The sequence below is a fragment of the Citrobacter sp. RHB35-C21 genome (assembly GCF_013816515.1).
Taxonomy (GTDB): Bacteria; Pseudomonadota; Gammaproteobacteria; order Enterobacterales; family Enterobacteriaceae; genus Citrobacter; species Citrobacter braakii.
The window spans coordinates 57,521-172,863 of the sequence record NZ_CP057147.1 but is presented as its reverse complement, the minus strand read 5'-3'; the positions used below and the strand labels follow the sequence as shown (position 1 = coordinate 172,863).

Sequence of the window (115,343 nt, the reverse complement as noted above, 5' to 3'; positions counted from 1 at the left end):
CTGAGGCCCGACTGCGCTTTCCAGATATTCTCGCCAAACTGCTGGTTATAGCTGATTTGCGCCCACGGTCGCACATCACCGAACTGAGAATTGACTCGCCAGCCTAACGTGCTGACGCTGGCATGCCACAGCGGATCGTTCTGCGTTACCGACGTCACGCTATCGCCAAATTCGTTGTAAGTAGACGTGGTCGAACCGTCATAATGCAGCGCGGCCACCGGACCGGTCATCACCTGCCTTGAAAGCGGAAAGTTCCAGCCCATACTCATGCCGCTGGTCGCATCCATAGGCGTTTCATCCGCCAGATTCACCACGGGACCCGCCACGTTTTGAGTGGAGCGAATACGTTCTTCCAGAATGTCGTTATAACGTGGTTGGTGATCGCTGTCCCATGTATAACGTTCAGCCGTATGCCCTGACATCGCATCAACGATATATTCTTGTTGCCAGCCATATGCTGTATTGATGAACAGCGCACAAACTACGACGCTCGCCAGAGTTAACCTTTGGCGACCACTACTGTTTCTTATAATCATCAACGCGACTCCAGAAAAGAGCCGAATTCGGCGATATTATTGTCATTGTGTGAAGGATATCGGGCCCATCAGGCCCTGTATTAAATATTGTCTTTTTAGCTGGCGCGTCAAGGCGGGCCGAATGAAATTTTTACGCCAGTAAAAACAGCGAGGAAGAATATGCAGCGTTGCGGATGGGTCAGCCAGGACCCACTTTACATTGCCTACCACGACAAGGAATGGGGCGTCCCCGAAACAGATGGCAACAAGCTGTTCGAAATGATCTGTCTGGAAGGCCAACAGGCCGGTTTATCGTGGATCACCGTGCTAAAGAAACGGGAAAATTATCGCCACGCCTTCCACCATTTTGACCCGGAAAAAGTGGCGGCCATGACTGAAGAGGATGTGGAAAGACTGGTACTGGATGCAGGTATTATTCGCCATCGAGGAAAAATTCAGGCCATTATCGGCAACGCTCGCGCCTTTCTGACCATGGCGCAAAACGGAGAATCATTTAGCGAGTTCGTCTGGTCGTTTGTTGATAACCAACCGCAACTGACCCGCGCCGCCAACCTGAGCGATATCCCCACCTCTACATCGGCGTCAGATGCGCTGTCTAAAGCGTTAAAAAAACGCGGATTTAAGTTTGTCGGCACCACCATTTGTTACTCCTTTATGCAGGCATGCGGCCTGGTCAACGACCATGTCACCAGCTGTATCTGTTACCCGAGAGAACAACATGATTCGTGAATCAAAGGCTGACGATCTACCGTCGATTCTGGCGCTGTGGATGGAAAGCACGATCCATGCCCATCCGTTTATCGAAGAACGCTACTGGCGCGAAAGTGAATCCATCGTGCGGGATGTTTATCTGCCAGCCGCACAAACCTGGGTATGGGAAGAAGAAGGGGTGCTCAAAGGCTTTGCCAGCGTCATTGACGACCGCTTTCTCGGCGCGCTGTTCGTGGCACCTGCCGCCATCAGAAGCGGGATCGGCAAAGCGCTGGTGCAGCATGTGCAGCAGCGCTTTTCGTTACTCAGCCTCGAGGTCTACCAGAAGAATCAATCAGCGGTGAACTTCTACCATGCGCTGGGTTTTCGCATTGAAGATGGCGCATGGCAGGAAGAGACTCACCATCCCACGTGGATTATGGGTTGGCAGGCGGATCAAACGCCGTAAGCGTCAACGTTGGTCCGCTGTATTTTTCGAGCCACGCCAGCGCAGTGTTGCCCGCACAGCCATTCCCCAGCTTCGAGCTGGGGAGATCTTTGGTCAGCACGTTGACGGCGCCATTTTTACAAATACCGTTGGCGGCGAGGTCCAAATCAGGCCAGGCGCCCTCATGAATACAGATGACACCGGGTTTAATTCCCGTCGTCACGACCGCTCCCGCCAGAACGTGCCCACGCTGGTTCCACACCCTGACCGTGTCGCCATCCGCAATACCGCGCGCTTTGGCATCCTGCGGATGAATCGTGACGGGCTCACGATCCGCTACCGCATACTGTTCGCGCAACGCGCTGTAATTTAGCTGACTGTGCAAACGGTGCGCCGGATGGGCGGAAAGCAGCTGTAACTGGCCCGGCTCGGCGTTACCGAACCACTCATCCGGCTCCAGCCACATCGGATGCCCCGCACAGTCCGCGTAACCGTAACTGGCAATCCTCGCGGAGTAGATTTCAATTTTACCGCTGTCCGTTTTCAGCGGATGCGCCTGTGGGTTGCGGCGAAAATCCGCGAAACGGATAAACTGCGCGCTGGCGGCGTTTTCTGGCATTTCGATCAGCGCATTCCGCTGCCAAAACTCGGTGAATGGCGGCAACGTCACCTGCTGGCTAGCCCCACGCTGCCCGGCAATGTTGTAAAAAGTCTCCAGCCATTCCAGCTCGCTTTTGCCTTCGGTAAATCGCTCATATCCGCCCTTCTCCCAGCGTTCACTCAGCTCGGCAAAGACATCAAAATCATTTCGCGCTTCATCCTGCGGCGATACAACCTGCTTCATCGGCACCAGATGCTGGTTGCTGTAATCGCCAGTCATGGTCAAATCATTACGCTCAAAAGACGTCGTCGCTGGCAGCACGATATCCGCATGCTTCGCTGCGGCTGTCCAGAAACACTCTGAGATAACCACCAGCTCCGGTTTTTGCCAGGCGCGAATCAGACGGTTGGTGTCCTGATGATGGGTGAAGTTAGCGCCGCCCGCCCACCACAGCATACGGATGTCCGGGAAATGGCGGTCCATCCCGTTGTGCTGATAAAAACCACCCGGGTTCTCCAGCGCTTCAACAATTCGCGCCACCGGGATTTTATCCACCGCGTCGGTGCCGTTTTTAACGCTGCCCTGCATTGAAGCCAGCACCGCAGCACGGCGCGTGGGGTTGCCGCCGTTGGCAAAATGATACGACAGCCCAAAGCCGCCGCCAGGCGTCCCGATTTGCCCGAGCATGGCGGCCAGCGTGACAATCATCCAGTGTTTCTGCTCGCCATACTGCTGGCGTTGCATACCCCATCCCGCCATCAGCATGGTGGTGTTTTTGTGAAATATCGCCGCAAGTTCACGTATTTTCGTCGCCGGAACGCCACAAATTTCAGCGGCCCATTCTGCCGTTTTTGCAACATCGTCAGATTTGCCCAGCAGATAGTCAGCAAAACGGTCATATCCGGTCGTACACCGGGCAAGAAAGTCCGCGTCGTGCCAGCCGTTTTCCACCAGCGTATGCGCGATACCCAGCATCAGCGCCACGTCGGTTCCCATATGTGGAGCGATCCATTCCATCTTCTCGCCAAAGAAATCGACGCTTTCCGATCGCATCGGATCGATACAGATCAACCGCTTCCCGCTGCCACGCAGTGCCTCAAAGTAAGCGAGGCCCTGCTCGTCGGAGGCGTTCCAGGCAATTTTCAGGGTATTCAGCGGATTGGCGCTCCATAACACCACCACTTCGCTGTTCTCCAGCACCACCGGCCAACTGGTCTGCTGCTGGTAAACTTCGTTACCGCCCACCACGTACGGCATGATGGCCTGCGCAGCACCCGTCGAGTAATCCCCCAGATGCCCGGTATAACCACCCGCCAGCGCCATATAACGCTGTAGCAGGGTCGCTGCTTTGTGTAACACGCCGTTGGAACGCCAGCCGTAGGAACCGGCAAAAATCGAGGCCGGGCCGTAGCTGTCACGGATGCGTTTATGCTGCGTATGGATAAGATTCAGCGCGTCGTCCCAACTGACACGAACAAATTCATCCTGCCCGCGCACCCCCTGCGGATTCTCCGGCGAGGCGAGAAAGCCTTTACGCACCATGGGAAAACGTACCCGCGTTTTACTGTGTACCTGGTCGCGCACCACGGTTTGCAAAGAGTTGGGATGGGCGGTGGGCAGCGCGCCGCGAGAGGAGAAAACCGTCTCGCCATCGGTTTCGACGAGAATAGGTCCCCAGTGGGCGGCGGTTAACACCGAGTAATGTGCGGGTGAATTAGCCAAGATGGCGCTCCTGAATGCGATGTGACGGCTTATTTATTATGCCGTTCAATGTTACTTACAAATTTCAGAGTGTTCCCTGGAATTTTCTTCATGTTCACACGTCATAATCAACCGCCACGGTCGCTGTGGCAAAGAAGAAAAAGTCATTAAGGAATTAAGATGAAGAAACGTGTTTTTGTTATTGCTGCCATCGTGAGCGGCGCCCTGGCGGTTTCTGGCTGCACAACAAACCCTTACACCGGAGAACGCGAAGCGGGTAAATCCGGCATTGGCGCGGGTATTGGCTCTCTGGTCGGCGCGGGTATTGGCGCACTCTCTTCTTCGAAGAAAGATCGCGGCAAAGGCGCGCTGATTGGTGCGGCGGCTGGCGCGGCCGTTGGCGGCGGTGTCGGCTATTACATGGACGTGCAGGAAGCAAAACTGCGCGACAAAATGCAGGGAACGGGCGTCAGCGTGACGCGCAGTGGCGATAACATCATTCTGAATATGCCAAATAACGTCACCTTCGACAGCAACAGCAGCAACCTGAAACCTGCGGGTGCCAACACCCTGACTGGCGTGGCAATGGTACTGAAAGAGTACAATAAAACCGCCGTCAACGTGCTCGGCTTCACCGACAGCACCGGCAGTCAGGATCTGAATATGCGCCTGTCGCAGCAGCGCGCGGACTCCGTGGCCAGCGCCTTAATCACTCAAGGCGTCGCCGCTAACCGTATCCGCACTCAGGGTATGGGCCCGGCAAACCCGATCGCCAGTAACAGCACGGCGGAAGGTAAAGCACAAAACCGCCGCGTAGAGATCACCTTAAGCCCGCTCCAGTAACTTTTTGTGCCGGATAATGGCAGCGTCTTATCCGGCATGAAGCACTTGCCATCGTTGATTTTCGCGTTAAGGTGTTGTCACCAAATTTAGGGAAATCAGCGATGAGCAAATCAACACGGGCAACCATCAGCGATGTGGCGAAAGCCGCAAAAACCGGCAAGACCAGCATTTCACGCTACCTCAACGGTGAAAAGCACCTGCTTTCCGACGCGCTACTGGCCCGCATTGAACAAGCCATTGCCGATCTCGACTACCGTCCCAGCCTGATGGCAAGAGGCCTGAAACACGGTCGTACCCGTCTGATTGGTCTGATCATCGCCGATATTACTAATCCCTACTCCGTCAACGTGTTAAGCGGTATTGAAGCCGCCTGTCGCGATAAGGGCTTTACCCCGCTGGTGTGTAACACCAACAACGAAGTGGATCAGGAGCTGCATTATCTCGACCTGCTGCGCAGCTACCAGGTCGAAGGGATTGTGGTCAACGCCGTTGGAATGCGCGAAGAGGGGCTGAACCGTCTGCAACAGTCTGCGCTGCCGATGGTTCTGATTGACCGTAAAATTCCCGATTTTGCCTGTGATATGGTCGGGCTGGATAACACCCAGGCGGCAACGGTTGCCACTGAACATCTGGTCGAGCAAGGTTTTGAAGCCATCCTGTTCCTCAGCGAGCCGCTGGGCATGGTGAATACCCGCCGCGAACGCCTGAGCGCTTTTCGCGCCACGCTCGCACAGTACCCCGGCGTTATCGCGCAAAATGCCGAAGTCCCGCTAACGGACAATACGCAACTGGATGACACGCTGCGCCAGTTTCACCAGCAGCATCGGGGGATGCGCAAAGCCGTTATCTCTGCCAACGGCGCTCTCACGCTGCAGGTTGCCCGCGCCCTGAAGCGCATTGGCCTTAACTGGGGCAGCGATATCGGCCTGCTCGGTTTTGACGAACTGGAATGGGCGGAGCTGGCGGGCGTCGGTATCACCACGTTGAAACAACCCACATGGCAGATTGGCTACACCGCCGTTGAGCAGGTTGTACGCCGAATTGATGGCGGTTCTGCTGCCATTCAGGAACAGGTATTCTCCGGCGAGCTGATCGTACGCGGCTCAACCGCCCGTTAAATTTCCTTCGTGATGGTGATCATAAATTCGACATCATGAGCTTTTCTTTGGAACCGGTTCCATATAGCGTTATAACAAGAATGCTAGTCTGGAGTTTCCATGAAAAGAAAAATTATGGTGGTTACCGCCGCCTACGGCTACGACCAGGTGCGGGCAGCAGGCGGGCAAACGGCAATGTTGCCCATCATTGCCGAAGCCGGTGCTGACGGCGTCGAAATCCGCCGCGAGTTATTAACCGACGCCGAGCTGAAAACGCTGTCCACAATGGCCTCTGCAATCGAACTCTTCGGCCTGCTGGCCTGTTATTCAGCGCCTGAACCGTTATTCCTTGAGGATGGGAACCTGAATCCCCGACTTCCGCAGCTCCTCGAAGAAGCGCAGGCCCTACAGGCGCTGTGGTTAAAAGTCTCTCTCGGTCATTTTTCCCATACCGAACAGTTCGACGATTTACGTGAATGGCTGGACAACAGCGGCATGGAGCTGGTTGTGGAAAACGATCAGACCGCCTGCGGACGCCTGCAGCCGATGCAACGCTTTAATGAAGCCTGTCAGACGCAAAACCTGCCGATATCTCTGACTTTCGATATGGGCAACTGGCTGTGGGTTGGCGACTCCCCGGAACAGGCCGCGCAGAACCTGGCGCCAACCGTCGGATATATCCATGTCAAAGCCGCAGTTACGCATCGCGATAGCTACCGTGCCGTACCGCCTGATGAAGCAGATTCACGCTGGCTGGCGCTGTTAAAAACGCTGCCCAACGATGTTCCGCGCGGTATTGAGTTCCCCCTGGAAGGGCAGGATTTGACGGCGGTTACCCGCCACTACGTCGAGCTGTTACGCGAGGAGTAACACATGAAAAATTCACTGGATGCGGTCACTATTGGTGAAGCGATGGCGATGTTTGTCGCCACGCAAACCGGCGAACTGACGGATGTAGAACAGTTTATCAAGCGCGTTGCAGGCGCTGAACTCAACGTGGCGACCGGTCTTGCTCGTCTGGGCCTGAAGGTCGGCTGGGTGAGCCGCGTAGGCAATGACAGTTTTGGTCGTTTTATCGTTAAGTCGCTGGAAAAAGAAGGGATTGATGCGCAGGGAGTTACCCAGGACGGGCGTTACGCTACCGGCTTTCAGCTTAAATCTAAGGTCGAAAATGGAACCGATCCCATTGTGGAGTATTTCCGCAAAGGGTCCGCCGCCAGCCACCTCAGCGTTGAGGACTATCACGAGGACTATTTCGCCAGCGCGCGCCACTTGCACCTGAGCGGCGTGGCGGCTGCGCTTTCTGCCAGTTCCTATGAACTACTGGCGCACACCGCCCGCACGCTGAAAGCCCAGGGGAAGACCATCTCGTTCGATCCAAATTTGCGTCCGGTGCTGTGGAAAAGCGAAGCCGAGATGGTGGAAAAACTGAACCGGCTGGCATTCCAGGCTGACTGGGTTTTACCTGGATTAAAAGAGGGGATGATTTTAACCGGCCAACAGACGCCTGAAGCCATCGCCGACTTTTATCTGCGTCACGGAGTGAAGGCCGTGATCATCAAAACCGGGGCTGATGGTGCCTGGTACAAAACAGCCAGCGGTGAACAAGGTTGCGTTGCACCGGTAAAAGTCGACAACGTGGTCGATACGGTCGGCGCAGGCGATGGCTTTGCCGTGGGCGTTATCAGTGCCCTGCTGGAAGGCCGTTCGCTGCATCAGGCGGTGACCCGCGGCAATAAAATCGGCGCACTGGCCATTCAGGTTCAGGGCGACAGCGAAGGATTACCCACACGTGAACAATTAGGGGAATAAACTCCCGGCCAACTCTGTCTCTGTACCCTACATACAGAGGCGGCGTATCAGCATAACCAGAGGGCAGTCTATGAATAGCTCAACTAATGCAGCAAAACGCTGGTGGTACATTATGCCAATCGTGTTTATCACGTATAGCCTGGCGTACCTTGACCGTGCGAACTTCAGCTTCGCCTCCGCCGCCGGTATCAACGAGGACCTCGGCATTACCAAAGGGATCTCTTCCCTGCTGGGCGCTCTGTTTTTCCTCGGCTATTTCTTCTTTCAGATCCCAGGCGCGATTTACGCAGAACGGCGCAGCGTACGAAAACTGATTTTTGTCTGTCTGATCCTCTGGGGCGCATGCGCGTCGTTAACCGGTATGGTCAGCAATATTCCAATGCTTGCCGCCATCCGCTTTATTCTTGGCGTCGTTGAAGCCGCGGTGATGCCCGCAATGCTGATTTATATCAGCAACTGGTTTACGAAATCCGAGCGCTCGCGCGCTAACACTTTCCTGATCCTCGGCAACCCGGTTACCGTCCTGTGGATGTCTGTGGTTTCCGGTTATCTGATTCAGGCGCTGGGCTGGCGGGAAATGTTTATCATCGAGGGCTTCCCGGCCATCATCTGGGCGTTCTGCTGGTGGGTATTGGTAAAAGACAAACCGTCTCAGGTCGGCTGGCTGTCAGAATCTGAAAAAGCCGCCCTTCAGGCGCAACTGGAAAAAGAGCAGCAAGGCATCAAAGCCGTGCGTAACTATAGCGAGGCCTTCCGCTCACGTAACGTCATCCTGCTGTGCATGCAGTATTTCGCCTGGAGTATTGGCGTCTATGGTTTTGTCCTGTGGCTACCGTCGATTATCCGCAACGGCGGCGCAAATCTGGGCATGGTAGAGGTTGGCTGGCTGTCATCCGTACCTTATCTGGCGGCGACGGCGGCGATGATCCTTGTCTCCTGGGCCTCCGATAAGCTGCAAAACCGTAAACTGTTTGTCTGGCCGCTGTTATTGATAGCCGCTTTCGCTTTTATCGGCTCCTGGGCCGTGGGTGCAGACCACTTCTGGATTTCTTACACGCTGTTAGTTATTGCGGGTGCGGCAATGTACGCCCCATATGGCCCCTTCTTCGCCATCATCCCGGAAATGCTGCCGCGCAACGTCGCCGGGGGTGCAATGGCGCTGATTAACAGCATGGGCGCGCTAGGCTCATTCTTTGGTTCATGGTTTGTCGGCTACCTCAATGGCGCAACCGGCAGCCCATCCGCCTCGTACATTTTTATGGGGGTAGCGCTTTTTGTCTCAGTATGGCTAACTTTAATTGTTAAGCCTGCTAATAATCAGCAATTACCTATTGGCGCACGCCACGCTTAAATTTTAACTTACGGAGATTCGCATGAAGCCGTCCATTATTCTCTATAAAGCGTTACCTGACGATTTACTGCATCGCCTGGAAGAGCATTTTACTGTGACTCATGTACCTAACCTGCGCCCGGAAACGGTCGCACAGCACGCCGAGGCTTTTGCCAACGCGGAAGGTATGCTGGGTTCCAGTGAAGCCGTCAATACCGCCCTACTGGAGAGAATGCCCAGGCTACGTGCGACATCCACGATTTCCGTAGGCTATGACAACTTCGACGTCGATGCCCTCAACGCGCGCAAGGTGCTGTTGATGCACACGCCAACCGTGCTGACGGAAACTGTCGCCGATACGGTAATGGCGCTGGTGTTAAGCACCGCTCGCCGCGTGGTAGAAGTTGCTGAACGGGTTAAAATTGGCGAGTGGACCAAAAGTATCGGGCCGGACTGGTTTGGTACGGATGTACACCACAAAACGCTGGGGATTGTCGGCATGGGCCGTATTGGTCTGGCGCTGGCGCAACGCGCGCATTTTGGTTTTAGCATGCCGATTCTTTATAACGCGCGCCGTCATCACCAGGAGGCGGAAGAACGCTTCAACGCGCGTTACTGCGACCTCGATACGCTGTTGCAGGAGTCCGATTTTGTCTGCCTTATCCTGCCGTTAACCGAAGAAACGCATCATCTGTTTAGTACCGAACAGTTTGCCAAAATGAAGTCCTCCGCCATTTTCATTAACGCCGGGCGTGGGCCAGTGGTCGATGAAAAAGCGCTGATTGCCGCCCTGCAAAGCGGGGAAATTCATGCCGCAGGCCTGGATGTGTTTGAGCAGGAGCCATTACCGGCAGACTCACCGTTATTGGCGTTGCCAAACGTGGTAGCCGTGCCGCACATAGGTTCAGCTACGCATGAAACGCGCTATAACATGGCGGCCTGTGCGGTGGATAACTTAATCGATGCGCTGCAAGGACGCGTTGAGAAGAATTGCGTGAACCCGCAGGTCGCGCCATAAACAAAAGGCCGGGTAGCGCTTACGCTTACCCGGCCTTTTATGTATTACAGCGCCTTCATTACTGAGCGGCATTCACCGCAGCAGTCCAGGCCTGATTAAATGCCTGATGCTGAGAGGCCAACGGGCCAATCAGCGTGTTGTACTGACTTGCCTGCTGTGAAGTTGGGAACTGGATACCGTTAGCGACAAAGCTCACCTGCGTATCCTGCTGTGCCACAAAATCACCGACCTGTACTAACTGCTGCGTGAAGATTTGCGCGGCAGGGATCAGCGGCTGTAGCGCCTCTGAAGGTACAGTGACGACTTTATTGTAGACCTGGTCAAAGACCGGCTTCAGATCCTCGCCCTGCTTCAGCGCGCCATGCGCAGCATCTGCCTGCAGTTTCGCATTCTGCAACTGTTGCCCTAATACGCCCAACGCACCATTTGCCTGACGCAGCGGTTCACGCTGAGTCACATAATCCTGAGGAACACGAATCGCATTTACGCTATCAACCACCGGGCGCAGACCGGAGTCCATTGCCTGATTAACCTGCTGCGAATAGCCATACAGAATCGCGTAATCGGACACAAACGGGCCAAACTGTTTTTTCTGATCGGCGGTCAGCGTTGGTAAACGCTCTCCGCTACGCATTGCAGTATTCTGCAGAAAATCGATAAACGCTTTGCGTTGATCGCCTTCTTTATCAAAACACCCACTCAGGCCAACTACCATTAAGAGCGCCAAAACAGGCGCAAACCAGCGAGAGCAGGACTTACCTGTCGCCATTTTAATACTCCTTTCACCCAAAAATGCGCACAACGACACCCGCGTGCCTGACGTTGACAAGGATAGTCCAGGTCAGCCCCGCAAGATACCCTTTCCGCGTAATCTTGTGGGGGAAAATAACCGCTCCCGCCACCCATCGTTTTGCTAAACAATGCGCCATTTACCACACGACGTCATATTTTAGTCATCTTTACAATCGGGATCGATCGTTCGCAGATCACGACCTTAATCAGTTCGTTAGCCTGCAAAAGATTGTCGACTACGATCCGCTGAAACGAATCCATCACGCAAACCTAAAATCCGGCTTCATTTTTTCCGACTACTCTTAATGAGCTTCGATGAAATTCACGATCCCGCTGTGTGATTTGTAGGAGTTCTCAATGGAATACAAAGATCCTATGTTTGAACTGCTGAGCAGTCTGGAGCAGATTGTTTTTAAAGATGTATCGCAGACGGTTACTCTGACGCAAAAAACCAACCCTTTCACCGAATTTGAACAGCTACGACGAGGGACAGGTTTAAAAACAGATGATTTTGCCCGGGTGATGGGCGTGACGGTCGCGACGGTTCATGAATGGGAGTCTAAACGCGTAAAGCCTTCCAATACCGAATTGAAGTTAATGCGCCTGATTCAGGCAGACCCAAGATTAAGTAAGCAACTGATGGATTGAACTATTTTTCAATTTTACTTATGAACGGTCCTGTAAAAGGGCCGTTCCCTTAAGGGGGTTATCCACAAAAAAGAAAATAGTAGTTGCATCCACATGCGTAAAATGAGTTAATGCCCTCAACGGTTTGACGTACAGACCATTACAGCAGTTAGTAAGGCAAGTCCCTTCAAGAGTTATCGTTGATACCCTTCGTAGTGAGCATTTCCTTTACTGTTAAAAAATCTGTAAAGCACGCCATATCGCCGAAAGGCACACTTATTTTTTAAAAGGTAATACACTATGTCCGGTAAAATGACTGGTATCGTAAAATGGTTCAACGCTGACAAAGGTTTCGGCTTCATCACTCCTGACGATGGCTCTAAAGACGTGTTCGTACACTTCTCTGCTATCCAGAACGATGGCTACAAATCTCTGGACGAAGGTCAGAAAGTTTCCTTCACCATCGAAAGCGGCGCTAAAGGCCCGGCAGCTGGCAACGTAACCAGCCTGTAAGCTTAAAAAGCTCAAAATTCTGAATCCCTGCCAAACGGCGGGGATTTTTTTTATCTGTACTTCGCAAGACTCCCCGCCTAAACGCTTCTTTGCATTACTTTACCCGTCCTCCCTTTGACCTTTCCCTAAGGGCAAGCTTTATAGTGAGCCAGTCTGTATTCCACAACATTCACAAGGAATTGAAGCTATGTCGAAATCCTCACTGCTGCTGGTTTTAGGTTTGCTCACTACAGGTAGCGCGTTCGCAGCAACTCCGGAAGCTGCTTTTCTGGCGGAACACGGGCTCAGCGGTAAATCCGTCGAGCAAATCGTCGAGACCATTGACCAGTCGCCACAGAACCGCCCGCTGCCGTACTCAGCATCTATCACCAGTACCGAACTGAAGCTCTCTTCGGGCGATCAGATTTATACCCTACCGCTCGGTGACAAGTTCTATCTGTCATTTGCCCCTTATGAATGGCAAACACATCCTTGCTTCAACCACAGCCTTTCTGGCTGCCAGGGCGAAATGCCGGAGAAGGCATTCAATGTCAAAGTGACGGATAACAAGGGTGAGGTGGTGGTACAAAAAGTGATGAAGAGCGGTCGAAATGGCTTCGTCGGGGTATGGCTACCGCGCAATATGGCAGGCACAATCGCGGTAAGTTACAACGGTAAAACGGCGGAGTATCCCATCAAGACGATGGAAGACAGCCAGACCTGTCTGACAAAATTACAGCTGCGCTAACTACATACAAAAAAGCCGGATGGCACAATGCTTATCCGGCTTTTCTAAGTCAGCTCAGGAGCGTTACTGCAGCAGAGAAATATCCGCTACGCGCAGGAACAGTTCGCGCAGTTTTGCGAGCATAGACAGACGGTTAATACGCAGATCTTTATCTTCCACGTTGACCATCACTTTCTCGAAGAACGCATCAACCGGTTCACGCAGTTCCGCCAACTCAACCAGCGCTTCCTGGTAACGACCAGCTGCAAAGACAGGCTCCAGCTTATCGCGCAGCACCACAACCTGCAGCGCCAGCGCAATTTCTTCCGGCTCTTTCAGCGTTGCCGAATTTACACGGTCATTCAGCGTCTCTTCAGACTTCGCCAGGATGTTCGATACACGCTTGTTCGCTGCAGCCAGCGCGGACGCGGCTTCCAGCGTACGGAAGTGCGAAACCGCCTTCATACGTGCGTCGAAATCAGCCGGACGAGTCGGACGACGCGCCAGTACTGCCTGAATGGTATCGACGGTGTAACCTTCATCCTGATACCAGGCGCGGAAGCGACCGAGCATAAAGTCGATCACATCATCCACCACGTTGGCGTTAGTCAGCTTGTCGCCATACAGACGAACCGCTTCTTCGGTCAACGTTTGTAGATCCAGATTCAGGTTCTTCTCAACGATGATACGCAGTACGCCCAGCGCGGCACGACGCAGCGCAAACGGGTCTTTGTCGCCTTTCGGATGCTGACCGATACCGAAGATACCCGCCAGTGTGTCCATCTTATCGGCAATCGCCACGGCACAGGCAACCGGGTTAGACGGCAGGTCATCACCGGCAAAACGCGGCTGATACTGCTCGTTCAGCGCCACAGCGACATCTTCCGCTTCACCATCGTGACGCGCGTAGTGCATGCCCATCACGCCCTGAGTATCGGTGAACTCGAAGACCATGTTGGTCATCAGGTCGCACTTGGACAGCAGGCCAGCACGCGTTGCGTGGTTAACGTCAGCGCCAATCTGACCAGCAATCCAGCCCGCCAGCGCCTGGATACGGTCAGTCTTGTCGCGCAGCGTACCCAGTTGCTGTTGGAACAGCACGGTTTGCAGACGCGGCAGATGGTCTTCCAGACGTTTTTTACGGTCTGTATTGAAGAAGAATTCGGCATCCGCCAGACGCGGACGAACCACCTTCTCGTTACCGGAGATGATTTGCTGCGGGTCTTTGGATTCGATGTTGGCAACGAAGATAAAATTCGGCAGCAGTTTGCCGTCGTTCGCGTATACCGGGAAGTACTTCTGGTCACCTTTCATGGTGTGAACCAGCGCTTCGGACGGAACAGCGAGGAATTTCTCTTCGAACTTCGCGGTCAGCACGACCGGCCATTCCACCAGCGAGGTGACTTCTTCCAGCAGGCTTTCACTCAGATCGGCGTTGCCGCCAATTTTACGCGCCGCGTCTTCGGCATCGGCTTTGATTTTGGCTTTACGCTCAGCGTAATCCGCAATCACTTTGCCGCGCTCACGCAGAATTTCTGGGTACTGATCGGCATTATCGATGGTGAACTCCGGCTCGCCCATAAAGCGATGCCCGCGGATCACGCGATCGGACTGAATACCCAGAATAGTTGCCGGAATAACTTTGTCGCCCAGCAGCAACGTCACGGTGTGAACCGGACGCACGAAGTGAACGTCAGACGCGCCCCAGCGCATCAGTTTCGGGATCGGCAGCTTCGCCAGTGAGGTGGCGATCATATTCGGCAGCAACGCTTCAGCGCTTTCGCCTTTCACATGCGCGCGATACAGCAGCCACTCGCCTTTGTCGGTGGTCAGACGCTCAGCCTGATCAACCGTGATGCCACAGCCACGCGCCCAACCTTCGGCCGCTTTGCTCGGTTTACCTTCGGCGTCAAACGCCTGGGCGATGGCCGGGCCGCGTTTTTCTACTTCACGGTCGGGTTGTGCTTCAGCCAGGGCAGCGACTTTCAACGCCAGACGACGCGGCGCGGCGAACCACTCCACGTTGCCGTGCGCGATGCCAGCATTATCCAGCTCCGCGGTAAAGTTCGCAGCAAAGGACTCAGCCAGGCTGCGCAGTGCTTTTGGTGGCAGCTCTTCAGTGCCGATTTCCACCAGAAAAGTTTTCTCAGACATGGCCGCCTCTTATTTGTCTTTGTTGCACATCGGGAAGCCAAGGGCTTCACGGGAAGCGTAGTAAGCTTCTGCCACTGCTTTGGTCAGGGTGCGAATACGCAGGATATAGCGCTGACGCTCGGTGACGGAGATGGCTTTACGCGCATCCAGCAGGTTGAAGCTATGGGCGGCTTTCAGAATACGTTCATACGCAGGCAGCGGCAGCGGATTTTCCAGCGCCAGCAACTGCTGCGCTTCTTTCTCGTACTGCTCGAAGCAGGTGAACAGGAAGTCCACGTCGGCGTATTCGAAGTTGTAGGTGGATTGCTCCACTTCGTTCTGATGGAACACGTCGCCGTAAGTGGTTTTACCCAGCGGGCCGTCGCTCCAGACCAGGTCGTAAACGCTGTCTACGCCCTGAATGTACATGGCCAGACGTTCCAGACCGTAGGTAATTTCCCCGGTCACTGGTTTACATTCCAGACCACCAACCTGCTGGAAGTAGGTGAACTGCGTGACTTCCATGCCGTTCAGCCACACTTCCCAACCCAGACCCCAGGCACCCAGCGTTGGGTTTTCCCAGTTATCTTCCACGAAACGGATATCGTGAATGGTCGGGTCCATACCCAGCTCTTTCAGAGAACCCAGGTACAGCTCCTGAATGTTGTCCGGAGACGGCTTAATCACTACCTGGAACTGATAGTAGTGCTGTAAGCGGTTCGGGTTTTCGCCATAGCGGCCGTCGGTCGGACGACGAGAAGGCTGCACATAAGCAGTCGCCATCGGTTCCGGCCCCAGCGCCCGCAGGCAGGTCATTGGGTGAGATGTCCCCGCGCCGACTTCCATGTCCAATGGTTGAACGATGGTGCAGCCCTGGCGAGCCCAGTAATCCTGTAAGGTCAGGATCAAGCCCTGGAAGGTCCTGGTATCAAACTTTTGCATATTATTTCGTGCTGGATACGTGTGGATTTAAAGGAAGCGGTCAGTATACCCGCTGGCTGCAAGATATACAGTACGAAACGGGAAAAAGGGGGAACTTAGCGCATGGAAAGGTGTAAAAACTGCCCGTCTGCATCAAAAGAGCAGACAAAACTCTCTTTACGGAAGGTAGAACCACGCATCTCATAGCTGCCCTGAAATTGTTCCAGACCGGAGATATCAATTTTCTGCACACCAGTGTTGTAGATTTGTGCCGCTTCATTTTTACACAGTGACTCCATATCCAGCGAACGTGTTGCACTGACTTTGATCTTTTGCGCCTTCTGCGCGGGTGCAGGCTGCTGGGTGTCGGCGCACGCAACCAGTAAAAGGGGAACGATCGCGCAAAAGAAATACTTCATCATCATTTTATTACCGCCTGGTTTGCTGGTCAGTCTTATTATTAAGTGTCTGGAAACGGATGCTATTTTGAGAATCTCATCAGACCATCTCAAGCTTTAGCGTAAGAACTCGGATTTTTCCAGTGAGCTACGCTCGCAAAATTTCGGTCAGACTTTTTTTAATGGATACAGAGGAACTGATGCAGCCCAAAATATTCTGGATTGATAACCTGCGCGGGATAGCCTGTCTCATGGTTGTGATGATCCACACCACGACCTGGTACATCACCAATGCGCAAAGCGTCAGCCCGTTGAATTGGGATCTGGCCAATGTGCTCAATTCAGCCTCTCGCGTCAGCGTCCCGTTGTTCTTTATGATTTCGGGCTATCTGTTTTTTGGCGAGCGCAGCGCCAAATCGCGCCATTTCATGCGCATTGCGCTCTGCATCCTGTTTTACAGCAGCGTGGCGCTGGCCTACATCCTGCTGTTTACCTCGATCAACGCTGAGCTGTCGCTGAAAAACCTGCTGCAAAAGCCGGTGTTCTATCACCTGTGGTTTTTCTTCGCGATCGCCGTAATCTACCTGGTTTCCCCGCTGATACAGGTAAAAAATATCAGCGGCAAGATGCTGCTGGCGCTTATGGTGGTGATTGGGGTGATTGCCAATCCCAATACTGTCTCACAAAAAATTGGCGGTTTTGAGTGGCTTCCCATCAACCTGTACATCAGTGGCGACACGTTCTACTACATCGTGTACGGTATGCTAGGCCGAGCGATTGGTATGATGGATACGCACAAACGCGCACTTACCTGGCTCTGTGCGGCGTTGTTTATCACCGCAGTGTTTATTATTTCTCGAGGCACGTTGCATGAACTGCGTTGGCGAGGCAATTTTGCCGATACCTGGTATCTCTATTGCGGCCCGGCGGTGTTTATTTGTGCTGCCTCCCTCCTGACGCTGGTCAAAAATACGCTCAGTACGCGCACTCTGCCGGTACTGGGCCTTATTTCCCGCCACTCCCTGGGTATTTATGGCTTTCATGCGCTGATCATTCACGCGCTACGCACCAACGGTGTAGAACTCAAAAACTGGCCGCCGCTGGATATGCTATGGATTTTTAGCGCCACGCTGGCGGGAAGTTTACTGTTGTCTGTATTGTTGCAGCGCATCGATACGCGCAGACTGGTGAGCTAACAATAAAAGCCCTCGATCGGTAACCATCGAGGGCATACGATCACTCCGTAAAATCGTCTGCGACTGCCAGCGTTTCTTTTGGATGCTCAAAGCCACTATCACGGATATTTTTCTGCACCGCAACGGTACCAAACAGGCTTAAAAAGAAGGCCAGGCCGTAAAACCCTTTCTCGTTTAGCAGCAGCGTGGCATTCCACAAACCGATAACCAACAATGCAACCGCAATAATAAACGCGGCAAGACAGGTTATGTAGTAAATCGGCGTAGTCGGGATCCCCTCATATTTATCCCGTACCGTCTTTTGATACGACGCAGCAGAAAACAAACCAAGCACCAAAACAGCAAAGTAATACCCCTTTTCGTTCAACTGCATATCGGCATTCCACAACCCCAGCAGATAAACCACAATGCCGCCGAGAAGCGCGACCCATGACACAATACTAAATGCCGGTGAATAAGTTGATGTCCTGTTTTCCATTTAGAGTTCCAGTCCTTTAGATAAATATTCTGCTGAACGCATGAGTAAAACTTGTCCCAGTAAACATACGATGAATGCCAGCGGGAACAGCCCCTTTTCGAGGGGTGATAATGGGACATTCAATACGCCCACCAACAGCACCCCTACCGTGATGAGCGCCACCATCTGACATACAGAGGCGAAGAGTTCATCGTTCTGATTGAGATTTTCTGCACGCTGATAAACGTACGTCACAAACATTCCCGTCATCAGCACGGCGAAAAAATAGCCTTTGCTACTCAATAACGGGCATGCCCGCCATAAGCCAATAACGTAAATCAATGCACCAGAGAAGAATAATATCCATGGCAACAGCCTTGTCGTCTTCATTGGGACCTCCTTATCCATCATGGATACAATATGAATAACCCGCTAAAGACAACACAGAAAAGGTCACTACGCCGGACTTTCAGAATAAATTCATGCGCGCTAATTATTAATTAGATAGAAATATATATTTGATAAATCCCCGCTGTTTACCAGAGGGGATTTAGGGTCAGGACATCAGCGGGTGTAATTGCTGATAGATTCGGCGGAAGGTTTCCCGACGCTGTTGGTAAAGGGCATGGCGCTCGACATCAGGATAATGCGCCTGCTCCAGCGTAAGCTGAGGTAGAAGGTCTGATAATGGCTGCTGCGGATTAATGGCAATTTGCGCCAGACGCGCCGCACCGAGAGCAGGACCAACATCGCCGCCGGTACGGTAATCCAACTGCAATCCGCTGATGTCAGACAGCATCTGACGCCAGTATTCGCTGCGCGCCCCGCCGCCAATCAGCGTAATGCTGGAGGGCTGCACGCCGCAGGCGTGTACCACGTCCATACCCTCAGCCAATGCAAAACCAACGCCTTCCAGCACCGCCTGTGCCAGCTCCGCCGGACCATGCTGATGCGTCAGACCGAAAAATACGCCCTTCGCCTGCGGGTTGTTGTGCGGCGTACGTTCACCGGACAGATAGGGTAAAAACCAGACCGGCTCAGCGTGTTCATCCGCCTGTTGCGCTGCGGCAATCAACGCAGGAACGCTCGCCAGTCCGGTTAATTTTGCCGCCCAGTCCAGGCAGGATGCCGCACTTAGCATCACGGACATCAGGTGCCATCGTTCAGGCAAGGCATGGCAAAAGCTATGGACCGCGCTTTCCGGTTTGCTGAGAAAGCCGTCGCTGACCGCAAAATAGACCCCGGAAGTACCCAGCGATAGCATCGCCTGACCGGCATTCATCATGCCCACGCCAACTGCCCCCGCTGCGTTATCCCCGCCTCCGGCGACCACCGCAACCTCCTGCATTCCCCAGGCCCTGGCGACTGCTGGCAACAATGTTCCGGTAATCTCACTGCCTTCATAGAGCGCAGGCATATGCGCACGAGTCAGCTTACAGGCTTCCAGCATGACATCACTCCAGTCACGCTTCGCAACATCCAGCCACAGGGTACCAGCCGCATCAGACATATCGCTGGCGAAATCGCCGGTCATACGCAGGCGCAGGTAATCTTTCGGCAGCAGGACTTTATCAACCCGGCTAAAAATCTCCGGTTCGTGGCGCTGTACCCACAGCAGCTTTGGCGCGGTAAAGCCAGGCATCATCAGGTTGCCGGTGATGGCACGAGACTGCGGAACCAGGCTCTCTAGCATGACGCACTCTTCGGCGCAGCGACCATCGTTCCACAGGATAGCCGGGCGCAATACCTTTTGTTGTTCATCCAGTAGCGTCGCGCCGTGCATCTGTCCGGCAATTCCCAACGCTTTCACCTCGCGAAGTGAATGCTGCCGACCCAGGGCTTTCACAGCGCGATCCGTTGCCAGCCACCACTGCTCTGGGTCTTGTTCTGACCATAACGGGTGCGGGCGCGAGACGGTGAGTTTCTCTGTTTGCGAAGCGACCACATCGCCCTGCTCATTGAGCAGAATGGCCTTTACGCCTGATGTGCCAAGATCTATCCCGATATACATAGGGCATCGTTCCTTAAAGAAAGGCCCGGTCGCGCGAGCTGACCGGGCTTACGGACATGCTCAGAGACCCGTTATTTGTCGAACAAATAATGGTTCACCAGATTTTCCAGCAATTCCTGATGACCGCTCTGGTGCACTGGCGCCAGGTTGTGTTGTTCAGCGTACTGCGCAATTTCCGTCAGCGTCATCTGCCCTTTCAGAATTTGCTGGCCCAGCTCACCATTCCAACCGGCATAACGTTTAGCCACGCGCTGATCCAGACCACCGTCTTCAATCATACGCGCCGCAATTTTCAGCGACAGCGCCATGGTATCCATCGCACCAATATGACCATAGAACAGATCGTATTTATCGGTACTCTGACGACGAACCTTGGCATCGAAGTTCAGGCCACCGGTGGTGAAGCCGCCGGCTTTCAGGATTTCGTACATCACCAACGCATTCTCTTCTACGCTGTTCGGGAACTGGTCAGTATCCCAGCCCAGTTGCGCGTCCCCACGGTTGGCATCGACAGAGCCAAACAGACCCAGCGCGATAGCGGTGGCGATTTCGTGATGGAACGAGTGACCCGCCAGCGTGGCGTGGTTGGCTTCGATATTCAGTTTGATCTCTTTTTCCAGACCGAACTGCTTGAGGAATCCGTATACGGTCGCCGCATCGTAATCGTACTGGTGCTTGGTCGGTTCCTGCGGCTTCGGCTCGATAAGCAAAGTGCCCTGGAAACCGGTTTTGTGTTTGTGTTCCACGACCAGTTGCATGAAGCGACCAATTTGCTCACGTTCCTGACGCAGATCGGTATTCAGCAGCGTTTCATAGCCTTCACGACCGCCCCACAGAACGTAGTTTTCACCGCCTAATTTATGCGTGGCATCCATAGCCGTAACCACCTGCGTGGCGGCCCAACTGAACACTTCTGGATCCGGGTTCGTGGCCGCGCCCGCGCCGTAACGTGGGTTGGTGAAGCAGTTTGCCGTTCCCCACAGCAGCTTCACGCCGCTCTGCTCCTGTTTTGCCGCCAGTACATCAACCATCTGCGCAAAATTGTTTTTGTACTCTTTCAGCGACGCACCTTCCGGCGAGACATCCACGTCATGGAAGCAGTAGTAGGGCACGTTCAGTTTGTGGAAAAACTCGAACGCCACGTCCGCCTTGCGCTTCGCTAATTCCAGCGCTTCACCGGGCTGCTGCCACGGGCGATTAAATGCACCAACACCAAACATATCTGCACCATTCCAGCAGAAAGTGTGCCAGTAGCAGGCAGCAAACCGCAGGTGATCTTCCATACGCTTGCCTAACACTAACTCATCAGAGTTGTAGTGGCGAAATGCTAATGGATTAGTTGATTTGGTGCCTTCATAACGAACGCGCTCAAGCTGGTCAAAATAGGCTGGCATAATGAACTCCATAATCAGGTAATGCGGCGGGTGATGGATAATGTCGTAATATTGGGCACTCCCCACCTATTGCTCAATTATGTTATTTCATACTGCCATTGAGATAATTCACAAGTGTGCGCTACTTCTCAAAATAAAATCTGACTAATTTAAAAATTGTTACTTATCAAACTTAAATGCAACCCAGGTAACGAATCATTTAAAATACGATCCCGGTCATAAATCAAGAAATAAACCAAAAAACGTAATTGGAAGATAAAAATCTATAATTGCCTTCCCGCCGTTACCTGTTAAAACTCTGCTACGTCTTATGCTGTGATTGTTACTTTTACTGCTGTTTCTCCCCTACAAAAGGCATCACGATTATGAAGATGAAGAACATTTTACTTGCCGTTTGCACATCCCTTTTACTCACCAGCGTCGCAGGTCATGCCAAAGAAGTAAAAATCGGTATGGCGATTGATGATCTCCGCCTGGAACGCTGGCAGAAAGATCGCGATATTTTCGTCAATAAAGCTGAATCGCTTGGTGCGAAAGTATTTGTACAATCGGCGAATGGTAATGAAGAAACCCAAATGTCGCAGATTGAAAACATGATAAACCGGGGCGTGGATGTCCTTGTGATAATCCCTTACAACGGCCAGGTATTAAGCAATGTTATCAAAGAAGCAAAACAAGAAGGGATCAAGGTGCTGGCTTACGATCGCATGATCAATGATGCTGACATCGATTTTTATATCTCTTTCGATAATGAAAAAGTAGGTGAATTACAGGCTCAATCATTAGTCAATATTGTCCCCGAAGGGAATTATTTCCTGATGGGTGGCTCACCCGTTGATAACAACGCGAAGCTGTTCCGCGCTGGACAAATGAAAGTATTAAAACCGTATATCGACAGCGGAAAAATTAAGGTGGTGGGCGATCAATGGGTTGACGGCTGGTTACCGGAGAATGCGTTGAAGATTATGGAAAATGCGCTAACCGCCAACAATAACAAAATTGACGCAGTAGTTGCCTCAAATGACGCCACAGCTGGCGGTGCGATTCAGGCGCTGAGTGCGCAAGGATTATCAGGAAAAGTCGCTATTTCCGGACAAGATGCAGACCTTGCAGGCATCAAGCGCATTGTCGCCGGGACTCAAACCATGACGGTTTATAAACCTATTACATTGCTCGCAAATACCGCTGCGGAAATCGCCGTCGAACTGGGAAATGATCAACAGCCTAAAGCAGATACTTCGCTGAATAATGGCCTGAAAGATGTCCCTTCCCGACTACTCACACCTATTGATGTTAACAAAGACAATATTAACGAAACCGTCATTAAAGACGGATTCCACAAGAAAAGCGATCTGTAAGCCATGTGCCCTCTGCAAATCAGAGGGCAATAAAACGTGGTGTCAAATTCGCCACGGATATACGTGAAGTCCACGCAGGGTTCTCTTATTGGCTTATGTGGAGCAGTTATGCCATATCTTCTTGAAATGAAAAACATTACCAAGACATTCGGCGTAGTGAAGGCGGTTGATAACGTTAGCCTTAGGATCAATGCTGGCGAAATCATTTCATTATGCGGTGAAAATGGTTCGGGTAAATCGACGCTAATGAAAGTTCTGTGCGGAATTTACCCGCATGGAACCTACGAAGGCGAGATCATTTTTGCTGGCGAAGCCATCCGTGCCAGCCATATTCGTGATACCGAACGTAAGGGTATTGCGATCATCCACCAGGAATTAGCCCTGGTGAAAGAGTTAACAATACTGGAAAATATTTTCCTCGGTAACGAAATGACCCGTAACGGCGTTCTTGATTACGAGATGATGACGTTACGCTGTCAAAAATTACTCGATCAGGTCAGTTTGTCTATTTCGCCAGATACGCGCGTGGGCGATTTAGGATTAGGGCAACAACAATTGGTAGAAATTGCAAAAGCGCTGAATAAGCAGGTCCGCTTACTTATTCTGGATGAACCAACGGCCTCCCTCACCGAGCAGGAAACTGCAATACTGCTGAATATTATACGTGACCTGCAACAGCATGATATCGCCTGCATTTATATTTCACACAAATTGAATGAAGTTAAGGCCATCTCGAATACCATTTGCGTTATTCGCGACGGTAAACACATCGGCACACGCGATGCGACCAACATGACTGAAGACGATATTATCACCATGATGGTTGGTCGTGAGCTCACCGCACTTTACCCCAGCGAGCCTCATACCACGGGAGAAGAGATTTTACGGGTTGAGAATCTGACAGCCTGGCATCCCGTCAATCGCCATATAAAACGCGTCAACGACATTTCTTTCTCACTCAAGCAGGGCGAAATTCTCGGCATTGCCGGACTCGTCGGTGCAGGACGTACCGAAGCCGTACAGTGTCTGTTTGGCGTCTGGTCTGGTCGTTGGGAGGGAAAGATTTTTATTGAAGGCACTCAGGTGCATATCCATAACTGCCAGCAAGCTATTGCTCATGGCATCGCCATGGTGCCTGAAGACAGAAAAAAAGATGGCATTGTTCCGGTGATGGCTGTGGGGAAAAATATCACGCTGGCTGCACTCGATAAATTTACCGGGGGCATGAGCCATCTTGATGATGCCGCTGAACAAAAATGCATTCTGGAATCGCTTCAACAGCTCAAAGTAAAAACATCGTCCCCCGACCTTGCGATCGGGCGTCTGAGCGGAGGGAATCAGCAAAAAGCGATTCTCGCGCGTTGCCTCCTGTTAAATCCCCGGATTCTCATTCTTGATGAACCCACCAGGGGTATTGATATCGGCGCCAAATATGAAATCTACAAACTCATCAACCAGCTCGTCCAGGAAGGCATTGCCGTGATTGTCATCTCCTCTGAATTACCTGAAGTGCTCGGACTAAGCGATCGCATCCTTGTGATGCATGAAGGAAAACTGAAAGCTAACCTGGTAAATCATAACCTGACTCAGGAGCAGGTGATGGAAGCCGCATTAAGGAGCGAACATCATGTCGAAAAACAATCCGTCTGAAGCGAAACTTTCTCCCTCTATCACAGGTGGTTTCCCAGCAATAAAATCGCTTAACTTGCAAGTTTTCGTCATGATTGCGGCGATTATCGTGATTATGCTGTTTTTCACGTGGACCACTGATGGCGCATACCTGAGCGCACGTAATGTCTCGAACCTGCTTCGACAAACTGCGATTACCGGTATTCTTGCCGTGGGTATGGTGTTTGTGATCATTTCCGCTGAAATCGATCTCTCTGTCGGTTCCATGATGGGATTATTGGGCGGCGTAGCGGCGATCTGTGATGTTTGGCTAAGCTGGCCTTTACCGCTGACGGTGATCGTAACCCTGACTCTGGGATTGCTCCTCGGGGCATGGAATGGATGGTGGGTTGCTTACCGCAAGGTTCCGTCGTTTATCGTCACCCTTGCGGGAATGCTGGCTTTCCGCGGTATTCTGATTGGCATCACCAACGGCACCACCGTATCCCCCACCAGCGCAGCAATGTCTCAGATTGGTCAGAGCTACTTGTCTGATGGCACAGGCTTTGTCATCGGTGCTCTCGGCTTAATGGCGTTTGTTGGCTGGCAATGGCGAGGCCGTATGCGTCGCCAGGCGTTAGGACTTGCCACTCCCGCATCAACGTCGGCTGTGGGTCGCCAGGCATTCACAGCCATTGTCGTCTTAGGGGCAATCTGGCTATTAAACGATTATCGTGGTGTTCCAACGCCCGTCCTGCTGCTGACGCTGCTGCTGCTCGGTGGGATGTTTATGGCCACGCGCACTGCATTCGGTCGGAGAATTTACGCCATTGGCGGGAACCTGGAAGCCGCCCGCCTTTCAGGTATCAACGTTGAACGCACCAAACTTGCCGTCTTCGCTATTAATGGTTTGATGGTCGCCATTGCCGGGCTCATTCTTAGCTCCCGGCTTGGCGCAGGTTCCCCTTCCGCAGGGAACATTGCAGAACTGGATGCCATTGCCGCATGTGTCATCGGGGGAACCAGCCTGGCGGGAGGGGTCGGGAGTGTTGCTGGCGCCGTCATGGGCGCATTTATTATGGCTTCTCTCGATAATGGAATGAGTATGATGGACGTCCCCACCTTCTGGCAATACATAGTGAAAGGAGCGATATTGTTGTTGGCGGTATGGATGGACTCAGCAACCAAACGTCGTTCCTGAATTTAAGAAGTGGGTGTATCTCAATGCCGGTTAATGCAACCGGCATTGTCTTTTCTACATGATTCAGCAGGAAAAGAACCATGTTTTATAAACGTCATCGTATTACGTTGTTATTTAATGCCAATAAAGCCTACGACCGTCAGGTGGTTGAAGGGGTTGGCGAGTATCTGCAAGCGTCGCAATCGGAGTGGGATATCTTCATAGAAGAAGATTTTCGTGCTCGCATTGATAATATTAAAGAGTGGTTAGGCGACGGCGTTATTGCCGATTATGACGATGATGATATTGCGCAATTACTTGTCGATGTGGATGTTCCGATCATTGGCGTTGGGGGTTCCTACCATCTGCAGCAAGATTATCCACCAGTACATTACATTGCCACCGACAACCACGCGCTGGTAGAAAGCGCCTTCCTGCATCTGAAAGAGAAAGGGATTAACCGGTTTGCATTTTATGGTCTTCCGGCTTCAAGCGGTAAACGCTGGGCCGCAGAACGTGAATATGCGTTTTGCCAGTTGGTTGCCAAAGAGAAGTACCGCGGCGTCGTCTATCAGGGGCTGGAAACCGCGCCGGAGAACTGGCAGCACGCGCAAAATAGGCTGGCGGACTGGCTGCAAACCTTACCTCCACAAACTGGGATTATCGCCGTCACCGACGCACGTGCGCGGCACGTTCTGCAGGCCTGTGAACATCTGCATATTCCGGTACCGGAAAAACTGTGCGTCATTGGTATCGATAACGAAGAGCTGACCCGTTATCTGTCACGAGTCGCCTTGTCCTCCGTCGCTCAGGGGGCCAGACAAATGGGGTATCAGGCAGCCAAACTACTCCACCGCCTGCTGGCTCACGAAGAGATACCCTTACAGCGCATTCTGGTTCCTCCTGTACGCGTTGTTGCGCGTCAGTCTACAGATTATCGTTCACTTACCGATCCTGCCGTTATTCAGGCGATGCATTACATTCGCAACCATGCCTGCAAAGGTATCAAGGTTGATCAAGTGTTGGACTCAGTAGGGATTTCACGTTCGAATCTGGAGAAGCGCTTTAAAGAAGAGGTCGGAGAGACCATTCACGCCGTGATTCATGCCGAAAAGCTGGAAAAGGCGCGCAGTCTGTTGATTTCTACCACGCTTTCAATCAACGAAATTTCACAGATGTGCGGCTATCCGTCTCTGCAGTATTTCTATTCGGTATTCAAGAAAGAGTACGACACGACGCCAAAAGAGTATCGCGATGTGAACAGTGAAGTGTTGCTATAGGATGATAGCCGGATGGCGAAGTTGCCATCCGGCACTCGAAATTACATATGCGCGGCGATTAAACGCTGGTTGTCCTGATACATTGCGAACAGATAGTTGTTATAACTCTGTCCCTTAGTGGAATAACCCTTCAGCTTATGGATCATCGCGGTGGCGGTGACTTCCTGATCGGCTTTACGCAACTGCGCACGTGACTTACGGAAGGAAGAGTAGGCCGGATGCGTATTCAAATTAATGACGTAAGCATTCACCGACTCTTTCACTGATTCAAACTGTGAGTAGCCTTTCACCTTACCCGGTGCATTGTTACAACGACCCTTGCCACATTTCATGCCAAACAGGTTGTTGTTGCTACGCGCCAGCTTCGACGTACCCCAGCCGCTTTCTGCCGCAGCCATGGTTGCCACCATACTGGTCGGGATAATGTCTACACGCTCAAGCAGCGTATTCCACGGAATTTTACGCGTGTTACCAGACCAGTTCACCTTGTAGCGCTTCGCGATGTCTTTCATACGCGTACGCTCAGTCGGTGACCAGCGGTTCTGGTACTGTTTTGAAATCAGCCAGTTACGGTCCGCCGTAATGGCAGCATTTTGACTGGTAATATAAGGCATAACCGTCCGGAGAAACGCTTTTTTCCTTGGTGTTCCGGAAGGGTATTTTCGCAAATCAGGAAGTGAACTACTCTTTGCACTATTGCGAGAATACTCTTGTTTACTGCTAACCTGTTTATTACTTGCCTTGGTTATCTGGGGCTTGTGACTCGTTGTCGCCGTGTGTGTCTTTGCCAGCACCTCACCCGAAAATGCAACGGTGAGTAACATAAGAATCATTGCCCCATATCGTCGAATGGGAGTCAATATCATTAGGTCTCCTGGTCGGATTTATACATTCCAACACCTTATATTTTTCACAAAAATGAGAGATGAATCTCAAATCATATCAAAAATAGCCGTCAAGAGCACCCACAGGAATAGTCCAATTCTGAAACTATGTCACGTATTAACGGTTCTGGGTGCCATTAATTCGAAGAAAATGTGGAGGTTATCGCAAAATAAGTTCATTTTTTGCGCGCGATCGCTCACCCTCACTTCTCCTCCTGGCGGAATCAACTCAAAGGAGGAGTTTCCGGCCTGATTTCGCTGGCAAACTGGCGAAAATCGCAGCATCAAGGACAGCACTATGAAACTTGCCGCCGTTGCGCTGGCGCTAATGCCCAGCATTGCCATCGCCTCATCATGGACGTCTCAAGGACTTCCCACCTTCGAAGCGGAAGGTACGGGTAAATTCGTCAGCCATGCAGCGTTGACGAAGGGTACCCGTCCTTTAACCCTGAATTTTGACCAACAGTGCTGGCAGCCTGCTGATGCGATAAAACTCAACCAGATGCTGTCGCTAAAACCTTGTGAAGGCACGCCGCCACAGTGGCGTTTATTCAAAGACGGCGATTACACGCTGGAAATCGATACCCGCTCCGGTACGCCAACGCTGATGCTGTTGGTAAAAAGTGCTAAGGACACCGTCACCACCCAGATTCGCCAATGCCCGAAATGGGACGGTTCACCATTAACGCTGGACGTGAGCCAGACCTTCCCGGAAGGTGCCGTGGTGCGTGATTTCTACAGCCAGCAAACGGCAACGGTAAAAAACGGGTCGATTACCCTACAGCCCGCCGCAACCAGTAACGGGCTGTTGCTACTGGAACGGGCGGAAACCGATGCCCCCGCCGCTTTCGACTGGCATAACGCCACGGTGTATTTCGTCCTGACGGACCGCTTTGTGAATGGCGATCCGAGTAACGACCACAGCTATGGGCGTCGCAACGACGGCATGCAGGAAATTGGCACGTTCCACGGTGGCGATTTGCGCGGGCTCGCCAGCAAACTCGACTACCTGCAACAATTAGGCGTCAACGCCCTGTGGATCAGCGCGCCGTTTGAGCAAATCCACGGCTGGGTCGGCGGTGGCTCCAAAGGGGACTTCCCCCACTACGCTTACCACGGCTACTACACCCAGGACTGGACCACGCTTGACGCCAATATGGGAAACGAAGCGGACCTGCGTGCGCTGGTCGATGGCGCACACCAGCGCGGCATCCGTGTCTTGTTTGATGTGGTGATGAACCATACCGGCTACGCCACGCTGGCGGATATGCAGGAGTATCAGTTTGGGGCACTGTACCTATCGGGCAATGAGCTGAAAAAAACGCTCGGGGAACGCTGGACGGACTGGCAGCCATCCGCCGGGCAAAGCTGGCACAGTTTCAATGATTACATCAACTTTAGCGATAAAGCTGGCTGGGAAAAATGGTGGGGAAAAAACTGGGTCCGCACCGATATTGGTGATTACGACAATCCTGGCTTTGACGACCTGACGATGTCGCTGGCTTTCCTGCCCGATCTGAAAACCGAATCCACCACGCCTTCCGGGCTGCCAAACTTTTATCAGCACAAGCCGGATACGCACGCCAAAGCCATCGCCGGTTACACACCCCGGGATTATCTGACGCACTGGCTCAGTCAGTGGGTGCGTGATTATGGAATTGACGGCTTTCGGGTCGACACCGCTAAACACGTCGAGCTTCCCGCCTGGCAGCAGCTAAAAACACAAGCCAGCGCGGCGCTGGTCGAATGGAAGAAAGCCAATCCGGAAAAAGCGCTGGATGATAACCCCTTCTGGATGACTGGCGAGGCCTGGGGTCACGGTGTGATGCAAAGCGACTATTACCGTCACGGCTTCGATGCGATGATCAATTTCGACTACCAGGAGCAGGCGGCAAAGGCCGTTGATTGTCTGGCAAATATGGACCCCACCTGGCAGCAGATGGCGGATAAATTGCAGGACTTCAACGTCCTGAGCTATCTCTCCTCGCACGATACACGTCTGTTCCGCGAAGGTGGAGACAACGCCGCCGAGCTATTGCTGCTGGCACCTGGCGCGGTTCAACTCTTTTATGGCGACGAGTCGGCCCGCCCCTTTGGCCCAACCGGCTCAGACCCATTACAGGGTACGCGCTCAGAAATGAACTGGCAGGATGTGACCGGGAAATCTGCCGCCAGCGTCGCCCACTGGCAGCGAATCAGTCAGTTCAGGGCCAGGCATCCCGCCATTGGCGCCGGTAAACAAATCACGCTGCCGCTGACGCAGGGATACGGATTTATTCGTGAGCATGGCGACGATAAGGTGATGGTGGTGTGGGCCGGCCAGCCCTGATCCCGGCAGGCTTCTCGCTGTCCACGCAGCGGGAAGCCTCACTCAACATTAAAAACCAGCCAAATAAAAATCATTAGCACAAAATCTCAATCCAGCCTGATACCCCTGATTTGCACCCTGCCATGGGTAGCGCTATGGTTAGCCACTTTACTACTCAGTTCGACAGACCACCTGCTATGACATTCTCACTTTTTGGCGACAAATTTACCCGCCATTCAGGCATCACACGCCTGATGGAGGACCTTAACGACGGTTTACGCACCCCAGGCGCCATCATGCTCGGTGGCGGCAATCCGGCGCAAATTCCAGAGATGCAAAATTACTTTCAATCTCTGCTGGCAGATATGCTGGAAAACGGCAAAGCCACTGATGCGCTTTGCAATTACGATGGTCCACAAGGTAAAACCGAGCTGCTGACTGAGCTGGCGAAACTGCTACGTGAGAAGCAGGGTTGGGATATCGAGCCACAAAATATTGCACTGACAAATGGCAGTCAGAGCGCATTTTTCTACTTATTCAATCTGTTCGCCGGACGCCGCGCCGACGGAACAACGCAAAAAGTGTTGTTCCCGTTAGCTCCGGAATACATTGGCTATGCCGATTCCGGGCTGGAAGAGGATCTTTTTGTCTCCGCGCGTCCAAACATCGAACTGTTACCAGAAGGTCAGTTTAAGTATCACGTTGATTTTGAACACCTGCACATCGGTGAAGAGACGGGCATGATCTGCGTGTCACGTCCGACAAATCCGACAGGCAACGTGATCACCGATGAAGAGCTGATGAAGCTGGACCGGCTGGCCAACCAGCATGGGATCCCGCTGGTGATTGATAACGCCTATGGCGTACCGTTCCCCGGCATCATCTTTAGCGAAGCGCGCCCGCTGTGGAATCCCAACATTGTGCTGTGCATGAGCCTTTCCAAGCTGGGTCTGCCAGGCTCCCGCTGCGGCATCATTATCGCGAATGAAAAAATCATCACCGCCATCACCAACATGAACGGCATTATCAGTCTCGCGCCTGGCGGAATGGGTCCGGCAATCATGTGCGAAATGATTAAGCGCAACGACCTTCTGCGCCTGTCCGAGACGGTGATAAAGCCGTTTTATTATCAGCGCGTTCAGGAGACGATTGCGATCATTCGCCGCTATTTATCTGAAGATCGGTGCCTTATTCATAAACCGGAGGGCGCGATTTTCCTGTGGTTATGGTTCAAAGATTTGCCTATCAGCACCGAACTGTTGTATCAGCGTCTGAAAGCGCGCGGCGTGCTGATGGTTCCCGGTGACTACTTCTTCCCGGGTCTGGATAAACCCTGGCCGCATACGCATCAGTGTATGCGGATGAACTACGTGCCAGAACCGGAGAAAATCGAAGCTGGAGTGAAGATTCTGGCTGAAGAGATCGAACGCGCCTGGCAGGAAGGCTAACGCAAGTCCCGACCTAACTACAGGTCGGGACTCAAATTACTGTGGAAGTGAACACAGACGCTGGCGCTGAATACTGACGGCATCTATACACTGCAACGCGCTGGTCGGGCAGGCTTCGACACACGCCGGCCCCGCATCACGGTGCCAGCATAAATCGCACTTTATCGCCTGTACCCGCGACGAGCGGGCGACGACATTCATTGCCCCAAACGGGCAGGCCAGCATACAACTTTTACAGCCAATACAACGCGTCTGTTCAACGAAGATATGCCCATGTTCACGACGAATTGCGTGCGTCGGGCAGACATTTGCACAGGGAGCGTCCTCGCATTGATGGCAGGCGACTGCCGTCGTAAAGGTATCGTCTTTGATCACGCGGATGCGCGGGGTAAACGCAGTAGGAGAGACCGACGCGCAGTCCTGGTTTTGCTGGTGCGCGACGACGCAAGCAACTTCGCAGGTACGACACCCAATACATTTTGCCGCATCCGCCATAATAAACTCGTTCATTGCTCCCTCCGTCTGCGTGAAAACCACAGAGTGCCAGAGAGGTTGCCCCTGACGCCTTGATCGGACAGGGGAAACGGTTAAATATTGTCAGGTGCCTGAACAACTATGGCGATCCGCCTAATCGCGAGCGGTAAAGCCCAGCTCATTGGAAATGAGCCGGATGACGATGCTTCGGGTCTTATCCAGTATACCGCATTGAAAAGATTGCCCTCCTCCCTGAGGACAAACGGGTGAGAATCAGAAACGCCAGGTCAGACCGGACATAAAGGTAAAGCTGTCATCACGGTCAACCATCGGGCTATTTTTAATATCATCTGGCAGCGCACTATAGTTGGCGCTGGCCAGCAGCGTCAGATTGCTGGTCAATGCGTATTTAGCGGACAGGCCAACATACGGTGTCCAGCTATCGCCAGGGGAGTAACTTGATAACCCACTACGGCGGGATTCATTGCCAGAGATGCCGTAGTAATATTCGTTGAAGTTTTCGTCATAGTAGAGCACGCCAATCGCCGGCGTCAGCGTCAGCTTGCCCATCGGCATTTGGCGAAACAGAGACATTTCGCCAACCCAACCGTTGCTGTTGTCCAGCACATCCGCTGCTGCGGAGACTTTCACACTGCCCCATTTCTCATGGTGATACCATGCAGCACCCGCCATCGCGGTTGCGTCACGCTTGTTCAGTTGCTTCATCGCTTGATCGTCGTTATCACCCGGATCAAACTCAAGCGGCATGTATGAGGCAGTAATGCTAAATTCATTACTTTCATTTTTTGAAAGAATATAACCTAACGTTGTTTGCCTAAAATAAAATGATTCACTTTCATAACTGACAAGCGGTACTGCGTGAACGTTATCATTATATCCACGATAAGGAGATTCGTTATATACAGCGCCGCCGCCAATAGAAAATTCTGCGGCAGTTGCGCTCGCCATAAATGAAAAGGCGAATAGCGCCACAATATTGCGTTTAATTAACATGCCCACATTCCATTTTAAAATAAGATACAAAACGCGTGCATAATAATGCTTACAATTTCATCGGTGCAAGATTCATATTTATATAGTAATATATACAAACATATATATATTGGGTTTGGCGATGAACAAATTACAACTCAAACACCGGGAACTGAAGATTATTTCGGTAATTGCTGCCAGTGAAAACATCAGTCATGCCGCTACGGTTCTCGGCATCGCACAAGCCAACGTTAGTAAGTATCTTGCTGATTTTGAATCCAAAGTTGGACTAAAGGTATTTGATCGCACCACTCGACAGCTCACCCTCACACCGTTTGGTACAGCGCTGCTTCCTTACATCAATGACATGTTGGACAGAAACGATCAGCTCAATAATTTCATTGCTGATTATAAGCACGAAAAACGTGGCCGGGTAACCGTATATGCTCCGACGGGCATAATTGCTTATTTATCGCAACATGTGATCGCAAAAATTCAGGATATTGGTGGAATTAGCCTCTCACTTAAAACATGTAACCTGGAACGAAAGGCATTTTTTGAAGGTGTCGACTTCCCTGAAGATTGTGATATTTTAATTACCTATGCGCATCCTAAAGATGAATCTCTGGTTGCCAGTTTCATTACTAAATATGCGGTGACGGCTTTTGCCAGCCCTGAGTATATCAAAGCACATCCTATTAGTAGCCCTGATGAACTGGAAGAACATTCCTGTATCCTGATTGATTCCATGATGATAGATGAGGCTAATATCTGGCGTTTCACTTCTGCCGGAGGCAAGGAGATGCACGATTATCGGGTAACCGGAAATTATGTCTGCGACAATACACAGTCTGCACTGGCGCTGGCACGTAACCATCTGGGCATTGTTTTTGCGCCAAATGCGAGTGTGCAAAAAGATGTTGAATCCGGGTCGCTGGTTCCATGTTTCTCAGAACAACATGAATGGTGGCTGGATTTGGTGGTGATTTTCCGCAAACGTGAATACCAGCCGTGGCGGGTACAGTTTATTCTTGATGAGATGTTGGCAGAGATCCGCCAGCAACTTACTCAGGCGCTGGAACAGCAGCCTGAGTAAGCGAAATTAGGGTACCAGGTTCAAAATGGTAAGCAAAATAGCCTGCGCCTAGTGATCGAGATACAGATAATGCACCCAACTGGTCATGCGCAGCAGAACCTTACGCATCACTGACACATGGGTGAAGTGATCAGAATAAACCGCGACCTGCGCATAAATCCCATCAGGCAGAGCGTTCACATCCACATTATCATTCAGCTCAATCGTGGCAATCACCCCTTCCGATCCGGGCGTAGAATTTAAGGATTGCAGCGCCCCATTCGACTGGTATGTCCCCCCCGGTACGGCCGGACTGATGGCAGCCAGTTTGCCGCTGAAAACCTTACCCGGCAGGGCGTTAAACACCACTTCAGCTTCATCGCCTGGCTCCAATCGCAGCAACGAGTTTTGCCGGAACTGGGCGATAATTTGCCGTTTTTGATCCGGGATAAACACCATCACCGGACGCATAGGCAGCGCGGCGGCATAGGTTCCCGGTCGCATCAGCACCTGCGTAACGTAACCATCGCTGGGCGCGCGAACCACTGTCTGGTCCAGGTTGAACTCCGCTTCGGCTAACTGCGCTTTCAGGCTGGCAATTTGCGAATTCTCACCCTGCACCAGGCTGTCTAACTGACTCTGGATTTGCTGTTGTTCCGCAACGGAGGATTTCACCGCTGCTTCCTGCGCCAGATAATTTTGCCGCGCCGCATCGATATCGCGTTCAGAAAAAGGATTGACCTTCGCCTGACTCCCCTGCGCATAACGCTGGTAATCTTTAGCTAGCTTGTCACGGGTAGCCTTTGCCCGCTGCGTGTTGGCTTGCATTTCGTCTAACTGCGCCACCAGCACCTGCTCTTTATGTTGTGCAGTGACAATATCAGCTTTCAGGCGATCAACTCGTGCCTGATAACGTCCCGGATTAAGTTTAAACAGTACCTCACCTTTTTTGATCAGCGTATTCTTCTTATCCGTCACTTCCGTCACGACCCCCGTGACCTGCGGTACTACGGGAATAGAAATTACTGCCTTTTGCGCCTTAAATGTATACGGATGGTTATAATTCATCAGTAATATAAGCCCGCAGACAATGAATATACCGCCCAATGCTGCAGTGGGTACTGTCCATTTATTGGCAGGAATTTTAAAAATCTTAAATATTGACCATGCGCACGCCACATAGGTCAGAACGATCAATAAATCCATCGATATTACTCCGCCGGAGAGGTCTTCGCCTCACCCAGTTTCTTTTCCAGATCGGCAACCCTGGCCTGCAACTGGATCAGGGAAGAATCCGCGCTTTGCATGCCCCACCCGCGTTCCGGGCGATAAAGCGTTGCCCAGATCCATAAAAAAGGCCACATGACATGTAAGGTAAACAAACTCACCCAGCCCGCGACATGTATTGCGTCAGCATGAGGATGGTTACGTTTCTTTGCAATGAGATAGGGAATATCATGCAGAATAATAATCCCGTAAAAAATGACCAGGAATACAAAAATAAGCACTCCTAATGCAAAATAATTAAGGAACATATTTGCCTCAGGGATTTAAATTGAAAAATCGGCTGCAATTTGATTTACACAATAGAGTTGATAATAGTAGTGGAATGACCAGATTGGATGCAATCGTCTTATTTATATAACGATATATGGGTTTATATATATAACAGTTAAATCTTGATAGCGCGGCGACATTTCTCATAGAATAAAGTTCATTAATATCAGACCAGCAAGCCCTAACACCACTGCACGGACATACTGCACGATTTTTTGTTCTCTAGGCGTGAAGGCCCGTTTGTAATGCAATAGTTTATGTTGTTATATATTTGTTAATTAAAAATAGCAGTATGCACTCTAACTACATTGCCTTGTCATGAATGCTGCTTTTTACTCTTTTGATGAGCTCGATAATCTCTTCACTTACTGTTTATTGATAAATAACTATACATCACTTTTCTCATTTCAAAATTTATTTATTCATGCCTATAGCTTAACCATAAACATAACATTTGATAATACAATTTTACTATTTATATAAATCGTGATTTATTTTTTATTAATAGAATAAGATATTGAATTTTATATTTAGCTGAGTTTTTACCAATAACGTGATGAGCTTCAAATTTTCGATACTAATGTTCTTGCAAGATACTCAATATAGGACTACTTACATTTCTATCATGCTTTATCTAGTTTTTTATGACAAATGGGTACAAAGGAGTTTGTTATGTCCGTTGAGTTTATGGAAAAGCTAAACCAACTAGCTTCAAAAATAAAACAACAATCTAGCGCTACTGAAACTGAGGAAGCAACAAAGAATGCTTTTGTTATGCCATTTATTAATAATGTACTTGGCTACGATGTTTTTGACCCTACAGAAGTTATTCCAGAATTCGTATGTGACGTAGGTACAAAGAAAGGCGAAAAAATAGATTATGCCATTCTGAAAAATGGTGATGTTCAAATTCTAATTGAGTGCAAAAAAATTGGAGAACCTCTCAACATACATCATGCCTCACAACTTTTCCGCTACTTTCATGTAACTAACGCCAGAATTTCAATACTAACGAATGGACAGGAGTATAAGTTTTTCACGGACTTAGATGCCCCTAATAAAATGGATGAAAAACCGTTTCTCGAGATCAACCTTCTTGATTTGGATGAAATGGTCATCCCTGAAATTAAGAAATTAACCAAATCTGCATTTGACCTAGAATCAATACTAAATGCTGCTGGAGAATTAAAGTATGTTAGTTTGATAAAAAAACACCTTCATAATCAATTAAACAATCCTGAAGAGGATTTCGTAAAGTTTTTCGCATCAAGAATATATGAAGGTATGTTAACACAGAAGGTCAGAGAAACATTTACATTATTAACTAAAAAAGCGGCGACTCAATATATCAACGCCCAGATAAATGAAAGATTAAAATCAGCCATTGGTGGTAATGTAATTCAGGTTCAAGATTCAACAAATCCAATTAACGAGAATGACGCCCCCGCTAACATTATAAAAGATGAGAATGACATTATTACAACAATGGACGAACTTGAAGGATTTCACATTGTGAAAGCAATAACGCGAACAGTAATCGATGCCCCAAGGATAATACATAGAGATACAAAAAGTTATTTTGGTATATTAATTGATGACAATAATAGAAAACCACTTTGCCGACTTCATTTTAATCGTAATCAAAAATACATTGGAATATTCGATCTAGACAAAAATGAAACTCGCCATCCAATTGAATCATTGGATGATATTTACAAATTCAGCACTGAATTGCAAGCCACAGCTGCATTGTATAACTAATAGAGAATAGGCAGTATTACTACTGCCTATTTAAACTGTATTAAAATAGTCCCAGCGGTTTATCTGAGTAGCTCACCAGCAGACATTTGGTTTGCTGATAATGCTCGAGCATCATCTTATGCGTCTCGCGCCCGATACCCGACTGCTTATAGCCACCGAATGCCGCATGGGCCGGGTAAGCATGGTAACAGTTGGTCCAAACACGCCCCGCCTGAATCCCACGGCCCATCTTGTACGCCAGATTTCCGTTACGGCTCCAGACACCAGCGCCAAGCCCATATTGGGTGTCATTGGCGATTTCCAGCGCCTCTTCCATAGTTTTAAAGGTCGTGACGGCCAGCACGGGCCCGAAGATCTCTTCCTGGAAAACCCGCATGTTGTTCTTGCCAAACAGAATGGTTGGTTCGAGGTAATAACCTTCTTTTAAGTCGCCATCCAGTTGCTTGCGCCGCCCACCGGTGAGAACATCAGCCCCTTCTTTCTTACCAATATCGATGTAATTCAAAATGGTTTCCAGTTGACCATGCGAGACCTGCGCACCCATTTGCGTCACGCTGTCTAACGGGTTGCCGCTGCGAATACTCTCCACCCGGCGAATAGCTCTTTCCATAAAACGTTCGTAAATAGATTCCTGTACTAACGCACGGCTCGGACAGGTACACACTTCACCCTGATTGAAGGCAAACAGCGCGAAACCTTCCAGCGCTTTGTCAAAAAAAGCATCCTCTTCATCCATCACATCAGCGAAGAAGATATTGGGCGATTTCCCACCCAGCTCCAGCGTGACGGGAATAATGTTCTGCGTGGCGTATTGCATGATCTGCTGCCCAACTTCCGTTGAGCCGGTAAACGCCACTTTCGCAATGCGTTTAGACGTCGCCAGATACTCACCGATTTCCCCACCCGCACCGTTTACCACGTTCACCACGCCTGGCGGGAGCAGATCGCCGATGACTTCCATCAGCAACAGCACGGACAGCGGCGTGAGGCGCGCGGGTTTAAGCACGACGCAGTTACCCGCCGCCAGCGCGGGCGCCATCTTCCAGCTGGCCATCAGCAACGGGAAGTTCCACGGGATAATTTGCCCTACCACGCCAAGAGGTTCATGGAAGTGATAAGCCACGGTCTCGCTATCAACCTCGCTTATACCCCCTTCCTGCGCACGAATACAGGAAGCGAAATAGCGGAAATGGTCAATCGCCAGCGGAACATCTGCCGCGCTGGTTTCGCGGATGGGCTTACCGTTATCCCAGGTTTCTGCCGTCGCCAGCAGTTCCAGGTTTTGCTCCATACGATCGGCGATTTTGAACAGTATCGCCGCCCTGTCCTGCACGGATGTCTGCGCCCACTTGTCTTTTACTTTGTGCGCGGCATCCAGTGCCAGATCGATATCCTTTTTGCCGGAAGAGGCCACTTCGCACAGTAATTGCCCGGTTACCGGCGTCAGGTTTTGGTAATACTCGCCGTCCACCGGGGCAACCCAGTCACCGCCGATAAAGTTATCGTATCGGGCTTTTAACTTCAGAGGGTAACCATACTCGCCGGGATAAATACGCGTTGAAGGGGGGTTATTGGTCATGACCGTCTCCTTGCTGTAGGGGTACTACAAGGGTAGACGGGGCTGGCGAATTATTCGCCAGCCATTTACTGCTTTACGACAGGTATCACGAATTACATAGCAGCGCGATAAATCGCCATGATTTCTTCATGAGTCGCGTGAATCGGGTTAGTGAAACCGCAGGCATCTTTCAGAGCATTGGTCGCCAGAACGGCAATATCCTCTTCCTTCACGTTCAACTCACGCAGACCTGCCGGGATATTCACTTTCTGCGCCAGTTCGCGGATCGCCGCGATGCAGGCTTCCGCCCCTTGCTCTGCGCTCAAGCCAGCAACGTCCACGCCCATTGCCGCAGCGCAATCACTCAGGCGAGCGGCAGCCACTTTGCTATTGAAGACCTGCACATGCGGCAGCAGCACTGCGTTACATACACCGTGCGGCAGATCGTAGAAGCCGCCCAACTGGTGCGCCATTGCGTGCACATAACCAAGAGAAGCGTTGTTAAAGGCCATGCCCGCGAGGAACTGCGCGTAAGCCATGGCTTCGCGCGCCTGAGCATTGCTGCCATCTGCAACGGCGACCGGCAGGTTTTCCGCAATCATGGTGACCGCTTTCAACGCGCACGCATCGGTAATCGGCGTTGCAGCAATAGACACGTAGGCTTCAATGGCGTGGGTCAGCGCATCCATACCGGTTGCCGCTGTCAGGGACTTCGGCATGCCGACCATCAGCGAGGAGTCATTAACGGACAGCAGCGGCGTAACATGCTTATCCACAATCGCCATTTTAATGTGACGTACTTCATCGGTAATGATGCAGAAACGGGTCATCTCAGATGCCGTGCCCGCGGTGGTGTTAATGGCGATCATCGGCAGCTGTGGTTTTGCAGAACGGTCCACACCTTCGTAATCGCGAATATCGCCGCCGTTAGCCGCCACCAGCGCAATGCCCTTCGCACAATCGTGCGGAGAACCGCCGCCGAGGGAAATAACGCTATCACATTCATTTTCTTTCAGTATATGCAGGCCAGCAGCGACGTTACTGGTCGTGGGATTAGGATGCGTACCGTCGAAAATTACGCTGAAAATATCACGTTCCTGTAATGCTTTTTGAATCTCGCCAGCCATACCTAATTTTGTCAGCATGGCATCCGTGACAATCAGCGTACGACGAAAACCATATTCCGCCATTGTATTCATTGCGTCTTTTAATGAATCAGCGCCGATTACATTCACGGAAGGAATAAAAAATGTTGAAGCAGCCATTGTACGATCCTTAATTACTCTAAAGAGTCAGGAAGCATACGAGTGAAATATCCAACAAAATATGATCGTGGTTGTTATTTTAATAACACCCACAATTAAAAAGCACATTAGGTTCATAATCTAATGTGCTTATTTCAATCAATATTTATTTTGTATTAATTCATTTAATTCCTGAATTAATTGTTTCATTACTTTTCGGGAAACAACAAAGCATCGCGTAATAAATGATCATTTCCCCGGCGACGCGTAAAACCAATGCGGTCAAAATATTCCAGAATCTGGATAGCCAATTTGCGTCCAACGTTAAGCCTGTCGCGGAAATCGGCAGCACAGGTCGATCCTTTCTCCTGATCCAGTTCGCGGATCATATTGGCAAAGGCCACAATCCGATCGTTACGGTAATAGCGATCTTTGACGATCGCGGTGATGATGCCTTGCTGCGCAGCTTGTCGTAACGCCACACGCATCATCTGCTCATCTGTGCCCGTCTGTTTTGCCAAATCGCGCACCCACCACGGCTCATCGCCAAAAAGCGGTTCTGCTTTTTGCCAGATAGCCTGCTGCTCTTCGCTGAAACCGGCCTTATGATCCGGCAAATGCAGCCAGCCATGATGGCTATGGATGGCGCCGCTCTCACGCATCTTTTCAATCAGCAGCAGGACCAGCGCTTCATCTTCCATCGGCAAAGCCATACGGCGCAGGCGTTCTCGCCCAGGTCCTGGTTCATCACGGTGCTGCTCGTGGTACGTTGCCAGCGTATCAAGGACTTTCCGCTGCCAGCGCGCTGCAACGGCAGCATTCAACAGACTGTATCCCGCCTGAATAAAGCCATGCAGCTCAATCAACGGACGCATACCGTTGCCGTTGAGCTGACGCGCCCAGGCGAAGTCAGGAATATTCACCGCCCCGCGCGTCAGATGCAGCGCCAGAGCTTCGCCGTCACTCTGTACCTTCTCCAGCGCTGCCAGCCACTGCAAATATTCCGGCTTACGCTTCCCGCGACGCGGCGGATTGAGCGTTACCACGCGCGCGCCAGCCAGCGTCGTGCGGGCCGAAATATCGCGTAGCACCAGACGGTCGTTATCGGCGAGCCAGAGCGGTGTATCAAACACCAGTTCCGCCAGCGTCCCTTCAAGCAGCGAGATTCTCCCGGTGACGTGGCTGGCCGCGTGGTGAATATGCAGCGGTTGCCACTGCATCAGCGGCGCGGCATGCTCCAAAGAGACAATCACGCGGGTAAACGCCTCTGGCGGTGCATCGGAGAGCAGCCAGTCGCCGCGGTTAAGCTCTTCTTTTTGTGCATCACCAGCAATATTCAGCGCAATACGTTGCCCCGCCTGCGCGCGATCGGTGGCCTGATTTTGCGCATGCAAGCTACGTACGCGCATCGGTTTGTTGACGCCCGTGAGCCACAGCGTGTCACCAACAGTCACCTCACCGCTAAGCGCCGTCCCGGTCACCACCAGACCCGCGCCTTTGACCGTAAAGGCACGGTCAATCGCCAGGCGAAAGCTGCAATCGCGGGCATGCTCGCGCGACGTTAATTGCTGTAAATGATCGCGCAGTTCTTCGATTCCACGACCTTCACTGGCAGCCGTCACGAACAGAACCGCATCGGCGAATCCATAGTTCTCAAGCGCAGTATGCACCTCAGTACGTACCGCGTTGATGCGATCGTCATCCACGCGATCGGCTTTCGTGAGCGCCACGGTGATCTGCGGGTTGCCCGTCAGTTGCAGAATTTGCAAATGCTCACGCGTTTGCGCCATCACGCCGTCATCACACGCCACCACCAGCAGCGCATGGTCGATCCCGCCGACACCCGCCAGCATGTTGGACAAAAACTTTTCGTGTCCGGGAACATCGATAAATCCCAGAATCCTTCCGTCCGGCTGCGGCCAGTAGGCATAACCGAGATCGATGGTCATGCCGCGCTTTTTTTCTTCCGGCAAACGGTCGGCATTCACGCCGGTAATCGCCTGTAATAACGTTGTTTTTCCGTGGTCAACGTGTCCGGCGGTTGCAATAATCATTTCAGCATCATCTCCATAAACCGGGTCTCGTCCTCAAGGCAGCGCAGATCCAGCCATAAGCGACCATCATAAATTCGCCCAATGATCGGCACGGGCAGCGCACGCCAACGGGCGGCCAGTGCTTCGAGGCGGCTACCGCGCCCGTCATGTGGCGTAAAGGTTAATGCCGCGCTGGGCAGCCTATCAACAGGTAGCGAACCGCTGCCTATCTGCGATAAACAAGGCATAACGTTCAGGGTGAATTCGTCGCCGTAATGATCAGCAAGCCTTGCCTGTAATTGTTGCGCCTGCGCGTGGACAGCCTCCTGCGAGCGGGTGAGCTGGCGTAAAGTCGGCAACTTCGCTGCCAGCGCTTCCGGGTGCAGGTAGAGCCGCAGCGTCGCTTCCAGCGCAGCCAGCGTCATTTTATCAGCCCGTAATGCACGTTTCAGCGGATGGCTCTGTAAGCGCGCAATCATCTCTTTTTTACCGACAATAATCCCTGCCTGCGGCCCTCCCAGTAATTTATCGCCAGAGAAGCTCACCAGGCTGACGCCAGCGGCAATCAGCTGTTGCGGCATCGGCTCCTGCGGTAATCCATACTGGCTGAGATCGACCAGCGAGCCGCTGCCGAGATCCGCCACTACCGGAACATCCAGCTCCTTGCCAATAGTGGCCAGCTCTGCCTCATCCACCGACTTCGTAAAGCCTTCGATGCTGTAATTACTGGTATGCACTTTCATCAGCAGACCGGTGTTTTCATTTACCGCCTGACGATAATCTTTCGTGTGGGTCCGGTTAGTGGTACCCACTTCGCGCAGAATACATCCGGCCTGACACATCACGTCCGGAATACGAAACGCGCCGCCAATTTCTACCAGTTCTCCGCGTGAAACGACCACCTCTTTGCCGTTAGCCGTGGCCGCCAGCATCAGCAAAACCGCTGCCGCATTGTTATTGACGATACAGGCGTCTTCCGCCCCCGTCAGACGGCAGAGTAAATCCGCCAGGGCCCGATCCCGATGTCCACGCCCGGCATCATCCAGGCTGTATTCCAGCGTCACCGGCGTGCGCATCGCCTGCACCACCGCCTCGATCGCTTCTTCGGCCTGCGATGCGCGCCCAAGATTGGTATGCAGCACCGTTCCGGTCAGGTTAATCACCGGACGCAGCGCACTTTGCGATTCTCGTTCCAGCCGGGCGCAGGCCTCTTGCGCCCAGTCCTCACACCATGCCGGGAGCGCGTGCGTGTCGCGAATAGCTTCTCTGGCTTCGTCGAGCATGTGACGCAGCAGGTCAACCACCCGGGTATGACCGTGAGACTCACGTAAAGCTGGGAAGGCGCTATCGCGCAATAAACGATCGATAGCAGGAAGCTGGCTGTAGAGTGAACGCATGTCGGTTGTCATGAAAGGGCCTGGCTGTTGGTGGCCCTCTCCACCGTGGAGAGGGATATCGATATAGGAAGGATTGTACCGTGACTTTGCTTAGGCGAGTATAATGTGTATCAAGCCTTTGGCGGTTCCGTACGGGCAAAACTTTCGCGTTGAAAGAGCGTTTCCACCAGTTTGACCAGACGCGGGCGATCAACACACCAGCCGGGCGCAACCCGACGGAAATTGAGATAACCGACGGCACAGGCAATCGCAATGGTTGCCAGGTTAACCGTATCGGTTTTCAGCGTACCCTCCGCCAGATAACCTTCCAGCATATCCAGACTACGGGTAATCTTTTCTCGCTGGCGTAACAGTTCGGTTTCTGACTGCTGCGCGGCGGGGCGAGCCTGTTCGCGTACCGAGACTAAACCGGCATCCATAATGCCATCGGCCAGCGCTTCCAACTGGCGTACCTTCAGCGCCGCCAGTGGTTCACGCGGCAGCATCGCTGGCGCAATATCCAGCAGTTCTATGTATTCCGCGATGATCGGAGAGTCAAACCAGTACTCGCCCTCATCGGTAACCAACGCGGGCACTTTTCCTAACGGGTTATAGCGTGCCACGCCGTTATCTGCGTTATAGGGGAGTTCATTCACAAATTCGAAGGTGATGCCCTTTTCCAGTAACAGAATAGAAATTTTACGCACAAAAGGGCTGGTATAGCTGCCAATGAGTTTCATGCCGGGTCCTTTTTGCCAACAAAAATATCAGTATGGCTCAGGTCAGTGCAAATGGCAGGTGATGACGGTCTCAATGATCCAAATAAAGGTAATGCATCCAGCTGGTCATGCGCAGCAGCACTTTACGCATCACTGAAACGTGAGCGAAATGGTCGGAATAGACCGCCACCTGGGCATAGATACCGTCCGGTAACGCATCCACATCGGCATTGGGAGCCAGCTCAATCGTGGCCAGCACGCCATCGGTACCCGGCACCACCGTTAAGGACTGTAATGCTCCCTGCGCCTGATAAGAACCGCCCGGAACAACCGGCAGAATGCTGGTGAGCTTGCCGGAGAATACCTGGCCTGGCAGCGCGTTGAAGACCACTTCCGCTTCATCACCCGGTTTAAGACGCAGCAAGGAATTCTGGCGGAATTGCGCCACGATTTGCCGTTTTTGTTCCGGAATAAATACCATCACCGGGCGCAGAGGCAGCGCGGCGGCATAGGTCCCGGGCCGGATAAGCACCTGCGTTACATAACCGTTGCTGGGCGCACGTACGATAGTCTGCTCAAGATTGTATTTGGCTTCAGCGAGCTGGGCGCGCAGAGACGCAACCTGAGATTGCTCTCCATTGACCATACTGTCTAACTGGCTCTGAATCTGCGTCTGTTCAGCAACGGAGCCTTTGACCAGCGCATCCTGCGCCAGGTAGTTTTGCCGGGCATTGTCGATGTCGCTTTCAGAGAATGGATTAACCTTCGCCTGACTACCCTTCAAATAGCGTTGATAATCTTTATACAGGCGATCTCGTTCAGCGGAAACGCGGGTGGTATTGGCTACGGCTTCAGACAGCTGCGCTTTCATATTGTCGATGTTGTGTGTAGCGGTCACCAGGTCGGCCTGTAGCCTGTCGACCCGCGCCTGATAACGAACGGGATCGAGTTTAAATAACACCTCGCCTTTTTTAATCAGCTGATTATTTTTATCTGTCACCTCACTAACAATTCCGGTGACCTGTGGGGTAACAGGAATTGAAATAACCGCCTTTTGCGCCGTAAAGGTATACGGGTGGTTATAGTTCATTAATAAAATGAGTCCCGCCACAATAAACACCCCACCTAATGCGGCGGTAGCAAGCGTCCATTGATTTACCGGAATACGGAATATTTTAAAAATGGCCCAGGCGAATGCCACATAGGTTAGGACAATCAACAAGTCCATGATCAAATCTCCGGAAAGGTGGAGTTATCGTTTTTTTTCTCCCCATCCAGCCTATTTTCCAACTGGGTGATGCGCGCGGCCAGTGCGGCAATTTCAGGGTCAGGCTCCTTCCCGGACGGCGTGATGTGTGACTGCATTCCCCAGCCTCGTTCTGGCTGATAGAGCGTGGCCCAGATCCACAGGAAGGGCCAAATAACATGCAGCGTAAATAAACTCACCCAACCCGCCGTATGGATGGCATCGGCATGGGGATGGTTGCGCTTCTTAGCCATGTTATAGGGAATATCATGGATGGCGATGATTCCGTAAAACAGAACCAGAAAAACGAAGATCAGCACACCTAACGCGAAATAGTTTAGAAACATACCCGCCTCGTATTCACGCTAATCAGAGCTTTCAATTGCAGGCAGCCGAAAGGAGTCATGGCTGGTAATTTGAACATAATTGCAGTTAGTCATTTCCGCCATACCACCAGGGTATAAATTTTCAAGTTGATGGCTTGCGGGGTAGTTGCAAGAAATAGGTGATGAAACAGAATCCGCTCCAGATCACACCAGGAGAAATCCAGACAAATATTTATTGCGAAGTAGATCACAAATACCCAACAAACAGCCAAAGCAAAAACGTGAACAACTTCACACTTAACGCCCGTTTTTAGCCAATTCTTGACCTGTGATGTTTTTTTGTACCGATATTTTGTGATGAAAATCACATTAACTAACGCCATACACCCTATATTTACGTGACAAACGTCACATAAAAAGCCGTCGACTGGACAGTTGAACGATTCAGTGCCAGATTTCGCAGTATCTACAGGGTCCGGCTACCTCCTGCCGCTACATTAACAAACCTCGGGCTTTTAGCCTGCGCGACAGCAAACATAAGAAGGGGTGTTTTTATGTCATCCGATATTAAGATCAAAGTGCAAAGCTTTGGTCGATTCCTCAGTAACATGGTGATGCCAAATATCGGCGCGTTTATCGCGTGGGGTATTATCACCGCATTATTCATTCCGACGGGGTGGTTGCCGAACGAAACGCTGGCGAAGCTTGTCGGCCCAATGATCACCTATCTGCTGCCGCTGCTGATCGGTTATACCGGTGGTAAGCTGGTTGGCGGCGAGCGTGGCGGCGTGGTGGGTGCTATCACCACCATGGGCGTTATCGTCGGTGCCGATATGCCAATGTTCCTCGGCGCGATGATCGCAGGTCCGCTGGGCGGCTGGGCTATCAAACATTTCGACAACTGGGTAGACGGTAAGATCAAGTCCGGTTTTGAGATGCTGGTGAATAACTTCTCCGCAGGCATCATCGGGATGATCCTCGCCATTCTGGCATTCCTTGGCATTGGCCCATTGGTTGAAGCACTGTCCAAAATCCTGGCGGCAGGCGTTAACTTCATGGTTGTCCATGACATGCTGCCGCTGGCGTCTATCTTCGTTGAACCGGCGAAAATCCTGTTCCTCAACAACGCCATCAACCACGGTATTTTCTCACCGCTGGGTATTCAGCAGTCCCATGAGATGGGCAAATCCATCTTCTTCCTGATTGAAGCTAACCCGGGTCCGGGTATGGGCGTTCTGCTGGCATACATGTTCTTCGGTCGCGGCAGCGCTAAGCAGTCCGCAGGCGGCGCGGCTATCATCCATTTCCTGGGTGGTATCCACGAAATTTACTTCCCGTACGTGCTGATGAACCCGCGTCTGATCCTGGCCGTTATCCTCGGCGGTATGACTGGCGTATTTACCCTGACTATCCTGAACGGCGGCCTGGTTTCTCCGGCTTCTCCGGGTTCTATCCTGGCCGTGCTGGCAATGACGCCGAAGGGTGCTTACTTCGCGAACATCGCTGCTATTTGTGCCGCAATGGCTGTCTCCTTTGTCGTCTCAGCCATTCTGCTGAAAACCAGCAAAGTGAAAGAAGATGATGACATTGATGCCGCAACTCGTCGTATGCACGACATGAAAGCGGAATCCAAAGGTGCATCTCCGCTGGCGGCTGGCGACGTGACTAACGACCTGAGCCATGTGCGTAAAATCATCGTTGCCTGCGATGCGGGTATGGGCTCCAGCGCCATGGGTGCGGGCGTACTGCGCAAGAAAGTGCAGGATGCCGGTCTGTCTCAGATTTCCGTCACCAACAGCGCGATTAACAATCTGCCGCCGGATGTCGATCTGGTCATTACTCACCGTGACCTGACCGAACGTGCGATGCGCCAGGTGCCTCAGGCGCAACACATTTCGCTGACCAACTTCCTCGACAGCGGCCTGTACGCCAGCCTGACCGAACGTCTGGTTGCTGCACAGCGCCACAACGTGAACGAAGAGAAAGTCCGCGATCACCTGAAAGACAGCTTCGAAGAGGGTGATACCCACCTGTTCAAACTGGGTGCGGAGAATATCTTCCTTGGCCGTAAAGCCACTAACAAAGAAGAAGCGATTCGCTTTGCCGGTGAGCAACTGGTGAAAGGCGGCTACGTTGAGCCAGAATACGTCGAGGCGATGCTGGACCGCGAAAAACTGACCCCGACTTACCTCGGTGAGTCCATCGCAGTGCCGCACGGTACGGTTGAAGCCAAAGACCGCGTACTGAAAACCGGCGTGGTGTTCTGCCAGTACCCGGAAGGCGTGCGCTTCGGTGAAGAAGAAGACGATATTGCCCGCCTGGTCATTGGTATCGCCGCACGTAACAATGAACATATCCAGGTGATCACCAGTCTGACCAACGCTCTGGATGACGAATCCGTGATCGAACGTCTGGCCCATACCACCAGCGTGGATGAAGTTCTGGAACTGCTGGCAGGTAAAAAAGCTTAACCGTTAAGTATCTCCAAAATAGTTCGAGCTGCAGAAAGGCGGCAACGCAGCGAATCCCCAGGAGCGTACATAAGTACGTGACTGGGGTGAGCGAGGAGAGCCAACGCATCTGCAGTTCGAAATATGAAGGCGATATCCTCTCCCTTGTGGAGAGGGTTAGGTTGAGGGAAACGCCTCACCCCAGCCCTCTTGGGTAAAAACATTAATGAAGGTTAATACTATGAAAGCATTACATTTTGGCGCAGGTAATATCGGTCGTGGCTTTATCGGCAAACTGCTGGCGGACGCGGGGATACAACTGACGTTCGCGGATGTAAACCAGGTCGTGCTCGATGCCCTGAATGCCCGTCATAGCTATCAGGTTCATGTGGTGGGTGAAAACGAGCAGGTTGATACCGTTTCCGGCGTCAACGCCGTGAGCAGCATCGGCGATGATGTTGTCGACCTGATTGCCCACGTAGATTTAGTCACTACCGCCGTCGGTCCGGTCGTGCTTGAGCGTATCGCTCCGGCCATCGCCAAAGGGCTGGTTAAACGCAAGGCGCAGGGCATCGCCACTCCGCTGAATATTATCGCCTGTGAAAACATGGTGCGCGGAACCACCCAGTTGAAAGGCCACGTTATGAACGCGCTGGCAGATGAAGACAAATCCTGGGTTGAAGAACATGTTGGCTTCGTCGATTCCGCCGTGGACCGCATTGTTCCCCCTTCGGCTTCTGCGACCAACGATCCGCTGGAAGTCACCGTCGAAACCTTCAGTGAGTGGATTGTCGACAAAACACAGTTCAAAGGCGAACTGCCTGACATCCCGGGAATGGAATTAACTGATAACCTGATGGCATTTGTCGAACGTAAACTCTTCACGCTGAACACCGGGCATGCTATAACCGCGTACCTCGGAAAATTGACCGGTCATCAGACCATCCGTGACGCGATTCTCGACGAGAAAATCCGTGCAGTGGTAAAAGGTGCGATGGAAGAGAGCGGCGCGGTACTGATCAAACGCTATGGCTTTGATGCAGCAAAACATGCGGCATACATTCAGAAAATCCTCGGTCGCTTTGAAAACCCGTATCTGAAAGATGACGTTGAGCGCGTGGGTCGTCAGCCGCTGCGTAAACTGAGCGCGGGCGACCGTCTGATTAAACCGCTGCTGGGCACGCTGGAGTATGGCCTGCCGCACGCGAATCTGGTCACCGGTATTGCTGCAGCGATGCACTATCGCAGTGAAGAAGATCCGCAGGCCCAGGAACTGGCCGCGCTGATTGACGAAAAAGGTCCACAGGCCGCGCTGGCACAGGTTTCCGGTCTGGATGCCAACAGTGATGTGGTGGCGGAGGCGGTTAACGCATATAACGCAACCAAATGATAGAGAATGTGGCGCAGGTCAGCCTGCGCCCAAATGACAGATTGTCAGATATGCAGGCAATAATGGAACAAACGCAGGCCTTTGAAAATCGTGTGCTTGAGCGTCTGAATGCTGGCAAAACCGTACGCAGCTTCCTCATCACCGCCGTAGAACTGCTCACCGAAGCGGTAAATATCCTTGTGCTTCAGGTATTTCGCAAAGACGACTATGCGGTAAAATATGCCGTAGAACCCCTGCTCGACGGCGACGGTCCGCTGGGCGATCTTTCCGTTCGTCTGAAGCTAATTTACGGTCTGGGCGTACTCAGCCGGCCGGAGTATGAAGATGCGGAGCTTCTGATGGCGCTGCGGGAAGAGTTAAACCATGACGGTAATGAATACGCGTTCACCGACGACGAAATTCTTGGCCCGTTTGGCGAACTCCACTGCGTGACGGCACTCCCGCCGCCACCGCAGTTTGATACCTCAGACTCAGGTTTGCACGCAATGCAGATTCAGCGCTACCAGCAGATGGTACGCTCCACGATGGTACTTTCCCTGACCGAGCTGATTTCTAAAATCAGCTTAAAAAAAGCCTTTCAAAAATAAGACCCTGCAGGCTTACTTCTCTTCCTGCTGCGGTCGATACAGCTGCCGATAATACGCCAGACGTTGCAGATACAGCTGCGCATTCTCCTGCGGTATTTCAGTAGGGACAACGTTGCGCGGTGGTGTTTTATTCAGATATTCGCGAAAAGCCTGGCTTGAAGCCATAAAATCGACCGTCTTATCAATAAGGGCCGAAACGTTCTCACCTATTTTCGCCATAATCTTCCCTCCTCCATGTATTAACCGCGCTCAGCCTGCGCGGTTGCTCATTTAAGTTTAGGATCGGTTGGGCGATTATATTGAGGAAAACGTGCTTCACTATGAACCCGTCAATAAAAAGCACCACGGCCGACCTTATCACTTAAAATTCCTTATTAATCAAAATAGTAGTATTTTCATTAGCTGAATAATACTTGCAGCATTTGATTATTTATCTTCGATTAGTTGTGAATAATCCCGCTCTGCGCGCATACTATAGGATATTCATCCTATTTTTATCAGAAGCTATCCTATGAAAGAAGTCGAAAAAAACGAAATTAAACGCCTGAGCGATCGTCTGGACGCTATCCGCCACCAGCAGGCAGACCTGTCCCTGGTTGAAGCCGCCGACAAATATGCCGAGCTGGAGCAAGAGAAAGAAACGCTGGAAACCGAGATCGCGCGTCTGCGTGACGTCCACGGCCAGAAGCTGAGCAAAGAAGCGCAAAAGCTGGCGAAACTTCCTTTCCGTCGTGCTATCACCAAAAAAGAACAGGCCGACATGGGCAAGCTGAAGAAGAGCGTGCGCGGCCTGATCGTCGTTCACCCGATGACCGAGCTTGGCCGTGAAATGGGCCTGAAAGAGATGACGGGCTTCGCGAAGAGCGAGTTCTGATCTCCCACCGGGCAACATTCGCTTGCCCGGTCCTTCCCTTCTCCTCGCAATTGGCCCTACCAATTTCAGCCAGATCCTACCAGCACCTCACATTTCATTAAAATGTGCGTACAATACCGTTGCCAATAAATAACATTTGATTAACCATTCATTGTCATTACCCCTACACAACAATATTGGCAGGGCCACTTTTACACATAATGTGACCAGGAGATGAGCACAGACTCATTCCATTATGTCGGCGGCCCCCAGGAGACCTGCAATGAATCTCTGGCAACAGAACTACGACCCGGCCGGTAACATCTGGCTTTCCAGTCTGATCGCATCGCTCCCTATCCTGTTCTTTTTCTTCGCCCTGATTAAGCTCAAGCTGAAAGGCTATGTTGCGGCGTCATGGACGGTGGTGATCGCTCTGACGGTCGCCCTGCTGTTTTACAAAATGCCGGTCGATCACGCTCTGGCTTCCGTGGTGTACGGCTTCTTCTATGGTTTGTGGCCAATTGCCTGGATCATTATCGCCGCGGTATTCGTCTATAAAATCTCGGTGAAAACCGGGCAGTTCGACATCATCCGCTCCTCAATACTCTCGATTACCCCGGACCAACGTCTGCAAATGCTGATTGTCGGTTTCTCCTTTGGGGCATTCCTCGAAGGGGCGGCAGGATTTGGCGCTCCGGTAGCGATTACCGCCGCACTGCTGGTTGGTCTGGGCTTTAATCCTCTGTACGCGGCAGGTTTGTGTCTGATCGTAAACACCGCTCCGGTCGCTTTTGGCGCAATGGGCATTCCGATTCTGGTTGCCGGTCAGGTTACCGGGCTGGATAGCTTCGAGATTGGTCAGATGGTGGGCCGTCAGTTACCGTTCCTGACCATTATCGTGTTGTTCTGGATTATGGCGATTATGGATGGCTGGCGCGGCGTAAAAGAGACCTGGCCTGCGGTGATGGTCGCTGGCGGCTCGTTTGCTATCGCGCAGTACCTCAGCTCTAACTTTATCGGGCCAGAACTGCCAGACATTATCTCGTCTCTGGTTTCGCTGGTCTGCCTGACGCTGTTCCTGAAACGCTGGCAGCCGGTACGCATCTTCCGCTTTGGCGATATGGGCGCTTCACAGGTCGATCAGACGCTGGCTCGCACCCACTATACCGCTGGACAGGTGGTCCGCGCCTGGTCTCCGTTCCTGTTCCTGACCGCCACCGTCACGCTGTGGAGCGTACCGCCGTTTAAAGCGCTGTTTGCGCCAGGCGGCGCGATGTACCACTGGGTGGTCAATATTCCGGTTCCGTACCTCGATAAGCTGGTTGCCCGTATGCCGCCGGTCGTACACGAAGCCACAGCCTACGCGGCGGTGTATAAATTTGACTGGTTCTCCGCGACCGGTACCGCGATTTTGTTTGCCGCCCTGCTGTCTATCGTCTGGTTGAAGATGAAGCCGTCCGCAGCGCTGCAGACTTTTGGCAGCACGCTGAAAGATCTGGCATTACCTATTTACTCAATCGGAATGGTGCTGGCATTCGCGTTTATCTCAAACTACTCCGGGCTTTCATCAACCCTGGCGTTGGCCCTGGCACACACCGGCAGCGCGTTTACCTTCTTCTCACCGTTCCTCGGCTGGCTGGGGGTATTTCTGACCGGGTCCGACACCTCATCAAACGCACTGTTTGCCGCCCTGCAGGCTACGGCTGCTCAGCAAATCGGCGTTTCGGATGTGCTGATGGTTGCGGCAAATACCACCGGCGGCGTGACCGGCAAGATGATCTCGCCGCAATCTATCGCTATCGCCTGTGCGGCAGTGGGATTAGTGGGGAAAGAGTCTGACCTGTTCCGCTTTACCGTGAAACACAGCCTGATTTTCACCTGCATGGTGGGTGTGATTACCACGCTGCAGGCCTATGTCTTAACCTGGATGATTCCATGATAGTGATGCCCAGACGCCTGTCAGACGAAGTCGCATCTCGTGTGCGGGCGCTGATTGAAGAACAACAGTTGGAGGCGGGCATGAAGTTGCCCGCTGAGCGCCAACTGGCCGTACAGCTCGGCGTATCGCGTAACTCGCTGCGCGAGGCGTTAGCAAAGCTGGTCAGTGAAGGCGTACTGATTAGCCGTCGTGGCGGCGGGACGTTTATCCGCTGGCAGCATGAGGCCTGGTCTGAACAAAACATCGTTCAGCCGCTGAAAACCCTACTGGCGGACGATCCTGATTACAGTTTCGATATTCTGGAGGCCCGCCACGCCATCGAAGCCAGTACCGCCTGGCACGCTGCCATGCGGGCCACCGCCGCGGATAAAGAGAAAATCAGGCTCTGTTTCGAGGCCACGCAAAGCGAAGATCCGGATCTCGCCTCGCAGGCTGACGTTCGCTTTCATCTCGCCATTGCGGAAGCCTCACACAACGTGGTGCTGTTGCAGACCATGCGCGGTTTCTTCGACGTCCTGCAGTCTTCGGTAAAACAGAGCCGCCAACGTATGTACCTGGTACCGCCGGTATTTTCTCAACTGACGGCGCAGCATCAGGCCGTGCTGGACGCCATTGTTGCCGGGGATGCCGACGGGGCGCGTAAGGCCATGATGGCGCACCTCAGTTTTGTCCACACCACAATTAAACGATTTGATGAAGATCAGGCCCGGCAGGCGCGTATTACTCGCCTGCCCGGTGATCCTGGTGAGAATAGCAGGGAGAACAACACATGATTATTTCAGCAGCCAGCGACTATCGCGCCGCAGCCCAGCGCATCCTGCCCCCCTTCTTGTTCCACTATATTGACGGCGGGGCGTATGCCGAGCACACCTTGCGCCGTAACGTGGCAGACCTGTCAGAGGTGGCGCTGCGCCAGCGCGTACTGAAGAATATGTCCGACCTGAGCCTGGAAACCAAGCTGTTCAACGAAACACTCTCCATGCCGGTAGCCCTCGCGCCTGTCGGCTTATGCGGCATGTACGCACGCCGGGGCGAGGTTCAGGCCGCCGCCGCCGCTGATGCCAAAGGCATTCCGTTTACGCTTTCCACAGTGTCTGTATGTCCGATTGAAGAAGTCGCCCCGACCATCAAGCGTCCGATGTGGTTCCAGCTGTATGTTCTGCGCGATCGCGGTTTTATGCGTAACGCGCTGGAGCGCGCCAAAGCGGCGGGTTGCTCCACGCTGGTCTTTACCGTCGATATGCCAACGCCTGGCGCACGCTACCGTGACGCCCATTCCGGTATGAGCGGCCCAAATGCGGCACTGCGCCGCTACTGGCAAGCAGTCACTCATCCACAGTGGGCATGGGACGTTGGTCTGAACGGTCGCCCGCATGATTTAGGCAATATTTCGACTTATCTGGGCAAACCCACCGGCCTTGAAGATTACATCGGCTGGCTGGCGAATAACTTCGATCCGTCGATTTCCTGGAAAGACCTCGAGTGGATCCGCGAATTCTGGGATGGTCCGATGGTGATCAAAGGGATCCTCGACCCTGAAGATGCCCGCGACGCCGTACGCTTTGGCGCGGATGGTATCGTTGTCTCTAACCACGGTGGCCGTCAGTTAGATGGCGTGCTGTCTTCAGCTCGTGCGCTGCCCGCCATTGCCGATGCGGTGAAAGGCGATATTACCATTCTGGCTGATAGCGGGATCCGCAATGGTCTGGACGTTGTACGCATGATAGCGCTGGGCGCGGATAGCGTGCTGCTGGGGCGTGCTTATCTGTACGCGCTGGCGACCCACGGCCAGGCCGGTGTGGCGAATCTGCTGAACCTGATCGAGAAAGAGATGAAGGTGGCGATGACCCTGACCGGTGCGAAGTCGATTAGCGAAATCAGCCGTGATTCGCTGGTACAGGAACTGGGTAAGAGCCTGCCTGCCGCGCTGGCACCTCTGGTCCAGGGTAGCGCAGCGTAACAACATCCCCGTAAACCCCATTTTCTGAATGGTCGGTCTGTTTTCAGCCCGACCATTTTTTATCCAAAAATAACGACTAGTTAACATTTACAACCAATATATTTGACAACTTTTTATCCACCTGCCAAATGTATAGACAAGCTAATACAACAGCATTTTATACATATAACAACCATCATAACGGGCGAGGGTGACATGGCTTATTCCGGAAAAGTGAATATCCAGCAGGCGATAGATGACAGTGCTTTTTCGCGCTTCCACTGGGTCATTATTGTCCTGGGTTTTCTGGTTTTAGCCATTGACGGCTTCGATACGGCGGCGATGGGCTATATTGCCCCCACGCTTTCAGCCGACTGGGGCATCAAGAAACAAGATCTTGGACCGGTGTTAAGCGCCGCGCTATTGGGCCTCTCATTTGGTGCCCTGCTGGCCGGACCGATTTCCGATCGTATGGGTCGTAAGCGCGTCCTGGTCTTTTCCTGTCTGTTCTTTGGCCTCGCCAGTCTGGGAACCGCCTATGCCCAGACGCTGAATATGCTCACGTTTTGGCGCTTTCTCACCGGGCTTGGGCTTGGCGCGGCAATGCCCAATGCCATCACCCTGGTGTCAGAATTCGCCCCGAAACGCTGTCGTTCAATGGCGATTAACACCATGTACTGTGGCTTTCCGTTAGGGGCTGCGGGCGGCGGCGTGATCTCCTCCTGGCTGATCCCCAACTACGGCTGGCACAGTGTTCTGCTTGCTGGTGCGATCGCCCCACTGGTCCTCACCGTACTGTTGGTGCTGTTCCTGCCGGAGTCGGTTAAGTATCTGGTTCACCGCGGTAAAGGGGTTGCACAGATTAAACGCATTGCTCAACGCTTTATGTCGGGAAGTCTGGAACAGGTTACCCAGTTTTATCTGGATGAAGACCGCTTCACGGTCAAAAAAAGCAGCGTGGCACAGTTATTTAGTATGCCCTGGCTGCCGGGTACGCTGATGCTCTGGATGACCTACTTTATGGGGCTGGTTATCTATTACGTGCTGCTGAGCTGGATGCCAACGCTGATGCTGGGAATGGGCTATCCGCTGGCCGAATCCGCCTGGCTGACATCGCTGTTTACCTTTGGCGGTACGGCGGGGATCCTGCTGGCCGGTTGGTTAATGGACCGCTGGGAAGCCCATAAAGTGGTCTCACTCGGCTTCATTCTGACGATGCTGTTTGCCCTCGCTCTCGGGTTTGAACATAACCACATCATCTTGTTCGGCGCACTGATCTTCCTGATGGGGATTACCATGAACGGCGCGCAGTCCGGGCTGCAGACGCTGGCCGCCACGTTTTATCCAACCCACTGCCGTGCGACGGGCATTGCCTGGATGCAGGGCGTGGGCCGCTTCGGCGGCGTAGCCGGAACGATGATGAGCGCCCAGTTGCTTTCCCTGCAATGGCAGGCAGACAGTATCTTAATGTTCCTCAGCCTTCCGGCCCTGGTCGCTGCTGCCGCGACAATTTACAAGCTGCAGCGCTATAAACCGCACGCGCTGACCGTCGCATAGTACCCGCTCTTTCTGCTATTCTGCCCCCCGTTATCAAGGGGGCAGTATGCTTAACATCGTTTTATTCGAACCAGAAATCCCGCCAAATACCGGCAATATTATCCGTCTTTGCGCCAACACCGGCTTTCGTCTGCATATTATAGAGCCAATGGGCTTTACCTGGGACGACAAGCGCCTGCGTCGCGCGGGGCTGGATTACCATGAATTTACCGCCGTGCTGCGCCACCCTGATTACGCCGCCTTCGTCGCCGCAGAACATCCGCAGCGCCTGTTTGCTCTGACCACCAAAGGTACGCCAGCGCATAGCGCGGTATGCTATCAGGACGGGGATTATCTGATGTTTGGTCCGGAAACACGCGGTCTGCCAGCCAGCATCCTTGACGCGCTGCCGGCCGAACAAAAAATTCGTATTCCGATGATGCCAGACAGTCGCAGCATGAACCTGTCAAATGCGGTGTCGGTGGTGGTGTATGAGGCCTGGCGCCAGCTAGGGTATCCGGGCGCGGTACTGCGTAGCTGATGATTGTTGGATAGCGGCTAGCGCCTGATCCGACCTACATTAATTTGATGAAATTCATTTCGAGCGTTATCGGCGCAGACAGATTGAACACGGACTGCGCGCAGTCACCGGAGCGTACACGCAGTCCGTGAGGATGACGAGCACAGCTCAGGTTCAATCTGCCAGGTAAGATAGCTCGAAATCAGATACCATCTCCATACTCAAAAGTATGATGTATCCCGTTGAAATGCTGATCCATATCCATGGACGGCTTATCGCTGTCAGGCTTGCCGACGATGCGTGCCGGAACTCCTGCTGCAGTGGTATGCGGGGGTACCGGCTGTAAAACGACGGAACCTGCGCCAATCTTCGCGCCGCGCCCGACTTCAATGTTGCCGAGAATTTTTGCTCCCGCGCCAATCATCACGCCTTCACGAATTTTCGGATGACGGTCACCGCCGGCTTTACCGGTCCCGCCCAGCGTGACGGATTGCAAAATAGAGACGTCGTTTTCAATCACGGCAGTTTCACCGACCACAATACCGGTGGCGTGATCGAGCATAATCCCACGGCCAATTTTTGCCGCAGGGTGAATGTCTACCTGGAAGCTAACGGACACCTGATTTTGCAGGAAGATCGCCAGCGCCTGACGCCCCTGATGCCACAGCCAGTGACCGATACGGTAGGCCTGAAGCGCATGAAAGCCCTTCAGATACAGAAGTGGGGTGGAATATTTATCGACAGCTGGATCACGCGTGCGTACCGCCTGAATATCACAGGCCGCTGAGGCAATCATTTCAGGATCGGCCGCGTAGGCCTCTTCCACGACTTCGCGAATGGCAATGGCGGGCATGATCGGGGAAGCGAGTTTATTCGCCAGCATATAGCTCAGCGCACTACCGAGGTTTTCATGCTTGAGCAGCGTTGCGTGATAAAAACTGGCCAGCATTGGCTCACATTCCGCCAGTGCCCGGGCTTCCGCTTTAATGTTTTTCCAGACGATATCCAGTTCTTCACACGGCATTGCGTACTCCAGAAGGTAGCAAAACGACCGACCCGTTCTTCGCGGGTCGGGTCGTTATATTCAACAGTTCCTTACAGCTAGTGGCGACTCAGCTCGTCCCTGCGTGCACGGCCTAATAACGTCAATGCTGCCTCGCGCGCGTTTTTTCCGCAATACAATACTTGATAAATTTCCTCGGTTATTGGCATCTCAACACCAAAACGGTGCGCCAATTCACGAACTTCTTTCGTATTGCGGTAGCCTTCAACCACTTGACCAATCTTGTCCTGCGCCCCCTGCACGTCCATCCCCTGGCCGAGCATCATGCCAAAACGACGGTTACGCGACTGGTTGTCGGTACAGGTCAGCACCAGATCGCCTAAACCCGCCATACCCATAAAGGTGGCAGGATCGGCACCCAGCGCCGCGCCAAGACGAGACATTTCGGTCAGTCCACGGGTGATCAATGCGGTTCGCGCATTCGCGCCGAAACCGATGCCGTCAGACATCCCCGCGCCAATCGCAATGACGTTTTTCACCGCGCCGCCAAGCTGCACGCCAATGAAATCCGGATTGCTGTAAACGCGGAAGCTCTTGCCGCAGTGCAGCAACTGCTGGAGATCGTCAGCAAAGGTGTCGTCCGTCGAGGCCAGAGAAATCGCCGTCGGCATGCCCGCCGCCAGCTCTTTGGCGAACGTCGGACCGGAGATAACCGCCAGTGGAATAGAATTCCCCAGCGCTTCACGCGCGACGTCCTGCAGCAGGCGTCCCGTTTCCGCTTCCAGACCCTTTGTCGCCCAGACCAGACGCGCGTCAGGACGCATCAGCGGTTTGATGTTGCGCAGCACTTCGCCAAAGACGTGGCTCGGCACCACCACCAGAATATTACGACTGGCGGCCAGTGCAGTGGCTAAATCACTTTCCAGGCGCAGCGTTTCGGGAAAAGGCACATCAGGGAGGAACGCGACGTTGCAGCGATCGTGCTCGAGGGTCGCGATATGTTTCGGATCATGGCCCCACAGGACAACCTGATGGCCATTTCTTGCCAGGGTGATGGCAAGAGCGGTGCCGTACGAGCCGGCACCAATCACAGTCATTGAAGCATTACTTTGGTTCATCAGGCATCCTGATGTTCTTCAGTACCTTCGCCAGCCTGCTGCTGTAAATAGTTCATGAACAGCGCATCAAAGTTGACCGGCGCAAGGTTCAGTTGCGGGAATGTACCGCGGGAAACCAGGCTGGTGATGCATTCGCGGGCATACGGGAACAGAATGTTCGGGCAGTATGCACCAAGGCAATGCGCCATCTGAGTCCCTTCAATACCACTGATGGAGAAAATACCGCCCTGCTGAACTTCACACAGGAACGCAGTTTCTTCACCCAGAGAAGCCGTTACGGTGACACGCAGCACTACTTCATACACATCATCTGCCAGTTGGGTAGATGCGGTATCAAGATCCAGTTTAACCTCTGGCTGCCAATCTTTCTGGAAAACATGTGGTGCATTTGGCGCTTCGAAAGACACATCCTTGGTATAAATACGTTGGATCTGGAAAGCCATTTCAGTGTTATTTTGTTCTGACATGTTGAGAAAACCCTTTAGTGTTGTCCTTTAAATACTTCGGTACGCCTTAACGCAGCAGTGGATCCAGTCCACCACGTGCATCCAACGCATACAAGTCGTCACAACCACCAATGTGCTGTGCATCAATAAAAATCTGCGGAACCGTTGTACGGCCACTGCGCTTGATCATCTCTTCACGCTTCACGGCATCGCCGTCAATCGGAAGTTCCTGGAAACTCACACCCTTGCTGTTCAACAGCGCCTTTGCGCGATGGCAAAACGGGCAGGTCGCTTTGGTATAGATCTCAATATTGGCCATGACTTATCTCCAGTGTTCTTTTACCCTGAGGCATGAAAGAAGACGGGTAAATTACTTGCCGCGAACCAGTGGCAGATTCTCGCCACTCCAGCCCGCTACGCCGTCTTTCAGTACAGATACCTGCTCAAAACCGGCTTTAATCAGCGCAGTTGCTGAATCCTGGCACTGCATACCAGAGCCATCAACCACAATAACAGGTTTGTTTTTGTGTTTTTCCAGCTCGCCAAAATTGTTGGCTTTGATTTCGCTCGGCAGCAGGTTCGTGGAGCCCGCGATATGGCCTTTGCGGAAGTCGTCGCGCTGACGTAAATCCACAATCACCGCATCTTCTTTGTTGATAAGACGAGTGGCTTCTCCGCGCGTAATTACCTTCACTTTCGAAGTCAGGCTCTTAAACGTGGTAAATAATACAGCCGCCAGTAACGCAATCCAGGCGATACTCAATACAGGGTGGCGACTAACAAATTGCATAATTTCTTGCATGGGGGGTAACAACTCCCGACTTAGTGATTAAAAAACCAGGAAAGGAGTATACCTGCGCGTTGGCGCAAATACAGCCAGAGCGTGCATTGGATTGCATTTTTGCGGGGCGCTACGGAAAAAAAAACGTAAATCCGCGCCCTCTGCGACACGCTCTGGTCGATTATTTGATCTTCTGGGGCTATTTTATCGATTCAGCTGTAGTAAAATTACGCAATTATTTTTGTCTATTGAGTGTGAGGTTGTCGCAATGTCGGTTTCTAAAAAACCTATGGTACTGGTGATTCTGGATGGCTATGGCTATCGTGAAGACAGCCAGGATAACGCCATCTTTAATGCCAAAACCCCGGTAATGGATGCTCTGTGGGCAAAACGTCCGCATACCCTGATTGATGCCTCTGGCCTGGAAGTCGGCCTGCCCGATCGCCAGATGGGCAACTCCGAAGTAGGTCACGTCAACCTGGGCGCGGGCCGCATCGTGTATCAGGACCTGACCCGTCTGGATGTTGAAATTAAAGAACGGACTTTCTTCGCTAACCCAGTGCTGACCGATGCGGTCGACCAGGCAAAAAATAGCGGCAAAGCGGTTCATATCATGGGCCTGCTCTCTGCTGGCGGCGTTCACAGCCACGAAGATCACATCATGGCGATGGTCGAAATGGCAGCTGAACGCGGTGCTGAGAAAATCTATCTGCACGCTTTCCTTGATGGCCGTGATACCCCGCCGCGCAGCGCTGAACATTCGCTGCAGAAATTCGAAGAGAAATTTGCCGCGCTGGGCAAAGGCCGCGTAGCGTCCATCATTGGTCGTTACTACGCCATGGACCGCGACAACCGTTGGGATCGCGTTGAACAGGCTTATGACCTGATGACGCTGGCAAAAGGCGAGTTCCAGTTCGCTACGGCTGTTGAAGGCCTGCAGGCTGCTTATGCCCGCGACGAAAACGACGAATTCGTGAAAGCGACCGTGATCCGTGCTGAAGGCCAGACTGAAGCCGCCATGGAAGACGGCGATACGCTGATTTTCATGAACTTCCGTGCTGACCGTGCGCGTGAAATCACCCGTGCGTTTGTTAACGCAGACTTCGACGGCTTCGCCCGTAAGAAAGTCGTTAACCTCAACTTTGTGATGCTGACCGAATACGCAGCCGACATCAAAACGGCTGTTGCTTACCCACCAGCGTCTCTGGCCAACACCCTTGGCGAGTGGATGGCGAAGAATGACAAAACGCAGCTGCGTATTTCCGAAACTGAAAAATATGCCCACGTGACCTTCTTCTTTAACGGCGGCGTAGAAGAGCCGTTCAAAGGCGAAGATCGCATCCTGATCAATTCGCCGAAAGTCGCGACCTACGATCTGCAGCCGGAAATGAGCTCTGCTGAGCTGACCGAGAAGCTGGTTGCTGCGATTCAGAGCGGAAAATACGACACCATCATTTGTAACTACCCGAACGGCGACATGGTTGGTCACACCGGGGTGATGGAAGCTGCGGTTAAAGCGGTTGAAGCGCTGGATCACTGCGTTGAGCAGGTGACTAAAGCGGTTGAATCCGTTGGCGGCCAACTGCTGATCACCGCGGACCACGGTAACGCAGAGCAAATGCGCGATCCGTCCACCGGTCAGGCGCATACAGCACACACCAACCTGCCCGTTCCGCTGATTTATGTCGGTGGTAAAAACGTCAAAGCAGTTGAAGGCGGCAAACTTTCTGATATCGCCCCGACGATGCTGACGCTGATGGGTATGGAAATCCCGCAAGAGATGACTGGTAAGCCGCTGTTCATCGTGGAATAATCCCTCCCCATGAGGGGAAAGGCGATTAATACCATCACTTGGGCCGTGAAACTGCGAAAGCTTTCAGTCAGGCCCTTGTTCTACGCCAGCGCGCTTAGCGCTGGCGTATTGTTGTGCGCCTTTTCCGCCCACGCGGACGAGCGCGATCAGCTCAAATCTATTCAGGCTGATATCGCGGCAAAAGAACGCGCGGTACGCCAACAACAACAACAACGCTCCACTCTCCTCGCTCAACTTAAAGCTCAGGAACAGGCCATCGCCGTTGCCGCCAGGCAACTACGCGAAACGCAAAACTCGCTGGCGCAGCTGAATGCGCAAATCACTGAAATGAATGCCGCCCTCGCGAAGCTGGAAAAACAGCGGGCTGCGCAAGAGCGTAGCCTGGCAGCCCAACTTGACGCAGCGTTTCGCCAGGGCGAACACACCGGTATTCAGCTCATTCTGAGCGGGGAAGAGAGCCAGCGCGGGCAACGCCTGCAGGCCTATTTCGGCTATCTGAACCAGGCGCGGCAGGAAACCATCGCGCAGTTGAAACAAACCCGCGAAGAAGTCGACTCGCAAAAAGCCGAGCTGGAAGATAAGCAGAGCGAACAGCAGACGTTGCTGTACGAACAGCGCGCTCAGCAGGCTAAGCTGGAGCAAGCGCGTAATGAACGCAAGAAGACGCTCTCGGGTCTGGAGTCATCGATTCAGCAGGGTCAGCAGCAACTGGGCGAAATGCGCGCCAACGAATCACGCCTGCGCAACAGCATTGCTCGCGCCGAAGCCGCAGCCAAAGCACGCGCGGAACGTGAAGCTCGCGAGGCGCAGGCCGTACGTGACAAACAAAAGGATGCGTCACGGAAAGGCTCAACCTACAAGCCAACCGAAAGCGAAAAATCACTGATGTCCCGTACCGGCGGTTTAGGTTCCCCACGCGGCCAGGCATTCTGGCCCGTTCGTGGCCCAACGCTACATCGTTATGGCGAACAGTTGCAAGGTGAGCTACGTTGGAAGGGGATGGTTATTGGCGCATCCGAAGGCACCGAAGTTAAAGCCATTGCCGATGGTCGCGTCATTCTGGCGGACTGGTTGCAGGGCTACGGTCTGGTGGTCGTCGTTGAGCACGGTAAAGGCGATATGAGCCTTTACGGTTATAACCAGAGCGCGCTGGTCAGCGTCGGTACGCAGGTTCGCGCCGGGCAGCCTATTGCACTTGTGGGTAGCAGCGGCGGACAGGGCAGGCCGGCACTCTATTTCGAAATTCGTCGCCAGGGTCAGGCGGTCAATCCACAGCCGTGGTTGGGAAGATAAGTTTTGCCTCAATTTCGTCGTCTATTATTCTCTCTCGCCAGCGTGCTGGCCTTCGCAACACCTGTTTTTGCTGGCAAACTTGCCATCGTTATTGATGATTTTGGCTATCGTCCACACACCGAAAATCAGGTTCTGGCGATGCCTTCCACCCTCTCCGTTGCCGTTCTGCCTAATGCCCCACACGCGCGTGAAATGGCGATTAAAGCGCATAACAGCGGGCATGAAGTTTTAATCCATCTGCCGATGGCGCCGCTGAGCAAACAGCCGTTAGAGAAAGATACTTTGCGCCCGGAAATGAGCAGCGAAGAGATTGAGCGGATTATTCGCGACGCGGTAAGCAAAGTACCGAATGCGGTCGGGCTGAACAACCATATGGGCAGCGCGATGACCTCCAGCCTGTTCGGCATGCAGAAGGTGATGCAGGCGCTGGAACGCTACGATCTCTACTTCCTGGACAGTATGACCATCGGCAACAGTCAGGCAATGCGCGCAGCATCAGGAACCGGCGTGAAGGTTATCAAACGCAAAGTCTTCCTGGATGACACGCAAAACGAAGCCGATATTCGCCGTCAGTTTAATCGTGCCGTTGAGCTTGCGCGCCGCAACGGTTCAGCAATTGCCATTGGGCATCCTCACCCTTCGACGGTTCGCGTCCTGCAGCAGATGCTTTATAACCTGCCTGCGGACATTACGCTGGTTCGCCCAAGCAGCCTGCTCAATGAACCACAGGTAGACACCTCCAGACCAAACCTTACACCGCCGAAGAATGGTAAACCTGATGCGCCACGTAATCCTTTCCGCGGGGTGAGATTATGCAAACCGAAGCAGCCGTTAGAGCCGGTTTACGCCAGCCGCTTTTTCAGCGTGCTCGGTGAAAGCATCACCCAAAGCACGCTGGTGCAGTACATGCGCCTGCAATGGCAGGGCTGGGGGAATACATCCTCACCCAGCGCTATGAACGCTAACGTAAATTAAGCGTTTTACGGGCAATACGAGAGGGCGAGGATGTTTTATCACGCCATTTCCAGAGACGGAATGACCATAGCAGCGCCTGGTACAAAACTTTGGCGCTGCGTACGTTAGTAATCATGCGCTTATACATACCAGAGACAAAAATCTCTGCAATCATGCGTTGACGAATATGGACATCCGGCTCTTTGCGTACTGCGTGGCAAACGCGTAATGCTTCATAGGTTATTTGCTGATGAAATTCCGGATAAATAGTAATCCGACCCGCATATTCACGATTCAACTTATCCAATAACCGTGTAATTTTAATATAGTGGCGTTGGTAATTGAGATTTTTTAAGCCTTGTCTTTTAAGACGGCTAACTGATTGATCGTGTAAGAAGTATTTATACAATGATTGCTCGGTATATCGCACACGTTTGGCGTTAAACATAAACTCCGTCGTCCATACAATATCCTGATGATGCAACCCTGGAATAAACGCTATCTTGTTTTTCTCGATAACATCTCTGCGATAAACCCCCATCCAGACCACATGCGTCCAACGGCGTGAAGCCAATGCCATACGTAACCAGTCGGGGCCGGTCAATACACCCGTAGACCGCAGACGGTCCGTCGGTATTGATTGCCAGGTGTCCCCCGTTTCGAAAATGCACCAATCAGAATTGCACTGTGCCAGATCGAGGTCATCCTGAAGCGCCATGGTCATCAGGGTTTCATACATATTGGGATAAACCAGGTCATCGGCATCGACAAATGCAACATAATCCCCTTTGGCCACTGCCAGACCACGATTACGCGCGACAGATGCCCCGGCGTTAGCCTGATGTAACAACCGGACATGGGAATAGTTATCAGCATAATGTCTTGCAATATCAACAGAGTTATCCGTTGAACCGTCATCCACAATAATGATCTCTATCGCAGCCCATGTCTGTGCGATCAAAGATTCCATGCAATCCCGAAAACTATCACCCGCGTTATACAACGGAATAATAACACTCAACATATTTGTGCGGTTTCTCATCAGATAACCCAAGTTTGTCAGTACACTGATGACTTTTACTACAGTTTCATTAAGGAATTATTAAGGTTAGAACGTTTAATTTTCAGAAGCCGCGCAGCGAAAGCAACCAGTATGGGAAAATGCCATGCGGCGCCTGAGTTCAGCGGCCTGTGATAGCTCAGATCGTCTACATATTGAGGGACACAACCTGTATACTATACCCCTGTAAATTAACGCGCGATGTACACTGATATTGAGGAAAGTGATGGCCATCAGTAAGACACATGAAAAAGGTTATACGGTCTATTGCAAAGAGACCAAAACAGACCTTAAGTCACTGATGAATAAGTATATAAACAAAGAAATCAGTGGCAAACCGTTGAGCAGTGGTAACGCCATGCGCAGTGTAGAACTGGTCGAGTACAACTCACAAAAATTTATCATCAAAAACGACCGTGAAGTTGATCCTCGATTTGAGAAAAAAATGCAGAATTTTATCTCCGGCCCCTTTTATTCCAGGCTCATCAAGAAACTGGACACACTCTCCCCGGAAATGCGCGCCTGTACAGCGGATCTCTACTATGCCGCTGAAAAAGTACGCCTTCGTCAGTGTCATGATGTTTATATTATTCATGAATATGTTGAAGGCACTCCTTTAAAAGAAATTAACCATAAGAATGCCGATGAAGTGAAACAGTGCGTTCTGCGCCTTCACAAAGCCGGGTTGGCGTCTAATGATATCCACCCTGGAAATTTCATTCGTACGCCAGGCGGTGAATTAAGAATAATTGACTTATCCTGTAAGGGAAATATGAAGATTTGCCAGGCTAATGATATTTTAGCTTTGCAGCGAAAATATCATATTAACATCAAAGGAAAAGGATTAATCTATAAGCTCATCTGGCTCAAAGAAGCGATAAGATCTTTATCCAGAAAGCTTCGTGGCAAATAGTATTTATTATTTATACGGCCAGAATAAATAATCTGGCCGTTGGTAGCATTTAATACAAGTCGAGCATTCAATCCCAGCTCAGGATCACTTTCCCTGACTGGCCCGAGCGCATCGCGTCAAAGCCCTGCTGGAATTCATCGATGGAGAATCGATGGGTGATGATCGGCGACAAATCCAGACCAGACTGAATCAATGCGGCCATCTTGTACCAGGTCTCAAACATCTCACGACCGTAGATACCTTTAATAAACAATCCCTTAAAGATAACTTTAGTCCAGTCGATGGACATGTCTGATGGTGGAATACCCAGCATAGCAATACGGCCACCGTGGTTCATGGTGTCCAGCATGGTGCGAAACGCTGGCGGCGCGCCGGACATCTCCAGACCGACATCAAACCCTTCGGTCATGCCCAGTTCAGCCATCACGTCGGTCAGACTCTCTTTCGACACGTTGACCGCGCGAGTGATGCCCATTTTACGCGCCAGTTCAAGGCGATACTCATTAACATCGGTAATCACCACGTGGCGTGCGCCAACGTGCCTGGCAACCGCTGCCGCCATAATACCGATTGGACCCGCGCCGGAAACCAGCACATCTTCCCCAACCAGATCGAACGACAGCGCCGTATGCACCGCATTACCGAACGGATCGAAGATAGACGCCAGGTCGTCAGAGATGTTGTCCGGAATTTTAAACGCGTTAAATGCCGGGATCACCAGGTATTCTGCAAAGCAGCCAGGACGGTTTACGCCAACACCGGTCGTATTGCGGCATAGGTGAGTACGTCCACCGCGGCAGTTACGGCAATGCCCGCAGGTGATATGACCTTCGCCTGAAACGCGATCGCCGATTTTAAAGCCTTTAACTTCCTGGCCGATGCCAACAACTTCGCCGACATATTCATGTCCAACGACCATCGGTACCGGGATGGTTTTTTGCGACCATTCATCCCAGTTATAAATGTGAACGTCAGTCCCGCAGATGGCTGTTTTACGGATTTTAATCAGCAAATCGTTATGGCCGACTTCCGGTTCAGGAACGTCGGTCATCCAAATGCCCTCTTCCGCTTTCAGTTTGGATAACGCTTTCATTTCACATCCTCAGGCAATAACGCCCAGTTGTTTACCAATGCGTGTGAACGCCTCAACAGCACGCGTAATCTGCTCAGGGGTATGCGCTGCAGACATCTGGGTACGAATACGCGCCTGACCTTTTGGAACCACCGGATAGAAGAATCCAGTAACGTAAATCCCCTCTTTTTGCAGCTCGCGGGCGAACTCTTGCGCCACTACCGCATCCCCCAACATGACCGGGATAATTGCGTGATCCGCTCCCGCTAACGTAAAGCCTGCGGCAGACATTTGCTCGCGGAACTGACGTGCGTTCGCCCACAGGCGATCGCGCAGCTCGCTGCCTGCTTCGACCATCTCCAGCACTTTAATGGAGGCAGAAACAATTGCAGGAGCCAATGAGTTGGAGAACAGATACGGACGGGAACGCTGACGCAGCCACTCAACAACCTCTTTGCGCGCTGCGGTATAACCGCCAGATGCGCCGCCGAGCGCTTTACCCAGCGTACCAGTGATGATGTCCACACGCCCCATCACGTCACAGTATTCATGTGAGCCACGACCATTTTCGCCGACAAAGCCGACAGCATGGGAATCATCAACCATGACCAGCGCGTCGTATTTATCCGCCAGGTCACAAACGCCTTTCAGGTTAGCAATCACACCATCCATAGAGAACACGCCATCGGTGGCGATCAGGATATGACGGGCTCCCGCTTCACGCGCTTCTTTCAAACGAGCTTCCAGTTCGACCATGTCGTTGTTGGCGTAACGGAAACGCTTTGCTTTACACAAGCGAACACCGTCAATGATAGAAGCGTGGTTGAGCGCATCTGAGATAATCGCATCTTCTGCGCCCAGCAGCGTTTCAAACAGGCCGCCGTTGGCGTCAAAGCAGGAAGAGTAAAGAATGGCATCTTCCATACCGAGGAATGCCGCCAGTTTTTGCTCCAGTTGCTTATGGCTGTCCTGGGTACCGCAAATAAAGCGGACCGAAGCCATACCAAATCCGTGAGAATCCATACCTGCTTTTGCAGCTGCGATCAGTTCTGGGTGGTTAGCCAGCCCCAGATAGTTGTTCGCACAAAAGTTAATAACGTGGCTTCCGTCCGCCACGGTGATATCCGCCTGCTGGGCAGACGTAATAATGCGCTCTTCTTTAAACAATCCTTCCGCACGTGCGGTTTCGAGATCGTTCGTTAACTGTTTGTAAAAATCCCCACGCATTTCAATTCTCCAGACTGGGCAAATTTCAGCACATATTACCCAAAGCTATACGCTGATACGAGATGACGCATCATCACTTCTTCAAAATGAAGCATAAATCACGTATACCCACATGGCTAATCAGTGATGCCGTCGTATGGATTCATTGGACGCACTGAATCGCAACCAATTGAATTGGCTGGATTTTATAAAAAATCATAAAAAAACAACAGCAATAGCAGAAGAATGCCTTTGCAGCATTCTATCTGGTTAGGTAACCCTTCAATCTCATTCAAGCCACTACTTTCGAGTGAGAAAAATTCGCAATGCCTGGAGTTTTGCACCTAAAGCGGTTCGCCGATAAACACGGAACAGATCGAACCATTTGCCACGACCAAGGTAATTAAGCATTAATAGATCAGGGCGCTTGTAATAACACATGACAAAAATACCCTGATCATCATCAACAATATTATTTCTGAGAGTCTCTTTTTGACACTCAGTGACTAATGAGTAAAACTCTTTCCATTTCTCTGGTGAACCAACAATAGCGCCGCCGATAATATAAGTATGATTTCCGATCATAAAATCAAAAACCTGTTTTCTGGATGATATAACCAGACCCTTTTTAATCGTGAAGAGATGCATTTTATTACGGTCAAAAGGGAAGTCCCATACTTTTAATCCGCGAGTAACCTGCGGTTTACGGCAATATCCGAAGTCTACCCAGGCAACCATCGGAGTATTAACTAAGCCTGCATTTATGGCCTTCACTACAAAATATGCTTTTAAATTATTGATCAACACATATTCTGGAGACCAGTACTCAGGGTTACCTAGCTGTCGCGTCTCTAATTTACTCTTAAAAGTATCATCCTGCTGGATTTGTCTTATTTTATTATTAATATGCTTAAATTTTTTACCTAAATCTATGGTTATAATTTTTGTGGGCTTACCTTTGCGTATTTCCGCAACTCTGTCCTCAAACTCAGACGAAGTAAAAATAACCATATCATTTTCTAAAGCGGCTAACCGTTTGAAGTAGTCAAAATAGACATCAGAAGATCGGGAAAGTTTTTCACGGAAGCCTTTATTAACAGTCCACTCCCCCCTACCGATATCAAAATATGCTGTCACAATAGTGGTAGACGATTTCATAACCATTTTCAAACCATTAATAAAAAAAATATTATATCACATAGTTTTTGTTTTTGTACATATAATATACATAGATGGATATAAAAAAACTAAGTACATTTAAGATTAATTTAATAGACTTAATAACCATTAAATAAGCATTATTATACTGGTGTTTATAGGCCTTCTACCGACCCACCATCTTACTTAAGAGGCTGAAGGGATGCCGATGTGATGGTATGATTACAGACATTAGTGTCTGAGATTGTCTCTGACTCCAAAATTCGAAGGTTACATTTATGATCATCGTTACCGGCGGCGCGGGCTTTATAGGCAGCAACATCGTCAAGTCATTGAATGATAAAGGCATCACCGACATCCTGGTGGTGGACAACCTGAAAGATGGCACCAAGTTTGTTAACCTGGTGGATCTGAATATTGCTGACTACATGGACAAGGAAGACTTCCTGATCCAGATTATGGCCGGAGAAGATTTCGGCGATATCGAAGCGATTTTCCACGAAGGCGCATGCTCCTCCACTACCGAGTGGGACGGCAAGTATATGATGGATAACAACTATCAATACTCCAAAGAGCTGTTGCACTACTGCCTGGAGCGTGAAATTCCGTTCCTGTATGCGTCCTCTGCCGCCACCTACGGCGGCCGCACTTCTGATTTCATCGAATCCCGTGAATATGAGAAACCGCTGAACGTTTACGGCTACTCAAAATTCCTGTTCGACGAGTACGTTCGTCAGATCCTGCCAGAAGCCAATTCTCAGATTGTTGGCTTCCGCTATTTCAACGTCTACGGACCGCGTGAAGGCCATAAAGGCAGCATGGCGAGCGTCGCTTTCCACCTCAACACCCAGCTCAACAATGGCGAAACACCAAAACTGTTCGAAGGCAGTGAAAACTTCAAGCGTGATTTCGTTTACGTAGGCGATGTGGCTGCGGTGAACCTGTGGTTCCTGGAAAACGGGGTTTCCGGCATCTTTAACCTTGGTACCGGTCGTGCGGAATCTTTCCAGGCCGTTGCCGATGCAACGCTTGCGTACCACAAAAAAGGCAGCATTGAGTACATCCCATTCCCGGAAAAACTGAAAGGTCGCTATCAGGCGTTTACCCAGGCCGATCTGACTAATCTGCGCGCTGCGGGCTATGACAAGCCGTTTAAAACCGTTGCTGAAGGTGTAACGGAATATATGGCCTGGCTGAACCGCGACGCGTAAGTATGAAAATTTTGGTGGTAGGCCCGTCCTGGGTGGGCGACATGATGATGTCGCAAAGTCTCTATCGCACGCTTAAGGCGCGCTATCCCCAGGCGATAATCGACGTGATGGCACCTGCATGGTGCCGTCCGTTATTGTCGCGCATGCCTGAAGTTAACGAAGCTATCGCCATGCCGCTGGGACACGGTGCGCTGGAGATCGGCGAGCGGCGTAAACTCGGTCATAGCCTGCGTGAAAAACGCTATGACCGCGCCTATGTGCTGCCTAACTCGTTTAAATCCGCGCTGGTACCGTTTTTTGCTGGCATTCCCCATCGTACCGGATGGCGTGGTGAAATGCGCTACGGCCTGCTAAACGATGCGCGCGTGCTGGATAAAGATGCCTGGCCGCTGATGGTCGAACGCTATGTAGCCCTGGCCTATGATAAAGGCGTAATGCTGTCAGCTAAAGATTTACCGCAGCCTCTGCTATGGCCGCAGTTGCAGGTAAGCGAAGGTGAAAAGTCCCTGACCTGTCGCCAGTTTTCCCTTTCTGCCGAACGCCCCATCATCGGCTTTTGCCCTGGTGCGGAATTTGGTCCAGCGAAACGCTGGCCACATTACCACTACGCAGACCTGGCGAAGCAACTGATCGATGAAGGCCATCAGATTGTGCTTTTTGGCTCTGCAAAAGACCATGACGCCGGAAATGAGATCCTGGCGACGCTGAGCGTTGATCAGCAGGCCTGGTGCCGTAATCTGGCGGGCGAAACACAGCTGGAGCAGGCCGTCATTCTGCTCGCCGCCTGCAAAGCGGTGGTCACCAACGACTCTGGATTAATGCACGTTGCCGCAGCGTTGAATCGACCTCTGGTAGCGTTATATGGCCCCAGCAGCCCGGATTTTACTCCGCCGCTTTCACACAAGGCGCGCGTAATTCGCTTGATTACGGGCTATCACAAAGTACGCAAGGGAGATGCAGCAGAAGGCTATCATCAGAGCCTGATTGACATCACACCCCAGCGCGTGCTGGAAGAACTCAACGACCTGTTGTTACAAGAGGAAGCCTGACGGATGCGGGTATTGATCGTTAAAACATCGTCTATGGGCGATGTACTGCATACGTTACCGGCATTAACCGATGCGCAGCAGGTCATGCCGGATATTCAATTTGATTGGGTAGTGGAAGAAGGCTTCGCGCAGATCCCATCCTGGCATGCAGCCGTTGACCGGGTGATCCCAGTGGCGATCCGCCGCTGGCGTAAAGCCTGGTTTTCAGCGCCGATTAAAGCCGAGCGTAAAGCCTTTCGCGATGCGGTGCGTTTACAGCAGTATGACGCGATAATTGATGCGCAGGGTCTGGTAAAAAGCGCGGCGTTGGTTACGCGTCTGGCACGTGGCATCAAGCATGGTATGGACTGGAGCACGGCGCGCGAACCATTGGCGAGCCTGTTTTATAATCGCAAACATCACATTGCCAAACAGCAGCACGCGGTAGAACGTACGCGTGAATTGTTCGCCAAAAGTCTGGGATATTCCAGGCCCCAGTCGCAGGGTGATTACGCTATCGCTCAGCATTTTCTGAAAGAACGTAATGCTGATGCGGGCCAGTATGCCGTATTTCTGCATGCCACAACACGTGATGATAAGCACTGGCCAGAAGCCAACTGGCGGGAGCTAATTGGCCTGTTAAATAACGCTGGCATACGTATTAAACTGCCATGGGGTGCTCCTCATGAAGAAGCACGAGCCCGTAGGCTGGCAAATGGTTTTTCTTATGTTGATGTTCTTCCACGGATGACTTTGGGAGAGGTCGCTCGCGTACTGGCGGGGGCAAAATTTGTGGTGTCGGTTGATACAGGCCTGAGTCATTTAACCGCTGCACTGGATCGCCCTAATATTACGTTGTACGGTCCAACGGACCCAGGATTGATTGGTGGGTATGGGAAGAATCAAGTGGCATGTCGCTCAGAAAGTGAAAATCTTTCAGACTTGCGTTCTTCGACCGTATTAGAATCAATTAATTGCAATTTTTTAAATAATTGTCTGTAAGTGTCGGAGAAATGATGGCTTTAACAAAGTTTTTTTTAGATGAGAAAAAAAACTGGAAGATAAACTGGAATAGAGGACTTATATTTCTGTTTGTCGCCACCTATTTCTTAGGTGGTATTACTCGTTATAAACATTTGATTGTCATCCTGATGACTATCACAACGATAGTTTATTTATGTAAGAATCCTCGACATTATATTCCTATTTTTAAAACATTTGTTTTTGCAAGTGTATCATTTCTTGTAATCGCTACCTTCGTCTCTTTAGTGTTCACTCCTGAACTAAAAGCTAGCCTGAAAGAGATAAACAACTCAGTTGTTGAAAATGTCTTATTATGCACTATTGCGATCCCTGTATTACTAAGAGAAGAAAGCAAAGAAACCATTTCAAAGTTGATATTCTTCTCGTTCCTTACAGCTCTTAGTTTGCGATGCCTTTCAGAACTTGTCCTTTATTATCAGGACTATCAGCAAGGAATCATGCCTTTTACTAATTACCAACATCGCGGAATTTCAGATGCAATGGTGTTTTTATTCCCAGTGCTTCTGAATCTATGGCTCGTTAAATCAGCGAAATACCGTATATTATTCCTGTTGTTAGGGGCGATATACACCTTTTTAATTCTTGGAACATTGTCCCGTGGCGCATGGTTATCTGTATTCATTATTGCTCTTACATGGATAATCATGTACAAACAATGGCGATTGCTTACTGTAGGAATCCTCGTAGCTATTGTTGCTCTGACAGCTATATTTTCACACAAAGATATGTCAGAAAAACTGACCTTTAAATTGCAGCAAACTGACAGTTCATATCGCTATACTAACGGTACGCAAGGAAGTGCGTTTGACCTAATCTTAGAAAATCCAGTTATTGGTTATGGTTTTGGTAATAACGCTTATAAAACTGTATACAACAAGCGTGTTGTTGATTATCCAAACTGGACATTCCGCGAGTCAATTGGACCACACAACCTTATTCTTTTTGTATGGTTTGGTACAGGATTACTTGGACTTGTGGGTTTAATACTGGTGTACACTAGCATTGTGAGAGAATGTGTTACGCATGCATTTAGGGAGAATTACTATTCCCCATACAATGCTTATATAATAATTTTACTTTCATTTTTCGGTTATTTTATTATACGTGGCAACGTTGAGCAGATTGAGTTAGATCTGTTGGGTATTTTTGCAGGTTTTCTGTTAGCGCTGAAGAATAAATAAAATAGTAAAAAAAGGCTACTTTATGTAGCCTTTTTTTCACTCGAACCAGTTACAAATAACCTCTTCAAACCGTTGTGTAACCGCAGACCAACTATAGTTTCCAAAGACATATTGCTGACCTCGTTGGGCGGTATCCGCTAAACTACTTTCCGCCATTACCCTGGTAATATCCTGAGCAATAGTTTCTGCAGTCATCGGCTCTGTAAGGTGATAGCCTGTAATTTTATCTTTAACAAACTCAACCATGCCGCCTCGAGTACTGACTAATACAGGTCTTCCAGCGCCCATAGCCTCAATAGCCACCATACAAAATGGCTCCTGAAATTGAGAAGGAATCACAACTATATCTGCCAGTGGATAGTAATAGTGCATTTTCTCGGGTGAGATACTACCTAACATAATACAATGTGGTTTGAGGCGCTCAGCTATTTCCCGAACTTCACGCTGATAATCACCTTTATCGTTCTTACTTACTTCCATGTGATCACCAACAACCACAAGCTTCAGATTTTTGTTCTCATGCAGCAACTTTTCAAAAGCCTGCAGAAGTAAGAGAACGCCTTTATCAGGGACTATACGTCCAGCAAAAAATACCACCTTGCTTTCAGGGGGAATACTTAATTTATTTTTTGATATTGATTCATATGACGATTGATAGATATCCAGGTCAATACCATTAGGCACAATAACAATATCAGCTTCAGGAAGATAAGATTGATAATAGTTCTTCAAAAACAAACTTGGTACGATCATCTTAACTTTTTTATCAAGCAACTTAGGTTCAAACGCATTATGCATATGAATCACAACTTTAGCCTGAGGAGCTTGCGAACGAATTTGTCGATATAGCTTCATACTGTTATGGACAACAATCACACTTTGATCGGTTATCTCAAACTTTTCGGCAACTTTCAGTATGCGCTTTGAATAAGGTAACGGATCCAGCCGAGTCCACTTTTGGAAAATACGCTTATATACAGAGCTAAATCCAATACGATGAATACTACATCTTTCGTTTACGTAAGAATAATCAGAATATCCTTCATTCTTTATACAGACAATACGATTAGGGAATTTGGTTCTTTGGGCAACCTGATACATCCAGGTCTCAACTGCTGCGGCACCACGTGGTGGAATAGAATAAATAGGTGTTACAGTAAATATGATTTTATCAATCATAAAGATCACCATTACATTGTTTTATATTTAATTGCTGCGATCAGGCCTGGAATTATTTTATTTTGATAAAGAAGGTGTTTATATTCTTCTCTATATTCGTGCTTTTGTTTTGCAACTTGATAAGGCTGATTCTTCCATGGTGACTTCTCATATACTGTGCGGAAAAATTGTGCTGAGGAATAGTTAGCCCACTCGTGCCATGGTTTTGTTACACCAGTATAATGAATAAATACTGTCTCTTCATTAATCACTGATTTATAGTGATTTTTATTTTTAATCTCAAACTCAGACTTCAATGAGTAAATTGAGTTATATTTCCTCGGTAGTAATACCGCATGATGCAAAAACATGATATTTAAAATATCCTGGTCAGGATATTTTACTCTGGAAACTATACTTTCATCTGACAATAATTCGAAGAATTTTTTCGTTAAATTAGAGTTAAGCCATTGCTGCAAGTTTATATACATGACACCCGAGTTAAAGTAGTTGCCTTTAAACTCAGGATTATGTAGACGCTCTGCACTTTTATCCTGCATTGAATCAACATCTACTACAACCGCACCATATTCCCCATCAAATTTCAGTGCAGCAAGATCCTCTAAAGAGCCTTTACACGTAATATCAGCATCAAGATATAGCAGTCGATCTAATCGTTCAGAAAAATAATCAAATGAAAGCAAGCGATAGTATATTGACACTGGCCATATATTTGTTTTAGGTAGTGACACCAACGGTTCAGAATCAATATGATATAGCTTAATAACTGTTTTATACTGTTCTGCTAATTGTGTCAAAAGTACAATATATTCTTGATCTAAATAATCCGCAATAATATGAAAAGTAAAATTAATATTACTCTGTTTATTATTTTCAAGGATTGAGGCAATAGAAATTGCCGCGCCAGTTTGGTAATTTTTATCGATTCCCCATGAGATATTAAAAGTGTCACGATCATCACATGGTGTAACACGTCTGTCTAACTCAATAATATCTTTGAAGTTAGTTAATCTTTTGAAGTCCAAGTTAATTACCTTTAATTATTTCAGCTATATTTTCCAGAGGCTAAGATATGCATTGTCGTTGATTATTTTAACAATATACTTAGCCAGCAGTTAACCTTTCAACTTGGTCAGATAATAATTAAAGTAGTTACACAGTCCCTGAACGTATAACCCTTGTTTAAATTTATGCTTTGCACAATATCTGAATTGATTGCTATTGGTCGGTTTGAGAAGCGCTACTGAATGCCAGGGCGAGGCCTCTTTCGCAACTAAAAAACTCTTCGATACCGGATAGTTGGACCACTCATGCCAGGGTTTTGTCGGTCCCACATAATGAATGAAAACAGTTTCATTATTCACAGGATTGACTACTGTATCTTTCAGTTCATAATTAATGCTAAAGCGTGTATTGTATTTACCATTGATAAAAGTTACTTTTCCGGCTAACAATACATTAAGGACATCTTGATCAAGATGAGTTATTCTTTCCACCCATTCTGGAACTCGCAACATTTCGATGGCTCGGGAAGAGATATTATTACTGTGCCATGCATTGATGTTGATAAGTAAGAATCCAGCATTAAAGTATCCGGTGATTAATTCTGGAGTGGCCAGCGTTACAGAACGATTATGCCACCATTCGGAATCTCTTTCCGTTACAACGACAGCGATCTCATCTGCGGAAAAATTATAATCGACCAGTTCTCGTACACTACCCTGGCAAGCAATATCAGCATCCAGGTATAATAATTTATCTATTTTATTATAGAAATAATCTGCAATAACAAAACGGAAGTATGTTGCATAAGTCCAGTTTTTTGTACTAGGTAAGTCTTTTAATTTATTGCAATCAATTAGGTAAACTTTGATACAGGATTGATATTGTTTAGCAAGATCGGCGAATCTGGCTTTATCACTCTCATCGAAATAATCAGTAAATATATGAAATGTGAAATCGATTTTTTTATTCGACAATAATACAGAGGCTATTGATACACCGCAGCCAAATAAAAAATTCCTGTCAATACCATAACCGATATTAAAACAGTCTGCAGAAGCATTTTCCCGAAAATCGTACTCAAAAACAGAAAGGATAACTTCTTTATCGCTAAATTGAGACATTTGACTCTTACCAATTTTTGAGAAATAGACCATGTTCTCACATGATGCATTTCAAATAGTTCAGGATAAATTAATCACAGAGATTTACGGATTGTTCTTTCGCGTATTTTATTAGCTTTAACCTGAGCTTCCTTGAACAAATCAGCCTCCTGACTTAGGATGCTTTTCAACGGCAACTCGCAATAGATGCGTAGAAATCTATAAATATCACGCTGGGTTAATCCAATGTTCATGGACGAAAAATAGAGACCGATCAAGTCCTTATCGCGCCAGCGTCGGGGAACAGTCGACCGAATCTGAGCACGGTGCAAATCAATCACTGAAATCTTGAGATCGTCCTCATGCCCTGAAAAAGGCAGATGTAATAAAAAGTGGCAAATATAGCAATCGCGATGATTGATACCACCAGCATGCATCTTACGCACCATGGTGGCAACACGATCAATAATTATACGCTTCACTTTCACATCGGGAGAATTTGTGGCCCAATCAGCACAGTAATCTTCTAAGCTGATAGTTGGTGTGAGATCCTCAGTAATAATAAACGAGGTTTTAGTCAGTGGATTCAACCCTTTCTCACCAAATCCCACGCCTGTCATTGTATCCACACCTAACTGACTCAGGCGATGAATGGCATTCCATTCTCTATCAGCACCTAATACTGGCATGCGTAATGAAAGCAGGTTTTTAACAATCTCTTTCAGAGAAGTGCCTCTGTGCCATTTTAAAAAATAGCTTTTACCCGTTAGTTCAAATCGTAGAGTACGGCGAGTCTCCAGTTCTCTGAATACTTCACCTTGTAAATTTTTAACTTCTTCAAATGCATCTTTCCCGCGCCATAGTGTGGCTAACGGTTCTTTTAATTCAACCATCTAAACCACCCGTAATCATATCCGCTGCTTTCTCCGGTAGGCTGTATAAATCTTGCGTATCCGCATAGTGTCGTGCATTTGCCCTCCATTCCGAACGCAATGAAGGCTCTACCAGCGCTTTACGTAAGGCTTCATTCAGCGTTTCTTGCCGGAATGGTTCTGTAATTGCCATACCACAATTAGCATCAACAATATAATGCGCGTAACCGCATACGGCTGTGGTCAACACCGGCAGCCCGGCAGTGATTGCTTCTAGTAAAACAATACCTGCCGCCTCCTGATAAGCTGGATGCATCAATATATCAGCCGCAGCCATTAATTCTGCAACATCATTACGGCCAGAGTAGAAATGGACATTACTGCGTACGCCAAGTTTTTCCGCCAGCGCCTCAAATTTTCTCGGTCTGTCTTGTCCAACAACATACAGTAGCGTATTAGTTCGAAGCGTTTCTGGTAACGAGGCCAGTGCACGTATTGAACGATCCACACCTTTACGAGTGAAATCAGAGCCTACCTGCAATAATAGATTTTGTTGCTCTGTTATACCGTTTTTCTGGCGATAAACTTCACGGCTATTCGGAATCTGCTGGCTATACTTCCTGTCTGGATAAATCCCTGGAGGAAGAATATGAAATCGTTGAGCTTCTGTCTGATAGTGTTTCTGAAAATCAGCAATCTGCTTATCAGTTAGCATCAATAGTTGCGTCGGTTTACCCTGCTCAAACGTCGCGCGTTCAAACTCTGCATAGTGCCGATATCGTGAAGTTAACCGATAGAGGAAACCTTTTTCTTGTGCCACTTTCTCGGCATAGCAAACGTCAGCAGCATAGTAGAGATCCAGCCCTGGCATTTTATTAAAACCAACTACCCGATCGACAGGGTGCTGAAGTAAATGTGCCTGGACCCAGGAATAATACTCCGCATTGCGACCATGGTTTGTCCGGGACTTGACCGGTACAAGAACCAATTCAAAAACGTCAGGACACTCACCTTCCCAGGACTGCGTATAGACACGAACATGGTGACCACGTGCCGCTACAGTTTGCGCAATGCGCATAAAATCACGCTGTAACCCACCGAATGGGAAGTATTTATACAAACAGAAAGCAACAATCATACGGGACTCCCCGCTTGTGGCGGCACAAGTCTACCCGGTAATAATTTATCGATAGCAGCAATAACATCGTCAGCGGGTATCACCGAAAGATACATTTCATTGCGATCGCGCTGCTCGCGTGGAGGCATCGGACGATAATCACCAGCCCAAAATTGAATCATCTGCTTTGACCATGGTCGCCAAAAATTATGATCCGTTGCGCCAAACAGGCATATCAATGGTGTATCAACCGCAGCAGCAATGTGTCCCGGAGCAGAGTCCACCCCAATAAACAACTGCGCATGATCGATGACCGCTCCTAGCTCGGGGAAGCTCATCTTTCCCGCCAGCGCAGTAACGGGCCTTTCTTTGCAACCTTGTGCAATTTCATTCACGCAAGCCAGATCGTCTTCGCCTGGGCCTGAGGTCATAACTACCTCCAAACCACGCTGGTGTAAGGCGTCAATTACCTGTGAAAACTTTTCGTTATTCCAGCACTTGAAGCGTTGGCGTGCCGTTGGTTGAATTACAACATATTCATCACCAACCCCAGCCCGATTTAATTCTGTGCGCATACGTTCCCAGCTATCCGGAGGATAGCTCATTGTTGTATGCGTAACAGTCGATTTAAGTTTCAACGGGGCCAGCACAGACAGATTGCTTTCCACCACATTTTCACCGCTAAGCGGGGCCAGACATGTAAAACTATTTTTCCAAAAAGAAGATTGCCGATGTGCATAATCTTGAGAGATTTTGATTGGCGCGTTCAGTAGCCGCATCAGTATCGCAACCATCCACTGATCGGTAAGGTTTACAACTAAATCATACCCATTTGCGCGCAACGTTCCGATCAGGTGCAGAAAATTAGTAATTTTATCAGTTACTTTTGCCTTTTTATTTTTAATACCATAAAGGGCATTAATTTCTGGGTTTTCCGACAAAATTGGGATGGTATCCTGATAGAGAAGCACGTCGATTTTCGCATCAGGATAGTTCTGCTTTAGCGTACTAATGATCGGAGTTGTTAACAACATATCTCCGTGAAAACGCATTTTTATGACCAGAATTCTATTAATTGGCTTATCCACAAGCGGCTCTTTTATCGTGAGTGTCCGGTAAAGTTAAGCAGAAAAAAGCACGCTACCGCCCCAGGCTCAACAGCTACCTGATTACTGATATCGCACTGATTTTTTACGCGCTAGTGTATCACTTCTTTCGCCATGTTCCGACTCGAATAATTCTTGCACAGCCAATGGTTTTAAAACATGTAAATCAATGAATTAAGATGTTCAGACCTTTTGATTTTTAGCCCTCTATCTCGACTAAACCGGAAAATATCAACAGAAAACGTAAAGATGCAAAAGATGTTGGTACCCTGGACATCCCCCGCGAGGGACGCTATTTAATTTAAAAATAGGAAAAGTATTGGTAAAGCCACAGCTAAATACATAGAATCCCCAGCACATTCATAAGTCAGCTACCATTATGCTCGAATTGCTTTACACCGCCCTTTTCTACCTTATTCAGCCTTTGATCTGGGTACGGCTTTGGGTGCGCGGACGTAAGGCTCCGGCCTACCGTAAACGCTGGGGTGAACGCTACGGCTTTTACCGCCGTCCGCTAAAACCAGGCGGCATCATGCTTCATTCGGTTTCCGTGGGCGAAACGCTGGCAGCTATCCCATTAGTCCGCGCTCTGCAACATCGTTACCCCGACTTGCCGATCACGGTCACCACCATGACACCAACCGGTTCCGAGCGCGTACAATCCGCTTTTGGCCCTGACGTTCAGCATATTTATCTGCCGTACGACTTACCGGATGCCCTAAACCGTTTCCTGAATAAAGTTGACCCCAAGCTGGTGTTAATTATGGAAACCGAGCTGTGGCCGAATCTGATCGCGGCACTGCATAAGCGCCATATTCCGCTGGTCATTGCCAATGCACGTCTTTCCGCTCGCTCAGCTGCTGGCTACGCTAAATTAGGTAAATTTGTAGGCAGGCTACTGCGCCGAATTACGTTGATTGCCGCCCAGAACGAAGAAGATGGCGCTCGTTTTATCACGCTTGGTGCCAGAAGCAATCAGGTCACCGTTACCGGTAGCCTGAAGTTTGATATTTCCGTCACGCCGCAGCTGGCCGCAAAAGCGATTACATTGCGTCGTCAATGGGCACCTCACCGCCCGGTATGGATTGCAACCAGCACGCACGACGGCGAAGAAAGCATTATCATTGCCGCCCATCAGGCGTTATTAAACCAGTTCCCTAATCTTTTACTGATTCTTGTACCCAGACATCCTGAACGGTTCCCGGATGCCATTAACCTCGTACGCCAGGCTGGGCTAAGCTATACGACACGTTCTTCGGGCGAAGTTCCGTCATCAGGAACCCAGGTCGTAATCGGCGACACAATGGGCGAGTTGATGTTGCTGTACGGCATTGCCGACCTTGCTTTTGTTGGCGGTTCGCTGGTTGAACGCGGTGGACACAACCCACTGGAAGCCGCGGCGCACGCCATTCCGGTACTGATGGGGCCACATACTTTTAATTTTAAAGATATTTGCGCCCGCCTCGAACAGGCAAGCGGATTGATCACCGTCACCGACGCAACTACGCTGGTGAAAGAGGTCTCTTCTTTACTGACCGATGCAGATTATCGTAATTTTTATGGCCGTCACGCAGTTGAAGTTCTGTATCAAAATCAGGGCGCGCTTCAGCGTCTGCTGCAGCTGCTGGAACCTTATCTGCCACCCAAAACGCATTGAGGCAAGTCATGCAAAAACGGGCGATTTATCCAGGAACCTTTGATCCCATTACTAACGGCCACCTCGATATCGTGACACGAGCGACAAGCATGTTCGATCACGTAATCCTGGCGATTGCCGCAAGTCCCAGTAAAAAACCGATGTTTACTCTGGAAGAGCGCGTTGAGCTGGCACAACAGGCAACGGCGCATCTCGGTAATGTGGAGGTTCTGGGATTCAGCGATCTGATGGCAAACTTTGCCCGCGATAATCAGGCTAACATTCTGATCCGTGGCCTGCGTGCGGTAGCCGATTTTGAGTATGAAATGCAGCTGGCCCATATGAACCGTCATCTGATGCCACAACTGGAAAGCGTCTTTCTGATGCCGTCTAAAGAGTGGTCATTTATCTCATCGTCACTGGTGAAAGAAGTTGCCCGCCACCAGGGTGACGTAGCGCACTTTCTGCCGGAAAACGTTCATCAGGCATTATTGAGTAAACTGAAGTAATGCGTCTGGCCGGATGAGGCATACGCTACGTCCGGCCGATAATGGTGTTATTTCTGACAGCGGCGGCAATAAAACGTTGTGCGCTGAGCGTGTTTTGTCGCAATGATTGGCGCGCCGCATACGCGACAGGGTTCACCTTCTCTCCCATAGACCTGCAGCTCCTGGGCAAAATAGCCCGGCTTACCGTCACTTTGCAGAAAGTCCTTCAGCGTGGTCCCGCCCTGCTCGATAGAACGCAGCAAAACCGCCTTGATAACGCGCACCAGCAGTTCGCACTCATCCTGCGACAAAGATGACGCCAGACGGTCAGGATGGATACCAGCCGCAAACAGCGACTCGCTGGCATAGATGTTTCCCACCCCCACGACCAGCTTGTTATCCATCAGCCAGGGTTTAATCGCAGTTTTCTTCTTCGCACATTTCTGCTGCAGATAACCAGCATTGAAATCGTCGCTCAGCGGCTCAGGGCCAAGATGGGCGAGGACATTATGCCCATCCAGCTCTTTAGTCCACAGCCAGGCGCCAAAACGACGCGGATCGGTATAGCGCAGGACTTTGCCGTTACTCATCACTAAGTCGACGTGGTCATGTTTTTCTGCCGGAAGCTCTTCAGAAAGGATACGCAAACTACCCGACATCCCCAGGTGAATGATTACCCAGCCATCTGATAGCTCCAGCAGCAGGTATTTCGCGCGCCGCTGTACGCTCAGGACAGGTTTATCACTCAGACGATAGATTTCCTCTGATACTGGCCAACGCAAACGACCGTTACGCACAGTCGCGTGCATAATCGTTGCCCCCACCAGATGCGGCTCAATACCGCGGCGGCTGGTTTCGACTTCAGGTAATTCAGGCATAGTATCTCCGGCGGTGTATCAGGTCTCATTAATATGGGGACGGCCAGAAAACAAAAAACCCCGCCGAGGCAGGGTTTTTCTTTACATCAAAGCGGAAATTATTTGATTTTCGCTTCTTTGTATAAAACGTGCTGACGAACAACTGGATCGAACTTTTTCAGCTCCAGTTTTTCCGGCTTAGTACGTTTGTTCTTCGTGGTGGTATAGAAGTGACCAGTACCAGCAGAAGAAACCAGCTTGATTTTCTCACGAATACCTTTAGCCATGATTTATTTCCTCTTAGTACTTAGTACTTTTCGCCACGGGCACGCAGTTCAGACAGAACTGTTTCGATGCCTTTCTTATCAATAACACGCATACCTTTAGCAGATACACGCAGGGTGACAAAACGCTTCTCGCTCTCAACCCAAAAACGGTGAGAGTGCAGGTTAGGCAGGAAACGGCGTTTAGTCGCGTTCAGTGCGTGGGAACGGTTGTTACCGGTCACCGGACGCTTGCCAGTAACTTGGCAGACTCGGGACATGTCTATTCTCCAAAAATCAAATTAGCTCGAGCTTCGTATGGGGTATTGGCGCCTCGTCAGGCTTCTCAGCCCGGTTATCGCAGTTCAATACACTAAATCTTTCATCGTTGCCTCGTCATTGGACGCAACAAGAATGATTTTGCGTATTTGCGAACTCTCGATTGCCAGGCCCAAATGCCAAACCCGAGATTCTCAAAGGTGGCGTAGTATACGCTGAGTCAGCGATGTGCTCAAGTCCCGAACAGACAAAGATCCCGATGGATCGCGTAAAGTGCGTTAAATCCAACCGCGTTCCGCAAAAGAAACGTACTCTCCGCGCCCAATGACCAGATGATCAAGCACCCGGATATCCATGAACTGACAGCATTTCACAACACGCTCGGTGATGAGTTTATCTGCTTTGCTCGGCTCTGCACACCCCGAGGGGTGATTATGTGCAAGGATCACCGCAGAAGCATTCATTTTTATCGCTTCGCGGACAATTTCTCGCGGATGCACTTCAACGTGGCTTAGCGTTCCGGAAAAAAGTTTACGGTGTTTAATCACGCGATGTTGAGAATCCATAAAGATCACATAGAAGATCTCGCGTTCCTCTTGCGAAAGCTGGCTTTGCAGAAATTCACGCGCCATTTCCGGGCTAAGTATCGCACGCTCCTCTATCACCTGTACGTTGTAGTAGCGCCTTGCCAGCTCCACTATTCCCTTCAACTGTGCGTACTTCGCGATACCGATGCCCTGAACATAGCTGAAATCCATGTAATCAGCAGACAACAGGCCATACAACGAATCAAAATGCTGAAGCATCTCTTTCGCCAGCGTAAGCACATCTTTACCCAGTATCCCGGTGCGTAGAAAAAGAGCCAGTAGCTCTACGTCGGTCAGCGAACTGGCCCCCTGCGCCAACAGCTTTTCCCTAGGCATTATACGTCCTGTATTTTCCATGCTTTTCCCCTCCTTTCGCGTCCGCATAGTGGCATAACGCCAGCGGCGAATCGACGCTCTGTTTTCACTTCTTCGTAGAGCCTCGCAAACTGGAGCGCGGGCAAAAGCACGACACATTGCGGATTGTGATAAAATATCCGCCTTCTGGTGAAACCCAACAGGAAAGATCATGATGAGTCTGGCCGGTAAAAAAATCGTACTTGGCGTCAGTGGCGGGATTGCTGCGTACAAAACCCCTGAGCTGGTGCGTCGTTTACGGGAACGCGGCGCAGACGTCCGCGTGGCGATGACCGAAGCCGCAAAAGCGTTTATTACTCCTCTGAGCTTACAGGCGGTTTCGGGCTATCCCGTTTCCGACAGCCTGCTTGACCCCGCAGCCGAAGCCGCGATGGGCCATATTGAACTGGGGAAATGGGCCGATTTGGTTATACTGGCCCCAGCGACGGCAGACCTGATTGCCCGCGTTGCCGCAGGTATGGCCAACGATCTGGTGTCTACGATCTGTCTGGCAACGCCAGCGCCTGTTGCCGTGCTGCCGGCTATGAACCAGCAGATGTACCGCGCCGCCGCTACCCAACACAATCTGGGCATTCTTGCCTCGCGCGGTTTGCTCATTTGGGGCCCTGACAGCGGTAGTCAGGCATGTGGTGATGTCGGTCCTGGACGTATGCTGGATCCGTTAACAATTGTAGATATGGCGGCAGAACATTTTTCACCTGTCAAAGATCTGCAACATCTCAACATCATGATTACAGCAGGCCCGACGCGTGAACCGCTTGATCCCGTGCGTTATATTTCCAACCACAGCTCGGGGAAAATGGGATTTGCTATCGCGGCCGCTGCCGCAAAACGCGGGGCAAACGTCACGCTGGTATCAGGTCCGGTTTCGTTACCCACACCGCCTTTTGTCCAGCGCATTGATGTGATGACCGCGCTGGAAATGGAAGCCGCCGTGCAATCTGCGGTGCAACAACAGCATATTTTTATCGGCTGCGCCGCAGTCGCTGATTATCGCGCTGAAACTGTCGCCAGTGAAAAAATCAAAAAACAGGCAACGCAGGGTGATGAATTAACAGTAAAAATGGTCAAAAACCCGGACATCATCGCTGGTGTTGCCGCACTGGATGCTAACCGTCCTTTTGTCGTTGGGTTTGCCGCCGAAACAAATAATGTGGAAGAATATGCCCGGCAAAAACGCATCCGCAAAAACCTTGATGTGATCTGTGCGAACGACGTTTCGCTGTCCACTCAAGGATTTAACAGCGACAGCAACGCATTACACCTTTTTTGGCAGGATGGAGATAAAGTCTTACCGCTTGAGCGCAAAGAACTCCTGGGCCAATTATTACTCGACGAGATCGTGACCCGTTATGATGAAAAAAATCGACGTTAAGATTCTGGACCCGCGCGTAGGGCAACAATTTCCGCTCCCGACGTACGCCACTTCTGGTTCTGCCGGACTTGACCTGCGTGCCTGTCTTGATGACGCCGTAGAACTGGCGCCTGGCGCAACAACGCTGGTGCCAACCGGGTTAGCTATCCACATTGCCGATCCTTCTCTTGCGGCAGTGATGCTCCCGCGCTCCGGGCTGGGCCATAAGCACGGGATCGTACTGGGCAATCTGGTCGGTTTGATTGATTCCGACTACCAGGGCCAGCTGATGGTTTCAATCTGGAACCGTGGTCAGGACAACTTTACTATTGAACCGGGCGAACGTATCGCGCAGATGGTATTTGTACCGGTCGTCCAGGCTGAATTTAATTTGGTGGAAGAGTTTGAAGCCACCGATCGTGGCGAAGGTGGCTTCGGCCATTCCGGGCGCAAGTAACCCGCAGAAAAGTATCTCACAGCGTAATAACGCAATAACACACCGCAAATACCAGTTTGCGGTCGCTGTGTGGATGCCTGCCTGGCAAGAGCTTATTTTCAGGGGTATTTTGTAACATGGTAGAAAAGCAAACTGCGAAAAGGAATCGTCGCGAAGAAATACTTCAGTCTCTGGCACTGATGCTTGAGTCCAGCGATGGTAGCCAACGCATCACGACAGCTAAACTGGCGGCCTCTGTGGGCGTTTCCGAAGCGGCCTTGTATCGCCATTTTCCCAGCAAGACCCGCATGTTCGATAGCCTGATTGAGTTTATCGAAGATAGTCTGATTACCCGTATCAATCTGATTTTGAAAGATGAAAAGGACACTAACGCGCGATTGCGTCTGATCGTACTGCTGATTTTAGGGTTCGGTGAACGTAATCCTGGCCTGACGCGAATTCTGACCGGACACGCGTTGATGTTCGAGCAAGACCGTCTGCAAGGCCGTATTAACCAGCTTTTTGAGCGAATTGAGGCGCAGTTACGCCAGGTTCTGCGAGAAAAAAGAATGCGTGAAGGTGAAGGCTACACCGTGGATGAAACGCTGCTGGCCAGCCAGCTACTGGCTTTCTGCGAAGGTATGCTGTCCCGGTTTGTACGTAGCGAATTTAAATACCGCCCAACGGATGATTTCGACATCCGCTGGCCGTTGGTTGCCGCTCAATTGCAGTAACACCGTTGTTGGATGGCGACCTCGCCTATTTTGCCTACGAACCCTGCGGTGCGTAGGCTGGATAAGCGCAGCGCCATCCGGCAGTTCTTATACGCCGTACGCTTCGCGATACGCCCGTACTGCGGCCAGATGTTCTGCCATTTCTGGTTTTTCTTCCAGATACGCAATCAGATCTTTCAGGGTAATGATAGAAATCACCTTGCAGCCATAATCGCGTTCCACTTCCTGAATCGCTGAAATCTCGCCGCGACCGCGTTCCTGACGATCGAGAGAAATCAGTACCCCCGCCAGCGTGGCGCCGTTAGCCTGAATAATTTCCATCGACTCACGAATAGCCGTACCTGCAGTGATAACATCATCCACCAGCATTACACGCCCCTCAAGTGCGCTACCTACCAGATTACCGCCTTCACCGTGGGTCTTCGCCTCTTTACGGTTAAAGCAGTACGGCAAATCTTTATCGTGGTGTTCCGCCAGCGCAACAGCCGTGGTGGTCGCAATCGGGATACCTTTGTAGGCCGGACCAAACAGCAAATCGAACTCAATACCGGAATCCATCAGCGCTTCGGCATAAAAACGGCCTAACAGTGCCAGGCAGCGCCCGGTATTAAACAGCCCGGCATTGAAGAAATAGGGGCTTTTACGCCCGGATTTCAGCGTAAACTCGCCAAACTTTAGTACCTGCTTGCTAAGCGCAAACTCAATAAACTGGCGCTGATACGGTTTCATGGATTCGCTCCTCATCTCACTTTATTACAGACAAAAAAAAGGCGACTCATCAGTCGCCTTTAAAATCAATTTTCTAACGCCGCCTTCTGCGTCGTTACAATGGATTCGATTCCCCCTCGGGCTAACGCCAGTAGGGTGAGAAGTTCTTCATGGCTGAACGGCTCGCCTTCTGCCGTGCCCTGCACCTCTATAATGCGGCCGTCTTCAGTCATCACCACGTTCATGTCGGTTTCTGCGGCAGAGTCTTCAACATATTCGAGGTCACATAGCGCTTCACCGTTCACAATGCCCACGGAAACCGCGGCGACCATCCCTTTCATCGGGTTAGTTTTCAGTTTACCGCTCGCAACCAGCTTGTTCAGCGCATCAGCCAACGCCACACATGCGCCGGTAATTGATGCAGTGCGCGTACCGCCATCTGCCTGAATAACATCGCAGTCCAGCGTAATAGTGAATTCACCGAGCGTCTTCAGATCAACGGCGGCGCGCAGCGCACGAGCGATCAGACGCTGGATTTCCATGGTACGACCGCCCTGCTTACCTTTCGCCGCTTCACGGGCGTTACGGGTGTGCGTGGCACGTGGCAGCATGCCATATTCTGCGGTGATCCAGCCCTGGCCCTGACCTTTCAGAAAACGCGGTACGCCTTCATCAATAGAGGCGGTACACAGCACTTTGGTATCACCAAATTCGACCAGCACGGAGCCTTCAGCGTGTTTTGTATAATTACGGGTCAGGGTGACGGGACGCACCTGGTTGGCACTACGACCTGCTGGACGCATGATAAAATCTCCGGCTTGAAACGAATGTGGCTGCGCATTATACGGACTTCCGACTGTTATTCCTATCCTGACAAGACGTGGATGGCTATAATCCTCCCATCTCATCTTTAAAAACAGGAACGTCTATGATCCGCAGCATGACCGCCTACGCCCGGCGTGAAATCAAGGGTGAATGGGGTAGCGCTACCTGGGAAATGCGCTCGGTAAACCAGCGTTATCTGGAAACTTATTTTCGCCTGCCGGAACAGTTCCGTAGTCTTGAACCCGTTGTTCGCGAACGCATACGCACGCGTCTGACGCGCGGTAAAGTCGAGTGTACGCTGCGTTTTGAGCCTGATGCCAGCGCCCAGGGCGAGCTGATTCTAAATGAAAAGCTCGCTAAACAGCTCGTTAGCGCTGCTAACTGGGTCAAAATGCAGAGTGATGAAGGTGAAATTAACCCAGTTGATATCCTGCGCTGGCCAGGCGTAATGGCTGCCCAGGAGCAAGATCTGGACGCCATTGCCGCCGAAATCCTCGCCGCGCTTGACGGTACGCTGGATGACTTCATCATCGCGCGAGAAACCGAAGGTCAGGCGCTGAAAGCGCTGATCGAGCAGCGTCTGGAAGGCGTCAGCACTGAAGTCGCTAAAGTGCGTGCACATATGCCGGAAATTCTGCAATGGCAGCGTGAGCGTCTGGTAGCCAAACTGGAAGACGCCCAGGTGCAACTGGAGAATAACCGCCTTGAGCAAGAACTGGTGCTGATGGCGCAGCGCATCGATGTAGCAGAAGAGTTAGATCGTCTGGAAGCCCACGTCAAAGAAACCTACAACATTCTGAAGAAAAAAGAGGCTGTTGGCCGTCGTCTGGACTTCATGATGCAGGAATTCAACCGTGAGTCGAACACTCTTGCATCCAAGTCTATCAATGCGGAGGTGACTAATTCCGCAATTGAACTGAAGGTATTGATCGAGCAAATGCGCGAGCAGATTCAGAATATCGAGTAATTTTGCGTACCATGCCTATGCTATCGTAACGTACTAGATAGCCTGCTCAATGCAGGCTATCCGTACCGCCAGTAAGTGCTGATTGATATAAAATTAAATACTTATTTATCTGACATATATTTGTCGTTATAAATACTCTTCAGAATATCAACCCGAACAGCATTACTGCTGTTCATATTCACGACTGTCAGTACTTCATCGGATCCCCTGAGTCGCCAGCACTCTGCCTCAACATCGCATTTTACCTGTTTTTCATAGCCCGCCATTGAGAGATACTTACTAATCCTCCCCGTATCCCTGGTATCATGGAACGTCACACTCCATACATCAGCCTTAGGATCAGAAATGTTCGTATAATTAAAGTCATACACTTGGGATATTCTCGGCATTTTTTTTAAAACTTGGGGAGTGTAATAATCATATTTGGCTTTATCAAACTCTGTATATTGTGCGTTACCTGCAAGTCTCATTTTAATATTAGGCCAGAAATAAGAGCTGCATATAGCTATTACCATCAGCACTATTATGACTGCCTGTTTCATATGTTTCCCTGTTTTACGAGTTAACGACCGTTCCATCTCTGGAAACTATTTTAACGTTACCAGAACTAAAATCGCTGTAAGGTATCACTGTTCTCATGAATGCTCGCCTTGGTGCATATCCGAGAGTAACTTCCTGACATCATCTCCTCGGGCATGTCCCATATCTATCCAACCCAAAACTTCGGTGTATATTATCCCGCTTCTTAAATTTCCAGCCTCTCTGCCATCCTGAATTTCTTCTCTTACGCTCATACCTGGCATTCCAACGCACTAAATGCGGAAGATTTTGCTGTAAATGCACCTATCCACATAGAAGCGATAGCTGAGGAAGTCATTTTTCAGAATAGAAGCCGCTGAATATCAGACTTTACTCAGAATAACTTCCCCAATGACATCTGGAGTGTAGTGGTTCTAAGAAATATCATTTTTGCAGCGCACCAAAGTACATACCACACCTACTAATCTCTCGCTGCAACATTCAAGGTATGACTGAAATACGAACCGGAGTGTCAATTTGTCCAGTGGTCGAGGGTGATAGTTTAGGTGAAATAGATATGTAGCCCACCCATAAACGACGGGGCTACGTGTTTTTCCCAACACTTCGGTTGTGACCCATCCAGTTCTAATTATATTTTCTCATCATTTATTGTCACCATTCATAAAGTAAAGCCCATACCATAACGCATTTACAGCAAACTCACATTAGCTGTAGTTATTAAAATCACTTCACCTTAGAAAATCTCAATCGTGACAATGCGCACAAATCGTTAACCTTAGCCCCAGCAAATCAGGGGGAATACATGCTGTTACACGTTTTATATTTAATTGGTATTACTGCCGAAGCCATGACCGGTGCGCTTGCGGCTGGGCGTCGTCGTATGGATACATTTGGCGTCATTATCATTGCCACCGCGACGGCCATTGGCGGCGGCTCGGTACGCGACATTCTTCTCGGCCACTATCCGCTCGGCTGGGTAAAGCACCCTGAATACGTCATTATCGTGGCGACCGCTGCGGTACTCACCACCATTATTGCCCCCGTCATGCCCTATCTGCGTAAAATATTCCTCGTCCTGGATGCGCTGGGCCTGGTGGTCTTTTCTATTATTGGCGCCCAGGTGGCACTGGATATGGGTCATGGACCGATTATTGCCGTGGTCGCTGCGGTCACTACCGGGGTCTTTGGTGGTGTATTACGTGACATGTTCTGCAAACGCATCCCGTTAGTATTCCAGAAAGAACTGTATGCCGGCGTTTCATTTGCCGCTGCGGTGCTGTATATCGTGCTGCAACATTATCTCTCCAGCCACGATGTGGTGGTGATCTCTACCCTGCTCTTTGGCTTTACCGCCCGACTGCTGGCGCTGCGCCTGAAGTTGGGGCTGCCGGTATTTTACTATCGCCATGAAGGCCATTAAGGCATAAAGCCCGTGATCCGCTGAGCAGCTAACCAGTTGCTCAGCGCTATGATCTCTTTATCCTCCAGCCATTGAATAACCTGTCGTGCCCGTCGCTCCCCCATGAAAGGAAGCTGCCGCCAGCTTTGTTCACTGCGCTCCCGTAACTGCTGCCACGAACCATCCCGACTGGCATTCAACGTTGCCTGTGTTAACGGTATTCCCATGGCAATCACCCAGCGCGTAAATGGAAGACGGCGTGACAGATTGAACTGATGCCACAGCTTCCCCCCTTTGTTCACGCCAAATGTGGACTGTAGCTGCTCCTGCGTTAATCCAAGCCAGGAAAAGATATGTTCAAAGCGATACGTCTGATGTAGCTCCCGCCATCCCGCCTCGCCCATACCCTCCAGCCCTAACACATCTTTGGCCCCCAGCCAGACGAGCCTGGCAACAAACTGTTCCTGACACTCCGCTGTGGCATAAAAACAAGTTAGTGAATTGAAGCGCCCCTCAGGTGGTGCTGGCTTATTACGCTGGGTGCTGCGCCAAACCACCTCATCAATACGGGGAATCCCCTGTCCGGCCAGACTTATCAGAATCTGATCGCCAGGCGCAATATCCCATTCATTCCAGCGCCGGACTGAGCCAATATTGACGCGCTGCACCCGCTTATCATCCAGCATGACGGGGACCAGCAATGCAACCACCGCAATTTTCCCGCTTTTGCCAACGGAAAACTGAATACCCGTCACCTCAGATACCCTGGCCACGGGAGGATATTTCCACGCTGCCAGCCAGTCTCCCTGTCCGGGTAGCCAGTATTGCGCCCGCGGTTCTTTTCCCGTTCGCACCACCACACCATCCGTCACAAAAGGTAACGCTGAAGTCCACCACCTGGCACGCGCCTGCTCGACGTCATCCGCACTCTTCACGGCCTGAGTATATCGTTGCGTGAAACTGAACCCGGCAGCAGTGAGTTGCTCAAGTCTTTCCGACATGGCAACTGGACCATCAGGCCAGGCCCAGATAAAAATAGCCAGCGAACGTAACATTTCCGGGTTGCTCTGGCGCATCATCATTCCAGCAACCTTTGAGCGGGCGTTCATTCCCCCTCTCTGCTGCTGAATATGCCCTTGTTGCTGCAAAAATATCTCCCCCTGCAACGTACTGTTAGAGAGCGGCCCGCTGGTAGTACGTGGAACGGAAGGGATCTGAAGAACCTTTTGCGTCCAGTCTTCGCCTTTCAGACCGTTACCACGGCTAATCGCCCGTATCAGATTGCCATTGCGATAGACCAGCGTGACCGCCACGCCATCCACCTTCGGCTGCACCCAGAGATCGCTGCGAGCATGCATCCATTGCTGTAGCGCTTGCTTATCGGCAAGTTTTCGAACTCCCGTATGGGGAACGGGGTGCGAGACTGTTCCACTTATTGGGGGCGCAGATAGATCTGATGGGGCTTCATCGCCAAAACAGCGCTGCCACTGGATGAGCTGCGCATTGAGCTGGTCATAAACGGCGTCGTCTACGACACTTTCCCCTTGTTTCCAGTAACTGTCATTCCACTGTGTTATCTGCTGCTGTAGTCGTGAAATTTCCTCTTGTGCCCTGGCAGGCGACCAGACGGGGCATACCGCCCATGAGGGTAGATACCACATTAGCAAAACCAGCCCTATGCATTTCCATAATCCCATGCTATCTCCGCTGAACAGTACGTTTCCCGGCAGATATAACGCGAATTGAAATGGAAACAGAGCGGCAAAAACTCATCCTGCGCGCAACGTTCCTGACATTTGCACGAATTGCTGCAAATCGCGGATAAAACAGGAAACTGGTACGCAAAACGCAATAAACATGCGCAAAAAGTGTGACAAGGGCTACGTCACATAGCGGCTACGTGTATAATAAGCCCGTATGTAGGCTCTCTTTCGACAATCACATACATTAAGATACTCATGGCTCAAGGCACGCTTTATATTGTTTCTGCCCCCAGTGGCGCGGGTAAATCCAGCCTGATTCAGGCTTTATTAAAGACCCAACCGTTGTATGACACCCAGGTTTCTGTTTCGCACACCACGCGCGCACCGCGCCCGGGGGAAGTGCACGGTGAACACTATTTTTTTGTGAACCATGACGAATTCAGAACCATGATTGGCAGAGACGCGTTCCTGGAACACGCTGAGGTTTTCGGTAATTACTACGGCACCTCGCGTGAGACCATTGAGCAAGTATTAGCATCCGGCGTAGACGTCTTTTTAGATATCGACTGGCAAGGTGCGCAGCAGATTCGTCAAAAAATGCCGCATGCGCGCAGTATTTTTATTTTGCCGCCATCTAAGATTGAGCTGGATCGCCGTCTTCGTGGCCGCGGTCAGGATAGCGAAGACGTGATCGCAAAACGTATGGCGCAAGCTGTTGCAGAAATGAGCCATTACGCCGAATATGATTATCTTATTGTGAATGATGATTTCGATACCGCCCTGGGCGATTTGAAAACTATCATTCGCGCCGAACGTCTGCGCATGAGCCGCCAAAAGCAGCGTCATGACGCTTTAATCAGCAAACTGTTGGCAGACTGAACCCACATTCAGTATCATGCCCAGTCATTTCTTCACCTGTGGAGCATTTTAAGTATGGCACGCGTAACTGTTCAGGACGCTGTAGAGAAAATTGGTAACCGTTTTGACCTGGTACTGGTCGCCGCGCGTCGCGCTCGTCAGATGCAGGTAGGCGGAAAGGATCCGCTCGTACCGGAAGAAAACGATAAAACTACCGTTATCGCGCTGCGCGAAATCGAAGAAGGTCTGATCAACAACCAGATCCTCGACGTGCGTGAGCGCCAGGAACAGCAAGAGCAGGAAGCCGCTGAATTACAAGCCGTTACCGCTATTGCTGAAGGTCGTCGTTAATCACAAAGCGGGTCGCCCTTGTATCTGTTTGAAAGCCTGAATCAACTGATTCAAAACTACCTGCCGGAAGACCAGATTAAGCGTCTTCGGCAGGCGTATCTCGTTGCACGTGACGCTCACGAGGGCCAGACACGTTCAAGCGGTGAACCCTATATCACGCACCCGGTAGCGGTAGCCTGCATTCTGGCCGAGATGAAACTCGACTATGAAACGCTGATGGCTGCGCTGCTGCATGACGTGATTGAAGATACCCCAGCCACCTACCAGGACATGGAACAGCTTTTTGGTAAAAGCGTTGCTGAACTGGTAGAAGGGGTGTCGAAACTTGATAAGCTTAAGTTTCGCGATAAGAAAGAGGCGCAAGCCGAAAACTTTCGCAAGATGATTATGGCGATGGTGCAGGATATCCGCGTCATTCTCATCAAACTCGCTGACCGTACCCACAACATGCGCACGCTGGGCTCATTACGCCCGGACAAGCGTCGCCGCATCGCCCGTGAAACCCTCGAAATCTATAGTCCGCTGGCACACCGTTTAGGTATTCATCACATTAAAACCGAGCTGGAAGAGCTGGGTTTTGAAGCGCTGTACCCGAACCGCTATCGCGTGATTAAAGAAGTGGTTAAAGCCGCTCGTGGCAACCGCAAAGAGATGATCCAAAAAATCCTCTCGGAAATCGAAGGGCGTTTACAGGAGGCAGGCATTCCGTGTCGCGTAAGTGGCCGCGAGAAGCACCTGTACTCTATTTACTGCAAAATGGTGCTCAAAGAGCAGCGTTTTCACTCCATCATGGATATCTACGCTTTTCGCGTTATCGTTCATGATTCCGATACCTGTTATCGCGTACTCGGCCAGATGCACAGCCTGTACAAACCTCGTCCTGGTCGCGTGAAAGACTATATCGCCATTCCGAAAGCGAACGGATATCAGTCTTTGCACACCTCAATGATCGGCCCTCACGGCGTCCCGGTTGAAGTACAGATTCGTACCGAAGACATGGACCAGATGGCAGAGATGGGTGTCGCAGCGCACTGGGCTTACAAAGAGCACGGCGGCGAAAGCAGCACCACCGCACAAATCCGCGCTCAACGCTGGATGCAAAGCCTGCTGGAACTGCAGCAGAGCGCCGGTAGCTCGTTTGAATTTATTGAAAGCGTCAAATCTGATCTCTTCCCGGATGAGATTTATGTTTTCACACCGGAAGGGCGCATTGTCGAACTGCCTGCCGGTGCAACGCCTGTCGACTTCGCCTACGCCGTGCATACCGATATCGGTCATGCCTGCGTCGGCGCACGCGTCGACAGACAACCTTACCCGCTTTCGCAGCCGCTCTTTAGCGGACAGACCGTTGAGATTATTACCGCTCCGGGCGCCCGTCCGAATGCAGCGTGGCTCAACTTCGTCGTCAGTTCGAAAGCGCGCGCCAAAATTCGCCAACTGCTGAAAAACCTCAAGCGCGATGATTCCGTCAGTCTGGGTCGTCGACTGCTCAACCATGCCTTAGGCGGTAGCCGTAAACTGGCTGAGATCCCGCCAGAGAGCATCCAGCGTGAGCTTGAGCGCATGAAGCTCGCCACGCTTGACGATCTGCTCGCGGAAATCGGTCTGGGTAACGCCATGAGCGTGGTGGTAGCGAAAAACCTCCAGCAGGGCGAAGCAACGGCAAACGTGCCAGCGCAATCTGGCCACGGTCATCTGCCGATCAAAGGCGCAGATGGCGTGCTGATCACCTTCGCGAAATGCTGTCGTCCGATTCCTGGCGATCCAATCATTGCCCACGTCAGCCCGGGTAAAGGTCTGGTGATTCACCATGAATCCTGCCGTAACATTCGTGGCTATCAAAAAGAGCCAGAGAAGTTTATGGCGGTGGAATGGGATAAAGAGACAGAGCAGGAGTTCATCACCGAGATTAAGGTGGATATGTTTAACCACCAGGGTGCTCTGGCGAACCTGACGGCGGCAATCAACACGACTACCTCCAACATTCAAAGTCTGAATACGGAAGAGAAAGATGGCCGCGTCTATAGCGCCTTTATTCGCCTGACCGCTCGCGATCGCGTGCACCTGGCGAATATCATGCGCAAAATCCGCGTCATGCCGGACGTGATAAAAGTCACCCGTAACCGTAACTAGAACACGTTTTATGAATACTCAACGTTATGCACGTATTTGCGAGATGCTCGCACGTCGTCAGCCCGATCTGACCGTCTGCATGGAGCAGGTCCACAAACCTCATAACGTTTCTGCAATCATTCGTACTGCAGACGCGGTCGGCGTGCATGAAGTCCACGCCGTCTGGCCTGGTAGCCGTATGCGCACCATGGCCTCTTCTGCCGCAGGCAGCAACAGTTGGGTTCAGGTGAAGACTCACCGCACTATTGGCGATGCGGTCACACATTTAAAAAGCCAGGGTATGCAGGTTCTGGCAACACATCTGTCAGATAAAGCCGTGGATTTTCGCGAGATTGATTACACGCGCCCCACCTGCATCCTGATGGGCCAGGAGAAAACCGGCATAACTCAGGAAGCGTTGGATCTGGCGGATCAGGACATCATCATTCCCATGACTGGCATGGTGCAATCGCTGAACGTTTCGGTCGCCTCCGCGCTGATTCTGTACGAAGCACAGCGCCAGCGGCAAAACGCCGGCATGTACCGACGAGAAAACAGCATGCTGGCGCAAGATGAGCAGCAGCGTTTGCTGTTTGAAGGCGGTTATCCGGTGCTGGCGAATGTCGCTAAGCGCAAAGGTCTTCCCTACCCCCACGTAAACACGCAGGGCGAAATTGAAGCCGATGCAACGTGGTGGGCCACTATGCAATCTGCGAGATAAACGCGATGAAAGGCCGTTTACTGGATGCCATCCCACTCAATTCTCTGACCGGCGTTGGCGCAGCGCAAAGCAGTAAACTGGCGAAAATTGGCCTGCACACCGTGCAGGACCTTCTGCTCCACCTCCCTCTGCGTTACGAAGACCGCACGCACCTGTACCCGATTGGCGAACTGCTGCCGGGCGTTTACGCCACCGTAGAAGGCGAAGTGCTGAACTGCAATATCACCTTCGGCGGACGCCGGATGATGACCTGTCAGATCAGTGATGGCTCCGGCATTCTCACCATGCGCTTTTTCAACTTCAGCGCCGCAATGAAAAATAGTCTCGCCACCGGTCGCCGGGTGCTGGCCTATGGCGAAGCCAAACGCGGAAAATACGGCGCAGAGATGATCCACCCGGAGTATCGCGTACAGGGCGATCTCAGCACGCCGGAATTGCAGGAAACGCTCACACCGGTGTATCCAACCACCGAAGGCGTGAAGCAGGCCACGCTGCGCAAACTGACCGATCAAGCGCTGGACCTGCTCGATACCTGCGCCATTGCCGAACTACTACCGCCAGAGTTGTTGCAAGGCATGATGAGCCTGCCGGAAGCTCTGCGCACATTGCACCGTCCACCGCCGTCACTGCAGTTGAGCGATCTGGAAACCGGTCAGCATCCAGCACAGCGACGTCTGATACTGGAAGAACTGCTGGCGCATAACCTCAGCATGCTGGCACTACGCGCCGGGGCGCAACGTTTCCACGCCCAGCCGCTGCTCGTAAACAACGCGCTGAAAGATAAGCTGCTGGCGGCTCTACCGTTTAAACCCACCGGCGCCCAGGCCCGCGTTACCGCTGAGATCGAACGCGATATGGCACTGGATGTCCCCATGATGCGTCTGGTGCAGGGCGATGTCGGCTCAGGTAAAACGCTGGTTGCGGCGCTGGCCGCCCTACGTGCCATCGCACATGGTAAGCAAGTTGCGCTGATGGCCCCCACCGAACTGCTGGCTGAACAGCACGCGAATAACTTCCGCAACTGGTTCGCGCCACTGGGTATTGAAGTTGGCTGGCTGGCAGGTAAACAGAAAGGCAAAGCACGCCTGGCACAGCAGGAAGCTATCGCCAGCGGTGAGGTGCAGATGATTGTCGGCACGCACGCAATTTTCCAGGAACAGGTGCAGTTCAACGGACTGGCACTGGTTATCATCGACGAACAGCACCGTTTTGGCGTACATCAGCGCCTGGCGCTGTGGGAGAAAGGTCAGCAGCAGGGTTTCCACCCACACCAGCTAATCATGACCGCCACCCCAATCCCGCGAACGCTGGCGATGACCGCCTATGCCGATCTCGACACGTCGGTCATTGACGAACTCCCTCCGGGGCGTACGCCGGTCACCACGGTGGCAATTCCGGATACCCGCCGCAGCGATATTATTGACCGCGTGCGCAACGCTTGTACCCATGAAGGGCGCCAGGCGTACTGGGTCTGTACGCTGATTGAGGAGTCTGATTTGTTAGAAGCTCAGGCGGCTGAAGCCACGTGGGAAGAGCTTAAACTGGTGCTGCCAGAGCTGAATATTGGCCTGGTACACGGCCGTATGAAGCCCGCAGAGAAGCAGTCGGTAATGGCGGCCTTTAAGCAGGGCGAACTGCAACTGCTGGTTGCCACCACGGTGATTGAAGTGGGCGTAGACGTACCTAACGCCAGCCTGATGATTATTGAAAACCCGGAGCGCTTGGGCCTGGCGCAGTTGCACCAGCTACGTGGTCGCGTAGGTCGTGGCGCGGTGGCCTCCCACTGCGTCCTGCTCTACAAATCGCCGCTGTCAAAAACCGCGCAAAAACGCCTACAGGTTCTGCGCGACAGCAACGACGGATTCGTGATCGCGCAAAAAGATTTAGAGATCCGCGGGCCCGGCGAGCTGTTGGGTACGCGCCAGACCGGAACGGCAGAATTCAAAGTCGCAGATTTATTGCGCGATCAGGCGATTATCCCGGAAGTTCAGCGCATTGCCCGTCATATTCACGAACGTTACCCGCAACAGGCTGTGGCGCTGATTGAACGCTGGATGCCGGAAACCGAGCGCTACTCCAACGCATAGTCGATTCATAGCGGCGGCGGATGTGACTCCGCCCGCCGCACAGACATTATTGCGCAAAAATCGGCAGCAGCAGATACAGCTTAATTACCAGCGCATTGACGATATCGATAAAGAACGCCCCCACCATCGGCACCACCAGAAACGCCATATGGGATGGTCCAAAACGTTCTGTAATTGCCTGCATGTTGGCAATCGCCGTGGGTGTCGCACCGAGGCCAAAACCGCAGTGTCCGGCTGCCAGCACGGCGGCATCGTAGTTCTTACCCATCATGCGCCAGGTGACGAATATCGCGTACAGCGCCATGAAAATGGTCTGCACAACCAGGATTGCCAGCATCGGCAGGGCCAGAGAAGCCAGCTCCCACAGCTTCAGACTCATTAGCGCCATCGCCAGGAACAGCGACAGGCTAACGTTACCCAACACCGAAACCGCGCGCTCGAACACCCGATAAAAACCCATTAACGCCAGGCCGTTACTGAGGATCACCCCAACAAACAGCACGCAGACGAAAGTCGGCAGTTCCAGCACCGTTCCGACCAACATTTGTGCAACGATTTTACCCACCGTCAGACAGATAGCGATCAGCGCAATGGTTTCAATCAGCACCAGCGAAGTGATTATGCGTCCAACATCTGGCTTTTCAAATGCGGTAGGCACAGCCTGATCGTCCGGCATGCCGTCTGGCGTGGTAGAGTGTTTGACCAGATAGCGGGCCACCGGGCCGCCAATCAATCCGCCCAGCACCAGGCCAAACGTTGCGCAAGCCATCGCCACTTCAGTCGCATTAGCGAAACCATAGCGCTCAATAAACAGTTTGCTCCATGCGGCCCCGGTTCCATGCCCACCAGAGAGGGTTATCGAACCGGCTATCAGACCCATCAGCGGATCCAGACCCAGCAGAGTCGCCATACCAATACCGATGGCGTTTTGCATCAGCAGCAGGCCAACAACCACAATCAGAAAGATACCCACCACACGGCCACCCGCGCGCAGGCTGGCGATATTGGCGTTCAGGCCGATAGTAGCGAAGAATGCCAGCATCAGCGGATCGCGCAGGGTCATATCGAAGTTCACTTCCCAACCCATGCTTTTTTTCAGCACCAGCAGCGCAATCGCCACCAGCAATCCGCCAGCTACAGGTTCGGGAATGGTGTATTTTTTCAGGAAGGAAACAGACTGGACGAGCTTACGTCCCAGCAGCAACACAAGGGTTGCCGCAACCAGCGTTGATAACGTATCGAGATAAAACATTTACAACTCCATTAGTGCGTTTAGCACAATCACGCACGATGCATTCCAGACCGATTTTTAGCTCTTATTGAGTTTTCGGTGTGGATTTTAAGCAGAAAATCATGAAAAGTTATATAAAAATGTTTGTTTATCCGTTTTAAATATTAAGAACACCTGGTAGCAAACGTTTGCATTTCCGCCATGGTCAGATAAAATCACCGCTTTTCCACCATGGGATTGCCTCTGATGTCCGTTAACGCCGTAGAGTCAACAAATGCGCAACCGGTTGCGCAGACTCACAACAGTGAACTGATTTACCGTCTTGAAGATCGCCCCCCACTAGCCCAGACCCTGTTTGCCGCCTGTCAGCACCTGCTGGCCATGTTCGTCGCGGTAATCACCCCAGCGCTGTTAATTTGCCAGGCGCTCGGTTTACCGGCTCAGGATACTCAACACATTATCAGTATGTCGCTGTTCGCTTCCGGCGTGGCTTCTATCATTCAGATCAAAGCCTGGGGGCCGGTCGGCTCAGGGCTATTATCCATTCAGGGCACCAGCTTTAACTTTGTTGCGCCACTGATTATGGGCGGTACAGCGCTAAAAACCGGTGGTGCAGATGTCCCAACCATGATGGCGGCGCTGTTCGGTACACTGATGCTGGCAAGCTGCACTGAGATGGTTATCTCACGCGTACTGCATCTGGCGCGTCGTATCATTACCCCGCTGGTCTCAGGCGTGGTGGTGATGATTATCGGCCTGTCACTGATTCAGGTAGGTCTGACGTCGATTGGCGGCGGCTATGCGGCAATGAGCGACAACACCTTTGGCGCACCAAAGAATTTACTGCTGGCTGGCGTCGTGCTGGCGCTGATTATCCTGCTTAACCGCCAGCGCAACCCGTACCTGCGCGTTGCGTCACTGGTGATTGCGATGGCGGCAGGTTACCTGTTGGCGTGGTTTATGGATATGCTGCCGCAAAATACCGCGCCGGTAAGTCAGGACCTGCTGATGGTGCCAACGCCGTTGTATTATGGCCTGGGTATCGACTGGAGCTTACTGCTGCCGCTGATGCTAGTGTTTATGATTACCTCGCTGGAAACCATCGGTGATATTACAGCCACTTCCGATGTCTCCGAGCAGCCCGTTTCTGGTCCGCTGTACATGAAACGCCTGAAAGGCGGCGTACTGGCGAACGGTCTGAACTCGTTTGTTTCAGCCGTATTTAACACCTTCCCGAACTCCTGTTTTGGACAAAACAACGGGGTTATTCAGTTAACGGGCGTTGCCAGCCGCTACGTTGGTTTTGTGGTTGCGCTGATGCTGATCGCGTTGGGCCTGTTCCCGGCGGTCAGCGGTTTTGTACAGCATATTCCTGAGCCGGTACTCGGCGGTGCTACGCTGGTGATGTTCGGTACTATCGCGGCATCCGGCGTGCGTATCGTATCCCGCGAACCGCTGAACCGCCGCGCAATTCTGATTATCGCGCTGTCGCTGGCCGTCGGCCTCGGCGTTTCCCAGCAGCCGCTGATCCTGCAGTTCGCTCCGGACTGGGTGAAAAACCTGCTCTCTTCCGGCATTGCCGCAGGCGGTATTACCGCTATCGTTCTGAATCTGGTGTTCCCACCAGAGAAGCAATAAGCAAAATGCGGCGTTGATTCTGAATCAACGCCGCTGTAACGCTCTTTCACCATTCCCGCCTTGAGCATTGCGCCTAAATCGTGCATAACTTGACTATGTGCACTTCGCGGGATGGAAGACCATGAAATTTATTGGAAAGCTGCTTCTTTACGTGCTGATCGCCCTTGCAGTGGCGATCCTCGGCTTATATTTTCTACTGCAAACCCGCTGGGGCGCAGAGCACGTCAGCGCCTGGGTTTCGCAGAACAGCAGCTACCATCTGGCATTTGATGCCATCGATCACCGGTTTTCTTCTCCTTCCCATATTCTGCTGGAAAACGTCACCTTTGGCCGGGATGGTCAGCCCGCAACGCTGGTCGCCAAAACGGTCGATATTGGACTGAGCAGCCGCCAAATCACCGACCCGCTGCACGTAGACACCATTCTTTTGCAAAACGGCACGCTGAATCTTTCCCAGCAAACTGCGCCGCTGCCGTTCCAGGCCGATCGCCTGCAATTGCAAGATATGGCGCTTAACAGTCCCGGTAGCGAGTGGACCCTGAGCGCGCAGCGCGTTAACGGCGGAGTCATTCCCTGGAGTCCTGAGGCGGGTAAAATTCTCGGGAGTAAAGCGCAAATTCAGCTCAGCGCCAGTTCGTTGACGCTGAACGACGTCCCCACGACCAACGTATTGATTGAAGGCAGTATTGACCATGACCGTGTGACGCTGAGCAATATTGGCGCAGACGTGGCGCGTGGCGCATTAACCGGCGTGGCACAACGCAATGCCGACGGTAGTTGGGTAGTGGAGAATCTGCGCCTGAACGATATTCGGCTGCAAAGCGATAAATCGCTGGCCGAGTTTTTTGCTCCGTTAAGCACTATTCCTTCCCTGCAAATTGGTCGTCTGGAAGTAACAGATGCCCGTCTGCAAGGCCCTGACTGGGCGGTGACGGATCTCGATCTGAGCTTGCGCAACATGACCTTCAGCAAGGACGACTGGCAAACTCAAGAAGGAAAACTGTCGATGAACGCCAGCGAGTTTATCTACGGCTCTCTGCACTTTTTCGATCCGATTATGAACGCCGAGTTCTCGCCGCAGGGCATAGCGCTGCGTCAGTTCACCACCCGCTGGGAAGGGGGAATGGTCAGAACATCCGGAAACTGGCAGCGCAACAACAAAGCGCTGGTCCTCGATGATGCCGCCATTGCCGGTCTGGAGTACACGCTGCCGGAAAACTGGAAACAGCTGTGGATGAAACCTCTACCAGCCTGGCTAGCCAGCCTGACGCTGAAGAAATTCAGCGCCAGCCGTAATCTGGTGATTGATATCGACCCGAGCTTCCCATGGCAGCTCACCGCGCTGGACGGCTACGGTGCTAACCTCGGGCTGGTGCAGAACAATCAGTGGGGGATCTGGAGCGGGAGCGCTAACCTCAACGCCGCTGCCGGCACCTTTAACCGCACCGACGTGCGTCGTCCTTCGCTGGCGCTGACGGCGAACAGCAGCACCATCAATATCAGCGAACTAAGCGCCTATACGGAAAAAGGGTTGCTGGAGGCCACTGCCAGTATTTCACAGTTGCCTCAGCGTCAAACTCAGGTCAGCCTGAACGGGCGCGGCGTGCCAATGACGATTCTGCAACAGTGGGGATGGCCCGCACTGCCGCTTTCCGGCGACGGTAACATCCAGCTTACGGCCAGCGGCAATATTCAAGCCGATGCGCCACTCAAGCCAACGGTCAGCGGCCAGTTGCATGCGGTGAACGTGGAGAAACAGCAGGTAACGCAAACCATGCAGGCGGGCGTGGTATCCGGTAGTGAAGTTACCGCCCCACCCGCTGCGCAGTAAAATCTGACGGCCCGGCGGCGCTTTGCCTGCCGGGTCGCCGTTTATCACTGTAAGCGCGCATATTCACTGCACAACAGCCACTTCACCGGCTCGTCCTCTTCTATCGCCGGGAAGCGACCGCCTGGCTCAAGGAAGTGATTATCATGCAGGTCGTCATTGACCATCGAGATCTCCCAGCCCAGCACGAACGCTTTCTCCGCCCAAAAGCGATGATACAACCGCGGCGGCAGGCATACCCCCTGCCCCGGTTTCAATACCAGCGTCTCGCCAGCGTCAACGGAACGCCGCTGACCATCGACGCTAACCTCAACAATGCGGCGGGCATCATACCCGTCATCAGGCGTAGCCCACGCCAACTGCATACATAAATCACCGCCGCTGCGGTTAACGATATCTTCCATTTTATGGCGATGAAAATGCCATGGCGTCTGCTGATCCTGCTGAATCTGCAGCATCTTTTCGGCGTACGGTTTGGGGTAGCTGGCTGACCCTAACTGACCATTGCGCAACGTCAGTAACGTCAGCCCCGTTTGCGCAAAATCTCCGCGCCCAAAGTCGGTTATATCCCAGCCCAGTTGGAGATCGAGCACTTCACGCCACAGAGTGTGATCCTGTTGCCGCCAGGCATCAGCCGTAAAATACGCAAAGTCAGGCAGGCAAACCCGAAAAGTCTCGGCGATGGCATGCGCTTTATCGACGGCATAATTAATGTGTGAACGCTTCATTCCACTTTTCCTTGTTGCGAAAAAGGCGGGTCACCCCGCCTGTATGCGGTTAGTAAAGTGACGCTTTGCCGGTTGAGCCGAACAGTTTCATTTTGTGGCGGATCACATCCCGCGCGGCGCTAATGGCTTCCGGGTAAATAACGTTCGGGTCCCACCAGGTTTCTTTTGTCAGGATTTCGCGGACTTTCTGGAAGTAAGCGTATTTCATATCGCTGGAAATGTTGATTTTGCCAACGCCCAGCGTAACGGATTCGGCAATTTCCGCATCCGGGTTCGCGGAACCTCCATGCAGCACCAGCGGAATGTCCACTCGCCCGGCAATCTCGCGCAGGATGTGCATTTGCAGCTCTGGCTGCATCCCTTTCGGGTAGATGCCGTGTGCAGTTCCAATCGCCACCGCCAGCGTATCCGCGCCGGTACGGGCGATAAAATCCTGTGCCTGATCAGGATCGGTATAAGTGACCTTCGATACACCGCCTTCCACTGACGTCCCGGTTTGACCAATCGTACCCAGTTCCCCCTCCACCGAAACGCCTACCGCATGCGCCAGCTTGACCACTTCGCGGGTCAGCGCCACGTTCTCTTCATACGGCAACAGCGAGCCATCAATCATCACCGAGGTAAACCCACACTGAATCGCCCGCAGGACATGCTCGACCGAAGCGCCGTGGTCCAGATGCAGAGTAAAGGGAACCGAGCTGCGCAGAGTGATATCACGGACGTAGCTAAAAAACGCATCGCCTACAAAATCATGTTCGCTGGGGTGAATGGAGATAATCGCCGGGGTATTGGTTGCTTCCGCTTCTTCCACTACTGCACGTACAAAGCAGCTGTCCGCCACGTTGAATGCGCCGATGGCAAAACCGTGCTGACGGGTAGGTTGCAGTAATTCTTTCATCGAAACTAACATGTTAATTCTCCAGTTTCAGGGTGTAGAAAGCCCTGCCAGTGCGTCGTCGCAGAGGCATAAAAGGCGTTACAGAAAATGAATCAGGCTTTGTCGATAGCGCCGCTGGCCTGCAGGTACGGAATAATGGCTTCCTCGCAGGCCTGCTCCATCAGGGCCAGGGCATCAACGAGTTCACCGGATGTGTCGCGACACAGGGTATGCAGCAGCGCAGCCTTTCCGGCTTCGAAAACCGCCGCGCCAACGTTTATCTTGGCGACGCCAAACGTCGGGCAGCGCTGTAGCTGGTCAAACGGCGTCCCGCTGCCGCCATGCAGCGCCAGCGGCACCGTTGATAAACGGGCAATTTCCTCCAGTCGCTGGAAATCAATGGCGGGTATGACACCGGGCGCGTACATGCCATGTGCCGTGCCGACCGAGACCGCCAGTAAATCGATACCGGTCTGTTGGATAAAGGGCTCCACATCGGCGGCCTGGGTCATCAAATCAGCGTTAGCTGCGTGATCATAGCGCGGGGCGTCGGCCAGATGCCCGAGCTCACCTTCCACGCACAGAGAAACGCTGGTCGCGAGCTCAACCACCGCCCGGGTCTGGCGAATGTTCTCCTCCAGCGCAAAGGCAGAGGCGTCGATCATTAACCCGCTGAATCCGGCGCGAAAAGCCTGGCGAATGCGTACTGGGTCCTTTCCATGATCCAGCGCCAGCGCGACCGGTACCGACGCTTCCTCTGCCAGCGTTTTGATGACCGCCACCGCTATCGGTGCAGGAAAATGGCCCAGATGCCCCTGATACAGATTCAGAATGATGGGCGCACGGTGTTTCTCAGCCACCCGCACCGCCGCACGGGCGCTTTCCAGGTTCATACAGTTGATGGCCAGCAGCGCGTACTGCTCGCGCCAGGCTTTCGTCACCATGCTTTTCATATCGGCAAACATACGGCCTCCGGTTATTCCAGGGTGAAGGTGATCTCTTCGTCTTTCAGCTTTTGATCGCTAAGTTCATCAAACTCTTCGTCACGTTCGGTCACCGGTTTCTTCCACAACGACAGCATGACGCCGCAAATCACCGTGCCGATCCCCAGCGCCAGGCAAAACAGTAGCGGATGCGTAAAGAGCGGGACCACGAACATGCCGCCGTGCGGTACCGGGCTTTCGACGCCCCACACCATAATCAGACCGCCCGCTATCGCCGAGGCCACCACGCAGGACCCCACCACGCGCAGCAGGTCGCGCGCCGCAATGGGAATGACCCCTTCGGTAATCATGCAGATCCCCATCGGGAATGCCGCTTTCAGCGCCTCGCGCTCCGCACGGGTGTACTTGTGACGCGTCAGCAAAAAGGAGAGCGTAATGCCGAACGGAGGGATTATCGAACCGACAAACTTCACCGCTTCCGGACCGTACACGCCGCTGACCAACATGCCGTCAGCAAATAGCGACATGGTTTTATTCACCGGTCCGCCAAAGTCGAATGTCGCCATTGCGCCAAGGATGGCCCCCATTAAAAAGCGTGACCCGCCCTGCATGGACTCCAGCAGATGAATCAACGCGTCCTGCAGCCAGGCTATCGGTTTGCCAATGAGCGTCATCATCAACAGGCCGCCAATGACGGTACTCAGTACCGGCAACACCATGATGGGCATCAACCCCTGCATCGACTGCGGCAAACGGATATAGCGCTTGAGCAGCAGGACGGTATAACCGACCAGAAAACCGCCCAGCATCCCGCCGATAAAACCGGTATGAATTTCACCGCAGACAAAGCCGACAATCAGACCCGGCGCGAATCCGGGGCGGTCAGCAATGGAGTACGCAATCGCCGCACTAATCAGCGGTACGATTAACCCCATCCCCCAACCGCCAATCTGGTTGAGCATCCAGGGGATGGTTCCTGTTTTTTCACCCACGTTAGTACCGCCAAGTATTTGCCCGAGAGCAATACAGATCCCGGCGGCAACAATTAACGGGATCATCCACGAAATCCCCGTTAATAAATGTTTTTTTATTTCCTGAGATAGCGGAATTTTATTTTCACTCATGTGAAATCCCTCCAGAATGGGGATCGCTACTGGTTATTATTAACTAATGATTTTTCGACCTTTTCAAGAAACTGAATGGGCGACTTTATGACAATTTCAGTTTTCACTCGCACAATACGTTTATTTAAAAATCGTTCCTCCCCTTTTATTTTTACATCCACAGCGAGAATCACGACATCAGCAGCAGAAATGTCCTCTGTCAGCAGTTCGTTTTCCGTGCCGATAGTCCCCTGGGTTTCTACTCTTATATTATGACCAAGCGCTTTAGCACCTTTAATTAACTTCTCACGGGCAATATAGGTGTGCGCAATACCCGCCGTACAGGCGGCAACACAAACAATATTCATAACATGCTCCACGTATTATTTAGCAGACATTGGATTCAGCATATTGGCTAAAAAGCTCAATAATTTTCTGTGGACTGCTTTCGACTAACAGTTGTTCAATAATGTCGTCATCCGCCAACGCGCCAGCAACCTGCGAAAGCAGACGAATATGGGTAGTGTTTTGATCTTCAAGGCGTACGGCAAACAGAATGATGCAGCGCACGTTGCTGCCGTCCAGGGTTTCCCAGGGAATATCCTGGCGGGTACGCCCAATCGCCAGCGTGGTATTGACCACCGCCGAGGATTTCCCGTGCGGAATCGCAATATGATTTTCGAATCCGGTCGAGCCTTCTGATTCACGCTGCCAGACATCCTGAATAAACGTTTCCCGACAGCTAATTGCCCCATCTTTTTGCAGAATATCCGTCAGTTCCTCAATAACCTCCGTTTTGTTTGTGGCCTTCATATCCAAAATAACGCGATTTGTATTGAGTATTTTCGTGATGTCCATAAATCATACCTCATGGAGTTCAGACATTAATTTTCAACGACCAGCGACGTCGCCCGATGTAATTTTTCCGTAATAACCGTTTCTGTTACCCGCTTAATATCCGCATCATTGAAGAAGGCGGTGACATACACGACCGGCATGGCAACGGCAGGTAAATTGATCGTCGATACCACCAGTTCAATATCGTCCGTCAGGACGGAGGGCAAGCTGCCTGCCGACACCACGCCGACGATGGTCCAGTCCGGAAAGGCGCGCAGAATGCGGCTTTTGAGTAAGTGAGAGGTGCCGATGCCGGTTGAGCAGACCAGCAGCACACGTTTACGCGCTATCTGACGCTCCATCGCGGCCTGAAAATGCACGGTTAAATATCCCACCTCATCATCCGACACGGCCCGCTCGCCCCAGCCGCTAAACACCCGATTCACCGCGCACTGAGTCAGACGCCAGACGTCCTGCAACTCGCCTTTAATGTCCTCCAGCAGCGGATTACGAATGCGGATCTGGTAGTTCAGGCGGTTAATCAGCGGCTTAATATGGATCAGCAATCCGTCATACAGCGCAGTGTCCTGGCTAAGATCGCAGTCAACCATTTCGGCGAAGGTGGCAATCAGCCGATGGGTGATCAAGCGTGCTTCGTCGCTGGAGTGCATATGGCCAATTACGCTCACATCGTTATGCTCTTCAATCACCATACCGGAGGAGATAATATATTGATAAATAAACCAGACTTCGTCTTCCGGCAGCGGGTGGGCAATGCGTTTTTCGATATGCTGAATCATGCGACTGGCAATGGAAAAGATGTTCTCATCACATGACGTGATGCTTTCTTCTTTTCTCGGCAGCGCATTGCCCCGCGTAATGCGGTACATCATGATCAGAATATGGGTAAAGATATTGACGTAATAAGGCTCTCCCAGCGACCAGCACAGATCGTTCTCCATTTCCTGCAACAGCGTCTGGACAAATAAAACGTCTTCTTCGCCGAAGTAATGCACTAACGCTTTATAACTGCCCGGATCAAGTCGTGAATAAATCACGCTTCCCGGTTCATTATGGTTAATCACACCGTTAATCAGCGACGCCATCGCCTGGCGCACCCCGCTCTCGCTGCCTTCAATGTGTGTGCCGCTCTGGCTACGAATCAGCGACAGGCCCAGCGGGGTAATCCACGATTCAATCACTTTCAGATCGTTAACAATCGATGCACTACTAATAAAATAACGTTCGGATAATTTATTGATCGATGTTTCATGCGGCGTTTCACTTAATAATTGCGAGGCTATCTTAACCCGCCGTGAATTATTCATCATGCCGTCAGCATCATCACCCTCCGACCCTAATAACTGATCCAGATATAAAAGGTCAGTAATGTTATCGGCACTTAATATCACGCCCGCACCGGCACGTTTATCGATAGATATTTTCCATTCCGATAACCATTGTTCCAGTAACCGCAGATCGCGCTGGACGGTCTTCTCTGAAACAGATAAATATTCGGCAATTTTTAGCAGCGTAACATATTCCTTCCGGGACAGAAGAAACTTTAATAATCTGTTTTGTCGCGAGGTAATCATTTGCATTATTTACCCTTATTACATACCAGATTAAATATCTATACCCGTCATACTTCAAGCTGCATGTGCGTTGGCTTTCCTCGCTCACCCCTGTCACGTACTTATGTACGCTCAGGGGATTCGCTGCGTCGCCGCCTTCCTGCAACTCGAATTATTTAGGTTATAAAGAAGCGTTTATGCTCCACGTGTAATCCGTGATGATAAATATAAGAGGACTACGATGCGCCAACAATACTAAATCGTGTCCTGTATTCCGGACAGAAATAAGACAAAAAGAGGAAATAGTGAGATATTTACGGCGCAGATCACATTTTTCGCGGGAATTAGAGTGATAGCGCTCGCAAATATGGTGAGGTAAAAATTTAAGTCGGGATGTTTTTGATTTTCAGATCTGGAACGCTGCTCGCGGTGTGGGCCGGATAAGACGCATCCGGCACCACGTCGACACATGCTTACAAGGTAATCGTCAGCTCACTGCCCTGTGGAGTAATAACTACACCCAGCTCGCTGCCCATATGCGACCCGCATTTAATGCCGCCAATTTTCTGAATATTTCGCAGGCACAACGTCCAGTTACGTGCCTCACCATTCCCTTTCACAGTGATGGTATTACCTACACGCGTCGCCTTCAGCGTGAAGATAACCGAGCCGTCAGCAGCCGGAATTTCACAGAGTGCTTCCCGCCCCTCCTGCAGATGGAACAGCTGGAACGCTGTCCCTTCGTGCCAGGCGTAGTCCGGCTTCTGGTTATTGCTACCCAGCGCCAGCAGGGTATTGTCACGCACATAAACCGGCAGACTCAGGAAGTCATGCTGCTGTTTATGCCAGCGGCTACCAGACACCTCATCATTACGCCACAGATGCGTCCAGCGTCCTTCCGGCAGGTAGAACTGCACATCGCCCGCCTCGCTAAATACCGGCGCGACCATCACGCTATCGCCCAGCATGTACTGGCGGTCGAGATAATCACACGCCGGATCGTCCGGGAACTCCAGTATCATCGCGCGCATCATCGGGGTGCCCTGCGCATTAGCGCGCGCTGCTTCGCGATACAGGTACGGCATCATGCGGCATTTCTGCTCGGTGAAGTAGCGCACCACATCGCAGGATTCGTCATCGTACGCCCATGGCACACGGTAGGATTTACTGCCATGCAGGCGGCTGTGGCTGGAGAGCAGCCCAAACGCACACCAGCGCTTGTAGACGTGCGCCGGAGCGGTATTCTCAAAGCCGCCGATATCGTGGCTCCAAAAGCCAAAGCCGGACAGGCCAATAGACAAGCCACCGCGCAGGCTTTCCGCCATCGATTCATAGTTGGCGTAGCAGTCGCCGCCCCAGTGCACCGGAAACTTCTGCGCGCCCACCGAAGCTGAACGAGCAAACAGGACAGCTTCTTCTTCACCAACGGTTTCTTTCAGCACGTTCCACACCAGTTCGTTGTAGATGTACGCATAATGGTTGTGCATCTTCTGCGGATCGGCACCGTCAAACCACTGCACATCCGTGGGGATGCGTTCGCCAAAGTCAGTTTTGAAGCAGTCAACGCCGATATCCACCAGACCTTTCAGCTTGTTGGCATACCACTCGCAGGCTTGTGGATTAGTGAAGTCATAAATCGCCAGGCCCGGCTGCCATTTATCCCATTGCCACAGGGAACCGTCCGGGCGCTTGAGCAGATACCCTTTCGCTTTCAGTTCATTGAACAGCGGGGATTTCTGACCGATGTAGGGGTTTATCCATACGCACACCTTCAGCCCTTTCTCTTTCAGGCGGCGGATCATACCTTCCGGGTCCGGGAAGGTCACCGGGTCCCACTCAAAGTCGCACCACTGGAAGGCCTTCATCCAGAAACAGTCGAAGTGAAAGACGTGCAGCGGCAGATTGCGCTCGGCCATGCCGTCGATAAAGCTGTTCACCGTCGCTTCGTCGTAATTGGTGGTGAATGACGTGGTCAGCCACAGACCGAACGACCAGGCTGGCGGCAGCGCCGGACGGCCTGTAAAGCGGGTATAGCGATCCAGCACCGCCTTCGGCGTTGGGCCGTCGATGACGAAATATTCCAGATACTCGCTTTCAACGCTGAACTGCACTTTCGACACTTTCTCAGAGCCGATTTCAAACGACACGCACTGCGGATGGTTCACCAGCACACCGTAGCCGCGGTTGGTGAGATAAAACGGGATGTTCTTGTAAGACTGCTCGGTACTGGTACCGCCATCGCGGTTCCAGGTTTCCACCGTCTGGCCGTTACGTACCAACGCGGTAAAACGCTCACCCAGCCCGTACACCGTTTCTCCCACGCCCAAATCCAGACGCTCAAACATATAGTTACGCCCGCTGTGGGTATCCTGCACGTAACCGCTATTCTTTAGCTGACTGCCGGTAATACGTTCACCATTACGCAGGAAATCCAGCGACCAGAACTCACCTTTGGTCACCCGAACGCTCAGATTGCCGCTCTTCAGCTCGGCAAATTCAGCGGTGTTTCGCATCTCAACATTGACGTCCTGCAACACGTTCAGCGGGTAATGCGGGCCGGTATCCAGCGCGCCCTGGAAGTGCTCCATACGTACGCCCACCACCCCTTCCTGCGGCGAGAAAAAGCGTAAGGTGAAGAGTGGGGTATCCAGTTGCCAGGTACGTTCACGCACGTCGCGCGGCGCAACGTAGACAATCATCTCGTTACCCTGCTGTTCAACGTCGAACACCTGACTTGGGTATATTAAATTCAGGCCAGGTTGGGTCAGCCAGTTACCATCGCTAATTTTCATCGTCAGTTCCTTAGTTCTGTAATTCTTTCGTCGTGAAATCCTGCTGGTTGCGGCGCGCGCCCTGAGCCAGCTGACTCATAATTTCCGTCAGATACGGCGTTTTCAGGGTATAGAAGCGTTTGGCAATCACGGCACTCAGCAGGTAACAAATCGCCGGGACAATGGTGAACAGGGCGATGATGATGCTAATGGTGGCGCTGTTCTGGGTTTTCGCGGCGGCGTCGTAGCCCCCGCCCGCCAGCATCCAGCCGATCAGCGCCCCGCCGAGCGCCAGACCCAGCTTGAGCACGAACAACGTGCCCGCAAAGCTGATCCCCGTCAGGCGTTTACCGTTGCACCATTCGCCGTAATCAACGGTATCGGACATCATTACCCACTGGATTGGCGTAACGAGCTGGTGCAGTACACCAATGACAAAAATAAAGATAAACATGGTGATGCTGGCGTGCATCGGCACAAAGAACATCGCCAGGCTCGCTACCGCCAGCGCAGCGTTGGTCCACCAGAAGACGCTGACTTTGCATTTCCAGTCGGTCAGCGGTTTTGCCAGCGCAGAGCCGATCAGGTTGCCGACGCAATAGGCGGTGAGAAAGGCGACAAACACCTCCGGCTTACCCAAAATCCAGGTGACGTAATACATCATCGCCCCGCCACGAACGCAGACGGCCAGAATATTGAGGATGGTCAGCAGGCCGACGATGCGCCATTGGTCGTTTTGCCAGATGTCGCGCAGGTCTTCACGCATAGAGGTGGTGCTCGGCGGCGCTTCCACGCGTTCTTTGGTAGTGAAGAAGCAGAACGCCAGCATCAGGAACGCCACCACAGAGAGCACCGCAATCCCGCCTTGAAAGCCGAACGCTTTATCCTCGCCACCAATCAGATTTACCAGCGGCATCATCAGCACGGTGGAGAGCATGCCGCCCGCCGTCGCCAGCACAAAGCGCCATGATTGCAGGGAGATACGCTGCGTAGGGTCATTAGTGATCACGCCGCCCAGCGCGCAGTAGGGAATATTGACCACGGTATAAAGCAGGGTCAGCAGCGTGTAGGTGATTGCGGCATAAATCATTTTGCCGTTCAGGCTGAGATCCGGCGTGCTGTAGGCCAGCACGCAAACCAGACCAAACGGCAGTGCGCCGAACAGCACCCACGGACGGAATTTCCCCCAGCGCGAACGGGTACGGTCGGCCAGCAGCCCCATGCAAGGGTCTGAGATGGCATCCAGCGCGCGGGCCAGTAAGAACATGGTGCCGACAAATCCGGCTGGGATACCAAAAATATCGGTATAGAAGAACATCATATATAACATGACGTTATCGAAGATAATGTGGCTAGCCGCATCGCCCATTCCGTAGCCAATCTTCTCTTTAACAGACAGAATTTCACTTTTCATTACGCATCCTTGTTAGCACTTTCACACGCCCTGATACCGGTTACAGTTCTTGTAAACCATCCCTGTGAGCGCGGGTATTCCGATATCTCGTTATCAAATTACGATTCTTGTTTTCTGTGATCAGCGTAGCGTCTAAAAATGTGTCTAAGTGTAAGTAATGGATTTTGCGGGGATTTATTTGAAACTGGTCATGGTATAGAGAAACGGAAGTTAAAAAAGTGAGTGAGGGGGTGTGGAAACGTTTGGAAGTAGCTATAATGCGCCCCGCCTCCATGTAGCAATCGAGGCGCGGAAGATCGTCATCTCCGGTGAGGTGGCTGGACTTCAAATCCAGTTGGGGACGCCAGCGTTCCCGGGCAGGTTCGACTCCTGTGATCTTCCGCCAAAGTCCCTCCTCACCCATCCGAGAAAGTCTTAAAAATCCTTTGTTTTCAAAGCATATAATAAATCACTCATCCGTAACCGTCCGACAAGATCTCCCTGAATCCATGAAAAATATGTATAGTGATGTGTATAGATTTTTTATACACATTTTTGACTTATACACATGGCACTTACAGACATTCAAATCAAACGAGCTAAGCCTCAAGAC

Annotated in this window: 107 protein-coding genes, 1 tRNA gene and 1 pseudogene (2 of these 109 running past the window's edge); 53 read left to right on the top strand and 56 right to left on the bottom strand. The window is 51.4% G+C overall.

The window, feature by feature from the left end:
* Positions 1 to 536, bottom strand: partial view of an autotransporter outer membrane beta-barrel domain-containing protein gene (locus HVZ39_RS00820; RefSeq protein ID WP_016154907.1) — the 5' portion only. 166 nt of this gene lie to the left of the window's left edge; 536 of the gene's 702 nt are visible here — the first part of the coding sequence; it begins with the start codon at positions 534 to 536; its stop codon lies off the left edge, out of view.
* Between the two features lie 159 nt (positions 537 to 695).
* Here HVZ39_RS00820 and tag point away from each other — a divergent pair, with 159 nt between their 5' ends.
* Entirely contained in the window at positions 696 to 1,265 is a 570-nt protein-coding gene (gene tag, locus HVZ39_RS00815; RefSeq protein ID WP_181633112.1) for a DNA-3-methyladenine glycosylase I, read from the top strand.
* Positions 1,255 to 1,695 (top strand): N-acetyltransferase, encoded by a 441-nt coding sequence (locus tag HVZ39_RS00810; RefSeq protein ID WP_016157718.1) that lies wholly within the window; start codon positions 1,255 to 1,257, stop codon positions 1,693 to 1,695. Before tag ends, HVZ39_RS00810 begins: the two co-directional genes overlap by 11 nt.
* Here the strand turns inward: HVZ39_RS00810 and HVZ39_RS00805 are convergent.
* A complete protein-coding gene (locus tag HVZ39_RS00805) occupies positions 1,664 to 3,997 on the bottom strand; it encodes a molybdopterin guanine dinucleotide-containing S/N-oxide reductase (RefSeq protein WP_181633111.1) in 2,334 nt (777 codons plus the stop codon). The genes HVZ39_RS00810 and HVZ39_RS00805 overlap by 32 nt on opposite strands.
* Positions 3,998 to 4,156: 159 nt before the next feature.
* On the opposite strand from HVZ39_RS00805, the gene HVZ39_RS00800 reads away from it, so the two are divergent.
* The 6 genes from HVZ39_RS00800 (at position 4,157) to ghrB (ending at position 10,076) form a co-directional block, all read left to right on the top strand.
* Entirely contained in the window at positions 4,157 to 4,819 is a 663-nt protein-coding gene (locus tag HVZ39_RS00800; protein WP_016157720.1) for an OmpA family lipoprotein, read from the top strand.
* Between the two features lie 101 nt (positions 4,820 to 4,920).
* Positions 4,921 to 5,937, top strand: a complete 1,017-nt coding sequence (locus HVZ39_RS00795; protein ID WP_005133828.1) for a LacI family DNA-binding transcriptional regulator — start codon at positions 4,921 to 4,923, stop codon at positions 5,935 to 5,937.
* 99 nt (positions 5,938 to 6,036) lie between these two features.
* On the top strand, positions 6,037 to 6,786 hold the full coding sequence (locus HVZ39_RS00790) for a hypothetical protein (protein WP_016154912.1): 750 nt from the start codon (positions 6,037 to 6,039) through the stop codon (positions 6,784 to 6,786).
* Between the two features lie 3 nt (positions 6,787 to 6,789).
* Positions 6,790 to 7,728 carry a sugar kinase gene (locus HVZ39_RS00785; RefSeq protein WP_046275780.1) on the top strand — a complete coding sequence of 313 codons (939 nt, stop codon included), beginning with the start codon at positions 6,790 to 6,792 and terminating at the stop codon, positions 7,726 to 7,728.
* A 70-nt stretch (positions 7,729 to 7,798) separates the two neighbouring features.
* Positions 7,799 to 9,079: an MFS transporter gene (locus tag HVZ39_RS00780; RefSeq protein ID WP_003827389.1), complete on the top strand. Its 1,281-nt coding sequence runs from the start codon at positions 7,799 to 7,801 to the stop codon at positions 9,077 to 9,079.
* Between the two features lie 22 nt (positions 9,080 to 9,101).
* Positions 9,102 to 10,076: a glyoxylate/hydroxypyruvate reductase GhrB gene (gene ghrB, locus HVZ39_RS00775; protein WP_109017915.1), complete on the top strand. Its 975-nt coding sequence runs from the start codon at positions 9,102 to 9,104 to the stop codon at positions 10,074 to 10,076.
* Between the two features lie 58 nt (positions 10,077 to 10,134).
* On the opposite strand, the gene HVZ39_RS00770 is transcribed toward ghrB, so the two are convergent.
* A complete protein-coding gene (locus HVZ39_RS00770) occupies positions 10,135 to 10,845 on the bottom strand; it encodes a DUF3053 domain-containing protein (protein WP_016154915.1) in 711 nt (236 codons plus the stop codon).
* A gap of 380 nt (positions 10,846 to 11,225) precedes the next feature.
* On the opposite strand from HVZ39_RS00770, the gene HVZ39_RS00765 reads away from it, so the two are divergent.
* From HVZ39_RS00765 to cueP, 3 genes are all read left to right on the top strand, one after another.
* Positions 11,226 to 11,516 carry an HTH-type transcriptional regulator gene (locus tag HVZ39_RS00765; RefSeq protein WP_016157726.1) on the top strand — a complete coding sequence of 97 codons (291 nt, stop codon included), beginning with the start codon at positions 11,226 to 11,228 and terminating at the stop codon, positions 11,514 to 11,516.
* 279 nt (positions 11,517 to 11,795) lie between these two features.
* Positions 11,796 to 12,008 carry an RNA chaperone/antiterminator CspA gene (gene cspA, locus HVZ39_RS00760; RefSeq protein WP_000014594.1) on the top strand — a complete coding sequence of 71 codons (213 nt, stop codon included), beginning with the start codon at positions 11,796 to 11,798 and terminating at the stop codon, positions 12,006 to 12,008.
* 187 nt (positions 12,009 to 12,195) lie between these two features.
* Entirely contained in the window at positions 12,196 to 12,735 is a 540-nt protein-coding gene (cueP, locus tag HVZ39_RS00755; RefSeq protein ID WP_046275781.1) for a copper-binding periplasmic metallochaperone CueP, read from the top strand.
* Positions 12,736 to 12,798: 63 nt separating this feature from the next.
* On the opposite strand, the gene glyS is transcribed toward cueP, so the two are convergent.
* The 3 genes from glyS to HVZ39_RS00740 all read right to left on the bottom strand — a co-directional run bounded on the left by glyS (position 12,799) and on the right by HVZ39_RS00740 (position 16,193).
* The gene (glyS, locus tag HVZ39_RS00750; protein WP_016157728.1) at positions 12,799 to 14,868 is read right to left on the bottom strand and encodes a glycine--tRNA ligase subunit beta; all 2,070 of its coding nucleotides are present in this window, start codon (positions 14,866 to 14,868) and stop codon (positions 12,799 to 12,801) included.
* A 9-nt stretch (positions 14,869 to 14,877) separates the two neighbouring features.
* The gene (glyQ, locus tag HVZ39_RS00745) at positions 14,878 to 15,789 is read right to left on the bottom strand and encodes a glycine--tRNA ligase subunit alpha (RefSeq protein WP_001168551.1); all 912 of its coding nucleotides are present in this window, start codon (positions 15,787 to 15,789) and stop codon (positions 14,878 to 14,880) included.
* 95 nt (positions 15,790 to 15,884) lie between these two features.
* On the bottom strand, positions 15,885 to 16,193 hold the full coding sequence (locus HVZ39_RS00740; protein ID WP_181633110.1) for a YsaB family lipoprotein: 309 nt from the start codon (positions 16,191 to 16,193) through the stop codon (positions 15,885 to 15,887).
* 173 nt (positions 16,194 to 16,366) lie between these two features.
* Here HVZ39_RS00740 and HVZ39_RS00735 point away from each other — a divergent pair, with 173 nt between their 5' ends.
* Positions 16,367 to 17,362, top strand: a complete 996-nt coding sequence (locus HVZ39_RS00735; RefSeq protein ID WP_047358213.1) for an acyltransferase — start codon at positions 16,367 to 16,369, stop codon at positions 17,360 to 17,362.
* A gap of 40 nt (positions 17,363 to 17,402) precedes the next feature.
* On the opposite strand, the gene yiaA is transcribed toward HVZ39_RS00735, so the two are convergent.
* The 4 genes from yiaA to xylA all read right to left on the bottom strand — a co-directional run bounded on the left by yiaA (position 17,403) and on the right by xylA (position 21,224).
* Entirely contained in the window at positions 17,403 to 17,840 is a 438-nt protein-coding gene (gene yiaA / locus HVZ39_RS00730; RefSeq protein ID WP_016154922.1) for an inner membrane protein YiaA, read from the bottom strand.
* Positions 17,841 to 18,209 carry an inner membrane protein YiaB gene (gene yiaB / locus HVZ39_RS00725; RefSeq protein WP_181633109.1) on the bottom strand — a complete coding sequence of 123 codons (369 nt, stop codon included), beginning with the start codon at positions 18,207 to 18,209 and terminating at the stop codon, positions 17,841 to 17,843.
* Between the two features lie 166 nt (positions 18,210 to 18,375).
* A complete protein-coding gene (xylB, locus tag HVZ39_RS00720; protein ID WP_149382176.1) occupies positions 18,376 to 19,830 on the bottom strand; it encodes a xylulokinase in 1,455 nt (484 codons plus the stop codon).
* A gap of 71 nt (positions 19,831 to 19,901) precedes the next feature.
* Positions 19,902 to 21,224, bottom strand: coding sequence for a xylose isomerase (gene xylA / locus HVZ39_RS00715; protein ID WP_016154925.1), 1,323 nt, complete (start codon positions 21,222 to 21,224; stop codon positions 19,902 to 19,904).
* A gap of 365 nt (positions 21,225 to 21,589) precedes the next feature.
* On the opposite strand from xylA, the gene xylF reads away from it, so the two are divergent.
* From xylF to xylR, 4 genes are all read left to right on the top strand, one after another.
* Positions 21,590 to 22,582, top strand: a complete 993-nt coding sequence (gene xylF / locus HVZ39_RS00710; protein ID WP_016154926.1) for a D-xylose ABC transporter substrate-binding protein — start codon at positions 21,590 to 21,592, stop codon at positions 22,580 to 22,582.
* A gap of 108 nt (positions 22,583 to 22,690) precedes the next feature.
* Positions 22,691 to 24,232 (top strand): xylose ABC transporter ATP-binding protein, encoded by a 1,542-nt coding sequence (locus HVZ39_RS00705; RefSeq protein WP_046275786.1) that lies wholly within the window; start codon positions 22,691 to 22,693, stop codon positions 24,230 to 24,232.
* Positions 24,210 to 25,391 carry a xylose ABC transporter permease XylH gene (xylH, locus tag HVZ39_RS00700; RefSeq protein ID WP_142418067.1) on the top strand — a complete coding sequence of 394 codons (1,182 nt, stop codon included), beginning with the start codon at positions 24,210 to 24,212 and terminating at the stop codon, positions 25,389 to 25,391. Before HVZ39_RS00705 ends, xylH begins: the two co-directional genes overlap by 23 nt.
* A gap of 80 nt (positions 25,392 to 25,471) precedes the next feature.
* Complete coding sequence (gene xylR, locus HVZ39_RS00695) at positions 25,472 to 26,650, top strand: D-xylose utilization transcriptional activator XylR (protein WP_016154929.1); 1,179 nt, start codon at positions 25,472 to 25,474, stop codon at positions 26,648 to 26,650.
* 41 nt (positions 26,651 to 26,691) lie between these two features.
* Here xylR and HVZ39_RS00690 read toward each other — a convergent pair whose 3' ends face one another.
* On the bottom strand, positions 26,692 to 27,516 hold the full coding sequence (locus HVZ39_RS00690) for a protein bax (RefSeq protein WP_016154930.1): 825 nt from the start codon (positions 27,514 to 27,516) through the stop codon (positions 26,692 to 26,694).
* A gap of 316 nt (positions 27,517 to 27,832) precedes the next feature.
* Here HVZ39_RS00690 and malS point away from each other — a divergent pair, with 316 nt between their 5' ends.
* Positions 27,833 to 29,863 (top strand): alpha-amylase, encoded by a 2,031-nt coding sequence (malS, locus tag HVZ39_RS00685; protein WP_181633108.1) that lies wholly within the window; start codon positions 27,833 to 27,835, stop codon positions 29,861 to 29,863.
* Positions 29,864 to 29,997: 134 nt separating this feature from the next.
* Positions 29,998 to 31,290 carry a valine--pyruvate transaminase gene (avtA, locus tag HVZ39_RS00680; RefSeq protein WP_228522540.1) on the top strand — a complete coding sequence of 431 codons (1,293 nt, stop codon included), beginning with the start codon at positions 29,998 to 30,000 and terminating at the stop codon, positions 31,288 to 31,290.
* A gap of 36 nt (positions 31,291 to 31,326) precedes the next feature.
* Here avtA and HVZ39_RS00675 read toward each other — a convergent pair whose 3' ends face one another.
* A complete protein-coding gene (locus HVZ39_RS00675; RefSeq protein ID WP_181633107.1) occupies positions 31,327 to 31,800 on the bottom strand; it encodes a 4Fe-4S dicluster domain-containing protein in 474 nt (157 codons plus the stop codon).
* 237 nt (positions 31,801 to 32,037) lie between these two features.
* Positions 32,038 to 32,778 carry a MipA/OmpV family protein gene (locus tag HVZ39_RS00670; RefSeq protein WP_016154944.1) on the bottom strand — a complete coding sequence of 247 codons (741 nt, stop codon included), beginning with the start codon at positions 32,776 to 32,778 and terminating at the stop codon, positions 32,038 to 32,040.
* A 121-nt stretch (positions 32,779 to 32,899) separates the two neighbouring features.
* Here HVZ39_RS00670 and HVZ39_RS00665 point away from each other — a divergent pair, with 121 nt between their 5' ends.
* Positions 32,900 to 33,853 carry a LysR family transcriptional regulator gene (locus tag HVZ39_RS00665; protein WP_016157735.1) on the top strand — a complete coding sequence of 318 codons (954 nt, stop codon included), beginning with the start codon at positions 32,900 to 32,902 and terminating at the stop codon, positions 33,851 to 33,853.
* A 48-nt stretch (positions 33,854 to 33,901) separates the two neighbouring features.
* Here HVZ39_RS00665 and HVZ39_RS00660 read toward each other — a convergent pair whose 3' ends face one another.
* Together HVZ39_RS00660 and HVZ39_RS00655 are read right to left on the bottom strand one after the other, a co-directional pair.
* A complete protein-coding gene (locus HVZ39_RS00660; RefSeq protein WP_016154946.1) occupies positions 33,902 to 35,038 on the bottom strand; it encodes an HlyD family secretion protein in 1,137 nt (378 codons plus the stop codon).
* A 5-nt stretch (positions 35,039 to 35,043) separates the two neighbouring features.
* Positions 35,044 to 35,367 carry a DUF3302 domain-containing protein gene (locus HVZ39_RS00655; RefSeq protein ID WP_016154947.1) on the bottom strand — a complete coding sequence of 108 codons (324 nt, stop codon included), beginning with the start codon at positions 35,365 to 35,367 and terminating at the stop codon, positions 35,044 to 35,046.
* Between the two features lie 694 nt (positions 35,368 to 36,061).
* On the opposite strand from HVZ39_RS00655, the gene HVZ39_RS00650 reads away from it, so the two are divergent.
* Entirely contained in the window at positions 36,062 to 37,150 is a 1,089-nt protein-coding gene (locus HVZ39_RS00650; protein WP_181626798.1) for a type I restriction endonuclease, read from the top strand.
* A 40-nt stretch (positions 37,151 to 37,190) separates the two neighbouring features.
* Here HVZ39_RS00650 and aldB read toward each other — a convergent pair whose 3' ends face one another.
* The 7 genes from aldB to HVZ39_RS00615 all read right to left on the bottom strand — a co-directional run bounded on the left by aldB (position 37,191) and on the right by HVZ39_RS00615 (position 45,673).
* Positions 37,191 to 38,729, bottom strand: coding sequence for an aldehyde dehydrogenase AldB (gene aldB / locus HVZ39_RS00645; RefSeq protein ID WP_019078065.1), 1,539 nt, complete (start codon positions 38,727 to 38,729; stop codon positions 37,191 to 37,193).
* Between the two features lie 92 nt (positions 38,730 to 38,821).
* Positions 38,822 to 39,973, bottom strand: coding sequence for an L-threonine dehydrogenase (yiaY, locus tag HVZ39_RS00640; RefSeq protein WP_181633106.1), 1,152 nt, complete (start codon positions 39,971 to 39,973; stop codon positions 38,822 to 38,824).
* A gap of 188 nt (positions 39,974 to 40,161) precedes the next feature.
* Positions 40,162 to 42,006: a selenocysteine-specific translation elongation factor gene (selB, locus tag HVZ39_RS00635; protein ID WP_016157738.1), complete on the bottom strand. Its 1,845-nt coding sequence runs from the start codon at positions 42,004 to 42,006 to the stop codon at positions 40,162 to 40,164.
* Positions 42,003 to 43,394: an L-seryl-tRNA(Sec) selenium transferase gene (selA, locus tag HVZ39_RS00630; protein ID WP_181633105.1), complete on the bottom strand. Its 1,392-nt coding sequence runs from the start codon at positions 43,392 to 43,394 to the stop codon at positions 42,003 to 42,005. The genes selB and selA overlap by 4 nt, the downstream gene beginning before the upstream one ends.
* Before the next feature lie 98 nt (positions 43,395 to 43,492).
* A complete protein-coding gene (locus HVZ39_RS00625; RefSeq protein ID WP_047501319.1) occupies positions 43,493 to 44,101 on the bottom strand; it encodes a glutathione S-transferase in 609 nt (202 codons plus the stop codon).
* Positions 44,102 to 44,171: 70 nt separating this feature from the next.
* Positions 44,172 to 45,308: an HlyD family secretion protein gene (locus HVZ39_RS00620; RefSeq protein WP_016157740.1), complete on the bottom strand. Its 1,137-nt coding sequence runs from the start codon at positions 45,306 to 45,308 to the stop codon at positions 44,172 to 44,174.
* Positions 45,309 to 45,310: 2 nt separating this feature from the next.
* Entirely contained in the window at positions 45,311 to 45,673 is a 363-nt protein-coding gene (locus HVZ39_RS00615) for a DUF3302 domain-containing protein (RefSeq protein ID WP_016154955.1), read from the bottom strand.
* A gap of 533 nt (positions 45,674 to 46,206) precedes the next feature.
* Here HVZ39_RS00615 and mtlA point away from each other — a divergent pair.
* From mtlA to mtlR, 3 genes are all read left to right on the top strand, one after another.
* Complete coding sequence (mtlA, locus tag HVZ39_RS00610) at positions 46,207 to 48,123, top strand: PTS mannitol transporter subunit IICBA (RefSeq protein WP_016154956.1); 1,917 nt, start codon at positions 46,207 to 46,209, stop codon at positions 48,121 to 48,123.
* Positions 48,124 to 48,343: 220 nt separating this feature from the next.
* Positions 48,344 to 49,492, top strand: coding sequence for a mannitol-1-phosphate 5-dehydrogenase (gene mtlD / locus HVZ39_RS00605; RefSeq protein WP_016154957.1), 1,149 nt, complete (start codon positions 48,344 to 48,346; stop codon positions 49,490 to 49,492).
* A complete protein-coding gene (gene mtlR, locus HVZ39_RS00600; protein ID WP_005120486.1) occupies positions 49,489 to 50,079 on the top strand; it encodes a mannitol operon repressor MtlR in 591 nt (196 codons plus the stop codon). Before mtlD ends, mtlR begins: the two co-directional genes overlap by 4 nt.
* Positions 50,080 to 50,091: 12 nt before the next feature.
* Here the strand turns inward: mtlR and HVZ39_RS00595 are convergent, their stop codons facing one another.
* Positions 50,092 to 50,298, bottom strand: coding sequence for a hypothetical protein (locus HVZ39_RS00595; RefSeq protein ID WP_016154958.1), 207 nt, complete (start codon positions 50,296 to 50,298; stop codon positions 50,092 to 50,094).
* A 292-nt stretch (positions 50,299 to 50,590) separates the two neighbouring features.
* Here HVZ39_RS00595 and HVZ39_RS00590 point away from each other — a divergent pair, with 292 nt between their 5' ends.
* The 6 genes from HVZ39_RS00590 (at position 50,591) to trmL (ending at position 56,887) form a co-directional block, all read left to right on the top strand.
* Positions 50,591 to 50,953, top strand: coding sequence for a YibL family ribosome-associated protein (locus tag HVZ39_RS00590; protein ID WP_016154959.1), 363 nt, complete (start codon positions 50,591 to 50,593; stop codon positions 50,951 to 50,953).
* 262 nt (positions 50,954 to 51,215) lie between these two features.
* Complete coding sequence (gene lldP, locus HVZ39_RS00585; RefSeq protein WP_016154960.1) at positions 51,216 to 52,871, top strand: L-lactate permease; 1,656 nt, start codon at positions 51,216 to 51,218, stop codon at positions 52,869 to 52,871.
* Positions 52,868 to 53,644 carry a transcriptional regulator LldR gene (lldR, locus tag HVZ39_RS00580; RefSeq protein WP_003024170.1) on the top strand — a complete coding sequence of 259 codons (777 nt, stop codon included), beginning with the start codon at positions 52,868 to 52,870 and terminating at the stop codon, positions 53,642 to 53,644. Before lldP ends, lldR begins: the two co-directional genes overlap by 4 nt.
* Positions 53,641 to 54,831 carry an FMN-dependent L-lactate dehydrogenase LldD gene (lldD, locus tag HVZ39_RS00575; RefSeq protein ID WP_016154962.1) on the top strand — a complete coding sequence of 397 codons (1,191 nt, stop codon included), beginning with the start codon at positions 53,641 to 53,643 and terminating at the stop codon, positions 54,829 to 54,831. The genes lldR and lldD overlap by 4 nt, the downstream gene beginning before the upstream one ends.
* 195 nt (positions 54,832 to 55,026) lie before the next feature.
* Positions 55,027 to 56,367, top strand: coding sequence for an aromatic acid/H+ symport family MFS transporter (locus HVZ39_RS00570; protein WP_172860729.1), 1,341 nt, complete (start codon positions 55,027 to 55,029; stop codon positions 56,365 to 56,367).
* Positions 56,368 to 56,413: 46 nt separating this feature from the next.
* Positions 56,414 to 56,887: a tRNA (uridine(34)/cytosine(34)/5-carboxymethylaminomethyluridine(34)-2'-O)-methyltransferase TrmL gene (gene trmL / locus HVZ39_RS00565; RefSeq protein ID WP_016157744.1), complete on the top strand. Its 474-nt coding sequence runs from the start codon at positions 56,414 to 56,416 to the stop codon at positions 56,885 to 56,887.
* 181 nt (positions 56,888 to 57,068) lie between these two features.
* Here the strand turns inward: trmL and cysE are convergent, their stop codons facing one another.
* From cysE to HVZ39_RS00540, 5 genes are all read right to left on the bottom strand, one after another.
* The gene (cysE, locus tag HVZ39_RS00560; RefSeq protein WP_016154965.1) at positions 57,069 to 57,890 is read right to left on the bottom strand and encodes a serine O-acetyltransferase; all 822 of its coding nucleotides are present in this window, start codon (positions 57,888 to 57,890) and stop codon (positions 57,069 to 57,071) included.
* A 77-nt stretch (positions 57,891 to 57,967) separates the two neighbouring features.
* Complete coding sequence (gene gpsA, locus HVZ39_RS00555) at positions 57,968 to 58,987, bottom strand: NAD(P)H-dependent glycerol-3-phosphate dehydrogenase (RefSeq protein ID WP_016154966.1); 1,020 nt, start codon at positions 58,985 to 58,987, stop codon at positions 57,968 to 57,970.
* Positions 58,987 to 59,454, bottom strand: a complete 468-nt coding sequence (gene secB, locus HVZ39_RS00550) for a protein-export chaperone SecB (RefSeq protein ID WP_003024155.1) — start codon at positions 59,452 to 59,454, stop codon at positions 58,987 to 58,989. The genes gpsA and secB overlap by 1 nt, the downstream gene beginning before the upstream one ends.
* Positions 59,455 to 59,500: 46 nt before the next feature.
* A complete protein-coding gene (grxC, locus tag HVZ39_RS00545; RefSeq protein ID WP_003024152.1) occupies positions 59,501 to 59,752 on the bottom strand; it encodes a glutaredoxin 3 in 252 nt (83 codons plus the stop codon).
* Positions 59,753 to 59,803: 51 nt separating this feature from the next.
* Complete coding sequence (locus HVZ39_RS00540) at positions 59,804 to 60,235, bottom strand: rhodanese-like domain-containing protein (protein WP_005120473.1); 432 nt, start codon at positions 60,233 to 60,235, stop codon at positions 59,804 to 59,806.
* Between the two features lie 247 nt (positions 60,236 to 60,482).
* Between HVZ39_RS00540 and gpmM the strand changes: the two genes are divergently transcribed.
* From gpmM to HVZ39_RS00525, 3 genes are read left to right on the top strand one after another with little or no spacing between them, the layout of a single operon-like run.
* Positions 60,483 to 62,027 (top strand): 2,3-bisphosphoglycerate-independent phosphoglycerate mutase, encoded by a 1,545-nt coding sequence (gene gpmM / locus HVZ39_RS00535; RefSeq protein ID WP_181633104.1) that lies wholly within the window; start codon positions 60,483 to 60,485, stop codon positions 62,025 to 62,027.
* 33 nt (positions 62,028 to 62,060) lie between these two features.
* Entirely contained in the window at positions 62,061 to 63,320 is a 1,260-nt protein-coding gene (envC, locus tag HVZ39_RS00530) for a murein hydrolase activator EnvC (RefSeq protein WP_231390992.1), read from the top strand.
* A 3-nt stretch (positions 63,321 to 63,323) separates the two neighbouring features.
* On the top strand, positions 63,324 to 64,295 hold the full coding sequence (locus HVZ39_RS00525) for a divergent polysaccharide deacetylase family protein (protein WP_016154969.1): 972 nt from the start codon (positions 63,324 to 63,326) through the stop codon (positions 64,293 to 64,295).
* Here HVZ39_RS00525 and HVZ39_RS00520 read toward each other — a convergent pair.
* A complete protein-coding gene (locus HVZ39_RS00520) occupies positions 64,282 to 65,316 on the bottom strand; it encodes a glycosyltransferase (RefSeq protein ID WP_049042810.1) in 1,035 nt (344 codons plus the stop codon). The genes HVZ39_RS00525 and HVZ39_RS00520 overlap by 14 nt on opposite strands.
* Positions 65,317 to 65,560: 244 nt before the next feature.
* Between HVZ39_RS00520 and rfaY the strand changes: the two genes are divergently transcribed.
* The gene (gene rfaY / locus HVZ39_RS00515) at positions 65,561 to 66,247 is read left to right on the top strand and encodes a lipopolysaccharide core heptose(II) kinase RfaY (protein ID WP_016157747.1); all 687 of its coding nucleotides are present in this window, start codon (positions 65,561 to 65,563) and stop codon (positions 66,245 to 66,247) included.
* Between the two features lie 67 nt (positions 66,248 to 66,314).
* On the opposite strand, the gene tdh is transcribed toward rfaY, so the two are convergent.
* The 3 genes from tdh to yibB form a co-directional block, all read right to left on the bottom strand.
* Positions 66,315 to 67,340 (bottom strand): L-threonine 3-dehydrogenase, encoded by a 1,026-nt coding sequence (tdh, locus tag HVZ39_RS00510; protein WP_046275753.1) that lies wholly within the window; start codon positions 67,338 to 67,340, stop codon positions 66,315 to 66,317.
* Positions 67,341 to 67,349: 9 nt separating this feature from the next.
* Positions 67,350 to 68,546 (bottom strand): glycine C-acetyltransferase, encoded by a 1,197-nt coding sequence (kbl, locus tag HVZ39_RS00505; RefSeq protein ID WP_046275754.1) that lies wholly within the window; start codon positions 68,544 to 68,546, stop codon positions 67,350 to 67,352.
* A 279-nt stretch (positions 68,547 to 68,825) separates the two neighbouring features.
* Entirely contained in the window at positions 68,826 to 69,683 is an 858-nt protein-coding gene (gene yibB, locus HVZ39_RS00500) for a protein YibB (RefSeq protein ID WP_047418310.1), read from the bottom strand.
* 278 nt (positions 69,684 to 69,961) lie between these two features.
* Between yibB and rfaD the strand changes: the two genes are divergently transcribed.
* The 4 genes from rfaD to rfaL are packed head-to-tail and all read left to right on the top strand — an operon-like array spanning position 69,962 to position 74,147.
* Positions 69,962 to 70,894, top strand: coding sequence for an ADP-glyceromanno-heptose 6-epimerase (gene rfaD, locus HVZ39_RS00490; protein ID WP_003827312.1), 933 nt, complete (start codon positions 69,962 to 69,964; stop codon positions 70,892 to 70,894).
* A 2-nt stretch (positions 70,895 to 70,896) separates the two neighbouring features.
* The gene (rfaF, locus tag HVZ39_RS00485; RefSeq protein ID WP_016154975.1) at positions 70,897 to 71,943 is read left to right on the top strand and encodes an ADP-heptose--LPS heptosyltransferase RfaF; all 1,047 of its coding nucleotides are present in this window, start codon (positions 70,897 to 70,899) and stop codon (positions 71,941 to 71,943) included.
* Positions 71,944 to 71,946: 3 nt separating this feature from the next.
* Positions 71,947 to 72,924, top strand: a complete 978-nt coding sequence (rfaC, locus tag HVZ39_RS00480) for a lipopolysaccharide heptosyltransferase RfaC (protein ID WP_019078050.1) — start codon at positions 71,947 to 71,949, stop codon at positions 72,922 to 72,924.
* 14 nt (positions 72,925 to 72,938) lie between these two features.
* On the top strand, positions 72,939 to 74,147 hold the full coding sequence (rfaL, locus tag HVZ39_RS00475) for an O-antigen ligase RfaL (RefSeq protein WP_019078049.1): 1,209 nt from the start codon (positions 72,939 to 72,941) through the stop codon (positions 74,145 to 74,147).
* A 36-nt stretch (positions 74,148 to 74,183) separates the two neighbouring features.
* On the opposite strand, the gene HVZ39_RS00470 is transcribed toward rfaL, so the two are convergent.
* The 6 genes from HVZ39_RS00470 to rfaQ all read right to left on the bottom strand — a co-directional run bounded on the left by HVZ39_RS00470 (position 74,184) and on the right by rfaQ (position 80,508).
* Positions 74,184 to 75,326: a lipopolysaccharide N-acetylglucosaminyltransferase gene (locus HVZ39_RS00470; RefSeq protein ID WP_032932025.1), complete on the bottom strand. Its 1,143-nt coding sequence runs from the start codon at positions 75,324 to 75,326 to the stop codon at positions 74,184 to 74,186.
* A gap of 11 nt (positions 75,327 to 75,337) precedes the next feature.
* Entirely contained in the window at positions 75,338 to 76,351 is a 1,014-nt protein-coding gene (locus HVZ39_RS00465; RefSeq protein WP_169329680.1) for a glycosyltransferase, read from the bottom strand.
* Between the two features lie 90 nt (positions 76,352 to 76,441).
* The gene (gene waaO / locus HVZ39_RS00460) at positions 76,442 to 77,452 is read right to left on the bottom strand and encodes a lipopolysaccharide 3-alpha-galactosyltransferase (protein WP_181633674.1); all 1,011 of its coding nucleotides are present in this window, start codon (positions 77,450 to 77,452) and stop codon (positions 76,442 to 76,444) included.
* Between the two features lie 74 nt (positions 77,453 to 77,526).
* A complete protein-coding gene (gene rfaP, locus HVZ39_RS00455; RefSeq protein ID WP_019078045.1) occupies positions 77,527 to 78,324 on the bottom strand; it encodes a lipopolysaccharide core heptose(I) kinase RfaP in 798 nt (265 codons plus the stop codon).
* On the bottom strand, positions 78,317 to 79,441 hold the full coding sequence (locus HVZ39_RS00450) for a glycosyltransferase family 4 protein (protein ID WP_181629604.1): 1,125 nt from the start codon (positions 79,439 to 79,441) through the stop codon (positions 78,317 to 78,319). The genes rfaP and HVZ39_RS00450 overlap by 8 nt, the downstream gene beginning before the upstream one ends.
* Positions 79,438 to 80,508, bottom strand: coding sequence for a lipopolysaccharide core heptosyltransferase RfaQ (rfaQ, locus tag HVZ39_RS00445; RefSeq protein WP_181633103.1), 1,071 nt, complete (start codon positions 80,506 to 80,508; stop codon positions 79,438 to 79,440). The genes HVZ39_RS00450 and rfaQ overlap by 4 nt, the downstream gene beginning before the upstream one ends.
* Positions 80,509 to 80,905: 397 nt before the next feature.
* Here rfaQ and waaA point away from each other — a divergent pair, with 397 nt between their 5' ends.
* Both waaA and coaD read left to right on the top strand, forming a co-directional pair.
* Positions 80,906 to 82,183 carry a lipid IV(A) 3-deoxy-D-manno-octulosonic acid transferase gene (gene waaA / locus HVZ39_RS00440; RefSeq protein ID WP_181633102.1) on the top strand — a complete coding sequence of 426 codons (1,278 nt, stop codon included), beginning with the start codon at positions 80,906 to 80,908 and terminating at the stop codon, positions 82,181 to 82,183.
* A gap of 8 nt (positions 82,184 to 82,191) precedes the next feature.
* On the top strand, positions 82,192 to 82,671 hold the full coding sequence (gene coaD / locus HVZ39_RS00435; RefSeq protein ID WP_016154984.1) for a pantetheine-phosphate adenylyltransferase: 480 nt from the start codon (positions 82,192 to 82,194) through the stop codon (positions 82,669 to 82,671).
* Between the two features lie 47 nt (positions 82,672 to 82,718).
* Here coaD and mutM read toward each other — a convergent pair whose 3' ends face one another.
* The 4 genes from mutM to radC form a co-directional block, all read right to left on the bottom strand.
* The gene (gene mutM / locus HVZ39_RS00430; protein WP_019078041.1) at positions 82,719 to 83,528 is read right to left on the bottom strand and encodes a bifunctional DNA-formamidopyrimidine glycosylase/DNA-(apurinic or apyrimidinic site) lyase; all 810 of its coding nucleotides are present in this window, start codon (positions 83,526 to 83,528) and stop codon (positions 82,719 to 82,721) included.
* A 98-nt stretch (positions 83,529 to 83,626) separates the two neighbouring features.
* Positions 83,627 to 83,794: a 50S ribosomal protein L33 gene (rpmG, locus tag HVZ39_RS00425; protein WP_003024094.1), complete on the bottom strand. Its 168-nt coding sequence runs from the start codon at positions 83,792 to 83,794 to the stop codon at positions 83,627 to 83,629.
* Between the two features lie 20 nt (positions 83,795 to 83,814).
* A complete protein-coding gene (gene rpmB, locus HVZ39_RS00420; RefSeq protein WP_003024071.1) occupies positions 83,815 to 84,051 on the bottom strand; it encodes a 50S ribosomal protein L28 in 237 nt (78 codons plus the stop codon).
* Between the two features lie 276 nt (positions 84,052 to 84,327).
* The gene (gene radC / locus HVZ39_RS00415) at positions 84,328 to 84,993 is read right to left on the bottom strand and encodes a DNA repair protein RadC (RefSeq protein WP_016154986.1); all 666 of its coding nucleotides are present in this window, start codon (positions 84,991 to 84,993) and stop codon (positions 84,328 to 84,330) included.
* Positions 84,994 to 85,165: 172 nt separating this feature from the next.
* Between radC and coaBC the strand changes: the two genes are divergently transcribed.
* The 3 genes from coaBC (at position 85,166) to slmA (ending at position 87,535) form a co-directional block, all read left to right on the top strand.
* A complete protein-coding gene (coaBC, locus tag HVZ39_RS00410) occupies positions 85,166 to 86,386 on the top strand; it encodes a bifunctional phosphopantothenoylcysteine decarboxylase/phosphopantothenate--cysteine ligase CoaBC (protein WP_088583168.1) in 1,221 nt (406 codons plus the stop codon).
* Complete coding sequence (dut, locus tag HVZ39_RS00405; RefSeq protein WP_016154988.1) at positions 86,364 to 86,822, top strand: dUTP diphosphatase; 459 nt, start codon at positions 86,364 to 86,366, stop codon at positions 86,820 to 86,822. Before coaBC ends, dut begins: the two co-directional genes overlap by 23 nt.
* 116 nt (positions 86,823 to 86,938) lie before the next feature.
* Positions 86,939 to 87,535: a nucleoid occlusion factor SlmA gene (slmA, locus tag HVZ39_RS00400; protein WP_016154989.1), complete on the top strand. Its 597-nt coding sequence runs from the start codon at positions 86,939 to 86,941 to the stop codon at positions 87,533 to 87,535.
* 87 nt (positions 87,536 to 87,622) lie between these two features.
* Here slmA and pyrE read toward each other — a convergent pair whose 3' ends face one another.
* Positions 87,623 to 88,264, bottom strand: coding sequence for an orotate phosphoribosyltransferase (gene pyrE, locus HVZ39_RS00395; protein WP_016157763.1), 642 nt, complete (start codon positions 88,262 to 88,264; stop codon positions 87,623 to 87,625).
* 65 nt (positions 88,265 to 88,329) lie between these two features.
* Positions 88,330 to 89,046 (bottom strand): ribonuclease PH, encoded by a 717-nt coding sequence (gene rph, locus HVZ39_RS00390; protein ID WP_016154991.1) that lies wholly within the window; start codon positions 89,044 to 89,046, stop codon positions 88,330 to 88,332.
* A gap of 125 nt (positions 89,047 to 89,171) precedes the next feature.
* Between rph and HVZ39_RS00385 the strand changes: the two genes are divergently transcribed.
* Positions 89,172 to 90,035 (top strand): YicC/YloC family endoribonuclease, encoded by an 864-nt coding sequence (locus HVZ39_RS00385; RefSeq protein ID WP_080859272.1) that lies wholly within the window; start codon positions 89,172 to 89,174, stop codon positions 90,033 to 90,035.
* Positions 90,036 to 90,136: 101 nt separating this feature from the next.
* On the opposite strand, the gene HVZ39_RS00380 is transcribed toward HVZ39_RS00385, so the two are convergent.
* Positions 90,137 to 90,577, bottom strand: coding sequence for a hypothetical protein (locus HVZ39_RS00380; RefSeq protein ID WP_181633101.1), 441 nt, complete (start codon positions 90,575 to 90,577; stop codon positions 90,137 to 90,139).
* A gap of 800 nt (positions 90,578 to 91,377) precedes the next feature.
* Here HVZ39_RS00380 and HVZ39_RS00375 point away from each other — a divergent pair.
* Positions 91,378 to 91,995: a trimeric intracellular cation channel family protein gene (locus HVZ39_RS00375; protein ID WP_181633100.1), complete on the top strand. Its 618-nt coding sequence runs from the start codon at positions 91,378 to 91,380 to the stop codon at positions 91,993 to 91,995.
* Here the strand turns inward: HVZ39_RS00375 and ligB are convergent.
* A complete protein-coding gene (gene ligB / locus HVZ39_RS00370; protein ID WP_181633099.1) occupies positions 91,992 to 93,671 on the bottom strand; it encodes an NAD-dependent DNA ligase LigB in 1,680 nt (559 codons plus the stop codon). The two genes, HVZ39_RS00375 and ligB, sit on opposite strands and share 4 nt — an antisense overlap.
* 261 nt (positions 93,672 to 93,932) lie before the next feature.
* Between ligB and gmk the strand changes: the two genes are divergently transcribed.
* Genes gmk through recG form a run of 5 tightly spaced genes read left to right on the top strand, consistent with a single transcriptional unit; the run spans position 93,933 to position 99,806 of the window.
* Positions 93,933 to 94,556 carry a guanylate kinase gene (gmk, locus tag HVZ39_RS00365; RefSeq protein WP_019078035.1) on the top strand — a complete coding sequence of 208 codons (624 nt, stop codon included), beginning with the start codon at positions 93,933 to 93,935 and terminating at the stop codon, positions 94,554 to 94,556.
* Positions 94,557 to 94,610: 54 nt separating this feature from the next.
* A complete protein-coding gene (gene rpoZ, locus HVZ39_RS00360; protein WP_000135058.1) occupies positions 94,611 to 94,886 on the top strand; it encodes a DNA-directed RNA polymerase subunit omega in 276 nt (91 codons plus the stop codon).
* Between the two features lie 18 nt (positions 94,887 to 94,904).
* Complete coding sequence (spoT, locus tag HVZ39_RS00355; RefSeq protein WP_003024038.1) at positions 94,905 to 97,019, top strand: bifunctional GTP diphosphokinase/guanosine-3',5'-bis pyrophosphate 3'-pyrophosphohydrolase; 2,115 nt, start codon at positions 94,905 to 94,907, stop codon at positions 97,017 to 97,019.
* Between the two features lie 10 nt (positions 97,020 to 97,029).
* Complete coding sequence (trmH, locus tag HVZ39_RS00350) at positions 97,030 to 97,719, top strand: tRNA (guanosine(18)-2'-O)-methyltransferase TrmH (RefSeq protein WP_016155007.1); 690 nt, start codon at positions 97,030 to 97,032, stop codon at positions 97,717 to 97,719.
* A 5-nt stretch (positions 97,720 to 97,724) separates the two neighbouring features.
* A complete protein-coding gene (recG, locus tag HVZ39_RS00345) occupies positions 97,725 to 99,806 on the top strand; it encodes an ATP-dependent DNA helicase RecG (protein WP_181633098.1) in 2,082 nt (693 codons plus the stop codon).
* Between the two features lie 46 nt (positions 99,807 to 99,852).
* Here the strand turns inward: recG and gltS are convergent, their stop codons facing one another.
* The gene (gltS, locus tag HVZ39_RS00340; protein WP_016155009.1) at positions 99,853 to 101,058 is read right to left on the bottom strand and encodes a sodium/glutamate symporter; all 1,206 of its coding nucleotides are present in this window, start codon (positions 101,056 to 101,058) and stop codon (positions 99,853 to 99,855) included.
* A 225-nt stretch (positions 101,059 to 101,283) separates the two neighbouring features.
* Between gltS and xanP the strand changes: the two genes are divergently transcribed.
* Positions 101,284 to 102,675 (top strand): xanthine/proton symporter XanP, encoded by a 1,392-nt coding sequence (gene xanP / locus HVZ39_RS00335; protein WP_003024026.1) that lies wholly within the window; start codon positions 101,284 to 101,286, stop codon positions 102,673 to 102,675.
* A 121-nt stretch (positions 102,676 to 102,796) separates the two neighbouring features.
* On the top strand, positions 102,797 to 104,506 hold the full coding sequence (locus HVZ39_RS00330) for an AsmA family protein (protein WP_016155010.1): 1,710 nt from the start codon (positions 102,797 to 102,799) through the stop codon (positions 104,504 to 104,506).
* A gap of 44 nt (positions 104,507 to 104,550) precedes the next feature.
* Here HVZ39_RS00330 and HVZ39_RS00325 read toward each other — a convergent pair whose 3' ends face one another.
* The 9 genes from HVZ39_RS00325 to HVZ39_RS00285 form a co-directional block, all read right to left on the bottom strand.
* Positions 104,551 to 105,231 carry a D-lyxose/D-mannose family sugar isomerase gene (locus tag HVZ39_RS00325; RefSeq protein WP_181633097.1) on the bottom strand — a complete coding sequence of 227 codons (681 nt, stop codon included), beginning with the start codon at positions 105,229 to 105,231 and terminating at the stop codon, positions 104,551 to 104,553.
* Between the two features lie 49 nt (positions 105,232 to 105,280).
* A complete protein-coding gene (locus HVZ39_RS00320) occupies positions 105,281 to 106,141 on the bottom strand; it encodes a ketose-bisphosphate aldolase (protein WP_181633096.1) in 861 nt (286 codons plus the stop codon).
* Between the two features lie 80 nt (positions 106,142 to 106,221).
* Positions 106,222 to 107,073 carry a class II fructose-bisphosphate aldolase gene (locus tag HVZ39_RS00315; RefSeq protein ID WP_181633095.1) on the bottom strand — a complete coding sequence of 284 codons (852 nt, stop codon included), beginning with the start codon at positions 107,071 to 107,073 and terminating at the stop codon, positions 106,222 to 106,224.
* Between the two features lie 11 nt (positions 107,074 to 107,084).
* Positions 107,085 to 108,176, bottom strand: a complete 1,092-nt coding sequence (locus HVZ39_RS00310) for a PTS fructose transporter subunit IIC (protein WP_042311543.1) — start codon at positions 108,174 to 108,176, stop codon at positions 107,085 to 107,087.
* 26 nt (positions 108,177 to 108,202) lie between these two features.
* On the bottom strand, positions 108,203 to 108,523 hold the full coding sequence (locus HVZ39_RS00305; RefSeq protein WP_016155014.1) for a fructose PTS transporter subunit IIB: 321 nt from the start codon (positions 108,521 to 108,523) through the stop codon (positions 108,203 to 108,205).
* A gap of 19 nt (positions 108,524 to 108,542) precedes the next feature.
* Complete coding sequence (locus HVZ39_RS00300) at positions 108,543 to 109,013, bottom strand: fructose PTS transporter subunit IIA (protein ID WP_003842172.1); 471 nt, start codon at positions 109,011 to 109,013, stop codon at positions 108,543 to 108,545.
* Between the two features lie 26 nt (positions 109,014 to 109,039).
* Entirely contained in the window at positions 109,040 to 110,593 is a 1,554-nt protein-coding gene (locus HVZ39_RS00295; RefSeq protein WP_016155015.1) for a PRD domain-containing protein, read from the bottom strand.
* 446 nt (positions 110,594 to 111,039) lie between these two features.
* A complete protein-coding gene (yicI, locus tag HVZ39_RS00290; protein ID WP_181633094.1) occupies positions 111,040 to 113,358 on the bottom strand; it encodes an alpha-xylosidase in 2,319 nt (772 codons plus the stop codon).
* Between the two features lie 10 nt (positions 113,359 to 113,368).
* Positions 113,369 to 114,751 (bottom strand): glycoside-pentoside-hexuronide family transporter, encoded by a 1,383-nt coding sequence (locus tag HVZ39_RS00285; RefSeq protein ID WP_016155017.1) that lies wholly within the window; start codon positions 114,749 to 114,751, stop codon positions 113,369 to 113,371.
* 290 nt (positions 114,752 to 115,041) lie between these two features.
* Between HVZ39_RS00285 and HVZ39_RS00280 the strand changes: the two genes are divergently transcribed.
* Together HVZ39_RS00280 and HVZ39_RS00275 are read left to right on the top strand one after the other, a co-directional pair.
* A tRNA-Sec gene (locus HVZ39_RS00280) sits at positions 115,042 to 115,136 on the top strand.
* A gap of 162 nt (positions 115,137 to 115,298) precedes the next feature.
* Positions 115,299 to 115,343, top strand: a pseudogene (locus tag HVZ39_RS00275) (tyrosine-type recombinase/integrase); it runs 1,132 nt beyond the window's last position.

Coding starts and splice junctions, on each gene's coding strand:
- HVZ39_RS00810 (WP_016157718.1), top strand. CDS start 1,255: ATGATTCGTGAATCAAAGGCTGACGATCTACCGTCGATTCTGGCGCTG.
- HVZ39_RS00540 (WP_005120473.1), bottom strand. CDS start 60,235: ATGCAAGAAATTATGCAATTTGTTAGTCGCCACCCTGTATTGAGTATC.
- rpmB (WP_003024071.1), bottom strand. CDS start 84,051: ATGTCCCGAGTCTGCCAAGTTACTGGCAAGCGTCCGGTGACCGGTAAC.
- HVZ39_RS00375 (WP_181633100.1), top strand. CDS start 91,378: ATGCTGTTACACGTTTTATATTTAATTGGTATTACTGCCGAAGCCATG.
- HVZ39_RS00590 (WP_016154959.1), top strand. CDS start 50,591: ATGAAAGAAGTCGAAAAAAACGAAATTAAACGCCTGAGCGATCGTCTG.
- HVZ39_RS00320 (WP_181633096.1), bottom strand. CDS start 106,141: ATGTTAGTTTCGATGAAAGAATTACTGCAACCTACCCGTCAGCACGGT.
- kbl (WP_046275754.1), bottom strand. CDS start 68,546: ATGCGTGGGGATTTTTACAAACAGTTAACGAACGATCTCGAAACCGCA.
- aldB (WP_019078065.1), bottom strand. CDS start 38,729: ATGACCAATAACCCCCCTTCAACGCGTATTTATCCCGGCGAGTATGGT.
- waaO (WP_181633674.1), bottom strand. CDS start 77,452: ATGTCTCAATTTAGCGATAAAGAAGTTATCCTTTCTGTTTTTGAGTAC.
- rfaP (WP_019078045.1), bottom strand. CDS start 78,324: ATGGTTGAATTAAAAGAACCGTTAGCCACACTATGGCGCGGGAAAGAT.
- rfaL (WP_019078049.1), top strand. CDS start 72,939: ATGGCTTTAACAAAGTTTTTTTTAGATGAGAAAAAAAACTGGAAGATA.
- rph (WP_016154991.1), bottom strand. CDS start 89,046: ATGCGTCCAGCAGGTCGTAGTGCCAACCAGGTGCGTCCCGTCACCCTG.
- glyS (WP_016157728.1), bottom strand. CDS start 14,868: ATGTCTGAGAAAACTTTTCTGGTGGAAATCGGCACTGAAGAGCTGCCA.
- yiaA (WP_016154922.1), bottom strand. CDS start 17,840: ATGGAAAACAGGACATCAACTTATTCACCGGCATTTAGTATTGTGTCA.
- tag (WP_181633112.1), top strand. CDS start 696: ATGCAGCGTTGCGGATGGGTCAGCCAGGACCCACTTTACATTGCCTAC.
- HVZ39_RS00780 (WP_003827389.1), top strand. CDS start 7,799: ATGAATAGCTCAACTAATGCAGCAAAACGCTGGTGGTACATTATGCCA.
- xylR (WP_016154929.1), top strand. CDS start 25,472: ATGTTTTATAAACGTCATCGTATTACGTTGTTATTTAATGCCAATAAA.
- HVZ39_RS00660 (WP_016154946.1), bottom strand. CDS start 35,038: ATGGATTTATTGATCGTTCTGACCTATGTGGCGTGCGCATGGTCAATA.
- HVZ39_RS00310 (WP_042311543.1), bottom strand. CDS start 108,176: ATGAGTGAAAATAAAATTCCGCTATCTCAGGAAATAAAAAAACATTTA.
- lldP (WP_016154960.1), top strand. CDS start 51,216: ATGAATCTCTGGCAACAGAACTACGACCCGGCCGGTAACATCTGGCTT.
- yiaB (WP_181633109.1), bottom strand. CDS start 18,209: ATGAAGACGACAAGGCTGTTGCCATGGATATTATTCTTCTCTGGTGCA.
- HVZ39_RS00380 (WP_181633101.1), bottom strand. CDS start 90,577: ATGAAACAGGCAGTCATAATAGTGCTGATGGTAATAGCTATATGCAGC.
- lldD (WP_016154962.1), top strand. CDS start 53,641: ATGATTATTTCAGCAGCCAGCGACTATCGCGCCGCAGCCCAGCGCATC.
- HVZ39_RS00705 (WP_046275786.1), top strand. CDS start 22,691: ATGCCATATCTTCTTGAAATGAAAAACATTACCAAGACATTCGGCGTA.
- cspA (WP_000014594.1), top strand. CDS start 11,796: ATGTCCGGTAAAATGACTGGTATCGTAAAATGGTTCAACGCTGACAAA.
- HVZ39_RS00665 (WP_016157735.1), top strand. CDS start 32,900: ATGAACAAATTACAACTCAAACACCGGGAACTGAAGATTATTTCGGTA.
- HVZ39_RS00305 (WP_016155014.1), bottom strand. CDS start 108,523: ATGAATATTGTTTGTGTTGCCGCCTGTACGGCGGGTATTGCGCACACC.
- mutM (WP_019078041.1), bottom strand. CDS start 83,528: ATGCCTGAATTACCTGAAGTCGAAACCAGCCGCCGCGGTATTGAGCCG.
- HVZ39_RS00790 (WP_016154912.1), top strand. CDS start 6,037: ATGAAAAGAAAAATTATGGTGGTTACCGCCGCCTACGGCTACGACCAG.
- cueP (WP_046275781.1), top strand. CDS start 12,196: ATGTCGAAATCCTCACTGCTGCTGGTTTTAGGTTTGCTCACTACAGGT.
- HVZ39_RS00770 (WP_016154915.1), bottom strand. CDS start 10,845: ATGGCGACAGGTAAGTCCTGCTCTCGCTGGTTTGCGCCTGTTTTGGCG.
- HVZ39_RS00520 (WP_049042810.1), bottom strand. CDS start 65,316: ATGAGAAACCGCACAAATATGTTGAGTGTTATTATTCCGTTGTATAAC.
- lldR (WP_003024170.1), top strand. CDS start 52,868: ATGATAGTGATGCCCAGACGCCTGTCAGACGAAGTCGCATCTCGTGTG.
- tdh (WP_046275753.1), bottom strand. CDS start 67,340: ATGAAAGCGTTATCCAAACTGAAAGCGGAAGAGGGCATTTGGATGACC.
- HVZ39_RS00615 (WP_016154955.1), bottom strand. CDS start 45,673: ATGTTTCTAAACTATTTCGCGTTAGGTGTGCTGATCTTCGTTTTTCTG.
- rpoZ (WP_000135058.1), top strand. CDS start 94,611: ATGGCACGCGTAACTGTTCAGGACGCTGTAGAGAAAATTGGTAACCGT.
- coaBC (WP_088583168.1), top strand. CDS start 85,166: ATGAGTCTGGCCGGTAAAAAAATCGTACTTGGCGTCAGTGGCGGGATT.
- trmL (WP_016157744.1), top strand. CDS start 56,414: ATGCTTAACATCGTTTTATTCGAACCAGAAATCCCGCCAAATACCGGC.
- glyQ (WP_001168551.1), bottom strand. CDS start 15,789: ATGCAAAAGTTTGATACCAGGACCTTCCAGGGCTTGATCCTGACCTTA.
- HVZ39_RS00675 (WP_181633107.1), bottom strand. CDS start 31,800: ATGAACGAGTTTATTATGGCGGATGCGGCAAAATGTATTGGGTGTCGT.
- HVZ39_RS00655 (WP_016154947.1), bottom strand. CDS start 35,367: ATGTTCCTTAATTATTTTGCATTAGGAGTGCTTATTTTTGTATTCCTG.
- waaA (WP_181633102.1), top strand. CDS start 80,906: ATGCTCGAATTGCTTTACACCGCCCTTTTCTACCTTATTCAGCCTTTG.
- trmH (WP_016155007.1), top strand. CDS start 97,030: ATGAATACTCAACGTTATGCACGTATTTGCGAGATGCTCGCACGTCGT.
- coaD (WP_016154984.1), top strand. CDS start 82,192: ATGCAAAAACGGGCGATTTATCCAGGAACCTTTGATCCCATTACTAAC.
- rfaC (WP_019078050.1), top strand. CDS start 71,947: ATGCGGGTATTGATCGTTAAAACATCGTCTATGGGCGATGTACTGCAT.
- HVZ39_RS00470 (WP_032932025.1), bottom strand. CDS start 75,326: ATGATTGATAAAATCATATTTACTGTAACACCTATTTATTCTATTCCA.
- rfaY (WP_016157747.1), top strand. CDS start 65,561: ATGGCCATCAGTAAGACACATGAAAAAGGTTATACGGTCTATTGCAAA.
- gmk (WP_019078035.1), top strand. CDS start 93,933: ATGGCTCAAGGCACGCTTTATATTGTTTCTGCCCCCAGTGGCGCGGGT.
- HVZ39_RS00735 (WP_047358213.1), top strand. CDS start 16,367: ATGCAGCCCAAAATATTCTGGATTGATAACCTGCGCGGGATAGCCTGT.
- xylF (WP_016154926.1), top strand. CDS start 21,590: ATGAAGATGAAGAACATTTTACTTGCCGTTTGCACATCCCTTTTACTC.
- rpmG (WP_003024094.1), bottom strand. CDS start 83,794: ATGGCTAAAGGTATTCGTGAGAAAATCAAGCTGGTTTCTTCTGCTGGT.
- HVZ39_RS00325 (WP_181633097.1), bottom strand. CDS start 105,231: ATGAAGCGTTCACACATTAATTATGCCGTCGATAAAGCGCATGCCATC.
- HVZ39_RS00670 (WP_016154944.1), bottom strand. CDS start 32,778: ATGTTAATTAAACGCAATATTGTGGCGCTATTCGCCTTTTCATTTATG.
- cysE (WP_016154965.1), bottom strand. CDS start 57,890: ATGCCGTGTGAAGAACTGGATATCGTCTGGAAAAACATTAAAGCGGAA.
- xanP (WP_003024026.1), top strand. CDS start 101,284: ATGTCCGTTAACGCCGTAGAGTCAACAAATGCGCAACCGGTTGCGCAG.
- gpsA (WP_016154966.1), bottom strand. CDS start 58,987: ATGAACCAAAGTAATGCTTCAATGACTGTGATTGGTGCCGGCTCGTAC.
- HVZ39_RS00785 (WP_046275780.1), top strand. CDS start 6,790: ATGAAAAATTCACTGGATGCGGTCACTATTGGTGAAGCGATGGCGATG.
- HVZ39_RS00385 (WP_080859272.1), top strand. CDS start 89,172: ATGATCCGCAGCATGACCGCCTACGCCCGGCGTGAAATCAAGGGTGAA.
- HVZ39_RS00570 (WP_172860729.1), top strand. CDS start 55,027: ATGGCTTATTCCGGAAAAGTGAATATCCAGCAGGCGATAGATGACAGT.
- pyrE (WP_016157763.1), bottom strand. CDS start 88,264: ATGAAACCGTATCAGCGCCAGTTTATTGAGTTTGCGCTTAGCAAGCAG.
- HVZ39_RS00295 (WP_016155015.1), bottom strand. CDS start 110,593: ATGCAAATGATTACCTCGCGACAAAACAGATTATTAAAGTTTCTTCTG.
- rfaF (WP_016154975.1), top strand. CDS start 70,897: ATGAAAATTTTGGTGGTAGGCCCGTCCTGGGTGGGCGACATGATGATG.
- mtlR (WP_005120486.1), top strand. CDS start 49,489: ATGATAGAGAATGTGGCGCAGGTCAGCCTGCGCCCAAATGACAGATTG.
- ghrB (WP_109017915.1), top strand. CDS start 9,102: ATGAAGCCGTCCATTATTCTCTATAAAGCGTTACCTGACGATTTACTG.
- HVZ39_RS00800 (WP_016157720.1), top strand. CDS start 4,157: ATGAAGAAACGTGTTTTTGTTATTGCTGCCATCGTGAGCGGCGCCCTG.
- HVZ39_RS00285 (WP_016155017.1), bottom strand. CDS start 114,751: ATGAAAAGTGAAATTCTGTCTGTTAAAGAGAAGATTGGCTACGGAATG.
- HVZ39_RS00595 (WP_016154958.1), bottom strand. CDS start 50,298: ATGGCGAAAATAGGTGAGAACGTTTCGGCCCTTATTGATAAGACGGTC.
- radC (WP_016154986.1), bottom strand. CDS start 84,993: ATGGAAAATACAGGACGTATAATGCCTAGGGAAAAGCTGTTGGCGCAG.
- selB (WP_016157738.1), bottom strand. CDS start 42,006: ATGATTATTGCAACCGCCGGACACGTTGACCACGGAAAAACAACGTTA.
- HVZ39_RS00450 (WP_181629604.1), bottom strand. CDS start 79,441: ATGATTGTTGCTTTCTGTTTGTATAAATACTTCCCATTCGGTGGGTTA.
- yiaY (WP_181633106.1), bottom strand. CDS start 39,973: ATGGCTGCTTCAACATTTTTTATTCCTTCCGTGAATGTAATCGGCGCT.
- HVZ39_RS00620 (WP_016157740.1), bottom strand. CDS start 45,308: ATGGACTTGTTGATTGTCCTAACCTATGTGGCATTCGCCTGGGCCATT.
- HVZ39_RS00765 (WP_016157726.1), top strand. CDS start 11,226: ATGGAATACAAAGATCCTATGTTTGAACTGCTGAGCAGTCTGGAGCAG.
- xylB (WP_149382176.1), bottom strand. CDS start 19,830: ATGTATATCGGGATAGATCTTGGCACATCAGGCGTAAAGGCCATTCTG.
- HVZ39_RS00330 (WP_016155010.1), top strand. CDS start 102,797: ATGAAATTTATTGGAAAGCTGCTTCTTTACGTGCTGATCGCCCTTGCA.
- gltS (WP_016155009.1), bottom strand. CDS start 101,058: ATGTTTTATCTCGATACGTTATCAACGCTGGTTGCGGCAACCCTTGTG.
- secB (WP_003024155.1), bottom strand. CDS start 59,454: ATGTCAGAACAAAATAACACTGAAATGGCTTTCCAGATCCAACGTATT.
- HVZ39_RS00740 (WP_181633110.1), bottom strand. CDS start 16,193: ATGATGATGAAGTATTTCTTTTGCGCGATCGTTCCCCTTTTACTGGTT.
- grxC (WP_003024152.1), bottom strand. CDS start 59,752: ATGGCCAATATTGAGATCTATACCAAAGCGACCTGCCCGTTTTGCCAT.
- HVZ39_RS00650 (WP_181626798.1), top strand. CDS start 36,062: ATGTCCGTTGAGTTTATGGAAAAGCTAAACCAACTAGCTTCAAAAATA.
- HVZ39_RS00795 (WP_005133828.1), top strand. CDS start 4,921: ATGAGCAAATCAACACGGGCAACCATCAGCGATGTGGCGAAAGCCGCA.
- xylA (WP_016154925.1), bottom strand. CDS start 21,224: ATGCCAGCCTATTTTGACCAGCTTGAGCGCGTTCGTTATGAAGGCACC.
- slmA (WP_016154989.1), top strand. CDS start 86,939: ATGGTAGAAAAGCAAACTGCGAAAAGGAATCGTCGCGAAGAAATACTT.
- HVZ39_RS00690 (WP_016154930.1), bottom strand. CDS start 27,516: ATGATATTGACTCCCATTCGACGATATGGGGCAATGATTCTTATGTTA.
- yicI (WP_181633094.1), bottom strand. CDS start 113,358: ATGAAAATTAGCGATGGTAACTGGCTGACCCAACCTGGCCTGAATTTA.
- recG (WP_181633098.1), top strand. CDS start 97,725: ATGAAAGGCCGTTTACTGGATGCCATCCCACTCAATTCTCTGACCGGC.
- selA (WP_181633105.1), bottom strand. CDS start 43,394: ATGACAACCGACATGCGTTCACTCTACAGCCAGCTTCCTGCTATCGAT.
- ligB (WP_181633099.1), bottom strand. CDS start 93,671: ATGGGATTATGGAAATGCATAGGGCTGGTTTTGCTAATGTGGTATCTA.
- mtlA (WP_016154956.1), top strand. CDS start 46,207: ATGTCATCCGATATTAAGATCAAAGTGCAAAGCTTTGGTCGATTCCTC.
- mtlD (WP_016154957.1), top strand. CDS start 48,344: ATGAAAGCATTACATTTTGGCGCAGGTAATATCGGTCGTGGCTTTATC.
- HVZ39_RS00300 (WP_003842172.1), bottom strand. CDS start 109,013: ATGGACATCACGAAAATACTCAATACAAATCGCGTTATTTTGGATATG.
- malS (WP_181633108.1), top strand. CDS start 27,833: ATGAAACTTGCCGCCGTTGCGCTGGCGCTAATGCCCAGCATTGCCATC.
- gpmM (WP_181633104.1), top strand. CDS start 60,483: ATGTCGGTTTCTAAAAAACCTATGGTACTGGTGATTCTGGATGGCTAT.
- yibB (WP_047418310.1), bottom strand. CDS start 69,683: ATGAAATCGTCTACCACTATTGTGACAGCATATTTTGATATCGGTAGG.
- dut (WP_016154988.1), top strand. CDS start 86,364: ATGATGAAAAAAATCGACGTTAAGATTCTGGACCCGCGCGTAGGGCAA.
- xylH (WP_142418067.1), top strand. CDS start 24,210: ATGTCGAAAAACAATCCGTCTGAAGCGAAACTTTCTCCCTCTATCACA.
- rfaD (WP_003827312.1), top strand. CDS start 69,962: ATGATCATCGTTACCGGCGGCGCGGGCTTTATAGGCAGCAACATCGTC.
- HVZ39_RS00315 (WP_181633095.1), bottom strand. CDS start 107,073: ATGTTTGCCGATATGAAAAGCATGGTGACGAAAGCCTGGCGCGAGCAG.
- avtA (WP_228522540.1), top strand. CDS start 29,998: ATGGTTAGCCACTTTACTACTCAGTTCGACAGACCACCTGCTATGACA.
- HVZ39_RS00625 (WP_047501319.1), bottom strand. CDS start 44,101: ATGAAACTCATTGGCAGCTATACCAGCCCTTTTGTGCGTAAAATTTCT.